The 112,774-nt window shown below is 61.8% G+C and carries 118 protein-coding genes (2 of these 118 running past the window's edge); 53 read left to right on the forward strand and 65 right to left on the reverse strand.

From position 1 onward, the window contains the following. Window positions 1–556, reverse strand: the start of a protein-coding gene (locus tag G4D79_RS08065; protein WP_214514232.1) for a class I adenylate-forming enzyme family protein. Its footprint begins 947 nt before the window's first position; the window shows 556 of its 1,503 coding nt (coding positions 1–556); it begins with the start codon at window positions 554–556; the stop codon falls past the left edge of the window. A 137-nt stretch (window positions 557–693) separates the two neighbouring features. Here G4D79_RS08065 and G4D79_RS08070 point away from each other — a divergent pair, with 137 nt between their 5' ends. Then, window positions 694–1,374: a TetR/AcrR family transcriptional regulator gene (locus tag G4D79_RS08070; protein WP_007730821.1), complete on the forward strand. Its 681-nt coding sequence runs from the start codon at window positions 694–696 to the stop codon at window positions 1,372–1,374. Window positions 1,375–1,447: 73 nt separating this feature from the next. Here the strand turns inward: G4D79_RS08070 and G4D79_RS08075 are convergent, their stop codons facing one another. Further along, window positions 1,448–1,924: a MaoC family dehydratase gene (locus tag G4D79_RS08075; protein WP_003942878.1), complete on the reverse strand. Its 477-nt coding sequence runs from the start codon at window positions 1,922–1,924 to the stop codon at window positions 1,448–1,450. Between the two features lie 157 nt (window positions 1,925–2,081). On the opposite strand from G4D79_RS08075, the gene G4D79_RS08080 reads away from it, so the two are divergent. The 12 genes from G4D79_RS08080 (at window position 2,082) to G4D79_RS08135 (ending at window position 14,296) form a co-directional block, all read left to right on the forward strand. Further along, window positions 2,082–2,903 (forward strand): SDR family oxidoreductase, encoded by an 822-nt coding sequence (locus tag G4D79_RS08080; protein WP_003942864.1) that lies wholly within the window; start codon window positions 2,082–2,084, stop codon window positions 2,901–2,903. After that, a complete protein-coding gene (locus G4D79_RS08085; protein WP_030536038.1) occupies window positions 2,900–3,703 on the forward strand; it encodes an enoyl-CoA hydratase-related protein in 804 nt (267 codons plus the stop codon). Before G4D79_RS08080 ends, G4D79_RS08085 begins: the two co-directional genes overlap by 4 nt. Continuing rightward, window positions 3,690–4,910, forward strand: coding sequence for an acyl-CoA dehydrogenase family protein (locus tag G4D79_RS08090; RefSeq protein WP_019745701.1), 1,221 nt, complete (start codon window positions 3,690–3,692; stop codon window positions 4,908–4,910). Before G4D79_RS08085 ends, G4D79_RS08090 begins: the two co-directional genes overlap by 14 nt. A 1-nt stretch (window position 4,911) precedes the next feature. After that, the gene (locus G4D79_RS08095; RefSeq protein ID WP_099697139.1) at window positions 4,912–5,694 is read left to right on the forward strand and encodes an SDR family oxidoreductase; all 783 of its coding nucleotides are present in this window, start codon (window positions 4,912–4,914) and stop codon (window positions 5,692–5,694) included. After that, a complete protein-coding gene (locus G4D79_RS08100; protein ID WP_039973187.1) occupies window positions 5,687–6,721 on the forward strand; it encodes a phosphotransferase family protein in 1,035 nt (344 codons plus the stop codon). The genes G4D79_RS08095 and G4D79_RS08100 overlap by 8 nt, the downstream gene beginning before the upstream one ends. A 45-nt stretch (window positions 6,722–6,766) precedes the next feature. Beyond that, window positions 6,767–7,525, forward strand: a complete 759-nt coding sequence (fabG, locus tag G4D79_RS08105) for a 3-oxoacyl-ACP reductase FabG (RefSeq protein ID WP_042446291.1) — start codon at window positions 6,767–6,769, stop codon at window positions 7,523–7,525. A 34-nt stretch (window positions 7,526–7,559) separates the two neighbouring features. Next, the gene (locus tag G4D79_RS08110) at window positions 7,560–8,753 is read left to right on the forward strand and encodes an acyl-CoA dehydrogenase family protein (RefSeq protein ID WP_058038321.1); all 1,194 of its coding nucleotides are present in this window, start codon (window positions 7,560–7,562) and stop codon (window positions 8,751–8,753) included. Then, a complete protein-coding gene (locus G4D79_RS08115; protein ID WP_099697138.1) occupies window positions 8,750–9,847 on the forward strand; it encodes an acyl-CoA dehydrogenase family protein in 1,098 nt (365 codons plus the stop codon). Before G4D79_RS08110 ends, G4D79_RS08115 begins: the two co-directional genes overlap by 4 nt. Before the next feature lie 31 nt (window positions 9,848–9,878). Continuing rightward, window positions 9,879–10,862, forward strand: coding sequence for an NADPH:quinone oxidoreductase family protein (locus tag G4D79_RS08120; RefSeq protein WP_042446288.1), 984 nt, complete (start codon window positions 9,879–9,881; stop codon window positions 10,860–10,862). A gap of 79 nt (window positions 10,863–10,941) precedes the next feature. Beyond that, window positions 10,942–12,141 carry an acetyl-CoA C-acyltransferase gene (locus G4D79_RS08125; protein WP_007730836.1) on the forward strand — a complete coding sequence of 400 codons (1,200 nt, stop codon included), beginning with the start codon at window positions 10,942–10,944 and terminating at the stop codon, window positions 12,139–12,141. Beyond that, entirely contained in the window at window positions 12,138–12,923 is a 786-nt protein-coding gene (locus tag G4D79_RS08130) for a RhlG family 3-oxoacyl-ACP reductase (protein WP_020909426.1), read from the forward strand. The genes G4D79_RS08125 and G4D79_RS08130 overlap by 4 nt, the downstream gene beginning before the upstream one ends. A 173-nt stretch (window positions 12,924–13,096) precedes the next feature. Beyond that, window positions 13,097–14,296 carry a DUF4185 domain-containing protein gene (locus tag G4D79_RS08135; protein ID WP_064113694.1) on the forward strand — a complete coding sequence of 400 codons (1,200 nt, stop codon included), beginning with the start codon at window positions 13,097–13,099 and terminating at the stop codon, window positions 14,294–14,296. 6 nt (window positions 14,297–14,302) lie between these two features. Here G4D79_RS08135 and G4D79_RS08140 read toward each other — a convergent pair whose 3' ends face one another. The 5 genes from G4D79_RS08140 to G4D79_RS08160 all read right to left on the reverse strand — a co-directional run bounded on the left by G4D79_RS08140 (window position 14,303) and on the right by G4D79_RS08160 (window position 18,959). Next, entirely contained in the window at window positions 14,303–16,342 is a 2,040-nt protein-coding gene (locus tag G4D79_RS08140) for a YhgE/Pip domain-containing protein (RefSeq protein ID WP_099697137.1), read from the reverse strand. Between the two features lie 133 nt (window positions 16,343–16,475). Beyond that, window positions 16,476–17,072 (reverse strand): SRPBCC domain-containing protein, encoded by a 597-nt coding sequence (locus tag G4D79_RS08145; protein WP_047269425.1) that lies wholly within the window; start codon window positions 17,070–17,072, stop codon window positions 16,476–16,478. Beyond that, window positions 17,069–17,446 (reverse strand): helix-turn-helix transcriptional regulator, encoded by a 378-nt coding sequence (locus tag G4D79_RS08150; RefSeq protein WP_003942971.1) that lies wholly within the window; start codon window positions 17,444–17,446, stop codon window positions 17,069–17,071. Before G4D79_RS08150 ends, G4D79_RS08145 begins: the two co-directional genes overlap by 4 nt. Window positions 17,447–17,507: 61 nt before the next feature. Continuing rightward, window positions 17,508–18,191 (reverse strand): GntR family transcriptional regulator, encoded by a 684-nt coding sequence (locus G4D79_RS08155; RefSeq protein ID WP_003942830.1) that lies wholly within the window; start codon window positions 18,189–18,191, stop codon window positions 17,508–17,510. 36 nt (window positions 18,192–18,227) lie between these two features. Next, complete coding sequence (locus G4D79_RS08160) at window positions 18,228–18,959, reverse strand: aspartate/glutamate racemase family protein (RefSeq protein ID WP_050655975.1); 732 nt, start codon at window positions 18,957–18,959, stop codon at window positions 18,228–18,230. 170 nt (window positions 18,960–19,129) lie between these two features. Here G4D79_RS08160 and G4D79_RS08165 point away from each other — a divergent pair, with 170 nt between their 5' ends. From G4D79_RS08165 to G4D79_RS08185, 5 genes are all read left to right on the forward strand, one after another. Then, window positions 19,130–19,834, forward strand: a complete 705-nt coding sequence (locus G4D79_RS08165; RefSeq protein WP_235867756.1) for a type 1 glutamine amidotransferase — start codon at window positions 19,130–19,132, stop codon at window positions 19,832–19,834. A 119-nt stretch (window positions 19,835–19,953) separates the two neighbouring features. After that, window positions 19,954–21,123: a DUF4185 domain-containing protein gene (locus tag G4D79_RS08170; RefSeq protein ID WP_099697135.1), complete on the forward strand. Its 1,170-nt coding sequence runs from the start codon at window positions 19,954–19,956 to the stop codon at window positions 21,121–21,123. A gap of 22 nt (window positions 21,124–21,145) precedes the next feature. Then, entirely contained in the window at window positions 21,146–22,408 is a 1,263-nt protein-coding gene (locus G4D79_RS08175; RefSeq protein ID WP_099697134.1) for a response regulator transcription factor family protein, read from the forward strand. 149 nt (window positions 22,409–22,557) lie between these two features. After that, complete coding sequence (locus G4D79_RS08180; protein WP_099697133.1) at window positions 22,558–23,646, forward strand: S-(hydroxymethyl)mycothiol dehydrogenase; 1,089 nt, start codon at window positions 22,558–22,560, stop codon at window positions 23,644–23,646. Continuing rightward, window positions 23,643–24,269 carry an MBL fold metallo-hydrolase gene (locus G4D79_RS08185; protein WP_007730862.1) on the forward strand — a complete coding sequence of 209 codons (627 nt, stop codon included), beginning with the start codon at window positions 23,643–23,645 and terminating at the stop codon, window positions 24,267–24,269. Before G4D79_RS08180 ends, G4D79_RS08185 begins: the two co-directional genes overlap by 4 nt. A gap of 49 nt (window positions 24,270–24,318) precedes the next feature. Here G4D79_RS08185 and G4D79_RS08190 read toward each other — a convergent pair whose 3' ends face one another. The 3 genes from G4D79_RS08190 to G4D79_RS08200 all read right to left on the reverse strand — a co-directional run bounded on the left by G4D79_RS08190 (window position 24,319) and on the right by G4D79_RS08200 (window position 26,317). Further along, window positions 24,319–25,293: a phosphotransferase enzyme family protein gene (locus G4D79_RS08190; RefSeq protein ID WP_099697255.1), complete on the reverse strand. Its 975-nt coding sequence runs from the start codon at window positions 25,291–25,293 to the stop codon at window positions 24,319–24,321. A gap of 34 nt (window positions 25,294–25,327) precedes the next feature. Further along, entirely contained in the window at window positions 25,328–25,642 is a 315-nt protein-coding gene (locus G4D79_RS08195) for a hypothetical protein (RefSeq protein WP_143542657.1), read from the reverse strand. 183 nt (window positions 25,643–25,825) lie between these two features. Then, entirely contained in the window at window positions 25,826–26,317 is a 492-nt protein-coding gene (locus tag G4D79_RS08200; RefSeq protein WP_007730865.1) for an Lrp/AsnC family transcriptional regulator, read from the reverse strand. 137 nt (window positions 26,318–26,454) lie between these two features. Here G4D79_RS08200 and kynB point away from each other — a divergent pair, with 137 nt between their 5' ends. The 3 genes from kynB to G4D79_RS08215 are packed head-to-tail and all read left to right on the forward strand — an operon-like array spanning window position 26,455 to window position 29,934. Further along, on the forward strand, window positions 26,455–27,186 hold the full coding sequence (kynB, locus tag G4D79_RS08205) for an arylformamidase (RefSeq protein WP_063315570.1): 732 nt from the start codon (window positions 26,455–26,457) through the stop codon (window positions 27,184–27,186). Further along, the gene (gene kynU / locus G4D79_RS08210) at window positions 27,183–28,448 is read left to right on the forward strand and encodes a kynureninase (RefSeq protein WP_099697131.1); all 1,266 of its coding nucleotides are present in this window, start codon (window positions 27,183–27,185) and stop codon (window positions 28,446–28,448) included. Before kynB ends, kynU begins: the two co-directional genes overlap by 4 nt. Window positions 28,449–28,500: 52 nt before the next feature. Then, the gene (locus G4D79_RS08215; RefSeq protein WP_003943087.1) at window positions 28,501–29,934 is read left to right on the forward strand and encodes an amino acid permease; all 1,434 of its coding nucleotides are present in this window, start codon (window positions 28,501–28,503) and stop codon (window positions 29,932–29,934) included. A gap of 13 nt (window positions 29,935–29,947) precedes the next feature. Here the strand turns inward: G4D79_RS08215 and G4D79_RS08220 are convergent, their stop codons facing one another. Beyond that, window positions 29,948–30,634, reverse strand: coding sequence for a dienelactone hydrolase family protein (locus G4D79_RS08220; RefSeq protein ID WP_099697130.1), 687 nt, complete (start codon window positions 30,632–30,634; stop codon window positions 29,948–29,950). A gap of 56 nt (window positions 30,635–30,690) precedes the next feature. Between G4D79_RS08220 and G4D79_RS08225 the strand changes: the two genes are divergently transcribed. The 4 genes from G4D79_RS08225 (at window position 30,691) to G4D79_RS08240 (ending at window position 35,154) form a co-directional block, all read left to right on the forward strand. Next, window positions 30,691–31,635: a D-cysteine desulfhydrase family protein gene (locus tag G4D79_RS08225; RefSeq protein WP_099697129.1), complete on the forward strand. Its 945-nt coding sequence runs from the start codon at window positions 30,691–30,693 to the stop codon at window positions 31,633–31,635. Beyond that, window positions 31,632–32,489 carry an AraC family transcriptional regulator gene (locus G4D79_RS08230; RefSeq protein ID WP_099697128.1) on the forward strand — a complete coding sequence of 286 codons (858 nt, stop codon included), beginning with the start codon at window positions 31,632–31,634 and terminating at the stop codon, window positions 32,487–32,489. Before G4D79_RS08225 ends, G4D79_RS08230 begins: the two co-directional genes overlap by 4 nt. A 94-nt stretch (window positions 32,490–32,583) precedes the next feature. After that, entirely contained in the window at window positions 32,584–33,567 is a 984-nt protein-coding gene (locus G4D79_RS08235) for an ABC transporter substrate-binding protein (protein WP_030536016.1), read from the forward strand. Between the two features lie 420 nt (window positions 33,568–33,987). Continuing rightward, window positions 33,988–35,154 carry an alkane 1-monooxygenase gene (locus tag G4D79_RS08240; RefSeq protein ID WP_054827228.1) on the forward strand — a complete coding sequence of 389 codons (1,167 nt, stop codon included), beginning with the start codon at window positions 33,988–33,990 and terminating at the stop codon, window positions 35,152–35,154. Window positions 35,155–35,190: 36 nt separating this feature from the next. On the opposite strand, the gene G4D79_RS08245 is transcribed toward G4D79_RS08240, so the two are convergent. Next, on the reverse strand, window positions 35,191–36,108 hold the full coding sequence (locus tag G4D79_RS08245) for a nuclear transport factor 2 family protein (protein ID WP_235867755.1): 918 nt from the start codon (window positions 36,106–36,108) through the stop codon (window positions 35,191–35,193). Between the two features lie 32 nt (window positions 36,109–36,140). Beyond that, window positions 36,141–36,779 (reverse strand): NAD(P)-dependent oxidoreductase, encoded by a 639-nt coding sequence (locus tag G4D79_RS08250; protein WP_054827230.1) that lies wholly within the window; start codon window positions 36,777–36,779, stop codon window positions 36,141–36,143. 167 nt (window positions 36,780–36,946) lie between these two features. Between G4D79_RS08250 and G4D79_RS08255 the strand changes: the two genes are divergently transcribed. The 3 genes from G4D79_RS08255 to G4D79_RS08265 all read left to right on the forward strand — a co-directional run bounded on the left by G4D79_RS08255 (window position 36,947) and on the right by G4D79_RS08265 (window position 39,276). Further along, window positions 36,947–37,918 carry a serine/threonine dehydratase gene (locus tag G4D79_RS08255; protein ID WP_099697126.1) on the forward strand — a complete coding sequence of 324 codons (972 nt, stop codon included), beginning with the start codon at window positions 36,947–36,949 and terminating at the stop codon, window positions 37,916–37,918. A gap of 58 nt (window positions 37,919–37,976) precedes the next feature. After that, on the forward strand, window positions 37,977–38,378 hold the full coding sequence (locus G4D79_RS08260; RefSeq protein WP_020971062.1) for a hypothetical protein: 402 nt from the start codon (window positions 37,977–37,979) through the stop codon (window positions 38,376–38,378). A 61-nt stretch (window positions 38,379–38,439) separates the two neighbouring features. Further along, complete coding sequence (locus tag G4D79_RS08265) at window positions 38,440–39,276, forward strand: DUF1206 domain-containing protein (protein ID WP_003943056.1); 837 nt, start codon at window positions 38,440–38,442, stop codon at window positions 39,274–39,276. Between the two features lie 19 nt (window positions 39,277–39,295). On the opposite strand, the gene G4D79_RS08270 is transcribed toward G4D79_RS08265, so the two are convergent. From G4D79_RS08270 to G4D79_RS08280, 3 genes are all read right to left on the reverse strand, one after another. Next, entirely contained in the window at window positions 39,296–40,603 is a 1,308-nt protein-coding gene (locus G4D79_RS08270) for a serine hydrolase (RefSeq protein WP_083056414.1), read from the reverse strand. Window positions 40,604–40,685: 82 nt separating this feature from the next. Beyond that, window positions 40,686–41,423: an SDR family oxidoreductase gene (locus G4D79_RS08275; RefSeq protein ID WP_081558526.1), complete on the reverse strand. Its 738-nt coding sequence runs from the start codon at window positions 41,421–41,423 to the stop codon at window positions 40,686–40,688. Continuing rightward, window positions 41,420–42,124 carry a TetR/AcrR family transcriptional regulator gene (locus G4D79_RS08280; RefSeq protein ID WP_054782167.1) on the reverse strand — a complete coding sequence of 235 codons (705 nt, stop codon included), beginning with the start codon at window positions 42,122–42,124 and terminating at the stop codon, window positions 41,420–41,422. Before G4D79_RS08280 ends, G4D79_RS08275 begins: the two co-directional genes overlap by 4 nt. A 175-nt stretch (window positions 42,125–42,299) precedes the next feature. Here G4D79_RS08280 and G4D79_RS08285 point away from each other — a divergent pair, with 175 nt between their 5' ends. Continuing rightward, window positions 42,300–43,073: a DUF4190 domain-containing protein gene (locus tag G4D79_RS08285; RefSeq protein WP_099697125.1), complete on the forward strand. Its 774-nt coding sequence runs from the start codon at window positions 42,300–42,302 to the stop codon at window positions 43,071–43,073. 13 nt (window positions 43,074–43,086) lie between these two features. On the opposite strand, the gene G4D79_RS08290 is transcribed toward G4D79_RS08285, so the two are convergent. The 12 genes from G4D79_RS08290 to G4D79_RS08345 all read right to left on the reverse strand — a co-directional run bounded on the left by G4D79_RS08290 (window position 43,087) and on the right by G4D79_RS08345 (window position 54,312). Further along, window positions 43,087–43,635 carry an SMI1/KNR4 family protein gene (locus tag G4D79_RS08290; RefSeq protein WP_235867754.1) on the reverse strand — a complete coding sequence of 183 codons (549 nt, stop codon included), beginning with the start codon at window positions 43,633–43,635 and terminating at the stop codon, window positions 43,087–43,089. Window positions 43,636–43,724: 89 nt separating this feature from the next. Next, complete coding sequence (locus G4D79_RS08295) at window positions 43,725–44,825, reverse strand: alcohol dehydrogenase catalytic domain-containing protein (protein ID WP_099697123.1); 1,101 nt, start codon at window positions 44,823–44,825, stop codon at window positions 43,725–43,727. A 10-nt stretch (window positions 44,826–44,835) separates the two neighbouring features. Beyond that, window positions 44,836–45,798, reverse strand: a complete 963-nt coding sequence (locus G4D79_RS08300; RefSeq protein WP_099697122.1) for an ROK family protein — start codon at window positions 45,796–45,798, stop codon at window positions 44,836–44,838. Beyond that, entirely contained in the window at window positions 45,795–46,463 is a 669-nt protein-coding gene (locus G4D79_RS08305) for an HAD-IA family hydrolase (protein ID WP_099697121.1), read from the reverse strand. Before G4D79_RS08305 ends, G4D79_RS08300 begins: the two co-directional genes overlap by 4 nt. Further along, the gene (locus G4D79_RS08310) at window positions 46,460–47,344 is read right to left on the reverse strand and encodes a TIGR03619 family F420-dependent LLM class oxidoreductase (protein WP_083056428.1); all 885 of its coding nucleotides are present in this window, start codon (window positions 47,342–47,344) and stop codon (window positions 46,460–46,462) included. The genes G4D79_RS08305 and G4D79_RS08310 overlap by 4 nt, the downstream gene beginning before the upstream one ends. Further along, window positions 47,341–48,138, reverse strand: coding sequence for a VOC family protein (locus G4D79_RS08315; RefSeq protein WP_099697120.1), 798 nt, complete (start codon window positions 48,136–48,138; stop codon window positions 47,341–47,343). The genes G4D79_RS08310 and G4D79_RS08315 overlap by 4 nt, the downstream gene beginning before the upstream one ends. Next, window positions 48,135–49,034 carry an NADP-dependent oxidoreductase gene (locus tag G4D79_RS08320; protein WP_075834602.1) on the reverse strand — a complete coding sequence of 300 codons (900 nt, stop codon included), beginning with the start codon at window positions 49,032–49,034 and terminating at the stop codon, window positions 48,135–48,137. The genes G4D79_RS08315 and G4D79_RS08320 overlap by 4 nt, the downstream gene beginning before the upstream one ends. After that, the gene (locus tag G4D79_RS08325) at window positions 49,031–49,852 is read right to left on the reverse strand and encodes an SDR family oxidoreductase (RefSeq protein ID WP_099697119.1); all 822 of its coding nucleotides are present in this window, start codon (window positions 49,850–49,852) and stop codon (window positions 49,031–49,033) included. The genes G4D79_RS08320 and G4D79_RS08325 overlap by 4 nt, the downstream gene beginning before the upstream one ends. Further along, entirely contained in the window at window positions 49,845–50,840 is a 996-nt protein-coding gene (locus tag G4D79_RS08330; RefSeq protein ID WP_020909399.1) for a zinc-binding dehydrogenase, read from the reverse strand. Before G4D79_RS08330 ends, G4D79_RS08325 begins: the two co-directional genes overlap by 8 nt. A gap of 5 nt (window positions 50,841–50,845) precedes the next feature. After that, complete coding sequence (locus G4D79_RS08335) at window positions 50,846–52,048, reverse strand: MFS transporter (protein ID WP_020971053.1); 1,203 nt, start codon at window positions 52,046–52,048, stop codon at window positions 50,846–50,848. 3 nt (window positions 52,049–52,051) lie between these two features. Next, window positions 52,052–53,080, reverse strand: a complete 1,029-nt coding sequence (locus tag G4D79_RS08340) for a 3-oxoacyl-ACP synthase III family protein (RefSeq protein ID WP_075834597.1) — start codon at window positions 53,078–53,080, stop codon at window positions 52,052–52,054. Continuing rightward, window positions 53,077–54,312 (reverse strand): sedoheptulose 7-phosphate cyclase, encoded by a 1,236-nt coding sequence (locus G4D79_RS08345; RefSeq protein ID WP_099697118.1) that lies wholly within the window; start codon window positions 54,310–54,312, stop codon window positions 53,077–53,079. Before G4D79_RS08345 ends, G4D79_RS08340 begins: the two co-directional genes overlap by 4 nt. A 176-nt stretch (window positions 54,313–54,488) precedes the next feature. On the opposite strand from G4D79_RS08345, the gene G4D79_RS08350 reads away from it, so the two are divergent. Continuing rightward, complete coding sequence (locus tag G4D79_RS08350) at window positions 54,489–55,103, forward strand: TetR/AcrR family transcriptional regulator (protein WP_099697117.1); 615 nt, start codon at window positions 54,489–54,491, stop codon at window positions 55,101–55,103. 93 nt (window positions 55,104–55,196) lie between these two features. On the opposite strand, the gene G4D79_RS08355 is transcribed toward G4D79_RS08350, so the two are convergent. The 4 genes from G4D79_RS08355 to G4D79_RS08370 all read right to left on the reverse strand — a co-directional run bounded on the left by G4D79_RS08355 (window position 55,197) and on the right by G4D79_RS08370 (window position 58,735). After that, window positions 55,197–55,640, reverse strand: a complete 444-nt coding sequence (locus G4D79_RS08355; protein ID WP_232329933.1) for a hypothetical protein — start codon at window positions 55,638–55,640, stop codon at window positions 55,197–55,199. A 21-nt stretch (window positions 55,641–55,661) separates the two neighbouring features. Then, window positions 55,662–56,330: a FadR/GntR family transcriptional regulator gene (locus G4D79_RS08360; protein WP_042925196.1), complete on the reverse strand. Its 669-nt coding sequence runs from the start codon at window positions 56,328–56,330 to the stop codon at window positions 55,662–55,664. A gap of 102 nt (window positions 56,331–56,432) precedes the next feature. Next, window positions 56,433–57,638, reverse strand: coding sequence for an MFS transporter (locus tag G4D79_RS08365; RefSeq protein WP_235867753.1), 1,206 nt, complete (start codon window positions 57,636–57,638; stop codon window positions 56,433–56,435). 122 nt (window positions 57,639–57,760) lie between these two features. Further along, a complete protein-coding gene (locus G4D79_RS08370) occupies window positions 57,761–58,735 on the reverse strand; it encodes a YafY family protein (RefSeq protein WP_099697115.1) in 975 nt (324 codons plus the stop codon). Window positions 58,736–58,837: 102 nt separating this feature from the next. On the opposite strand from G4D79_RS08370, the gene G4D79_RS08375 reads away from it, so the two are divergent. Next, window positions 58,838–59,305 carry a VOC family protein gene (locus G4D79_RS08375; RefSeq protein ID WP_065351510.1) on the forward strand — a complete coding sequence of 156 codons (468 nt, stop codon included), beginning with the start codon at window positions 58,838–58,840 and terminating at the stop codon, window positions 59,303–59,305. An 88-nt stretch (window positions 59,306–59,393) separates the two neighbouring features. On the opposite strand, the gene G4D79_RS08380 is transcribed toward G4D79_RS08375, so the two are convergent. The 11 genes from G4D79_RS08380 to G4D79_RS08430 form a co-directional block, all read right to left on the reverse strand. After that, on the reverse strand, window positions 59,394–59,927 hold the full coding sequence (locus G4D79_RS08380; RefSeq protein WP_099697114.1) for a GNAT family N-acetyltransferase: 534 nt from the start codon (window positions 59,925–59,927) through the stop codon (window positions 59,394–59,396). A gap of 764 nt (window positions 59,928–60,691) precedes the next feature. After that, on the reverse strand, window positions 60,692–61,939 hold the full coding sequence (aztD, locus tag G4D79_RS08385) for a zinc metallochaperone AztD (RefSeq protein ID WP_007729787.1): 1,248 nt from the start codon (window positions 61,937–61,939) through the stop codon (window positions 60,692–60,694). 62 nt (window positions 61,940–62,001) lie between these two features. After that, entirely contained in the window at window positions 62,002–63,246 is a 1,245-nt protein-coding gene (locus G4D79_RS08390; protein WP_054188474.1) for a benzoate/H(+) symporter BenE family transporter, read from the reverse strand. Between the two features lie 4 nt (window positions 63,247–63,250). Continuing rightward, on the reverse strand, window positions 63,251–65,953 hold the full coding sequence (locus G4D79_RS08395; protein ID WP_007729783.1) for a helix-turn-helix transcriptional regulator: 2,703 nt from the start codon (window positions 65,951–65,953) through the stop codon (window positions 63,251–63,253). Beyond that, the gene (locus G4D79_RS08400) at window positions 65,950–67,335 is read right to left on the reverse strand and encodes an aromatic acid/H+ symport family MFS transporter (RefSeq protein ID WP_047271892.1); all 1,386 of its coding nucleotides are present in this window, start codon (window positions 67,333–67,335) and stop codon (window positions 65,950–65,952) included. The genes G4D79_RS08395 and G4D79_RS08400 overlap by 4 nt, the downstream gene beginning before the upstream one ends. 44 nt (window positions 67,336–67,379) lie before the next feature. Beyond that, complete coding sequence (locus G4D79_RS08405; RefSeq protein ID WP_007729779.1) at window positions 67,380–68,162, reverse strand: 1,6-dihydroxycyclohexa-2,4-diene-1-carboxylate dehydrogenase; 783 nt, start codon at window positions 68,160–68,162, stop codon at window positions 67,380–67,382. After that, entirely contained in the window at window positions 68,159–69,712 is a 1,554-nt protein-coding gene (gene benC / locus G4D79_RS08410) for a benzoate 1,2-dioxygenase electron transfer component BenC (protein ID WP_099697111.1), read from the reverse strand. The genes G4D79_RS08405 and benC overlap by 4 nt, the downstream gene beginning before the upstream one ends. 31 nt (window positions 69,713–69,743) lie before the next feature. Continuing rightward, window positions 69,744–70,253: a benzoate 1,2-dioxygenase small subunit gene (gene benB / locus G4D79_RS08415; protein WP_003939939.1), complete on the reverse strand. Its 510-nt coding sequence runs from the start codon at window positions 70,251–70,253 to the stop codon at window positions 69,744–69,746. Between the two features lie 11 nt (window positions 70,254–70,264). After that, a complete protein-coding gene (gene benA / locus G4D79_RS08420; RefSeq protein WP_099697110.1) occupies window positions 70,265–71,662 on the reverse strand; it encodes a benzoate 1,2-dioxygenase large subunit in 1,398 nt (465 codons plus the stop codon). A 260-nt stretch (window positions 71,663–71,922) separates the two neighbouring features. Continuing rightward, on the reverse strand, window positions 71,923–73,551 hold the full coding sequence (locus G4D79_RS08425; protein ID WP_003939685.1) for a 4-hydroxyphenylacetate 3-hydroxylase family protein: 1,629 nt from the start codon (window positions 73,549–73,551) through the stop codon (window positions 71,923–71,925). 11 nt (window positions 73,552–73,562) lie between these two features. Then, window positions 73,563–74,132: a flavin reductase family protein gene (locus tag G4D79_RS08430; protein ID WP_099697109.1), complete on the reverse strand. Its 570-nt coding sequence runs from the start codon at window positions 74,130–74,132 to the stop codon at window positions 73,563–73,565. A 273-nt stretch (window positions 74,133–74,405) separates the two neighbouring features. On the opposite strand from G4D79_RS08430, the gene G4D79_RS08435 reads away from it, so the two are divergent. Further along, window positions 74,406–75,344 carry an AraC family transcriptional regulator gene (locus G4D79_RS08435; RefSeq protein WP_099697108.1) on the forward strand — a complete coding sequence of 313 codons (939 nt, stop codon included), beginning with the start codon at window positions 74,406–74,408 and terminating at the stop codon, window positions 75,342–75,344. Here G4D79_RS08435 and G4D79_RS08440 read toward each other — a convergent pair. Next, window positions 75,341–76,111, reverse strand: coding sequence for an IclR family transcriptional regulator (locus tag G4D79_RS08440; protein WP_003939932.1), 771 nt, complete (start codon window positions 76,109–76,111; stop codon window positions 75,341–75,343). The two genes, G4D79_RS08435 and G4D79_RS08440, sit on opposite strands and share 4 nt — an antisense overlap. Before the next feature lie 199 nt (window positions 76,112–76,310). On the opposite strand from G4D79_RS08440, the gene catA reads away from it, so the two are divergent. From catA to G4D79_RS08470, 6 genes are all read left to right on the forward strand, one after another. Continuing rightward, entirely contained in the window at window positions 76,311–77,150 is an 840-nt protein-coding gene (gene catA, locus G4D79_RS08445; RefSeq protein WP_003940427.1) for a catechol 1,2-dioxygenase, read from the forward strand. Window positions 77,151–77,179: 29 nt separating this feature from the next. Then, window positions 77,180–78,301, forward strand: a complete 1,122-nt coding sequence (locus G4D79_RS08450) for a muconate/chloromuconate family cycloisomerase (RefSeq protein ID WP_099697107.1) — start codon at window positions 77,180–77,182, stop codon at window positions 78,299–78,301. A gap of 13 nt (window positions 78,302–78,314) precedes the next feature. Further along, window positions 78,315–78,596, forward strand: coding sequence for a muconolactone Delta-isomerase (gene catC, locus G4D79_RS08455; RefSeq protein WP_003940264.1), 282 nt, complete (start codon window positions 78,315–78,317; stop codon window positions 78,594–78,596). Window positions 78,597–78,602: 6 nt separating this feature from the next. Next, window positions 78,603–79,550, forward strand: coding sequence for a helix-turn-helix domain-containing protein (locus G4D79_RS08460; protein ID WP_235867752.1), 948 nt, complete (start codon window positions 78,603–78,605; stop codon window positions 79,548–79,550). A 154-nt stretch (window positions 79,551–79,704) separates the two neighbouring features. Further along, a complete protein-coding gene (locus G4D79_RS08465) occupies window positions 79,705–81,168 on the forward strand; it encodes a benzaldehyde dehydrogenase (protein ID WP_099697106.1) in 1,464 nt (487 codons plus the stop codon). 17 nt (window positions 81,169–81,185) lie between these two features. Continuing rightward, window positions 81,186–81,551, forward strand: coding sequence for a hypothetical protein (locus G4D79_RS08470; protein ID WP_003939951.1), 366 nt, complete (start codon window positions 81,186–81,188; stop codon window positions 81,549–81,551). Window positions 81,552–81,572: 21 nt separating this feature from the next. Here the strand turns inward: G4D79_RS08470 and G4D79_RS08475 are convergent, their stop codons facing one another. Both G4D79_RS08475 and G4D79_RS08480 read right to left on the reverse strand, forming a co-directional pair. After that, window positions 81,573–82,202 (reverse strand): response regulator transcription factor, encoded by a 630-nt coding sequence (locus G4D79_RS08475; RefSeq protein WP_058038293.1) that lies wholly within the window; start codon window positions 82,200–82,202, stop codon window positions 81,573–81,575. After that, window positions 82,199–83,368, reverse strand: a complete 1,170-nt coding sequence (locus tag G4D79_RS08480) for a sensor histidine kinase (RefSeq protein WP_030536467.1) — start codon at window positions 83,366–83,368, stop codon at window positions 82,199–82,201. The genes G4D79_RS08475 and G4D79_RS08480 overlap by 4 nt, the downstream gene beginning before the upstream one ends. 184 nt (window positions 83,369–83,552) lie before the next feature. On the opposite strand from G4D79_RS08480, the gene G4D79_RS08485 reads away from it, so the two are divergent. After that, entirely contained in the window at window positions 83,553–84,143 is a 591-nt protein-coding gene (locus G4D79_RS08485; RefSeq protein ID WP_058038291.1) for a heme-binding protein, read from the forward strand. A gap of 246 nt (window positions 84,144–84,389) precedes the next feature. Continuing rightward, window positions 84,390–85,340 carry an alpha/beta hydrolase family protein gene (locus G4D79_RS08490; RefSeq protein WP_003940156.1) on the forward strand — a complete coding sequence of 317 codons (951 nt, stop codon included), beginning with the start codon at window positions 84,390–84,392 and terminating at the stop codon, window positions 85,338–85,340. Between the two features lie 58 nt (window positions 85,341–85,398). Here G4D79_RS08490 and G4D79_RS08495 read toward each other — a convergent pair whose 3' ends face one another. The 3 genes from G4D79_RS08495 to G4D79_RS08505 form a co-directional block, all read right to left on the reverse strand. Then, a complete protein-coding gene (locus G4D79_RS08495; RefSeq protein WP_099697104.1) occupies window positions 85,399–86,514 on the reverse strand; it encodes an NDMA-dependent alcohol dehydrogenase in 1,116 nt (371 codons plus the stop codon). A 79-nt stretch (window positions 86,515–86,593) separates the two neighbouring features. Continuing rightward, window positions 86,594–88,321, reverse strand: coding sequence for a CdaR family transcriptional regulator (locus G4D79_RS08500; protein WP_235867751.1), 1,728 nt, complete (start codon window positions 88,319–88,321; stop codon window positions 86,594–86,596). 77 nt (window positions 88,322–88,398) lie between these two features. Further along, window positions 88,399–89,808, reverse strand: a complete 1,410-nt coding sequence (locus tag G4D79_RS08505; protein ID WP_003940433.1) for an AarF/ABC1/UbiB kinase family protein — start codon at window positions 89,806–89,808, stop codon at window positions 88,399–88,401. A 132-nt stretch (window positions 89,809–89,940) separates the two neighbouring features. Between G4D79_RS08505 and G4D79_RS08510 the strand changes: the two genes are divergently transcribed. The 5 genes from G4D79_RS08510 to G4D79_RS08530 are packed head-to-tail and all read left to right on the forward strand — an operon-like array spanning window position 89,941 to window position 93,823. Beyond that, window positions 89,941–90,360: a MerR family transcriptional regulator gene (locus G4D79_RS08510; protein WP_007729752.1), complete on the forward strand. Its 420-nt coding sequence runs from the start codon at window positions 89,941–89,943 to the stop codon at window positions 90,358–90,360. 46 nt (window positions 90,361–90,406) lie between these two features. Then, entirely contained in the window at window positions 90,407–91,783 is a 1,377-nt protein-coding gene (locus G4D79_RS08515) for an MFS transporter (protein WP_099697102.1), read from the forward strand. Then, window positions 91,780–92,799 (forward strand): ABC transporter substrate-binding protein, encoded by a 1,020-nt coding sequence (locus tag G4D79_RS08520; RefSeq protein ID WP_099697101.1) that lies wholly within the window; start codon window positions 91,780–91,782, stop codon window positions 92,797–92,799. Before G4D79_RS08515 ends, G4D79_RS08520 begins: the two co-directional genes overlap by 4 nt. A gap of 21 nt (window positions 92,800–92,820) precedes the next feature. Next, complete coding sequence (locus G4D79_RS08525; RefSeq protein ID WP_099697100.1) at window positions 92,821–93,540, forward strand: 2OG-Fe(II) oxygenase; 720 nt, start codon at window positions 92,821–92,823, stop codon at window positions 93,538–93,540. Then, window positions 93,530–93,823: an Ada metal-binding domain-containing protein gene (locus G4D79_RS08530; protein WP_030536475.1), complete on the forward strand. Its 294-nt coding sequence runs from the start codon at window positions 93,530–93,532 to the stop codon at window positions 93,821–93,823. The genes G4D79_RS08525 and G4D79_RS08530 overlap by 11 nt, the downstream gene beginning before the upstream one ends. Here the strand turns inward: G4D79_RS08530 and G4D79_RS08535 are convergent. From G4D79_RS08535 to G4D79_RS08545, 3 genes are read right to left on the reverse strand one after another with little or no spacing between them, the layout of a single operon-like run. Further along, the gene (locus G4D79_RS08535; protein ID WP_099697099.1) at window positions 93,786–94,214 is read right to left on the reverse strand and encodes a VOC family protein; all 429 of its coding nucleotides are present in this window, start codon (window positions 94,212–94,214) and stop codon (window positions 93,786–93,788) included. The two genes, G4D79_RS08530 and G4D79_RS08535, sit on opposite strands and share 38 nt — an antisense overlap. 40 nt (window positions 94,215–94,254) lie before the next feature. Beyond that, on the reverse strand, window positions 94,255–94,737 hold the full coding sequence (locus G4D79_RS08540; RefSeq protein WP_003940319.1) for an SRPBCC family protein: 483 nt from the start codon (window positions 94,735–94,737) through the stop codon (window positions 94,255–94,257). 2 nt (window positions 94,738–94,739) lie between these two features. Continuing rightward, the gene (locus G4D79_RS08545) at window positions 94,740–95,084 is read right to left on the reverse strand and encodes a helix-turn-helix transcriptional regulator (RefSeq protein WP_003939956.1); all 345 of its coding nucleotides are present in this window, start codon (window positions 95,082–95,084) and stop codon (window positions 94,740–94,742) included. Window positions 95,085–95,178: 94 nt separating this feature from the next. Between G4D79_RS08545 and G4D79_RS08550 the strand changes: the two genes are divergently transcribed. Together G4D79_RS08550 and G4D79_RS08555 are read left to right on the forward strand one after the other, a co-directional pair. Beyond that, on the forward strand, window positions 95,179–95,835 hold the full coding sequence (locus tag G4D79_RS08550) for an alpha-ketoglutarate-dependent dioxygenase AlkB (RefSeq protein ID WP_099697098.1): 657 nt from the start codon (window positions 95,179–95,181) through the stop codon (window positions 95,833–95,835). 216 nt (window positions 95,836–96,051) lie between these two features. After that, a complete protein-coding gene (locus tag G4D79_RS08555; RefSeq protein ID WP_003940400.1) occupies window positions 96,052–96,558 on the forward strand; it encodes a hypothetical protein in 507 nt (168 codons plus the stop codon). Between the two features lie 218 nt (window positions 96,559–96,776). On the opposite strand, the gene G4D79_RS08560 is transcribed toward G4D79_RS08555, so the two are convergent. Further along, on the reverse strand, window positions 96,777–97,619 hold the full coding sequence (locus G4D79_RS08560) for an NAD(P)-dependent oxidoreductase (RefSeq protein WP_030536480.1): 843 nt from the start codon (window positions 97,617–97,619) through the stop codon (window positions 96,777–96,779). Window positions 97,620–97,705: 86 nt separating this feature from the next. Here G4D79_RS08560 and G4D79_RS08565 point away from each other — a divergent pair, with 86 nt between their 5' ends. After that, window positions 97,706–98,350, forward strand: coding sequence for a ScbR family autoregulator-binding transcription factor (locus G4D79_RS08565; RefSeq protein ID WP_003940238.1), 645 nt, complete (start codon window positions 97,706–97,708; stop codon window positions 98,348–98,350). A 38-nt stretch (window positions 98,351–98,388) separates the two neighbouring features. On the opposite strand, the gene G4D79_RS08570 is transcribed toward G4D79_RS08565, so the two are convergent. Continuing rightward, the gene (locus G4D79_RS08570; RefSeq protein WP_099697097.1) at window positions 98,389–99,276 is read right to left on the reverse strand and encodes a ScbA/BarX family gamma-butyrolactone biosynthesis protein; all 888 of its coding nucleotides are present in this window, start codon (window positions 99,274–99,276) and stop codon (window positions 98,389–98,391) included. A gap of 168 nt (window positions 99,277–99,444) precedes the next feature. Further along, window positions 99,445–100,104: a LuxR C-terminal-related transcriptional regulator gene (locus tag G4D79_RS08575; protein ID WP_099697096.1), complete on the reverse strand. Its 660-nt coding sequence runs from the start codon at window positions 100,102–100,104 to the stop codon at window positions 99,445–99,447. Between the two features lie 516 nt (window positions 100,105–100,620). Between G4D79_RS08575 and G4D79_RS08580 the strand changes: the two genes are divergently transcribed. Beyond that, the gene (locus tag G4D79_RS08580) at window positions 100,621–102,120 is read left to right on the forward strand and encodes an NAD(P)/FAD-dependent oxidoreductase (RefSeq protein WP_003940522.1); all 1,500 of its coding nucleotides are present in this window, start codon (window positions 100,621–100,623) and stop codon (window positions 102,118–102,120) included. Window positions 102,121–102,217: 97 nt separating this feature from the next. Here the strand turns inward: G4D79_RS08580 and G4D79_RS08585 are convergent, their stop codons facing one another. Beyond that, window positions 102,218–102,673, reverse strand: coding sequence for a hypothetical protein (locus G4D79_RS08585; protein WP_099697095.1), 456 nt, complete (start codon window positions 102,671–102,673; stop codon window positions 102,218–102,220). A gap of 77 nt (window positions 102,674–102,750) precedes the next feature. Between G4D79_RS08585 and lexA the strand changes: the two genes are divergently transcribed. Continuing rightward, on the forward strand, window positions 102,751–103,440 hold the full coding sequence (gene lexA, locus G4D79_RS08590) for a transcriptional repressor LexA (RefSeq protein WP_174519486.1): 690 nt from the start codon (window positions 102,751–102,753) through the stop codon (window positions 103,438–103,440). A 13-nt stretch (window positions 103,441–103,453) separates the two neighbouring features. Here the strand turns inward: lexA and G4D79_RS08595 are convergent, their stop codons facing one another. From G4D79_RS08595 to G4D79_RS08610, 4 genes are read right to left on the reverse strand one after another with little or no spacing between them, the layout of a single operon-like run. Then, window positions 103,454–103,867 carry a cupin domain-containing protein gene (locus G4D79_RS08595; protein ID WP_099697094.1) on the reverse strand — a complete coding sequence of 138 codons (414 nt, stop codon included), beginning with the start codon at window positions 103,865–103,867 and terminating at the stop codon, window positions 103,454–103,456. A 29-nt stretch (window positions 103,868–103,896) separates the two neighbouring features. Then, on the reverse strand, window positions 103,897–104,283 hold the full coding sequence (locus tag G4D79_RS08600) for a DUF2255 family protein (RefSeq protein ID WP_099697093.1): 387 nt from the start codon (window positions 104,281–104,283) through the stop codon (window positions 103,897–103,899). Next, complete coding sequence (locus tag G4D79_RS08605; protein WP_042447232.1) at window positions 104,258–105,730, reverse strand: MFS transporter; 1,473 nt, start codon at window positions 105,728–105,730, stop codon at window positions 104,258–104,260. The genes G4D79_RS08600 and G4D79_RS08605 overlap by 26 nt, the downstream gene beginning before the upstream one ends. Window positions 105,731–105,772: 42 nt before the next feature. Beyond that, complete coding sequence (locus tag G4D79_RS08610; protein ID WP_099697092.1) at window positions 105,773–106,810, reverse strand: zinc-dependent alcohol dehydrogenase family protein; 1,038 nt, start codon at window positions 106,808–106,810, stop codon at window positions 105,773–105,775. Window positions 106,811–106,977: 167 nt separating this feature from the next. Between G4D79_RS08610 and G4D79_RS08615 the strand changes: the two genes are divergently transcribed. Next, a complete protein-coding gene (locus tag G4D79_RS08615; RefSeq protein WP_064073862.1) occupies window positions 106,978–107,862 on the forward strand; it encodes a helix-turn-helix transcriptional regulator in 885 nt (294 codons plus the stop codon). Window positions 107,863–107,889: 27 nt separating this feature from the next. On the opposite strand, the gene G4D79_RS08620 is transcribed toward G4D79_RS08615, so the two are convergent. The 5 genes from G4D79_RS08620 to G4D79_RS08640 form a co-directional block, all read right to left on the reverse strand. Continuing rightward, window positions 107,890–109,032, reverse strand: a complete 1,143-nt coding sequence (locus G4D79_RS08620) for a diguanylate cyclase (RefSeq protein ID WP_007729732.1) — start codon at window positions 109,030–109,032, stop codon at window positions 107,890–107,892. A 118-nt stretch (window positions 109,033–109,150) separates the two neighbouring features. After that, complete coding sequence (locus tag G4D79_RS08625; RefSeq protein WP_099697091.1) at window positions 109,151–109,615, reverse strand: Rrf2 family transcriptional regulator; 465 nt, start codon at window positions 109,613–109,615, stop codon at window positions 109,151–109,153. Between the two features lie 62 nt (window positions 109,616–109,677). After that, entirely contained in the window at window positions 109,678–110,427 is a 750-nt protein-coding gene (locus tag G4D79_RS08630) for an SDR family oxidoreductase (protein WP_099697090.1), read from the reverse strand. A gap of 75 nt (window positions 110,428–110,502) precedes the next feature. Then, a complete protein-coding gene (locus G4D79_RS08635) occupies window positions 110,503–111,351 on the reverse strand; it encodes an LLM class F420-dependent oxidoreductase (protein ID WP_039973116.1) in 849 nt (282 codons plus the stop codon). Between the two features lie 44 nt (window positions 111,352–111,395). After that, window positions 111,396–111,716, reverse strand: a complete 321-nt coding sequence (locus G4D79_RS08640) for a GYD domain-containing protein (RefSeq protein ID WP_007729728.1) — start codon at window positions 111,714–111,716, stop codon at window positions 111,396–111,398. An 81-nt stretch (window positions 111,717–111,797) separates the two neighbouring features. Between G4D79_RS08640 and G4D79_RS08645 the strand changes: the two genes are divergently transcribed. Beyond that, entirely contained in the window at window positions 111,798–111,980 is a 183-nt protein-coding gene (locus G4D79_RS08645) for a hypothetical protein (RefSeq protein ID WP_007729726.1), read from the forward strand. 44 nt (window positions 111,981–112,024) lie between these two features. Beyond that, window positions 112,025–112,774, forward strand: partial view of a DUF72 domain-containing protein gene (locus tag G4D79_RS08650; protein ID WP_099697089.1) — the 5' portion only. 66 nt of this gene lie beyond the right edge of the window; the window shows 750 of its 816 coding nt (coding positions 1–750); it begins with the start codon at window positions 112,025–112,027; the stop codon falls past the right edge of the window.

Here is a 112,774-nt window from a genome sequence, read left to right on the forward strand (position 1 = left end):
TTCCGCGGCTGCTCTCGGCGCCGATCTCACCGGCAGACAACAGATTCCCGACTGTCAGCTGAGCGCCCTTCGGACGTCCGGTGGTACCGGAGGTGTAGAGAATCGCCGTGGTGTCCGCTGTGTCGCGGTCGACCACCGTTGCCGGTGGATGGTCGGCCTTCGCCGATTCTTCGGTGAGCGTCCACACCGGGACGCCGCGCGCACTCCCTGCATCCTGAACTGCGGGACCGAGCTGGTGCCAGGCGATCGCCAGCGAAATCTCGGCGTCGTCCAGTACGTACTCGACTTCGGGTTGCGCCGACATCGTGTTGATGGGCACCACGACACAACCTGCAGCCTGAATCCCCATGTACGCCACGATGAATTCAGGCACCGACGGCGCCGCGAGCAGAACCCGGTCGCCGATGCTCAACCCTTCGTCGCGAATGCGGCCGGCAAACGCCAGAGACGCGTCGTGGAGCTGTCGGTATGTCCAATGATTATCCGTGCCGCGAATTGCAATATTTTCCGGAGTGGCTTCCGCGTGACGGGTCACCGGGTCGAGAACGCTAACCATGGTTCTGCCTTTCGGGAGGAATCGACCGATTGTGTGTCCTGGGTCTCACCAGAGCGTACACTTGAATCCGGCGTCAACATCGAGTCTGCTGGGATTGTCCCGAAAATGATGTTGATCGGAAGGATGAGGAGCGCACCGTGCTCGACGACGAATCGCGAATTGCCGCCTTACCGGTGGCTCCGCCCGCGCTGCTCCGGGATCGACCGACCACCGAGCGGGGGACACGCACGCGTGCGGCATTGGTTGCTGCTGCCCGTAAGGTTTTCGAGCGCAGTGGCTATCTCGATGCACGTTTGATCGACATCGCAAAAGAAGCCGGTTGCGCGACGGGATCGTTCTACACGTACTTCGCGAACAAGGAAGAGGTGTTCGCCGCCGTCCTCGAGGTCGCGCGAGACGACATGATGCACCCGGGCATGGGACGCGTTGCGAGCGCGGACGATCCGTACGCCGTGCTCGAGGCAAGTAATCGAGCGTATCTGGCCGCGTATCAACGCAATGCGAAGTTGATGGGGCTCATGGAGCAGGTAGCTCACATCGACCCGGAGTTCCGGAAGTTCCGCAGCGAGCGTGCCAATGCGTTCATACGCCGTAATGCCCGCGGGATTGCAGATCTGCAGTCCCGCGGCATCGCGGACACGACGCTGGATCCGATGACGGCGTCGATTGCTCTGTCCGGCATGGTGAGTCGACTCGCCTACAGTCTGTTCACCCTTCGTGAGGGTGAGGTGGACGGGCGTTCACCGGAGTTCGATCAGATTGTCGCCACTGTGACCGATCTGTGGGCGAACGCTCTGAAGTTCCCCGACCGTCTCTGACGAGGTGGGCCGCCCCGGCTGCATCGATGTTCGAGCGGCCGGGCGTCCCAGTCTCGGTTCAGCTCTTTTCGGTTCAGCTCTTTTCGACGACGCGAGCGACGGATTCGGCGACCACGACGGGCTTGTCGGAACCCTCGCGCTCGACCACCTGGCTCATCTTCACTTGGATTCCGCCGGGCAACTGCTCCGCGGACACGACGGTTGCGCGCATGCGGACCCGGGATCCCACGGGAACGGGAGCGGGGAAGCGAACCTTGTCGTAGCCGTAATTGAGGCTGTGGGCGAAGCCGTCGAAGTGGATGAGTTGGTAGGAGAACTGGGGGCCCAGCGAGAGGCTGAAGAGTCCGTGCGCGATCGTGCTGCCGAGCGGGCTCGATGCGGCTCGTTCCGGGTCGACATGAATCCACTGATGATCGTTTGTGGCTTCGGCGAACGCGTTGATGCGCTCCTGGGTGATGTCGTACCACTCCGTCGGGCCAAGTTCCTGGCCGATGAGCTTCTCGAGCTCGGCGAAGGTGGACGGGCGGACGGGCAATTGGTTTTCAGTCATCGTTATCCCTTTACTCGCAGTTCAGGAGGACGGAACGGGCCGTTCGGGTGACCGTCGCGATTCGACGGTTGAAACTGACGCCGGATTCAACTATACATGAGGGGAGACGTGGATCACTGTCAGCGCGTAGGTATGACGCAAGCGAGAGGAATCGCTCATGAAGGTTGCCCAGAAGGTAGCAATTGTCACCGGTGGCGGCGGGGGAATCGGCGGTGCACTGGCCGAGCGGCTGGCTGCCGAGGGTGCTCGCGTCGTAGTGGCTGACCTGGACGGGGCAGCAGCTTCGGCAGTAGCAGAGGCGATCAACGCGGAGCGTCCCGGAGCGGCCGTGTCTGCCGGTGGCGACGTCTCCGACGAGACGGTCATTGCGGGTCTGATCGCGCAGGCGGAAAAGGAATTCGGCCCGGTCGACCTCTACTTCGCCAATGCCGGCGTTACCGGTGGCATGGGCCTCGACATCAGTGAAGACGTCTGGGACACGACGATCGACGTCAACGTTCGCGCCCACATTCGCGCTGCCAGGCTCCTCGTCCCCGGCTGGACGGAGCGCGGGGAGGGCTACTTCATCAGCACGGCCTCTGCGGCCGGCTTGCTCAGTCAGGTCGGGTCCGCCGCGTACTCGGTGACCAAACATGCCGCGGTCGCGTTTGCCGAGTGGCTCTCGATCACCTACGGAGATCAGGGCGTACGCGTCAGTTGCCTGTGCCCGATGGGCGTCAACACCAAGCTTCTCTACGAAGGTGAGAACTCCGGCGATCCGGTCGGCAAGGCCGCAACCGGAGCCGTGCTTGCGGCAGGCAATGTTCTCGAGCCTGCCGAATGCGCCGAAATCGTTCTTGCGGCAGTGGATGCCGAAGAATTTCTCATCCTTCCGCACAAGAACGTGCTGGACATGTACCGGCAGAAGGGCGCCGACTACGACCGTTGGCTGCGCGGGATGCGCCGGTACCAGGCGTCGCTCCTCGCGGGAACACGATGACCGAGGAACTCGTCCTCTCCGAGCAGAGAGGAGCGGTGCTGGTTCTGACATTCAATCGGCCCCGCGTTCTCAACGCGTGGACCAACGAGCTCGAAGATCAGTACTACGACTTTCTGGCCGTGGCAGACGAAGATCCTAGTGTCCGAGCAATTGTTGTCACCGGCTCCGGCCGAGGATTCTGCTCGGGGGCTGACCTCGGCAATTTGAAGAACGTCGGCGAAGTCTCCGAAAGTGATCTTGTCCGGCCGCGAGACCGTCATTTCCCGACCACCATCCGCAAGCCGCTGATCGCCGCCGTCAACGGCGTCGCTGCCGGGCTCGGAATGGTCGAGGCTCTGTACTGCGACGTTCGTTTCGGTTCGAGCGCAACACGATTCACTACCGCGTTCGCGCGTCGAGGCCTGATTGCGGAGTACGGCATCTCCTGGATGTTGCCCCGCTTGGTCGGGCACAGTCGAGCAGTCGATCTTCTGCTTTCCAGCCGGATGGTGGACGCCGACGAGGCGTACCGCATCGGTCTGGTCGACCACCTGGTCACCGGCGGTGACGTTCTGGATGCGGCGATTGCTTACGCCGAGGACATCGCGGCGAACTGCTCGCCGACGTCCCTCTCCGTCATCAAATCTCAGATGAGTGCCGACGCGCACTCGACCTTCACCGATTCCGCCAGGCGTGCGGAATCGCTGATGCTGAACGCATTTCACGGCCCGGATGTCGTCGAGGGTGTCAACAGCCATCTCGAACATCGAGCCCCCAATTTTCCTTCCCTCTCTGTCAGGAGTTCACATGTCAGTGTTTGAGTTCTCGGATCGCACCAAGAAGTACCAGGCCGAACTGCTCGATTTCATGGACAAGCACGTTTACCCGGCCGAAGCGGTCTACGAAGAGCAGATGCGTGAGTCCGGTAACCCGCACTTTCAGCCGCCGATCATCGACGACTTGAAGAAGGAAGCCAAGGCCCGCGGGCTGTGGAACCTCTTCCATCCCCATCCCGAATGGGGCCCCGGCCTGACCAATCTGGAATACGCACCGCTCGCGGAGATCATGGGCCGCAGCCACCTGGCCTCCGAGGCCACCAACTGCGCCGCTCCGGACACGGGAAACATGGAGGTGCTCACGCTCTTCGGCACCGACGAGCACAAGGAGAAGTACCTCAAGCCGCTTCTCGAAGGCGAAATTCGTTCCGCTTTCGCGATGACCGAGCCCGAGGTTGCCAGCTCCGACGCCACCAACATCCAGCTCCGTATGGACCGTGACGGCGACGAGTACGTGCTGAACGGCCGTAAGTGGTTCGCTTCCAACGCCTTGCACCAGAACTGCAAGGTTCTGATCGTCATGGGTAAGACCGACTTCAATGCCGCCACCCACCGTCAGCAGTCGATGATGGTCGTGCCGATCGATGCTCCCGGCGTCACGATCCTGCGCAACCTGCCGGTTTTCGGCTACCAGGACCGCGAAGGACACGGCGAGATCACTTTCGAGGACGTGCGCGTCCCGGCCAAGGACATTCTCGCCGGTGAGGGTGAAGGATTCGCGATCAGCCAGGCCCGCCTCGGCCCCGGCCGCATCCACCACTGCATGCGTGCAATCGGAATGGCCGAGCGCGCACTGGAACTGATGTGCAAGCGGGCATCCACCCGCATCACCTTCGGGAAGCCCGTCAGTGACAACGCGAATATCCAGGACTGGATCGCCGAGGCTCGTATCGACATCGAGATGGTTCGACTCCTCACACTCAAGGCCGCACACATGATGGACACGGTGGGCAACAAGGAAGCGCGCACCGAGATCGCAGCCATCAAGGTTGCGGCACCGAACATCGCGCTCAAGATCATCGACCGCGCCATCCAGGTTCACGGCGGTGGCGGCGTCACCGACGACTTCCCGCTCGCGATGGCTTACGCCCACATGCGCACCCTTCGCCTGGCCGACGGCCCGGACGAGGTGCACAAGCGCGCCATCGCCAAGCAGGAACTGCGCAAGTACCGCGAAGTCAAGGCGAACTGACATGGCAGGACTGGATCTCACTGGTAAGACGGCAATCGTCACAGGAGCATCGCGGGGCATCGGCCTCGCGACCGCGCAGGCGATTGCGGCGGCGGGCGGAAACGTCGTACTGACTTCGCGCTCACAGGAATCCGCAGATGCGGCTGCCGCGCAGGTGAACGGCAACGCGATCGGCGTCGGCGCTCACGCGACGGACGAGGATGCTGCACGCAAGTGCGTCGAGCAGACGATCGAGCGTTTCGGCAGTCTCGACATCTTGGTGAACAACGCGGGCACCAACCCGTCGTTCGGGCCGATCATCAACCAGGATCACTCGCGCTTCGCCAAGACTTTCGACGTCAACGTGTGGGCTCCAGTCCTGTGGACCGGCCTCGCAGCGCGGGCCTGGATGGGCGAGCACGGTGGTTCCGTGGTCAACACCGCTTCGATCGGCGGCATGGCGTTCGAGGCGGGAATCGGTACGTACAACGCGTCGAAGGCTGCTCTGATCCACATCACCAAGCAGTTGGCGCTCGAGTTGTCACCGAAGATTCGTGTCAACGCCGTTGCGCCGGGAGTGGTGAGAACCAAACTCGCCGAAGCTCTGTGGAAAGAACACGAAGAAGCGGTGTCCGCGTCGACTGCTCTCGGCCGCATCGGTGAACCCGAGGACGTGGCCACTGCCATTGCCTTCCTGGTTTCGGATGCAGCCCAGTGGATCACCGGCGAGGTCATGACCATCGACGGTGGCCAGTTGTTGGGTGACGCACTCCCGTTCCGGCAGGGAGCGTCCGTCGGTGGCTAGCGTCGGAGTAGTGGGACTCGATACCGAAGCGGTCACCGGGTGGATCGCAGGCCTGGGGATCGACTTTTCCGGGCCGTTGTCCTTCGATCGAATCGGCTTGGGGCAATCGAATCTCACGTACCTGGTTCGCGATCAGGACGGCAATCGCTGGGTGCTACGACGCCCACCGCTGGGGCATCTGCTGGCCTCGGCTCACGACGTGGCGCGTGAGGCTCGAATCCTGAGCGCTCTCGAATCCACCGACGTGCCATCGCCGCGAGTATTCGGGTTGACCGAGGATCCTGCCGTCACCGAAGTTCCGCTGCTCCTCATGGAATTCGTGGACGGCGAAGTGGTGGACCGAATGCCTCTTGCGGAGGCGTTGTCGGAAGATCGTCGCCGGGCAATCGGAATCTCGCTCGCTCAGACGCTGGCGAAGATACACGCCGTCGACCTCGAGCAGGCAGGTCTCGACGACTTGGCAAGTCACAAGCCCTACGCCGCGCGGCAGCTGAAGCGGTGGGGTGGTCAGTGGGAACAGTCGAAGACGCGGGAATGCCCTGATCTCGACGATCTCACCCGACGCCTGATTGCAGCCCAGCCGGATCACACTGAAACCACGTTGGTGCACGGCGACTTTCACCTACGCAATGTGATCACCTCGGCGAGCAACGGCGAAGTTGTCGCGGCCCTCGACTGGGAACTGTGCACACTCGGTGATCCGTTGGCGGACGTCGGAAGCTTGTTGGCGTACTGGCCGGCGGCTGGTGAGAATACCGGCGGCGATTTCCCGGCGTCGGCACTCCCGGGATTCCCCTCGCGAGAGGAGATCTCCCGGATCTATCTCGAGGCCACCGGACGGGATCCTGCTGCGCTGAAGTTCTGGCACACGTTGGGACTGTGGAAGATTGCCGTGATCGCCGAGGGCGTGATGCGTCGCGCCCGCGACGAACCGCAGAATGCCGCCGAGAGCGGAACTCCCACCGTGGAACGTATTGACGCCTTGGTCGCCAAAGCCAGGGAAATTGCAGATCAGGCCGGGATCTGACGAGATCGTCCGGTGTCCGTCGAATCACGAAAGTATGGAGGGCCAGTGAGCCAGGAACGTAGAACCGCAATTGTCACGGGTGCAGCACGCGGAATCGGTGCGGCAGTAGCGAAGCGACTGTCGGAAGACGGTTTTGCCGTCGCCGTGCTCGACCTCGACGAAGCGGCGTGTGCCGGAACCGTCGACGCGATCAAGGCCGCAGGCGGACAGGCGCTGGCCGTCGGCGCTGACGTCTCCGACGAGGCTTCGGTCGCCGCAGCGGTGGATCGTGTGGCCGCAGACCTGGGTGCACCTACCGTGCTGATCAACAATGCCGGTATCACTCGCGACAACCTTCTGTTCAAGATGAGTGTTGCCGAGTGGGATTCGGTGATGAACGTCCACCTGCGCGGAGCGTTCCTCATGTCGCGTGCGGTGCAGAAGTACATGGTGGAAGCGAAGTTCGGCCGCATCGTGAACCTCTCGAGCACGTCGGCTCTCGGCAACCGCGGACAGGTCAACTACTCCGCTGCGAAGGCCGGAATGCAGGGCTTCACCAAGACATTGGCCTTCGAGCTGGGCAAGTTCGGCGTGACCGCGAACGCTATTGCCCCCGGATTCATCGAAACCGAGATGACCGCCGCAACGGCCGAGCGCATGGGCGTCGGCTTCGAGGACTTCAAGACCGCTGCCGCTTCGCAGATTCCGGTCAATCGCGTCGGACAGCCCGAGGACATCGCGCACACCGCGTCGTTCTTTGTCAGCGAAGGCGCAGGCTTTGTTTCCGGTCAGGTCGTCTACGTCGCCGGTGGACCGAAGGACTGACCGTCCGCTCACCGCTCGAACCGAAGGAATGGGCATGGCTTTCGACGAAGAGGCAGTATCGCGTGATCTCACCGAGAAGGTGAACACGCTTCTCGCGGAGAACGATCCGAACAGCGTGTCGGTATCGGACTTCCTCGGCGCACGATTCGACGCCGGACTGGCGTGGGTTCATTTCCCCGAAGGTCATGGGGGACTCGGTGTACCGCAGAGCTTTCAGCGTCAGGTGAACGCTCAGCTGGAGGCCGCCGGCGCACCGGGCCCGGCCACCGGCAAGAACGGGATCGGACTGGGCATGGCGGCACCGACCATCGCTGCCTTCGGCACCGAGGAGCAGAAGCAGAAGTTCCTGCGCCCGTTGTGGACTGCGGAGACGGTCTACTGCCAGCTGTTCAGTGAACCGGGCGCAGGTTCGGACCTCGCGGCCGTCGCTACCCGCGCCGTCCGCGACGGCGACGACTGGATAGTCAACGGGCAGAAGGTATGGACGTCGGGCGCGCAGAATGCGCAGCTGGCGATTCTCGTGGCCAGGACCGATCCGTCGCGCTCCAAGCATGCGGGTCTGAGCTACTTCATCTGCGACATGACCGACCCGGGCGTCGATGTCCGGCCGCTGCGTCAGATCACCGGCGAGGCCGAATTCAACGAGGTATTCCTCACGGACGTCAGAATTCCGGACGGCAATCGCCTCGGAGCCGAAGGCCAGGGGTGGAAGGTTGCGACCACCACCCTGAACAACGAGCGTGTTGCCATCGGTTCGGGCGCACCGCGTGAGGGAGGCATGATCGGAAAGGTCGCTCAGGCCTGGCGTGACGAGCCCGAGCTGCGTAACCCGGCGATGCACGACGAGTTGATGCGGCTCTGGACCGAATCCGAAGTTGCGCGTCTGACCGGTGAGCGACTGCGCCAGCAGCTCGCCGCCGGCCAGCCCGGCCCCGAAGGCTCGGGAATGAAGCTCGCGTTTGCCGGTTTGGCCCAGCAGATTTCTGGATTCGACCTCGAACTGCACGGCGAAGCCGGTCTGCGCTACGACGACTGGACACTGCGTCGACCGGATTCCGTCGACTTCACCGGGCGTGAACCCGGATACCGGTACCTGCGAGCCAAGGGCAATTCGATCGAGGGCGGAACGTCGGAGATCCTGCGCAACGTCATCGCAGAACGTGTACTCGGGTTGCCGCCCGAGCATCGCGTCGACAAGGACATCGCCTGGAAGGACCTACCCCGATGAGCGCCGATCTGCTGTACTCCGAGACCGAACAAGATCTGCGAGCCAGCGTCAGACGACTGCTGAGCGAGCGGGCCGGCGCCGACACCGTGGTCACGGCGTACGACGACGTGTCCGCCGACTTCACCGGGCTGTGGAAGTCGCTGGCGTCGGAACTCGGTTTGGCGGGACTGCTGGTACCCGAGGAACTGGGCGGGGCAGGTGCGTCGACGCGTGAAGCGGCGGTCGTGATGGAGGAGATCGGACGTGCGGTCGCTCCCGTTCCGTTCTTCACCAGCGCGGTGCTGGCGACGACGGCGTTGCTGAAGGCCGGCGAGACCGAGGTGCTCGGTCAATTGGCAGCGGGGGATTCGACGGCTGCTCTAGTCGTCCCGTTATCCACTGCACCAGGCACTTTCACACCTACTGTCAAGGTAACGGCGAGTGGACTCGTCGGCAGCGTCACGACGGTTGCCGGCGTCGCCGAGTCCGATGTTCTTGTTGTTCCGGTTGCCGGTGAGAGCGGCCTTGAGCTGCACACCGTTCGGATCGCCGACGTTACTGTCACGCCGGTTCTGTCCCTGGACATGACGCGCCGATTGGCGGACGTCGAGTTCTCGGGGTCGTCGTCGGTGCAGGTCGACAGCGGCAATGCGGCGCAAGCGGTTGAGGAAGCGTTGCTCTGCGGAAGCGCACTTCTGGCGTCCGAGCAGTTCGCTGTAGCTCAGTGGTGCCTCGAAACGACTCTCGCGTATGTGAAGGAGCGCAAGCAGTTCGGCCGGGCGATCGGTTCGTACCAGGCGATCAAGCACCGCCTCGCCGATCTCTGGCTCGAAGTCAGCTCTTCGGGAGCGGCAGCACGATATGCGGCGGACACCTATGCACGCGGCGACGCCGATGCGGCGATCGCAGCGACGGTGGCCCAGGCATTCTGCAGCGGCGTCGCGGTTCATGCTGCGGAGGAGTGCGTCCAACTTCATGGTGGTATCGGAATGACGTGGGAGTATCCGGCGCACCTGTACCTCAAACGGGCGAAGAGCGATCAGCTGTCGCTGGGAACCGCGTATCAGCATCGGGCACGCCTCGCCGAGTTGGTCGACCTCCCGATCTCGTCCTGAAACTCACCCACTATCTGTCTGGAGAATTGCTGTGAAGGCTTGGCGCGTCAACGAACTCGGTCAACCCCGCGATGTGCTCGCGTTGGAGGAGACCGCGGATCCCACCCCGAATGCGACGGAGATGTTGGTCAAGGTGCTGGCGGCTCCGGCCAACTTCCCCGACGTCCTCATGTGCCGGGGTGAGTACCAGATCAAGCCGCCACTGCCCTTCACACCCGGTGTCGAACTGTGTGGTGAAGTGGTCTCGGTCGGTGAATCGGTGACCAAGTTCGCAGTGGGGGACCGGGTGATCGGTAATCCGAGTCTGCCGTCTGGCGGATTCGCCGAGTACTCGGTACTGGATCAGAACAACACGTTCCCGGCGCCGTCGGCTCTCGACGACGCGGAAGCATCCGCTCTGAGCATCGGCTATCAGACAGCGTGGTTCGCTCTGCATCGCCGCACCCAACTGCTCGAGGGTGAGACGTTGTTGGTCCACGCTGCTGCGGGTGGTGTCGGTAGTGCGGCAGTGCAACTCGGCAAGGCGGCGGGCGCCAAGGTGATCGGTGTCGTCGGCGGCCCGGACAAGGCCGAGTACGCGCGCAAGCTCGGCGCAGACCTCGTCGTAGACCGTCACAGTGAGGACTTCGTGGCAGCGGTCAAGGAGTTCACCGGCGGCAAGGGCGCCGACGTGGTCTTCGATCCGGTCGGCGGCGACGCATACGCGAAGTCCACCAAGTGCATCGCCTTCGAGGGACGGATCGTCATCATCGGCTTCGCCGGTGGCACGATCCCGCAGCCGGCACTCAATCACGCTCTCATCAAGAACTATTCGATCATCGGACTGCACTGGGGGCTGTACAAGGCCTACAACCAGCAGGCCATCGACGACTGCCACGTCGAGCTCACCAGGCTCGCCGATGCCGGCTTCGTCAAACCACTGATCAGTGAGCGGTTGTCGTTGACGGACGTTGCCGACGGTATCGGTCGCCTCGGCGACGGCACCACGGTCGGTCGCGTCGTGTTCCAGCCCTGATTCTTGCTGTGCGCCTTTATTAACCCCCGGCGGTTAATAAAGGCGCACAGCACTTCGTGTTCGACGAAAGGATTCCCCGATGAGGCAAGCTGTCATCGTTTCCACCGCCCGTACCCCGATCGGTAAGGCGTACCGCGGCGCGTTCAACAACACTCAGGCTCAAGAGCTTGCTGCACATGCCATTTCGAATGCAGTTCAGCGCGCGGGCCTCGAGGGCGGCGAGGTCGAGGACGTCATCCTCGGCGCCGCGCTGCAGCAGGGCTCTTCCGGCGGCAACGTCGCGCGGCAAGCGGTACTGCGGGCCGGGCTTCCGGACTCGGTGTCCGGAATGACGATCGATCGTCAGTGCTCGTCCGGGCTCATGGCCATCGCGACCGCAGCAAAGCAGATCGTGGACGACGGAATGCAGATCGCGGTCGGCGGCGGAGTCGAATCGATCTCGTTGGTCCAGAACGATCACATGAACAACTTCCGCGCGGCTGATCCGTGGCTGAAGGAAAACAAGCCGTCGATCTACATGCCGATGCTGCACACGGCCGAGATCGTCGCCGAGCGCTACGGAGTCACCCGCGAGCAGCAGGACGAGTTCGCGCTCGTCTCCCAGCAGCGGACCGCAGCGGCCCAGGACGCAGGTCGGTTCGATCTCGAGATCGTCCCGCTGCCCTCGATCAAGCAGGTGCAGGACAAGGAGACGGGTGAGATCCGCAGCGAGTCCGTGACGCTGACCCGCGACGAAGGCAACCGCGCTTCCACCACGTTGGAAGGGCTGTCGAGTCTGCGACCGGTTCTGGCCGACGGGACTGTCAGTGCTCATTCGTCCATTACTGCGGGCAACTCGTCTCAGCTCTCCGACGGCGCTTCGGCGTCGGTTCTGATGGAGGCAGGCGAGGCGGAACGCCGCGGGTTGGCTCCTCTCGGTATCTACCGTGGCATGGCTGTCGCGGGTTGCGCTCCCGACGAGATGGGCATCGGACCGGTGTTCGCGATTCCGCGTCTGCTGGATCTTCACGGGCTGAAGGTCGACGACATCGATCTCTGGGAACTCAACGAGGCCTTCGCCTCTCAGGCCCTGTACTGCCGCGACAAGCTCGGGATCGATCCCGAGAAGTACAACGTCGACGGCGGCGGTATCTCCGTCGGCCATCCGTACGGAATGACGGGGGCTCGTCTGGTCGGCCATGCTCTTCTTGAAGGAAAACGGCGCGGAGCCAAGCTCGTGGTGGTGACCATGTGCATCGGCGGCGGTATGGGTGCTGCCGGGCTTTTCGAGGTCGCATGAGCTTGATCGAGGGACTGTTCGACGTCAGTGGCAAGACCGTTGTGGTCACCGGTGGATCACGCGGCATCGGATACATGATCGCTCGCGGGTTTGTCGAAGGCGGAGCGACGGTCGTCATTTCGGCCCGAAAAGCCGAAGCCTGTGACGAAGCCGCGCGAGAGCTTTCGGAGTTCGGCACCTGCATCTCGCATCCGGCCGATCTGTCCACGGACGAGGGGATCGAGAGCCTCGCTGCGAAGGTCGCCGAGATTTCGCCGACGCTCGACGTACTGGTCAACAACGCCGGTGCCACGTGGGGAGCTCCCGTCGACGATTTTCCGGCCGCCGGCTTCGACAAGATTTTCGACATCAATGTCAAGGCAATCTTCCTCCTGACGCAGAAGCTGTTGCCGCAGTTGCGGTCTGCAGCCACGGCGGAAGATCCCGCGCGCGTGATCAATATCGGATCGATCGACGGACTCGTGGTGTCGGGTTCGGAGAACTTCTCGTACGGAGCCAGTAAGGCTGCGGTGCACATGTTGACGCGCAAGCTCGCGGCAACGCTTGCGGGGGAACAGATCACGGTCAATGCCATTGCGCCGGGCCCGTTCCCGTCGAAGATGATGGCATTCCTCCTCGAGGACGAACAGAGTGCAAAGGCTGTGGCGGACTCGGTCCCGTTGGGCCGGGTCGGAACTCCCCAGGATGCCGCAGGTCTTGCCATCTTCCTGGCTTCACGTGCCGGGGCTTATCTGACCGGCGCGGTGATTCCACTCGACGGCGGTGCGAGCGGAGCGCGCTGACCTACTGACCGATCTCCTCTGTCCCAAAAGGCCTGAAAGTCTGAACTACTATGACTTTCAGGCCTTTTCGTCCCTTTGTCTGATTGGGTTGTCTGTGACTGCAGTTGCTAGATTATCCGAGGTTCGGGGGGAACGACGACGACAACACCAACAATCCCGGCCATGGGGGAGTCATGTTTCGCGCGGGGAGATCGTTGGGGGTGTTCGGGGTAGTTGCTGCTCTGGCAGCTGCTGCCGTCACGGCGGTGGCTTCGCCGGCGATGGCTGCGCCGGGCTGCGTCGGAGTCAGTGGCGTCGGTAGTAGCGGTGGTCCGGCCAATGCGGCGCCGTGGCTCAACGGCAACACCGGAGGGTTGCCAGGTCTATCCGGTCGTACTACCGCGATCGAAAAGGTCACCGGCACATACAGTCCCAACAAGACAGTTGATCGCTTCAATGTCCTGGGTACCGACCTGGGCATCATGTGGGACAACGGTGCGGGGCAGATTCTGACCGCTTTCGGCGATACCACCGGGCTCAGTCGTAACCCCGGCTGCGACGGTTTGGTGGGCGAGTGGCGAAGCAATGTACTCTTCCGCAGCTCGGATCGGGTACTGGCCGACGGTATGCGCATCGACAGCGCGCCGATGGACGGCACAGCTCAGGCGCGTGAGATCATTTCCGGTCTGAAGATTCCGGGCGTCGAGGCCTCCAGCATCCCCACGAGCGGCATCGCAGTGAACGGTGTGCAGTATCTGAGCTACATGTCGGTGCGCAACTGGGGCGAGGCCGGGCAGTGGAGTACAAACTACTCACAGATTGCTACCTCCTCGGACAACGGCGAGACGTGGACCACTCGTCCGGAAACTCTGCGCCCCAACATCGGTGGGGTTCTTCCCGCGGGTGTCGCCCCCGTCGCCGGTAGCGAGAACTTCCAGATGAGCTCGATGGTGAAGGACGGCGGGTTCGTCTACAACTACGGAACCCCCGCGGGACGATCCGGCGAGGTTCGACTTTCTCGCGTGCCCGAGGGGGCGATCCTCGATCTTTCCGCCTACGAGTACTGGAACGGAAACGGCTGGATCCTTGCCGATCCCGCTGCGGCCGTACCCGTCATGGACGGCCGCATCGGTGAGGTCTCCGTTCAGTACAACGAGTTCCTCGGCAAGTTCGTGGCGATGTACGCCGACGCGTTCAGTTCGATCGTGATGCGAACCGCTCCCAGTCCGGTCGGTCCGTGGACGGCACCGGAGACACTGGTCAATCTGGTCGAGGTTCCCGGTATCTACGCCGCATACATCCACCCGTGGTCCAGTGGTTCGGATCTGTACTTCCTTGCCACCACGTGGGCCGACTACAACGTCATGTTGATGCGTACGACGCTCGTTCGCTGATCCGGCTCACGCTTGCGTTTGCTGGAGGTACACGATCTCCTCGGTGATCGGCGCGTCGTCATCGGCGTCGGTCGGCGGTTCTTGTCGGCGGCGCCACCAGATGGTGAACAGGACGGCTCCGATCACCAAGGCAGCCAGAGCGATTACCGCCACCCAGAATTTCGGGCCGTAGTATCCGACAAGGACCATGCGCATGGCGTTGCGCGCCCACGTGAGTGGCATCAGAGCGTGCAGCCACTGCAGAACCGTCGGCATCTGTTCGATGGGGTATACCGCGCCGAAGGCGAAGATCTGAATCATCAAGGCGCCCAGAGCGATGAAGGTTCCGTTGACGGCACCGAACACAACGGTGAAGAGCCTGCCCGAGCTGACCGCGGCGGCACCCACCAGGATCATCACTGCGATCATCGCCAGAACACTAGGTGGTTCGACGTTTGCCACGGTCAGTGACACCACCGACAACACGAGCGCCGCGACCAAGGTGACCAGGGCGGGAATGCGGTAGCGGCGCAGCCCCTCACGTACCACGCTGGTGTGCGAGTTCAGTGAACGTCCGCGTCGTGGGCGGACGACGAACCACGTGAGAATTCCGCACAGGAACAGTGCCACCGAGATCACGGCAGGTACGGCTCCCGGCCCGAAACCGGCTGCGGGATAGTTGTTCCGCGCGTCGACGGCAACCGGGGAGGAGAGGAGATTGGCCGTGGTGGCGCGCTCGTCGTCCGTGAACTGCGGTACCTGGGCGGCACCGTCGGACAAACCGGTGGCGAGTTCCGCGCTGCCCGCGTCGAGCTCGCCGACGCCGGCCGATAGCTGCCCGAGACCGTCACGGAGCGCAATACTTCCAGTGTCCAACTGCCCCAGCCCGGTGGAGAGTTCCTGTGCACCGGTAGCGAGTTGGCCTGCGCCGTCGGACAGTTGGCCCAGGCCGGTGTTGAGTTCACCTGCACCGGCCGCGGCGGCAAGGAGCCCACCACGGTAGTCGCTGCTCGGATCAGTGAGCTGCCGCGAGATTTCCCGCGCGCCGTCGCGAAGCTGGCCGAGCTGACCGATCACGTCGTCGTCCGACGGTTGTGCAGTCAGGGAAGCCCGCAGTCCAGCCAGGGCTTCGACGAGTCCGGCGGAGACCGGATCGGCCGAGTTTCGAAGCATCGACGTGAGGGCGTCGATCTGACCGACGACGGCGTCCGAGGACCCCGCGAGGTCGAGTACCGGGGTGGTGACCATGTCGACCACTTCGCTGATCTGTCGGGCGCCTGCGCCGAGTTCGTCGGTGCCCCCGACCAACTGGTTGAGTCCGCTGCTCAGCTCGCCCGAGCCTGCAGCAGCTTCGCCAGCTCCGGCAGCCAGCTCGCCGGCTCCGGCGGCCAGCTCCTTGCCGCCCTGATTTGCTTCGCCCATGCCGGTGGCGAGTTCCTTGCTTCCAGCGTAGAGCTCGTTGGTTCCGGCAAGCGCTTCGGAGGATCCGTCGGACAGCTGTTGCGCTCCTGCTGCTGCTTCACCGAATCCTGTTCCGAGTTCACCCAACCCGACCAGCACCTGGTCGATGGACTGCTCGCCGATCGACTCGGAGACCGCCGAGCGCACCTGAGCGATGATGCTTTCACCGACCGGGCCGGCGACCAGACTGTTGTAGTCGTTGTACAAGACGTCGAGTTCGGCCTTGCGGCCCGAACCCGATGCGGCACTGGCCACATCCGCGCTGAAAGTTTTCGGAATGACGACCGAGAAGTAATAGGTGCCGTCGTTGACGCCGTCGGCGGCTTCCTGTTCCGAGACGATCTTCCATGCAACGTCTCCGCTCTCGACGAGCGCGGCAACAACTTCATCGCCGGCTTGCAGACGTGTTCCGTCGAGTTCTGTGCCCGCATCGGCGTTGACGATGGCGACGGGCAAGCGGTTGACCGTGTCGCCCGGATCCCACAGTGCCCACATGTAGAACGCCGCAATCGACAGCGGTGCGATGACGAGGACAGCGAGAACTGTCCGGATGATGTGCGTGCGTCGCGTCGTGGCCGCGTTGTCGACTACGGGTTGTGGCGCCATGTGGAGCTCTCTTCTCGTGGACCGAAGCAGGTGTGGCACGAAAGGAAGCCACCAAAACTGCTGGACATACGTCCAGCTCGGTCACGATACAAAGCTAACGGCCATCCTGTGACCGTTTTCGAAGAATTGGGCGTTATCGGCCGCCGTGCTCTGCCTCGATCTTTGCCCACTCCCACCCTCGGAAGTTGGCCAGACGAAGCTCCTCTGCTTCGTCGAAGGTGTACCACTCGGTGCTCGGCGCATCAGGGAGAGTGCCGCGCAAGTATTCGCCCAGGTAGTGAAGTGGGCCTTCCCAGCCGGTTCCGACGCCGTAGCAGCCGGTGTCCGGGTCGTTACGGAAGACATCGGCGACGGAGGCGTGCTCCAACTCGAGCCAGGTGGCGTCGGGGCCGTCGGCAGTCAGCCGGATCTCGACCTGATCGCTGTATCCGCGATCGCCGGGCGGTGTCCACTGCAGTCGCAGCAGGTGTGGGGCGTCGCAGGCCAGGATCTCGCCACTTGCCTGGCCTTCGAAGGCGTACGAGCCGCCCACCTGGAAGTCTCCGCTCACCGGAAGGAAGAAACGGTTGATGCGGTCAGGGGTCGTGATGGCATCCCAGACGTCGTCGACCGACGCGTTGTAGCGGCGCTTGAGTACGGCTGTTCGAGCCGAACCTTCTGCGATGTCGCGGTTACCCATGCTCCGCTCCACCGCGGTGAGGCTGGTGTCCTGGTTCGCGATCTCGGTCATTGTGAGTCTCCTTCGTCGGAAGAATTCGATTGTGAAGATCTGCTCCGCTTCGAGCCGCGTCGTTTCCCGCGTGCGAGTTCTGTGGCCAATGCGTCGAGAGGGCCGCTCCAGAACTGCCGGAATCCGTCGAGCCATTGGTCCACTTCTTGCAATGGCGCGGGCTCGACGGCATAGAGACGCCTGGTGCCTTCGCTGCGGACGGTGGCGAATCCGTTTTCTCGGAGTACTCGCAGGTGTCCGGACGCGGTCGGTTGCGAGATTCCGAACTCCGCTGCCACGACTTCGGCGATCTGACCCGCCGAGCGCTCGCCGCCGGACAGGAGTTCCATGATTCGTCGCCGCACTGGGTCTCCGAGAACGTCGAATGCATGCACCAGTCATTTATATCGGCAATGACCAATATAGGCAAGCGCCGAAACTTGTACCCGGACTCGGTCAGTCCGAGAGCGCGAACTCGTCGGCGTCGAAAAGTTCGCCGATCAGCCCGCCGAGATGGCGTCGATGTTCGGCTGACAGCGTCGCTGCCGCCTCGGCATCGTGGTCTGCGCACAGCTTGATCAGTCTGTTGTGATGATCGACGGAGTCCTGGCTCCCGAGGAGGCTCGAGAACTTGCGGTAGTAGATGCGGTGAATTTGTGGGTGAACCTGGTGAATCAGCTTCTTCAACAGCGGATTCGCCGCAGCATCGATGATGACGCTGTGTAGGCGATCGTCAGCGGTCAGGGCTCGGCCTATGTCGTTTCGCTTGACGGCGGCAGCGAAGTCCTTGTTGGCCGAACGCATCGCCCCGATCATCTCGTCGGTGAGATTCGGTACAGCGGTGACGACGGCCAGTTGGTCGAGAGCTTCGATGACTGCGAGTGTTGCCTCGACGTCGCCGCGGTCGAGGGTGGTGATGCGTGTGTACGCACCGGGTTTCGCTTCCACGAGTCCGGTGTCGACCAGCCTTGCGAGCGCTTCGCGGACCGGAGTTCTGCTCAAGCCCAGATACTCGGCGAGTTCGCTGTCCTTGATCTTCGAGCCCGGCGCCAGTTCACCCGTGACGATCGCTTCGCGAATGCGTTCGAGAGCGATGTCGCTCATTCGTGCTCGCTCAACCGGTTTACCGCCACGCAACATACTGGATATCGTACTCTGCAGCCTCCCTGCTGCAGGTCAGCCCGAAACGACCATCGAAGGGTGTCTCCGGGCATCTGCAACCCGCCGGAGCAGAGCGCGGGCGAGAATTGTTGCCGGATCGATGATCTGACAGGTTGTGGCGTCGGCGGGCAGTCCGAGCGGAATCTCGGTGCATCCGGCCACGACGACCTGCGCGCCCGATTCGACGAGAAGATCAGCGGCCCTGACGAGCTTGTCGGTGGTCTCGTCTCCGACGTTGCCGCTCTTGATTGCTCGGATCGCCGGCATCACCAGTTCGTCCTGGATCGCAGGTCCGGGCACCAGGACGTCAATCGAGTATTCCGACAGCCATTGTTGATACAACCCGGTGCGGACCGTCCCCGTGGTGGCCAATAGTCCGACGGATGTGACGGCGGGTGAGAGCGTCCGGATGTGCCGAGCGACTTCGTCGATCATGTGGACGACGGGAAGTCCCAGTTGGGACGAGATGGCGGGCAGGAAGGCGTGGGCGGTATTGCATGGGATGGCGAGCGTCGTCGCGCCCGACTCTCGGAGAACGCGCGCACCGCGGATCAGCCAGGGGGTGGGGTCAGGGCCGTTCTCGGTGAGTGCCAATGTCCGGTCGGGAACGGTGGGATCGGCCCAGATGACAACTTTGGGGTGCTCCTGATCCGTCGAACCTGGTGTCAGCGCAACGAGTTTGGAGTAGAAGTCGGCAGTAGCGGCGGGCCCCATGCCTCCGAGTATTCCGATGACGGGGTCGCTCATGGCCATTCTCATGTGACAAGTACACCCTTCTGGAATCCAATATATTGGATTCTACGTCTTGGTGATCAGAGTGCGGGAAACGGCAAGTAGTTGTCAAGCGTGGCGCCGCCGCGACCGGCAGCAGAAAGGGCCATAGGCTTACAGGCATCGGGAGCGAAAGGACCGCGAGCATGCATTTTCTGGAGCTACGACACGCGCAGTGTGAACCCCCAGCGGCGTATTCGCCTGTCCTGGAGAGCTACGGAGACGTGCAGACTGTTCTTCTGGGCACCGACCCGCTTCCTGCCGATCGACGGTTCGACGCCGTGATCGTGATGGGCGGGCCGATGGGCGTCGGCGATCAGGGCGAGGTCGAGTGGTTGGCATCCGAGATCGAATACATTCGCGATCTGGTCGAGAGCGACGTCCCGGTGTGGGGAGTGTGTCTGGGTTCGCAGTTGCTCGCCGCGGCGCTGGGTGCTCGCGTCTACACGGGCGCTGTGCCTGAAGTCGGAGTTGAGGAGATCACCTTGACTGTCGAGGGCCGGCAAGATCCCGTGTGGGGAGATCTGCCCTCCACTTTTCCTGCAATGCAATGGCATTCGGATACCTTCGACATTCCGAACGGCGCGGTTCGGCTCGCTGGTTCAGCCAAGTATCCGAATCAACTCTTCCGATACAAGCAGAGTTACGCCGTTCAGTTTCACCTCGAAGCGTCCTCCGCGGTGGCGCGCGAGTGGATGGAACTGGCCGAGTACCGCGATTCGCTGCATGCTTCGCTGGGAGCGGACGGTCCGCGCATCTTCATGCAGCAGTTGAGTGCAGCCGAGTCGCAGGGGCTCGAGATTGCCGCAGCCGTGATGGAGAAATGGTTGAAATCCATCTCCACCGAATAAGCCCGTTTTGTCCTGATTGACCGATTTACCTGTTACCTTGTGTTCTCGTGGGTGGATGAACCGATCCGGTCGAGCAACACACCTCGTAGAGTCCGGATCTCCCCCGCGAAAGGGGAGCGATGCGCCGGATGCGGAAGATATCGACAGCAGCAGTGACGTGTGTACTCGCGTCGACCGCGGTCTTGGGGGCGACCCAGGCCAATGCATCCCCGTGGGATTGCAATGTCACCAGGAGCTTGGATCAATCAGGTGGGCCGACCAATCCGATTCCCTGGCTCAACGGCACGGATGGCAAACTGCCGGAATTGCAAGGCCGCACCTCGGCGGTCGAGTACATCACGGGCGCGCTGAGCCCCAACCAAACCGTCGAGCGGTTCAACGTTCTCGGCACGGATCTGGGCATCATGTGGGACAACGGCGCAGGTCAGGTCCTGACAGCTTTCGGTGACACCGTCGGTATCGGATCTGATCCTCTGTGCTCCGGGGTGGTCGGCGACTGGCGCAGCAACGTCCTGTTCCGTAGCTCGGACGGAAATCTGTCCGACGGCATGAACATCGACTCCTCACCGACCGACCGACCGAATCACTCGCGCGAGATCATCGGAAGTCTGAAAGTCACCGGCGTCGAAACCAGCAGCATTCCGACGACGGGTATCTCGGTGGGTGGCGTTCAATACGTCAATTACATGTCGATCCGCTCGTGGGGAGGGTCGGGCGAGTGGGTCACCAACTTCTCGCAGATCGCGTCCTCACACGATAACGGTGAGACCTGGCAGGTCGAACCGGCCTCGTCCCGGCCCAATCTGCCGTTGACGGGGAACGACAACTTCCAGATGGGTTCCTTCGTCAAAGACGGTGGTTACGTCTACAACTTCGGTACCCCCGCGGGACGTTTCGGCGAGGGGCGCCTTTCGCGGGTCAAGGAAGCCTCCATCGCGGACGTCGCGGCGTACGAATACTGGGACGGAAAGGCATGGGTCCCCAACAATCCCGCTGCCGCGGCGGTAGTTCTCGACGGGGATGTCAGCGAACTGTCGGTGCAGTACAACAACTATCTCGGCAAGTTCGTCGCGATGTACTCCAACGAGTGGGGAGCGTTGGTGCTGCGGACGGCGTCGGACCTGACCGGCCCGTGGAGCGCACCGGACGTCGTGATCGGCACCGACGAGGTTCCGGGACTCTACGGCGCGTACATGCACCCCTGGTCGCAGGGGCAGGACCTCTACTTTCTCGCCACCACGTGGTCCGACTACAACGTGATGCTCATGAAGACCACGCTGCACCAGTGAACCGGATGGTTATCGTTGAACAGTGAGCACCACCGACAATGCGCTACTGATCACCGCCCTTCGAGACGTGTTGGTGGGACCACTTCCCGAAATCGGCCGACGATTTTCGACGCTGATCGCGGACATGGCGCCGCACACCTCTCTGGTGATCTTCACCCGTGAGTGCACCGGTAGGCCGCGCAAGGTTGCCGGGGATCCAGCCGTCGTCGATCGTGTGACCATCGCCGAACTCGACCGTATCCGTACGGATCTCACTGTCGGACAGATATTTCGGGGAAAGTGCGCTATCGCCGGCCGAGACCGTGAAGTGCTCGCGATGCTCGATCGAACAGACACCCTCCTCGTGCTGACGCCACACCCCGGACCGGTGAAGGCGGCATCCCTCGAATTGATCCAGGCACTGTTCGCGGTGACTGCAACCGGAATTCAGCTCCAGGTGCGGAACGCGAGTCCGGCATATCTCGCCGAGTCGCGGGCAGCGTCGTCCGAGCGTGCACGCACCGTGGCAGAGATGACGGAGGTGCATGCGGCCACCCTCGAGACGATGCTGGCGACGCTGCGCTCGGCGGATCTCGACGACACGCGTGCTCGAACCTCGGCCAGGGAGACTGCGGCTTCGGCCCTGATCGGCCTGCGTTCGGCCGTCGACGTGCACCGCGAGTTGGCCGAGGAGTCGACCACCACCGCTTTTGCGCGGATGCGTGGGGAATTGCGTTCGCTGCTCAAGCATCGGGAAATCGCGTTGGAGTTGGTGGAGCCACCCGTCGACGGGCGTGGGTTACCCGGTGAAGTGGCGCACGGCGCCCGCGCGGTCGTCCGCGGCGCGGTCTTGGCCTTGTCGGATCAGCAGACGCTCTCGCGAATCCGGGTGGCCTGGACCCTCGACGCGGCTTCGCTCTCGATCGACATCCGCGACGACGGTGGTGGTGAAGCCGACGTGATCGACGTGGAACGCCAATTACGTTCGAGGGTAGAGACTTTGGGTGGAACCGTCGAATCCGAGTCGACGCCCGGGTGGGGGAACCGGATCAGCGCAACCATCCCGCTCGACGCGCCCGTCGCCCTACCGAACCGCGACGTCCTCACCGAACTGGCACCGCGGGAGTTCGAGGTACTCGAGCATCTGGTGGCAGGACGGCGCAACAAGGCGATCTCGGAGCGACTCGGTGTCAGTGAGAGCACAGTCAAGTTTCATGTTACCGGGGTCCTGCGGAAATTGGGCGTCGAGAGTCGGGGTGCGGCGGCCGCCGCGGGCGCCGAGGCCGGCGTGAAGCCCGCGCCCTAGTCCTTTCGGCCAGGTCGGTCAGTCAGTTCGACCAGGGTTGCGGGCACCTGCTTCGGGCTAACCTTTAAACGAGTGCACATATCGCAATGTGAAAACACGGCGCCATGTGACGACACGTCCTCAAATCGCACGAAGCCAGGAGCAAAGCCATGCCACAGCAGGTACGCGGCGTCATCGCCCGATCCAAGGGTGCCCCCGTCGAAATCGTCCCCATCACGATTCCCGATCCCGGCGCCAACGAGGTAGTGGTCGCCATTGCAGCGTGCGGTGTGTGCCACACCGACCTGACCTACCGCGACGGCGGAATCAACGACGAGTACCCGTTCCTGCTCGGGCACGAGGCGTCGGGCATCGTCGAGAGCGTCGGCCCCGGTGTCACTCACGTCGAGGTGGGCGACTTCGTCGTGCTCAACTGGCGTGCCGTATGCGGGCAGTGTCGTGCGTGTAAGCGTGGCCGCCCGCAGTACTGCTTCGACACGTTCAACGCCGAGCAGAAGATGACGCTCGAAGACGGCACCGAACTGACGCCGGCACTCGGCATCGGCGCATTCGCAGACAAGACGCTCGTTCACGAAGGCCAGTGCACCAAGGTCGCCGCCTCGGCCGATCCGGCTGTCGTCGGACTGCTCGGTTGCGGCGTCATGGCCGGCATGGGTGCCGCGATGAACACCGGCAACGTCGGACGCGGTGATTCGGTGGCTGTGATCGGGTGTGGCGGCGTCGGCGACGCAGCGATCATGGGTTCACGCCTGGCCGGTGCCAATACCATCATCGCCATCGACCGGGATCCACGAAAGCTGGAGTGGGCCACGGAACTTGGTGCCACGCACACGATCAATGCCACCGAGGTCGACGACGTCGTCGAAGCGGTCCAGGAGCTGACCGGAGGTTTCGGCGCCGACGTGGTTGTCGACGCAGTCGGCCGTCCCGAGACCTGGAAGCAGGCGTTCTACGCCCGCGACCTCGCGGGAACCGTAGTGCTGGTGGGAGTTCCGACGCCGGACATGAAGCTGGAAATGCCGCTGGTGGACTTCTTCTCGCGCGGCGGAGCCCTCAAGTCGTCGTGGTACGGCGACTGCCTGCCCGAGCGTGACTTCCCCGTTCTGGTCGACCTGTACCAGCAGGGGCGTCTGCCGCTCGAGAAGTTCGTCAGCGAGCGCATCAAGCTCGACGAGGTCGAGAAGGCATTCGAGACGATGCACCGCGGCGAGGTCCTTCGTTCGGTGGTGGTCCTGTGACATTGCGAGTCGATCGCGTCGTCACCTCGGGCACGTTCAGCCTCGACGGCGGAACATGGGACGTCGACAACAACATCTGGCTGATCGGTGACGACAACGAAGTGGTGATCGTCGACGCAGCTCACACCGCGCAGCCGATCATCGACGCTGTCGGTGGACGCAAGGTGATCGGAATCGTCTGCACCCACGGCCACAACGACCACGTCACCGTTGCGCCGGAGCTGGCCGAGAAACTCGACGCTCCGATCTACCTGAACCCGGCCGACGATGTCCTCTGGGAGATGACTCACCCCGGGGTGAAGCATCTGAGCTTGGAAGATGATCAGCGTATTGCTGTGGCGGGTACGGACATTCTGGCCATCCACACACCGGGCCATTCCCCGGGGTCGACCTGCCTCTACCTGCCCGAGGCGGGGGAACTGTTCAGCGGCGACACCTTGTTCTCCGGTGGACCCGGCGCAACGGGGCGGTCGTACTCAGACTTCCCGACCATCATCGGGTCCATTCGCGACAAGCTGTTCGCGCTCCCCGCCGAGACCAAGGTTCACACCGGTCACGGCGACGGCACGACGATCGGTACCGAGGCGCCGCATCTCGAAGAATGGATCCGCGCCGGATCCTGATGTGATCAGAAGCGAAGTGGGGACGCCGGTACCGGCGTCCCCACTTTTGTCACAACGCTGATGCCCAACCGGCGGTGTCGTTCTCACCCGGGATTGCCATCAGGCCGTGCCACAGTTCGAGGATCTCGAACCATTCTGTCTCGGATCGGCTGAGGGGACGGACGGATTCGTAGCCGGCGCGCAGGCTCTGCCGTACCGCGATCGGTGTCGGTCGCCAATCGGTGAACAGGGTGCCCAGATAGACGCTTGCCTTGGCCAGGTCGCTCACCCGGTGGTCGATCACCACGTCGTCGAAGTCGAGTACTCCGGTGGTCCGAGAGTTTCGAGTCAAGATGTTGGCTGCACGGAAGTCGTTGTGTACCAGTTGAGTTTGGTCATCGAGCTCGGACGCACGCGCCAGGAGGCCCACGAGCCTACGCGTTGCCTCAGGCGCGAACCCGCGGTCGAAATTCTCGAGCCAACCACCGATGCGCTCCTTCAACCCGGTGCTGCGCGACGAGAAAACCGATCCGTCGACATGGGTGGCGCCGAGCGTTCGGTGTATTTCTGCCAGACATGCTCCTGCCGAACGGACCGCCACGCGGTCCTGCACGTCCAACCAATCTCCCGCCAACTCCGGCAGTACGGTGAATGACACTGCGCACGAAGGCCCTTCCAGTGTTTCCCGGTCCAGCAGTGTTTCCCGGTCCAATCCGTTCAGGGACGTGATTGGTGACGGAACGGGCACACCCTGCCCGGCGAGTGCGCTCAGCAGTCGCGTCGACGCCTCCAGGTTCGCGAAGCGCTCTGTGTCGCGCGACCACTTCACCACCAGCCCACCTCGGTCGCTCGCAACCCACACAATCGCGTTCTGGTCACTGATCGCCATTCGCGAGCACTCGAGGGCCGTCAATCCCCAAGTCTGCTCGAGTACCGCCGAGACCCAATGGGTGGCTGCGCCGAAGCTGTTGAATCCGAATCGCTGCTTCAGAGCGGCTTCCGACTCCACCGACTCCCAGAGCATGGACAACCCGAGTGGCAACATGCCGTTCGACTTTAGTGGGATGAACACAGTCATCTCATGCGTCATGAGCAGGTTTGCCCGATTGTGTAGCTGCGTTTTCGAGCATCTCGATTCGGTTGTTGAGCCGCTCGATCGTCATGCGCACACTCCAGATGAGTTCGACGAGGCTTTCCTGCATGACGGGGATGCCCATGATGTCCGACAACTGGCGCCACAGCGCCATAGTCGACTTTCGATGGGAATCGTATGTGACTTGTAGCGCCGCCAACTGCACCTCTGCGGGTACTTGATCCTTGACATGCGAACCGAAGGGTGGGGGTTCCTGGTCAACCCACGGCGACCATCGCGATTGGACTTCTGCCTCCGTCATCTTGGACAGTCTTTCCAGTATCTCGCGGCATGCGGCGGGTGAGGAGAACACCGTTTCGAGGCATCGGTGGTAGTCCGGGGGTTGCATTTGCTTGTGTTCCGACATTGATCAGCGCTCCGCGTACTCCGTCCGGAGACGAAGGTTACGAGAGTACACCGAATCGGCCTTGACGACAGCTGCAGTTCAGCCGCCTTGACTCAGTTCGCTGAAGATCAGGTTGGTCTGGGTATTGGCGATGGCCGGATCGTTGAGGTGCGCGCTGACGAAATCGCGAAGCCGAGTGGGGGATTCACACGACACGTGCACCAGGAGATCACGGTCCCCACTCATCAGGAACACTCGCTGAACGGAATCCAGTCCGCTCAGGTGCTCGGCAATTTCCGTCATCCGACTTCTGGCGTGGGAGTGAATCAGAATCGACACCATCGCCGAGATCTCGAGGCCGAGTAGCTCGAGGTCTATGTCTGCGTGAAACCCCTTGATGACGCCCGATTCGCGTAGAGCGCGCATCCGCGCCAGAGCGGTCGACGGCGCTATCCCGACCTTCTCGGCGAGTGCGTTGTTGGGGATGCGTGCATCCCGGACGAGTTCGCGGAGAATCGCCGTATCGACGTCGTCGAGCCGAACATGGTTCGGCCGAGCTGCGGCAGCTGCCCGTTCGATCGCATTTATCATCCGATTTCTCCCTGCCGTCGCGAAAATATTCAGCATCTATTGACCGCGCCCGTCGATGATCCTAGCTTTTGCCAAACACATCGAATTATCAAACGGTCGAGATCTACACAGTCGACTGTTGCGACGAAGGGGTCTGGATGCTTCCGAGGATCGGCCGACACGCGGGCGACGGACACACGGGCGACTGGAGGGCGCGGTTGATCGACATCAGCCCGCCGATCTCCGAATCGACGCCCGTGTGGCCAGGTGATACCGCCTTCAACCGGGCTGTCACGTCCGACCTCGGCGGCAGTGACGCCGTCACCATCAACCGAATCACCACCACTCCTCATATCGGTGCTCATGCCGATGCGCCGGCGCACACTCGCATCGACGGCGCGACCATTGGTTCCGTTCCCCTCGAGCCCTATCTCGGCGAAGCACTGGTGGTCGACATGACGGGGGTCGACGGTGCCGCCTGCATCAGGCCCGTCGAAGAGACGGTGGAGCGACTCGGCGGCCATCTGCCGCAACGGCTGATTCTGAGGACGTACCCGAAGTACCCACGCGAGTGGGACAACGACTTCGCCGGTGTATCTCCGGAGCTGACCCACTGGTTCGCCGACCGCGGTGGAGTTCTGATCGGAATCGACGGCGCCTCGTTCGATCCGATGGACAGCAAGACCATGGACGGGCACCACGCGGCAAGCGATCGTAGCGTCGCGATCCTCGAAGGACTTTGCCTCGACGACGTCGACGAAGGCTACTACGAGTTGATCGCACTGCCGCTGAAGTTCCTCGACCTCGATGCCAGCCCGGTACGGGCCGTGCTCCGGACTCTGCCTTCATCACCCTCAACGCCGACACATGCAGGAGAAGAATCGTCATGACATCGACAACCACACTTTCGTTGGAAGACTGCGTCAAGGCCGACGCAGTGGATCCCCTGAGGGAGTTCCGCCGCGAGTTCGCGATTCCGGAGGGCGTTCTCTACTTCGACGGAAACTCGCTCGGCGCGCGTCCCATTGCCGCGCAGGAATGCGCCGCGAGAGTGATCGGCGACGAGTGGGGCAACGGCTTGGTTCGCAGTTGGAACGAGGCTGGATGGTTCGACCTCCCGGTCCGCCTCGGTGACAAACTTGCCCCGTTGCTGGGAGCAGGTGAAGGCGAAGTGGTAGTAACGGATTCGACGTCGATCAACCTGTTCAAGGCATTGGCCTCCGCGCTGTCCATCGCGGCTGCTCAGGATCCCAGCCGGAAGGTGATCGTCTCCGAGCGCGACAATTTCCCCACTGACCTCTACATTGCGGAGGGCATCATCTCGCTGCTCGATCAGGGATACGAACTACGCCTGATCGACCAACCGGGCGACCTCACCGAAGCAGTAGGACCGGACACCGCCGTAGTGATGTTGTCGCACGTCAACTACCGCACCGGAAACCTGTATGCGATGACGGAAGTCACTGCAGCAGTGCAGGAACGTGGCGCCCTCATGATCTGGGATCTCGCACACTCGGCCGGCGCCGTCACTGTCGATCTGAGCGGTGCCGACGCCGACTTCGCGGTGGGGTGTACGTACAAGTACCTCAACGGTGGTCCGGGTTCACCTGCATTCATCTGGGTCAACCGTCGCCATCAGAACACCGGAATCCAGCCGCTGTCCGGGTGGTGGGGGCACGCGCGACCATTTGCGATGGAGTCGGCCTACGAACCCGGCGCAGGAATACGACGGTTTCTGAGTGGTACTCAACCCATCACGTCGTTGTCACTCGTCGAGTGTGGTCTCGACGTCATGCTCAAAGCTGACATGGCCGACATCCGCAGCAAGTCGCTCGCGCTGGCCGATCTCTTCATCAGCCTCGTCGAGGAGCGTTGCGCTGCTTACGGTTTGGAGTTGATCACGCCGCGCGAACACGAGCGTCGTGGATCGCACGTGAGTTTTGTTCATCCCGAGGGCTATTCCATCATGAAGGCTCTCATCGCGCGGGGCGTCATCGGCGACTACCGCGAACCCGGAGTGCTGAGGTTCGGTATCACTCCGCTCTATCTCGGATACGCCGACGTGTGGAACGCCGTCGACGTGTTGCGAGACATCCTCGAGAACAAGTCCTGGGATCGCCCCGAATTCCGCGAGCGCGACGCAGTCACCTGATTCTTCCAAGTTTCCGCGGACCGGGAGGTACCGCCTTTCGCAAGGAGCTTTCATGAGTGATTTCAAAAACATTCAGCAGCGAGAATCAGGTCTCAAACGCGAACTCGGCCCCAAGCAGATGAGCATGATCGCGCTCGGTGGTGCAATCGGCACCGGACTCTTCCTCGGCAGTAAGTTCGCCATCGGATTTGCCGGCCCGAGCGTCATCATCAGTTACGCGATCGGCGGGTTGATCGCCCTGCTGCTGATGGGCGCCCTCGCCGAAATGACTGTCGCGCATGCGACATCGGGTTCGTTCGGTGCGTACGCAGAGTTCTACGTCGGACCGTTGATCGGCTTCCTCGTTCGCTATCTCTACTGGTCGTGCATCGTCCTCGCGGTCGGTACCGAGGTCACCGCAATCGGTGAATATATGCAGTTCTGGTTCGCCGACGTACCGTCATGGCTGTGGATCGTGTTGTTCTCCGGGGTGCTGATCGGCGTGAACATGTTCAACGTCAAGGCCTTCGGAACGATGGAGTACTGGTTCTCGACGATCAAGGTCTTCGCGATCGTGGCATTCATCGTGATGGCAGCGTACGTAGTGTTCGGTAGCGGGAACCCGGACTACGGATTTCACAACTACACGGCCGGTGGCGGATTCTTCCCGAATGGTTTGTCCGGCATGTGGTTTGCCGTGATCGTATCGATCTTCAGCTACTTGAGCATCGAGATGATCGCCATTGCAGCCGGTGAGGCGGAAAACCCCGCGGTGGCGGTGAAGAAGGCGTTCCGTGTGACGATCGTCCGACTGTTCGTCTTCTACATCGCAACGCTTGCCCTGATTCTGGCAATCGCTCCGATGGACAAGATCTTGAGCGGCGGAAGTCCCTTCGTCACGGTGATGCAGGTCGTGAAGATCCCGGGCGCAGACAGTGTGCTGAACTTCGTGGTGATCATTGCCGCACTGTCCGCGATGAACAGTCAGTTGTACGTGTCTTCGCGAATGATGTTCTCGCTCTCACGTGCTGGTGACGCGCCGGCCATTCTCGGCAAGGTCAGGGCCAACGGCTCACCGGTCAATGCCTTGCTGCTGTCGACGTCGGGTATCGCCGTCGCAACCATCGTCTACGTGCTCTTTCCCGAGCAGGCATTCACCTTGATGATCTCGCTGTCGATGTTCGGGGCGATGGCGACGTGGCTGCTGATCTTCGTGACGCACTGGTTCTTTCGCAAGCGGATGGCAAGCGAAGGACGGACACTCTCCTTCACGATTCCGTTCTTCCCGGTGGGGACGATACTGGGAGGTGTCCTCATGGTCGCGATCCTCGTCACGACGTTGTGGGTCGAGGATTTCAAGATGACCTTGGTGTTCGGAGTACCGTTTGTCCTCGCCGTGATCGGCATCTACTACTTCACCCGCTCACGTCGGGCACAGAGTCGAGCGGTGACGGCTGAGCAGGTTCAGGACGAGATCACCGGCACGGTGGTCAAGCGGGTGCCCTGACTCGCGCTGGCAATCAAAGGGTTTCGTTGAAGAACTCCATAGTGCGGGTCCAGGCGAGGGCAGCAGAATCCGGGGCGTAGTGGCTGGTCGAAGTGTCGTTGTTGAACGCGTGGCCGGCGTCGGAATAACGGTACACCCGGGCGAGATCGGACGCGGTTGCGCGCAATTGCTCGACGCTCTCCGGCGGGATACTCGGATCCAAGTCGCCGTAATGGCCGAGCCATGGGACCTGCAGTTGCGCAGCGAGTTCGGTGCCTGCGGCAATCCCATCCCATCGGGCTTCTGCAACGCCGCCACCGTAGTACGTGACAGCGGAATCGACGAGGGGTACGGCGGCACACCACAGGGATGCGGTGCCGCCCATGCAGAATCCGAGGGAGCCGACTTTGTCTGCTCCCTCGGATCGGCTGTAGTCGACGGCGGCACGTACGTCGTGGCCGATGCTTGTGCTGTCGAGTGCCATGAGCGCATCCTTCGCGGACGGGAAGTCGGTGAAGGAGGTCTGTGCGCCGCGGTGGTAGAGATGCGGGGCGACGGCAAGGTAGCCGGCATCGACGAGGCGTTCGAGGATGCTCTCGATGTGTTGGTTCACGCCCCACGCTTCTTGGAGAACTACTACCGCATGTCTCGGTTCACTCGGCGAATCCGGTCGGCTGACGGTCAGCGGTACATCACGTGTGGTCGTCGTGAAAGTTCCCATGTCCCGACTGTATGCGAGCCCAGCCTGTAGGTGCACGGTCGAACTAGACTCGTCAAATGTTGAGTTCCGCCGTTCCGCCGATCAGCTTGGGCAGTTGGCCGACGCCCGTCGAACCTCTGGCGCGTTGCGCGCAGGCACTCGGATTGGGGCCGGAAGATCTGTGGATCAAACGTGACGACGTCACTGGCCTGGGCGGCGGCGGCAACAAGATCCGAAAGCTGCAGTACACCTGCGCTCAGGCTTTGGCCGTCGGCGCGACGACTCTGATCACTACCGGTGCACCGCAAAGCAATCACGCTCGCTTGACTGCGTCGGCAGCAGCCCGTTTGGGATTGCGTTGTGTGCTGGTGCTCGGTGGTGCCGAGCCGGAATCCGCGCAGGGAAATCTCGTTCTGGATGCACTCGCGGGCGCTGAGATCGTCTGGGCCGGTGCGGACACGGCATCCGCGCTCGACGCCGCGGTGCAGGCCGTCGCGGACTCGGGCGGTGTACCTTTTGTCATTCCCTTCGGTGGTACCAGCGCGGTGGCTGCGCAGGGATACGTGGACTGCGCACGCGAGATCGAACAGCAACTCGCCGGCGTCGATCGCGTCGTGGTTGCACTCGGATCGGGTGGAACGATGGCAGGCCTTGTCGCGCATCTGGGCGTCGACAGAGTTGTGGGCGTCGACGTCGGGGCTGTTGCCGACCCGGTGTCGACTGTCGCTGGGTTGTTGGACGAGATGCCTGGTCCGACCGCGCGAGCCGCAGATCTTCAGATCCTGCGAAACCAAGTTGGACAAGGATATTCGACGCTCACGGAAGCATCAGCCGGCGCGATCCGATGTTTGGCTCGTACTGAGGGCATCTTCCTCGACCCGACGTACACCGGCCGAGCCTTTGCGGGATTGATCCAACTCGTGAAGGACGAAGCCATCATTGCGGGATCAAAAACGGTCTTCCTGCACACCGGTGGGTTGCCTGGCCTGTTCGGACATCCCGAACTGTCGACGCTGCGGTGAGCGAGCAGATCGACTACCCGCTCAGCAGTCCGCTCGACGAACTGTCCGAGTGGCAACGCGTCGTTCGACCGCTGCGCGTCAGTGCCGACGGGTACTTGCGGTTGGCGACCAATCGGCTGGCCGTCGATTCCGACTTCACGTGGGAGATGCACCGCCACAGCGATCACGAATTGCTGTGGGCGATCGACGGTGTTCTCGAGGTCCGTACTCCGGAGACTGTGTACACGGTGCCGAGCGGAGTCAGTCTGTGGATCCCGTCCTTTGTTCCCCACGAGGTGACGGCGCGCAGCGGCACAGAATTGTCGTGCACGTGGTTGGTGGCATCCGATGTGACCGGGTTGGATCGTGTGGTGGCCTTGTCCACCCCTCCACTGCTCGAACAAGTACTCGATCACCTCACCCGAGACGACTTGACGGACGCGGCGCGTCGGCGAGCCGAGGCGTTTGCCATCGATCTCGTCGAACCCGTTCCACGACTGATTTTCGATGTACCGCTGCCGACGACGCCGTGGCTTCGGCAGATCGCAGACCAGTTGGTTGCCAGCCCGGCCGACACCCGATCGGTCGAGGAGTGGGCCACCGACGCAAAAGTCAGTACGAGGACTCTCACACGAAGGTTTCCGGCCGAGACCGGATTGACCTTCTCGGAATGGCGTATGCGATTGCGGGCTCATCACGCGATGCAACTTCTGGCACTCGGTCGAAGCATCTCGTTTGTGGCGCGGAAGACGGGTTTTCGTTCCGAAAGCGCGTTCGGTGCGGCTTTTCGTCGAACGATGGGCGTGACGCCGGGGGAGTTTGCAAGCCTGATCGATCATCCGCGCGCGCCAATGACCGATTGGCTACAGGACTAGTCCGAACAGCGACTCTAAGCGCCTCGATCGGACTTGTGCCGTGCCGCAGAATGAACTTAGGGTTGGCTAAACAATCACCCTGTAGGAGTTCTGCGTGCGCGCAATTCGATCATTTTCTTTCGGTTCCAGAGTCATCGCAGCGGCGGCGGTTGCCGTCGTAGGTGCGATGGTGGTGACCGGCTGTTCCTCGTCGTCGGCCGACTCCGAGCAGACGGACGTCCGGACCGTCGCGTCGGCGTACGGGGACATCGAGGTGCCGGTTTCACCTGAGCGCGTCGTCGCCGCGTCGTACGACACTCCTTGGCAGCTCATGTCTCTCGGAGTGAAACCGGCTGCTGTGCAGGACTACGGCAAGTGGATCAGTGAATTCACGCCGGAGCAGCAGGCCTTCGTCGACGGGCTCCCGACCATCGGGCCTTTCGGGGAAATGAACTTCGAAGCGATCGCTGCGGCGGATCCCGACATCATTGTCGGCGACGCCGACGAGGTGGACCAAGCGGCGTTCGACCGTCTGTCCGGCATTGCACCCACCGTCATCGTCAAGGGAGAGAGCCGAGGCGACTGGAAGAAGATCACCACCGAGCTTGCTGAGGCAATTGGCAAGACCGACGTGCTCGAGTCGACGCGGACTGCTTACGAAGAGAATCTCGAACGTGTCCGTGGCGAGTACGCCGACGTGATCGCGACCAACAAGTGGATTCACATTTCACTCGGAGACGCGCCCGGCGCTTTCTCGGTTCAGCAGCCCACCGGTGCGATCGGCAATTTGGTGGTCAACGAACTCGGATTGGCGTACGGGCCCGGTGTTCCGACCAATTACACCGATGCCGGATACGCGTCCTATCCGATGGAGCAGTTGGCCGACATCCTGAACGGCGTGACGGTCGTGCTGTATCCGCTGAACGCGGACGGGTCGACCAGTGCGGCGGTTCAGGCGGTCCTCGACGACAACCTCTTCACGAGGCTGCCGGCGGCGCAGGCCGGGCACGTCTTCGGATTGCAGTCGAGCGTCACAGACTTCGTGACCGCGAACGGTTGGCTGAACGAAGTGAAAACGAAGGTGTTTGCAACGCTCTGACGCTTGCTCACCTTTTCACTGCGTGCCCGCAACTGACCAGTTGAGGGCGCGCAGTCTTTTTGGTCGCCACTACGAGCGGAAATCCTGTCCTCTGCTTATGATTTCTGTCACTGCCGGTTACCGTTACTTCGACGAGGGCGACGCGGTTCGACCTTGCCTTGGCAGGGATCATCGATCCTCGGCGACGTGCGGAGGTGGTCGCCATCCCCGCAGATCCGTGGGGTATTTTGTCCGTATCTACTGTCGGGGTGAGCAGTGATGTGCGGGGGAGTTTTTGGTGAGTACAAGCGCTCGTGCCGTCTTTCGAGCAGGGCGCTCTGGATTTCGGGACCATACCCGTCCGGACGTTAGTTCTGGTTTGCTGAGCGTGAACGGTGCGTGGGGCGAATCGTTCGAGGGGACGAAAGGCGAGATCGGCGAATGACAGCGACTTCCGACGCACGGCGTACCGAATCGAACGCTGTCCAGAACACCGACTCGCCGTCCGGCGAAAATCCGCGCTGGCGCGACCGCAAGAGGTACCTGTGGCCGCTCGGATTGCTGATTCCACTCAGCCCGTTCCTCTCCTGGTTTCTCGTCGACAACCTTCGTCTCGGATTGTTCTGGGCGACCGGCGCGTGGCTACTGGTCATCGTCATCCCGATCATCGACATGTTGGCCGGTGAAGACGGCGAAAGTCCGCCGGACGATGCGATCCCACGACTGCAGAAAGACCGCTACTACCGCTGGTGCACTTACGCGTTCCTCCCCTTGCAATACGCCGGTCTGGTCTTCGCCTGCTGGTGCTGGATCAACGCTCCGATGGGAATCGCGGAGAAGATCGCGATGTCGTTCACGGTGGGCGTCGTCGCCGGCGTCGGTATCAACGCGGCCCACGAGCTCGGCCACAAGAGCGAGAAGATCGAACAGTGGCTCGCGAAAGTGGCGCTTGCGCAATCTCTCTACGGGCACTTCTACGTGGAACACAATTTCGGCCACCATGTGCGTGTAGCTACTCCGCAGGACCCGGCCAGCTCACGGTTCGGTGAGAGCTTCTGGAGGTTCTTGCCACGAAGTGTGTTCGGCGGGCTGCGTTCGGCATGGCGCATCGAGAGCGCTCGACTCCAGAGGAAAGGCAAACGAACCTGGAGCTTCGAGAACAATATTCTCAACGCTTGGGCGATGAGTGTTGTCCTCTTCGCGACGCTGATCGGTATCTTCGGTTGGGAGGTCGCGCCCTGGCTCCTGCTGCAGGCAGTTGCCGGATTCACCTTCCTCGAAGCCGCGAACTACCTCGAGCATTACGGCCTGCTGCGTGGCAAGCGTGCCGACGGCTCGTACGTTCGCTGCAGCCCCGCTGACAGTTGGAACAGCGATCACGTCGTGAGCAATCTGTTTCTCTACCAACTGCAGCGGCACAGCGATCACCACGCCAACCCGAAGCTGCGGTACCAAAGTCTGCGTAGCGCGGCCGAAGCGCCGCAACTTCCGGCCGGCTACGCAGTGATGATCGTGATCGCGTGGATTCCACCGCTGTGGCGCCGGGTGATGGATCAGAGATTGTTGGACTACTACGACGGCGACACAGAACGAATCAACGTCGGCTGATCCGCATCCCTCTCTGAACTGTTCGGAGTTGTCGTCTCAGCGACCGTCGTCCCACACGGTGTTGCCGCTTGCAGTCGTCGACGGGTAGTCCTGGACGGCGTCCCAATGCTCGACGATTTTGCCGTTCTCGTCGAATCGGAAGATGTCCATCGAGCCGCTGCCGGCCGTTCCCCCACCGGACGAAGCGAAGGTCTGAACAAAGACGAAGTCGCCCTCGGCTACCGTCCGTGGAAACTTGGTGGCCTTGTCTCCGGTAACGGGTTCGATTCCGGCCAGCGCGGTGACAAATGCGTCCTTGCCGTCAGCGAACGAGGGGTTGTGCTGGGTGTAGGTCGGACCGACCAGCTGGTCGGCAGCCTCGGCGGCTTTGCCCTCGTTGAAGGCGAGCTGCAGGAACGTCAACGCGTTGGCCGTGTTGCGCTCCAAGACTTCTGACGACTTGGACGGCGACGAGGTGGGTCCGTCGAACATCGTGTTCGGATTCGCGGACGTTTCCGGCACGTCTTGAATGGCATCCCAGTGTTCGACGATCTTGCCGTTGTCGACGCGGAAGATGTCGAATACGGCCTGGCCGCGGTCGCCGGGTGCAGACGTGGTGTGAGACTGGAGGGCAACCAGATCGCCCTCGGCGAAAACGCGAGTGATCTCGACGTGCAATCCGGGTGTGGCCTCGACGTAACCGCCTATGCCGCTGACAAATCCAGCTGCCCCATCGGCGGCGGTGGGGTTGTGTTGGATGTAGACGTCGCCAATGTACCGGTCGGCGGCTTGCTGAACCTGACGGCTGTTGAACGCCAGTTCGTAGAAATCCGTGACGATGGTCTTGTTGGATTCGAGTTGATCGCCCTGTTCGGCAACAACGCTCGTGGACGTCGTAGAACTGCTGGGCGTTGCGGATTCCGCGTCGTTGGAGCACGCAGTGAGCAGGAGTGCGGCGGCAGCGGGAACAGTCATCCAGGCTGCGCGCCTACGAAGGTTGCTCATATTCAGTGTGCGACGGTGAAACGCTGGCGACGGTGGGCCGGAGTCTCGATCTCGTCGACAAAAGCGTGTGCGTAGTCTTCGCCCGCGATGGCGGAGTTGCCCTCGGCGTCCGTCAGGAGGATGTCGCCACCCACCTGGAAGGATCCCTTCGGAGCGACGCCGGCATGTGCGCCGAATGCTGCGGCCGGGCTCACGTAGAACCAGTCGACATTGCTGTCGGTCGCGCGGAGCGCATCGAGGACGTCGGCGTGAGCGAGTGCCTCACCCTTGTATGCGTCCGGGAAGTCGGGGGTGTCGACGACGCGTGGCCCACCCTCGGAGACCAACAGGCTGCCGGCGCCACCGACTACGGCAATGCGAGCACCGTTGCGTGCGGCGGCATCTGCGAGGGGAGTGACGGCGTCGAGCAGGCGCTTGCCGTCGATCTCGCGAGCGGGGATGGCAACGACAACGACGTCGTTGTCTGCCGTGATCTGCTCCACGATCGTGTTGTCGTGAACAGAACCCTGCACGACATTCGTGTCGGTTCCGGACTGCGCGCTGCGAGCGACGACGGTTACCTCGTGGCCGCGTGAAGCGGCTTCCTTCGCGATTGCGCTTCCTGCAAAACCGTTTCCACCGAATACTGCGATCTTCGACATGGGGTGTGCCTTTCCTTGACGTCGTCGTTGTGCTTGTAGTAGTAAATTTATTCACCCCGAGGTGCATTGTCTCGGTCAGATGCGGGCATTCCTTGGTGAAAAACAGACATCATGATGACGATGGGCCGACTGCTTCGGGTCGACGTTGCGAACCGTAGGGTTGGTACATGACTCTCACCGCCGACAACAATGCAGGTCCAGTGGCAATCGAGCGCTCGGACGTCGAAGCTGCACGGACTCGTATCGCAGGACTGGCGCGGCGTACTCCGATCTTTCGCACTGCGCTACCGACACCACACGGTGAGGTGCCGGTTCTGTTCAAGCTCGAGTACCTCCAGCACGGCGGTTCCTTCAAAGTGCGCGGCAGTCTCAATGCAGTGGAACGAGCGGTCGCCGACGGCACCATGCCCGATGCCGGCGTGGTGATCGCGTCTGGCGGCAACGCTGCAATCGGGGCCGCATGGGCAGCGCGGCGACGAGGACTCACCTGCACAGTGGTGGTGCCGGAGACAGCGCCTGATGCCAAGGTGAAGGCTCTCGGAGAGTTGGGTGCAACCGTTCACAAGGTAGGCGACCGGTATGCACTCGCTGCTGCCGCTGCGGCGGACATCGCACGCACCAGCGGTGCGCTCGAACTGCACGCCTACGACCTGCCCGACATCGTCAGTGGGGCCGGCACCATCGCTCTCGAGCTCGAAGACGACGCATCCGGACCGATCACGTATTGCGTTGCAGTCGGCGGCGGCGGGTTGGTCTCTGGAATCGTCGCGGCGGCTCGTCCCGAAGATCACGTGGTAGCCGTCGAGCCGACCGGGGCTGCCACCTTGCGCACCTCGCTCGATGCGGGGCGTCCGGTGGATATCGAAGTAAACAGTATCGCCGGAGACTCGTTGGGGGCTAAACGAATTGGTGCCATCGCCTGGGAGACACTGCATGAGAGTTCGGTAGATAGTGTTGTGGTCGAAGATGATTCGATCCGGCAAGCGCGGGCATTCCTGTGGCGGGAGTTCCGGATTCTGGTGGAGTTGGGAACCGCAGCAGCATTGGCTCCGGTTCTGAACGGAACGGTGTCGCCGCCGTCCGACGGTGAACTGTGCGTGGTTCTATGCGGAGCCAACACACATCCGACCGACCTGTAATTTCAGCGTATTTGTTTGCCTGCGTGTGAGAAAGTCGCAGGTGGGTACCTCTCGCAGTATGAGTACCAGCAGCATTATCTGGATAATTGTTGCCGTGGTCGTGGTGATAGCGATCGTGGCCGCACTCCTGTGGGTGGCGCGAAACAGGCGTGACGAGCGTCGTCACATCGAGGCAGAACAGATCCGCGAAGACGTCGCAGACAAGTCACTGCAAGTAGGCGAGCGCGAGGCGCGGGCAGAAGAGACAGCAGCCAAAGCGCGCATGGTGCAGGCAGAGGCCGACGCCAAAGCGGCGGAAGCGTCTGCGCTGCAACATCATGCAGCGCAGCATCGGAAAGAGGCGACGAGTTCTCGCGAGGAACTGAACCAGCAACGAGATCATGCAGACACGATCGACCCCAAGGTTCCCAACCCCGAAGAACCGCGGTCGACGCCGGATCAGAACCCTCGAAACCCTTGATCTCGAAACACTTGATGCAGGCGTTCGAGGGAAGCGTCTGCCCGTATATGGTTCGACGATCATGATGAATAAAGAATCGTCACCGCACGACCAGAAGAGCGTCGCGTCCACGGCGGCTGACGTCGCACAGAACAATGTCTTCGAGCGCTTTGCCCGTGCCGGATTCGTCGTCAGCGGTGTGGTTCATCTGCTGATCGGATATATCGCGATCCGCCTTGCTCTCGGTGGATCCGGGTCTGCGGACCAATCGGGTGCGATGGCCGAGTTGGCAGGAAAGCCAGGGGGTGTCTTCGCTCTGTGGGTCGGCGTCGTGGCCTTCCTTGCTATGGCGTTGTGGAGATTGGCCGAAGCTGCGTTGGGAAGCTCGTCGTCGCCGTCCTCTGACGACAAGAAGAAAGAGTTCTTCAACCGCGCAAAGGCTCTGGGCATTTCGCTCGTCTATTTCGGTTTTGCGTTCACTGCATTCGGATTCGCCCGCGGTAGCGGGAAGTCCAGCAGCGGTCAGAGTGCGGGGATCACGGCGCGTTTGATGGAGAACACGCTTGGAACTATCGCATTGGTGATCGGCGGGATCGCGATCATTGCCGTTGGTGTGTACCACGTGTACAAGGGCGCGAGCCAGAACTTCCTCGATGATCTGAAAGGCACACCCAGCAACTTCGTGCGCCGACTCGGAACCGTCGGGTACGTCGCCAAGGGCTTGGCCATCGCTGCAGTCGGCATTCTGGTTCTTCTTGCGGTCAACAGTTCCGAACCCGGCAAGTCCTCCGGACTCGACGGAGCGTTCAAGACGCTGGGCGCGCAGCCGTACGGAGTGGCGCTGCTGATCCTTGCCGGATTGGGCATCATCACCTACGGGCTCTACTGCTTCGTGATGGCACGCTCGACGAAGATGTAGCGCCCGTAGGTAAGTGGGCCTATCCGAATGACCCGGTCTGGAAGCCGACGTCGCTGCCCGACGAACTTCCCGTCGAGCTACCGAATATGGGTCGTCTCGGAACCAGATCATGCATCAGGTTCACGGCTGCAGGGTCGATCATCGCCGCATTTCCACCGTTCGCCAGAATCGTGATCGACCAGCCGCTGTCGGGAACCAGCAGGGTGATGCAGTTGGATCCCGAGCTGTCTCCGTTTTTCTTGGCGAACCGTTGTGGGAAGTTCGGCGTCGGGGGTTGGAGCTGCCACGCCATTCCCATTCCGAATGCAGGATTCTCCGGAGCTTGCGTGTCGATCTGCTCGAGCATCGAGGTCAGGACTGGTTTGAGCGGGTTGTTTCCGTAGCCGAGAGTTGTTGCAGCCCAAATCGACATGTCCTCGGCGGTGCTGACCAGCCCACCCCCTCCTGCGATCGCACCCGTGTTGTTCCACAGAGGCGCTCGTGTGCCGTCGAGGTGGTACGGAACGGCAAGGTCGGTTGCTTTGGTCTCGATCACGGTACCCATCATCCCGAGCGGGTCGGTGATTTCGCGGGCGACTGCCGCCGCGAATGGTGGCTTCTCTTGTCCCGGAATGATTTTGTCGGCCATGAGTGTGCCGAGCAGTCCGAACCCGAAGTCCGAGTACAGCCAGTGGCTACCGGGGGCGAACTCCAAGGCGCCGGCGTCTTGGAGTCCTTTCCAGAGCATATTTCTGGTGTACTTCGCCTTCTCGTCCGTGCACGATCGTGTGGGATCGGCACACCCCGCCGAAAGATTGGGCGGGTCGTCGCTCAGGCCGGAACGGTGGGTGACCAGTTGGCGAAGCGTGATCTCCTCGCCGCCGATGCCTTTCGGCAGCGGGTTGCCATCCGAATACTTGCTCGCCAGGTCGTCCAATCCGACTTCTCCCCGAGAGATCAGTTTCGCCAGTAGTGCAGCGGTGAAGGTCTTGGTCTCCGAGGCGATCTCGAATTGCGTTCGTGGAGTGACTCTCACGCCGTTTTCGACGTCGGCGTGGCCGTAGTGGTACGTAGTGGTGACACTCGCCTTGCGGTTCTTCTCATCCGGTTTGACGATAGCGAAGGCAAGGCCGGGAACGCCGCTGTTCAGCAGTGTCTCTGCGACGCGTTGCACCGCTTGGGCTTCAGCAGGATCGCCGACCCGCGAACCTGGATTGGGTGCCGTGGGGCCGGCGGCGCCGGCGGTCGAGGAGGTCGCGAGGGTTATGACCGCGGTTGCCGCCAGCCCTGCAACGCTGATGAACTGTCGTCGTGACGTCCGGGCGGACCCTCGATCCTGGTTATCCATTGTTTGCACATTACAACCAAAGTCGACTGGTTTGACTGTTTTGTCGGAATTGCCAAGGTGTGCTCCTTAGACGATGGTTTTGCTAAATCACGCCGCCGTTGACGTAGATGACCTGGCCATTGACCCAACGAGCTGGGCCGGCGAGAAACGCGACAGCCTCCGCGATGTCCGCCGGTGTGCCGAGGCGTTCCAGGGGAGCCAGCTTGGACAGGTTCTCCACTGTAGCTTCATCTTTCCCGTCAAGGAACAGATCGGTGGCCGTGGGGCCTGGGGCTACGGCGTTGACCGTGATATCGCGTCCCCGTAGCTCTTTCGCGAGAACCAGAGTGATCGCGTCGACAGCACCTTTGGTGGCGGCGTACGCGGCATAAGTCGGAAACGCCAGCTTCTTCACGGAGGTGGAGAAATTGATGATCGCACCACCGCGCCGGACACGTCTGGCTGCCTGCTGGTCGACCACGAAGGTCCCTCGGACGTTGGTCCGATGCATCCGATCGAAATCGTCGAAGTTCAGTTCTGCGACGGTGGAGAGAATCATGATTCCGGCTGCATGGACGACGACGTCGATGCCCCCGAATTCCTCCTCGACCGTATCGAACAGGGCCGCGACTTCACCTTCGTCGGCGACGTCCGCATGCACCGCTATGGCGCGACCGCCCGCAGCGACGATGGCGTCAGCTGTTTCCTGGGCGCGTTGAATGTTTCCTGAATAGTGCACGGCGACAGCCATTCCGTCGGCGGCGAGCTTCTCGGCAGTCGCTCGCCCGATGCCGCCGGAAGCGCCAGTGACGATGGCGACGCGGGTGGTGGTGTCAGTCATGATGTAACTCCTGAACTGGTTTCGGTTGCATCGGACAGCTTGCGAAGCCACTCTCGTAGTAGGCCGACTTCGTTGGCGGAGAGAGAAGTTGAATCTGCGGCGGCCAGTTGGGCGTCGAGAGTAGATGCAACTCTGTTGAGTGAGGTTTCCGGGTGGACGCCGGATTCGTCGATGATGGACGCGAAGATTCCGTCGCGAACTCGCTGTGACAGCGTCGGATCGGGGTACTGTTCCGGCCTGACGACGAGCATCAGAGCGACGCCCGCATTGGCGGACATCACCATCTGCGTAGCCACGTCGACCGATACGGTCAGAACACCTGCCGCAGCGCATCGTTCGAGAACGGATCGAAGTAGCGCCTGGGCCTGCAGGGCGGTGTCGGCGCTCTGGGCGGAAGGTGAGTGCATCAAGCGGTAGTGAGCGGGATGCGCGAGCGCGAAGGCGGTGTGCGCATCCCAGCCGGCCCGTAGATCGGCAACGGGGTCATCGGAAGGTGTCGCAGCCCGTTTGCCTTCGAGGTATTCGAAGAAACCTGCCTCTACGACGGCTGCGAGCAGTCCGTCCTTGTCGCCGAACTGACGGTAGAGCGCGGGGGCGCCGACGCCGGCCATCTCGCACACGGCGCGGGTGGATATGTCGCCGTTGGGGGAGGTATTGAGCAGCTCGGTTGCCGCGGCCAGAATCTTTGCTCTCGAACCCATGGAAACAACGCTAACACAAATATGTAATCGTTGCTATCGCCGGTTTGGTCGTGCGAACGAACTACAGACACAGGCGCCAGAACTTGATCAGATGAGTGAGCCGGTCCGGCCACGGTTCTGTGTGGAGTGACAGCTAGAGCCGTTCTGTTCTCACACTCTGAACGAAGGAATCCTGGTGATCGACTCGGAAACTACTGTTGCGCAAAATAATTCGCATTCCGGTTATCTGGGGTGGATTCTGCGGGTCATCAGTGTCGTGGCGTGCGCTGCGGTTGCAACGGTCGTTGTCTCGCTGACGCTCGGGCCGCCATTCGCGCGGGCCTGGGCACAGTGGGTTGCTCGTCATCTAGGTGGGGACTTCGAGACGGGAGTCGTTGTCGGATTTGTGACTGGGCTTCTGGGCACCGCTGTGACTTTGTTTGCAGCGCTGATGAGTTCGTTGGCGTGGCGGCGCCGAGGTGGCCCGGCATTGTCGCTTGGTTTCGGTGCCATTGCCATGCTTGCCGTTATTCCTGGCGCAGTGAATTTGAGTATCGCGGTCGGTGCAGCAGGATCCGGTGTGAGGGCGTCGGGGAGGATCCTCGACGTCGACGGGCCGGCGTTTCGTGGAGCCTGGATAGCCGGATCTGTGGCGGGGCTGTTGCTGTATATGGCCGCGGCGCTGCTGTTAGGGAGGAGCCTTCGTTCGACGTTCGGGCCTGTCAGGCAGGTGGCGGCACCGCTCCCTGGGGTGGTCGGCGGCACGAATGCCTTGGCCATCGTTGCACTCGTACTTGGAATCTTCGGTGGGGTTCTTGCCATTCCAGTGGGTCATGTGGCGCTGAATCAAATTCGCCAATCCGGCGAAAGTGGGCGTGGGTTGGCAGTGGCCGGCCTCGTTCTCGGTTATCTGTCGCTGATCGTCATCGTAGGTTTCGTATTAGTGGCTGTGTCCGCGGCGTATCGGTAGTTCGGATCGCGCATCAGAGCGGGATCGGTGAGAGGGGTTCGATGTCGTGGTCGCGAGGTCCGAACAGGCCCAGAGCCCGGGTGCGAATGGACGGTAGTACTTCGTAGAGGCTCCCGCCGAGGCGGTGGAGGGAGTTGAACGAGCGCGATTCCCAAACCGGAAACTCTCCGTCAGCGCCGCGGGATGCTGTGTCCCACAGCAGAGCGTCACCGTTTTCGCTCCATCCGAAAACCTGCAGCGAGTCAGGGAGTGACCAATCGCCGTCGGGTTCGATCATCCAATCGAACTCGTCATCTCGTCCTTCTCGGTAGACGGACCGAAGATGAGCGGTGAGGTTGCGGGCGCGCCCTTGCCAACCGTCGGCGAATCCGGGAAGGACGGGCGGATAGATGAGCCAGAGTCCGAAGGTCCGCGCCCAACCTGCGTGCCGGATGAATGCGCGATAAGAATCGGGGAAGCCCTGCCGGTCGGGAAATCGAAAAGAATCCAAAACAGTGAAATCTATGTGTTGAAGCGTCGACTGGCCTTCTACCGTCAGCGCGTTGGGTCCCTGTGCAAACACGTCCTCAACACTAGCAATGCGAGTTCGTGAAGGATCTCGGGCGGGAGGTCTTGGCTGGTTGTTCCCCGAGTTCGTCGGATCAAATACCTTCAATGGCCCGCAAGATTCACCACCAATCGAATCACCAACTCGCCGTCCACCTCTCGGGTCCGTTTCTCGCAGATCACGTTCATCAATGCGGTGCCCTCATCGATGCCGAGTTGGTGTGTGAGTAGCGTGTCGATCGTGTCGCCGGCGCTCGTCAATGCAGCTGCAGCGGAGGCGAGTTGGTGGTTCGTGACTCCTCTGTTGCCAGTCAAGGCAACGCGCAGAGCGCCCCTGGTGAACGTGGTGATCGCGGGTGGTGTCGGTCCACCCGTGTTGGCTTGTCGCACCCCGGCGATGTCCACCCCGGGTAACAAATCGGACGTGGCCTTGGCCGGCACTCCACCAATCGGATGCATGGCGACAACTCGATCGCCGAGGCGTTCCAGAGCGGTGTCGATCGACGCTACTGTGCCGGCGCGGTGAGTCGCGACCAGCACAGCGACCGAGCCTGCGGTTTTGCGTACCCAGTTCTCGGTAGCGAGCGAGTTGACCACGGATGGAAAGTGATTCGTCGTCCACTCCATGCCGAGTTCGGTGCGGTGGACCATTACTACTCGGACGGTTGGGAAGAGAACGGAGGGTGCGAGGGCCGCAGCCAGATTTCCGATGAGACCGTCGCCGAAAATGAGCAGCGTCTCCGGTGACTCGCGTGAGAGGCAGGAGAGCGCATACCTGACGACGGCGTACGGTTCGACGAGAGTAGCGCGTGCGCTGGAAAGTTCCAGTGGCAACGGCGTGACCAACCCTCCACTGACCGCGGGCACGCCGATGATGACGCGTTGTTGAAACAACCCCTCGACGTTGTGGCCGAGAAGAAACGATGAATCATGCGGATGCGTCGGGTTGACCACGACTCGATCACCTACCTCGAAGTCGGTGACGCCGTCGCCCACTTCGACGACGCGGGTAGCGCCTTCGTGGCCGACAATGGGCGAGGGGTCGTCCCTGTCTCCGCGCACAATCTGAATATCAGTCCCGCACAGGCTGACTTTCTCGGGGGCGACGAGAAGTTCGCCGGGCCCGGGAGTTGGAGTCGGCCGCTTTTCGACGCTCGACCGACTGCCCCTTCTCACGATTGCGCGATGGGTGAGTTGCGTTGTCATGAATCCTCTTTCACAGCTTGCTTACGCGGAGGCGACCGGCGGCAATATCGTCGGCACCGGACAGGGTGTCGATATCGTGAGGACGGCACAGGTGTATCGTCTTACGGATTCTCTCGGGAGTCAGTGACGTGTCCGCGTACGATCGCACCGAGGCGAGTTGGGAACACAGTTCCCTCTCGTACATCTCGGACAGACCTTCGGCGAGCCCGCCACCGATCCCGATGCGATCCAGTCGTGGATCGAGGGCGATCATCGTTCTGACCAGCTCGGCGATCGGCTCGACGACCACGCGCAACAGAAGTGATGCACCAGGGGCGCCTGACTCGAGTGCTGGACCGAACGAATCTCTGTCATAGGGCAATTCGAGAGCCGAGGCGACAGCAGTCAACGCCGAGCCGGACGAGATCGCCGCGACATGTCCGACGCCTCCACATGCGCAGGGCAACTGTCGCACCGTATCCGGCCCCGACGTCACTGCACGAAGGTGGCCGACCTCACCTTGCAACCCCAATGCGTCCACTGGAATCACTCCCTCTTTTGCATCAGCTATCCGCAGTGCGATCCCGCTGCTGATGGTGAGGTAGGCGATGCGCCGATCGGTGGGACGTGTAAACCCACGAGCGAACGACGCCAACCCTGCCGTCACGTCGTTCACGAGCGTCCATCGAACGTCCGGGCGGTGGGATTCGAGGAGACGCAGCAACGGAATCTCACCGGCAGGAGCGCCGCCCCACAATGGGCCGGATCCATAGGCGACGCCCTTCTGTTCGTCGAGCGCGGCCCCGCACGCCATGTTCACTGCGGCACCCGGCGGTAGATATCGATCCAGTGTCTCGATCAGCTCGCGCAGGAGTTGATCGGGAGTGGCAGACGGTTGTCGGAGCACGCTGGGCGATGGCAGCCGTTCGGTTCGCTCACCGCTGCGGATGCGTAGCCACGTACCTCCCAGATCGACCGATACGGTATCCGTCATAGTTCCGGTACCACGTCGATTACGAGCTCCGATCTCTCTCGGGAGAGTCGTAGTGAAGTAAAGTTATTCACTCTCAAAAGGTTTCGTCCGGGCTCGGCTCCGATTGCAACGCATGATGCGCCGGAATCGGCCGCAGCAGCCATGCCGGCCGAGGAGTCTTCGAATGCGGTGCAGGAGTCGGCGGAAACCTTCAAGCGCGCCGCCGCTGCAAGAAAGCCCTCGGGATCTGGCTTGCCGACGCGCACGTCCTCAGCGCATACCGACGCGTGTGGAAGCGGGAGGCCGGCTTCAGTGAGCCTTCGCACCATCATCGATCGAGGGGCTGACGTGACAATCGCCCACCGCTCCGGGGGCACAGACGCCAGAAAGTCCTTGGCGCCGGCGATGGCGCGAACTGGATGCGAGTTCTGCTCTTCGCTTTGCCTGATCCAGTTCAGTTCGGATTCGACGTTTGCTCGATTGCCGAGAACCCGAACGATGATGTCGGAAGCGATGCGGCCTGGAAGTGCCTGCGCTACCACCGCCCGATCAACGCCGTGCCGGTCCGCGAATTCGAACCAGACAGCCTCGATCGACGCCTGCGAATCGACGAGGGTTCCGTCCATGTCGAACAGCAGTGCCGAGGTCGAAATGGATTGTCGAATCGAGCTGGGCCGCAGAGTCATAAGACGGCCACCCGACTCATTCCCAAACTTTCGCCGGCAATGCGAATCAGATCGAGATCGTGGTCGGTTGAGCGGCGCAGTCGCTGGTCGCCAGGATCGGTATCGAGCACAATCGTCTGTGCACCGATCTCAGACAGAAAATCGATGTCGGCACGTATCTGGTTGATGGTTCCGTACCCGAGTGGACGGTCTGGTGATTCGACAGATTTTTCGGTGGGGAGAAAGTAGATGCGGGGGACGAACTCACGCCCGGGGGCGAGTGAAGCGACTCCAGCGATGCATAGGCCCCGGGTAGGGTGCAATGGGTGCCATGCAGTGCCTAATCTGTTGGTTCGGTCGATCGCAGCGGGTCCGTTGCCGCCGATCCACAACGGAGGGTGTGGTTGCTGCAGCGGTAGAGGTCCGTTGTGCACGCGATGTGTTCCGGCCGAGCCCGGTGCGTCGTATGTCTCCGACGTCCACGCTGCGATCAGGGTTTCGAGAGTGGTATCCGTCAGTCGGCCTCGACGTGTGAACGGAACGCCGAGGACGTCGAAAGCCTGTGCAGTCCAGCCGACCCCGATGCCCACGATCAACCGTCCGCCGCTGAGTCGATCAATCGTCGCGGTCGCGTGGGCGAGGTGGGCCGGGTGTCGGTGACTGCCGATCAGCACGCCGCTGCCCAGGCGAATCGACTCGGTACCCGCTGCGAGCCAGGACAGCGTGGCCAGGCACTCGTAAAACGGAGCGGGAGAGCGGCGATTCGCATCGTCGGTCAACACCACGTGATCCGAGAGCAGGACATTGTCGAATCCGGCAGCTTCCGCTGTCCGGGCCCACGCGAGAATCCCCTCGGGGTCGATCTGCGGCCCGAAGTTGGGGAGATTGATTCCGTACTTCACAGCGAACTCGGAATCAGTCGTGCGGCGCCCCCGTAGCGGAACGTCAGGAAGTTTCCCCCGTTGGCGGTCAAAGGGCGAGGGGCCTCCTGCTGGCCGATGTGGTGCTCGAACAACTCGATGTTCAAGTCGCCGACGGATACCATCGCCATCCGGGACGTTCCTTCGACGTCGAGATCGAACTGTGCCGTCATGAACCCGCGATCCGCTGCGATGTCGGTGCGGAGCACCTCGGTTCCCGAATGGGCGGTCACCAGACGCGCTATCGCGGCGTCAAGGTCCGGGACGCTGTAGCCCGTGTGATCCAAACCGCGGCAGGTCGGGAGAAGGGCCGACGCGATGTCCTCTCGTCTGTGGTGGAGTCGGGCCTGGGTCTCGTGGAAGTATCCCGGCTCCTCGGGCCACTGCTGAAGTTCGAAGAGATCGCCCCACGGCGACCGGAAGTACACCCACTTGTTGCCCGCAATCGGACCCTCGGGTACCTCGATCACGTCGCCGAGGACTGTCACGTCGCTTCGCGAATCAAGGTAGCTCACAGCGAGTTCGATATCGCCGACAGTGAAGCACAGATGGTTGGTGCCGATGTCGACCAACCGCGGCGGGGGTTGATGGGGCCAATCCGCTGATACGAAATCCACGACCCCCGACAATCCGATCGGTACGGAGGCACGTCCGGGGGATCTTACGACGCGGTTCGCACCCAGGAGTGAAGCGAAGAAGTTGGCGGCGGCGTCCGCATCGGGAACGGTGACACCGACTGTGGACAAGGCATTTTCGACATTCGCGGTCACGGTCATGGGATCAGCAGTACCTTTCCTCGGGTTCCGCCCGCGGCCAGCAGAGCGTGGGCTCGGGGTGCTTCGTCGAACCGGAATGTTCGGGCGACAGGGACGGTGACCGAACCGGTCGATACCAGTTCGGCGAATGATTCGAGGCCCGAGCCGTCCTCGTCGACATAGCTTTTCGCCGGTGTGATTCCACGTTGCGGTGCGGGTTGCTCGTTGTCGTCGATGGAGATGAAGGCGCCGTCGTCTCGCACACTGTCGACGGATTCGGCAACACCCGCCGTGTCGACGATGGCGTCGTACTCCTTCTGCGGCAGGTCGACGGGACTCGCTATGACCCTGCTGAGGCTGAGGGCCAAGAGTTCGTCAGTGTCGCTCTCGCGAGCGAGGGCTTCGACGCGGTGTCCCCGCGAGATCAGCAGCGCCGACGCTATTCGGCCCACCGCGCCGGCAGCACCGGTCACCAACACCGTGGATTCTGATGCAAGGTCGAGTTTCTCGAGGCATTGCACAGCGGTGAGCGCTGCGAGTGGGATCGCAGCAGCGTGCTCGAGGGTGACGTTCGACGGAGCGGGTGCGAACAAGGACTGGTCGGCGGTGACGCGTTCGGCATAGGTTCCGTAGCGGTGTGCCGGTTGCGCGATCATTCCGATGACGCGGTCTCCTGGCGTGAAGCGTGTTACCGCGGATCCGACTGCGATAACAGTTCCGGAGACGTCCCATCCCAATACCGCTGGGAAGTGCAACTCGATGGGCAAGAACCCCGAACGGGTCTTCAGATCGACAGGGTTGACGGCAGCGGCTGCAACGGAAACAGTGACGTCTCCGGGGCCGGATGTCGGCTCGTCAACCTCGGTGAGAGTGAGAACGCTTGGGTCGCCGGTGGCTTCGATTGCGATGGCTTTCATGCGATTCCTTTCATGAGACCTTGCGTTGGAGAATGATCGACGGCGTAGCGGGCATTCGCTTCGGCTGCAGTCAGAACCAGTCCGCCGTCGACGGTAACGGTGGTCCCCGTGAGATAGCTCGAACCGGACCCGGCGAGGAACGCCGCGGCTGCTGCGACCTCGTGCACACCGGCCGGACGCCCCAACGGGATAGCGGGGCGATCGATGTCCGCATACGAGGATTCGTCATCGATGCCGTTCATCGCGGTGGCGGTTTCTCCCGGTCCGACGGAATTGACGCGCACTCCGTGGGGCGCGAATTCGAGGGCGAGGACACGACTCGACGCCGCCAATGCGGCCTTGCTGGCGCAGTAGATTGCACCGCCGGTGATGGGGACCGTGTCATGGATCGATGTGATGTTGACGATCGATCCTGCGATACCTCGCGCGATCATCCGGCGCCCCACCGACGAGGCCAACGCAAGTGGGGTGATCGAATTGACGGCCATGACCTCGCGCATTCGATCGATGGCGAGTGCATCTGCGGGTGATCGATCGTTGATCCCGGCATTGTTTACCAGGCAGTGGATCTCACCCAGTTCATCTGTGCATCGCAGAACGGCGTCGACTGTCGATTCGGCATTGCGCAGGTCCAGTTGCAGGGGAACGACGTCGATGCGGAACTGCGCATTTATTTCGCTCACCAACCGTGCGATGCGATCGAGACCATTGCCGTATCCGAGGACGAGGTTGTGACCCTCTTTCGCAAGCGCGAGCGCGATTGCCCGGCCGATACCACTACTCGCTCCGGTTATCACTGTGTATTCGAGCTCACTCAACAGAGATCACCACCTTCGGCCGTGTCCTGTGGCCTTCGAGACGATCGAACGCGGACTGTGCTTCGGTCAGAGGAACCACACTGTCGATCAATGCGGTCAATGCCGGGCGAATCAGCGGGAACAGTTCCGCGGCTCGGCGGTAGTGATCTACCCCGTGACGTACTCCGATGATCGAAATGCCGGCCAGCGCAACCGCTCCGGGATCGATCGATTCCGTGTGCGCCGCGACGCCTACGAGGATGCACTTGCCTCCCGGACGGAGAACGCCTACGGCGGTACCCAGCGCACCGGCGCCGCCAGACGCCTCCACGACCACGTCGTACTGCCCGGTCAGGTGTGTGGCATCGGTGAAACTGTGTGTGACGGTGCCGGAGTCGAGGTGTTCGATCGACCGGGGTTCGAGAACGTCGACGGTGATCGGGTATCGACTCAGCATGGCGATGGACAAGCTGCCGATCGTGCCCGCGCCGACGACGAGAACCCGATCACCCGGCGACACCGAAGCAGCGTCGAGCGCCTCGAGCACCGTTACGAGCGGCTCGATGAGAACGTGCTCCGGTTCGACTGTGACGCGACCGAGTGAAACGACCGTGCGCCGCGGCATGCGGAGGAATTCGGCTGCGGCACCAGGATGTTCGTATAGCCCGACCTCACGCAGATCGGAGCATTGGTTGCGTCGTCCGGCCCCGCAGGCCGAACACGCCTGGCAGAAAATCATCGTGCTCCCGGTGACTACGTCACCCGCCGACAGATCGTGAATATTCGGGCCGGTCTGCTCTACGGTGCCCACCCATTCGTGCCCGAAGTGATGCGGAAACGACGTAAGGCCATCAGTGAGGTATGACGACGTGCCGTGCAACAACTCCAGATCCGTACCGCACAGACCGACATAGGCAACCTTGACGACGACATCGTCAGGCCCGCAGTTGGGACGGTCGATCGTCACGATCGACACGGAACGGGGAGCGTCGATCATCGCAGCTCTCATGGCTTTCACGTCACGCTCCGAGCAGTGCGCCGACTGACGAACAGCAGCAGTACTGCGCCCGCCGCGAGGACTGCCCCGATAGCAGGCAGGACTGCAACACTGTTGCCGCCGGATAGAGCGATCGAGCCGATCCACGCGCCGGCAGCATTCGCCAGTTGGAATCCTGCAATGTTGACCGTGGCAGCAAGGTGCGGGGCTTCGCTTGCGGCACCGATGAGTTTCGAGGCGAGCGGCGGAATAATGGAAAAACCGGTAGCACCGAGCACGAACATCCAGGCGAAGGCAAACCAAGACGTTCCGCCGAAGACGAAGAGAGCGAGAAGTGCCAACGCGAGCGCGGTCAACGCGATGTACAGCGTTTTGTCCAGGTCCTTGTCCGCGTAGTAACCACCGAGTTGATTGCCGACAACAGACCCGACGCCGAATACGAACAACACCACCGTCACCGTCGACACCGAGATGCCGGCATGCTCGGTGAGATACGGCGAGATGTAGGTGAACACCACGAAAAGCGCTGCCTGACTGAGAGCGGTCAGCCCGATCGCCCACAGAACTGGGCCACGGGTGAACACCCGTAGCTCTGAGCTGACGTTCCCGGTCTGGTGCGAGGGAGCGGCGTTGCGCGTCGAGGCGATCAGCGCAGCGGTGACCAGCAGTTGGAAAACGGCGATGATCGCAAAAGACCAGCGCCAACCCAGTTGTGTACCGATGAGAGTTCCCAAGGGGACGCCGAGGACCGTCGCCAGGTTCAGTCCGAGGGTGACGCGGGCGATCACACGCCCTTGGAATTCAGGCGCCACCAACGACGTCGCCAGCACCAGGCACAAAGCGAAGAACGTCGCGTGTGGCAGAGCAGTGATGATCCGAAATATCACCATGGTTGCGAAGTTCGGTGCCAGCGCAGTTCCAATGTTGCCGATGACGAAGAGAGCCATCAGAGCCGCGATGAGAGGTGTCCGCGGCACCCTGGTGGTAGCGATCGTCAGTAGAGGGCCACCGATGACCACTGTGACGGCATAGATGGTGACGAGCAGTCCTGCTGTGGAGGTGCTGACCCCGAGGTCGGTGGAGATGTCCGGAAGTACGCCGGCCACAAGGTATTCGACAGTGCCGACGCCGAACACTGCCAGGAGCATCCAGATTATTGCGGCATTCGCGTTGGTAGAGCGAGCCGTTGTCGTCAATTCGTGCGGAGTTTCGACCACCATGGCCTATCCCTTCTCGTATCCGGTGTATTCGACGACTGCGCATCCCCATGTGAACCCGACGCCGATGCCGGTGAGCATGATCCGGTCTCCGGGGTGCAGGGCCTTGCTGCGGCGGAGCAGGTCGAGGCCCAGTAGTGGGTCGGCAGCACCGGTGTGGCCGATGGTTCTGCCGAGTTCGACCAAGGTCTGCTCGGCGCGGATCTTCAGCGGTTCGAAACATTGTTTGCGAAGTAGGACGTTGCCGAAATTCGGTACGATCCAGGTGGCGATGTCACCGTGATGAGTGGCGGCATCACCCAAAGCTGTTTCAGCGCACCGAGACAGGGCGGCCGCGTTGCGTGACCAGAACTCGTCGATGGAGTGAGTCTCGGTGAAGCCCCCCACCCGTGCCCGGAGATCGATCGGGTCGGCGGTGCCGTAGACAGGCATGCTTGTGCGCTCGTGCCCGCGGTGCATCTGCTCGAGGTGTGCATCAGTGACTACGGAAGTCGAAAGAATACGAAAGGGACCCGGATCCGGGCCGATGACAGCAGCGGCCGCGCCGTCTCCGTAGGCGAGACCGCTGTCGGAATTCCACCGGTCGAACAAGGGGAGACGCCAAGCGTCGGATGCAGTTACCAGGCCTTTGCCGTGTCCGTCGAACCAGCGGCCGATCAGTTCGATTCCGACGATTGCTCCGGCGCAGGCTGTTCGGATCTCGATCGGCAGGCAGTCGTCGATGCCAAGTTCGTTCTGAATGTAGGCGCCGCAGTTCCACGCCTCCAGGCCGTTGTGCAGAACCACTGCATGCACGAGTAGGTCGATTTCGTTGCTGCTGATTCCGCTGTCGGCCAACGCAGCTCTGCCTGCGAAGACTGCCATCTCCGGCGCGGATTCGCCGATATCAGGGTCCGACACTGCAACCGAAGTCTGTCCGGTCTTCTGATGTTCGACGGGATCGAACCGTCCTTCGGTCACCATGTCGGAGGCTTGTTCCCGCCTGTCCGGTAGGTATGAGCCGAAGCCTTCGATGTAGAGGCCGCCCCACCTCATGACGCGACCTTCGTCACCGACGTCTCACGGACGCGTAGCTCGTCGCTCTTCCTGTTCAAAAGGGCGGAGGCAGAGTTGATTCCGTCGATCGTGACATCATTGACGAAGTGGTGCCCACCGATCCCGACCGGCAAAGGCAGCCGTTGCCGCCCGTCCCGATGACGCACTGTGTCGGCCAATGCGGCGCCGAGGACGCCCGGTGTGGACAAGACGTCGTTCCAGGTGGGAAGGCCGAGGCGCCTCATTACAGTCAGGACGCGATCAAGTTCAGCTTCACTGACACTTCCCCGCAAATAACCCAGTGCAGACGTCAATGCCATGTCGACAGCTACGGCTTCACCGTGCAGAAGTTCCGGTAGTGCTTCCATCTCGAGCGTGGGCGAGAATGTGTGGCCGTAGTCGACGCAGCGTTCGAGGCAGGATTCCCACAGATTGGGCTGCAGTTCCTCGAGCATCAGGTGGATCGACTCGGCGATGACTTGTGTTGCTGCTGTGTCGAGTTCGTCGGAAGAGCCCTGAAACCTGTCATCGATCAATCGTTCCCCGAAGATTTCCAGCAGTTCGAAGAGGTCGAGGGATTTGATCAAGGCCATCTTGAGTATCTCGGCAAGGCCGTTGGACAAGTGTCGGTTGTCGAGGGTACGCAGGAATGCTCGGTCGACAAAAGTTGCCAGGGCCGGTGCATACGTCCCTAGTCGATTCTTGCCCATGCCGTAGTTGACTCCGGTCTTGACGCCGACCCCGGCGTCGACGAGGCCGATCAGTGTGGTGGGGACCCGGATGTACGGCGTTCCGCGGCGGTAGACGCTCGCGGCGAAACCGACGATGTCGAGTAGAACACCCCCGCCGATCGCGATTACCGGCTCCCTGCGTCGGTCGATGCCGAACCCGTTCATCGCGTCGACCACCCGCACCGCAGAACCCCACTCTTTGACCGTCTCGTCGGCTCGCATCGGTACGAAGGATGCTCGTATTCCGTGGTGTTCGAAGTAGCCTCGAATTCGATCCCCGTGAATTCGGTCGACGTTCGCGTCGATGATGATCAAGCGTCGGTCTCCGCGGTGTAGCGACGCTGCGCTGCACCCGTCGAGTAGTCGAGTGCTGTCCTTGGCGAACAGATTTCGTGCGGCGATCACGTGATACTCGACCTGTTTGACCGCTTCGACCTTCCATGTCGAATCGGTGGCCGCGCTGTGGCTGAGACCCAGTTTGAATGAAGCGGCACTACGCATGTCGATCCCCCTAGACGGTGTGAAAGAGCGTTCGCGAGCTGTGTCAGCAGTACGGCGGTACTTCAGTGAACGAAATGAACTTTCGAGGAGAACAGTAGGACATTCGCATAGTGATCGCTACAAGAGTAGAATAGATCACATTTGGATCGGTAGATGCTGCGGAATTGGGAGGTTGCATGGCCGGGGTGCCGGGACAAGGGCGGAAGTTCGACGTAGACGCGGCCTTGGACAAGGCGATGTATGCCTTCTGGGAGCACGGCTACGAGGGGACATCCGTTGCCATGTTGACTGCTGCGATGCAGATCAATCCACCGAGTCTCTACAGCGCTTTCGGCGGCAAGGAAGGAGTGTTCTTTGCCGCCGTCGATCACTACAACGCCACTCGCGGCGACTTCATGGACCGGGCGTTCGCCGAAGAGCGCGAGGCATCCGAATTGATTCGCCGCCTCTTGAACGACGCGGCGTCCCATTACACCGACGAGTCTTGTCCGGGTGGTTGTCTGATCATCAGCGCGGCGGTCAGCGTGACCGACGCCAACCGTCACATAGCAAACCGATTGCGCGACATGCGAAATGCCAACGTGGTATTGCTGTCGCAGAGGATCGCAGCCGATATCGCCAACGGACTCTTGCCCGCTGACTCCGATCCCGAGGACCTTGCCGAGTTCATCGGCGTAGTCATCCAAGGCATGTCTCAGCGCGCCCGAGACGGTGCAACACAGAGGCAATTGGAACTTGTAGCGAACAGGTCTTTCGACTCGCTGAACTTCTCGAAAGACCTCATCGGCTGAACAGATTTCAGTTGTTGGTCGTGGGTCGAGCTGGATTGGGTGATGGAGAGCATCGAGGTCGGTCCTAGTGACCTTCTATCCCAATATAATTCGTCACTGACCGTGATGGCTGTCGGTTCGTTGAAGGAAGGGGCGGGGCCAGGCGCCGAGTGCAAGGACGGCGAGGGTTGTCTGGACGAGTCCGGTGGTGAAGAAGATGCCCTGCAGCGGCGACCAGGCCAGGATCATGGCTATCTCGACGAAGATCCAGGTCATCATCGTCAGGCCGGCGGCGGCGTGCAGGCCCCACGTCAGACGGAACCTGTTGTGCTGAGCGAAGAGCGCGGCGGCCTGGATGCCTCCGACGACAACGCCGAGGAGGATTCCGGGCCAGAAATATGAAGGGAAGACGGTTCCCTCGATCCACTCAGGAGGCAGGCCCATCCCGCCGCCGATCGTCAGGCCCGCCATTCCTACGAGCGCAGAGAGCAGGTTTAGCCACGCGATGGCGGACAGACCGATCCGGAGACCCCGTGGAGGGAGCGATGTGGACGTCATGCCTGACAACGATAGAGAGGGTCAGTCGAGCCCGTCCATGTTCCTGCGCGTTGCCGCGCTGGCAGCGTCGGCATCACCCGCGACGATGGCTTCCACTAGATCTCGGTGGGCAGCGGCTTCGTCGTCGATCGATTCGGGGTCTCGCGCCGCGACGTCGGTGATCACGTCCAGGGCCGAGTTGCGGAGGGTTTCGATGAATGAATCGAACACCATCGACAGCACGCTGTTGTGCGCAGCATTCACCACGGCGCGATGTAGTTCCATGTCAGCGTCGACAAATTCTGTTGGTGTCGAGGCATTTTCACGCGCTTCGAGTGCTGCCTGTAACAGATCGACGTCGGCCGAAGTTCGGCGAATGGCAGCCAGGCGGCCCGCTTCCACTTCCAGGAGTCTGCGTACTTCGTAGACTTCGCGGCGGTCCGAGCGTTTGAGTTCTCGCTCGAGTTCTGTGACCGGTGTCGAGGACATGACGTAGGTGCCGGACCCTTGATGCGAGTAGAGCTGGCCCGACGCAATCAGTGCGCGAACTGCCTCTCTGCCGGTCGAACGCCCGACTCCGAGGAGTGTGCTCAGATCCTGCTCGTTCGGGATTTTGGTCCCGACCGGCCACTCGCCGTCGCCGATGAGGCGCGCAAGTTCGTCCGCGGCTTTCTGTACCAGCGACTGCTGCTTGATCTGGCGCACTGCCATGTGACTGCTCCTGACTGACTCGGTGAACCGCAATGGAGCGGCTCACCGAGTAATACTTCATGTCCTCCGATGAATCTTCAGACTACGGGGCCGTCTTATGGTTTATCGAAGGGCGATGACGTCCAGTTCGCGCTCCGTCTCGTCTTCCGGGTCGAGGCGTCGATCGTGCAAGGTGAATGCGATGACGGCGGCGACGAACAGCACTGCAGTTGTCGCCCCGATCGCCATGCGCGGTCCGAAGTGATCTGCCAGGTAGCCGAACAGCGGAGATGCGATGCCCCCCACGGACATCGCGAGTCCGAGCGTCACCCCACTTGCTGTGCCGGGGCGATTCGGTAGGTAGTCCTGCGCCAATGTCACCTGTGGCGCGAAGGGCAGGAACATAGCAAATCCGAGACAGACGATTCCCAATTCGGCAACTGCTACGTGCGGGGCGGCAGCGAGCAGTGCCAGTGAAGGTACCGCAAGCAGGTAGCCGAGTCGGATGGATGCGCGTCGACCACGACGGTCCGCGAGGACTCCTCCCAGTAGCGTTCCGGCCGCTCCTGCCAATGTGAAGGAGGACAACACGATTGCAGCGCTCGAGGACGATCCGTTCAGTGCGTTGAGCACGAACGGTGAGACCAACGACAGTGTGGTCACGTACGGAATTGACCAACAGACCGTTACCAGCACGAGTCGTGTGAACGAGCGCCAATCGTCTGACACGGGACCGTTCGCTGCCAGTTGCGCACTCAACGACTGGGCTGATTCGGCCGCACCCGTGTTGGCCGATCGCGACTGGGCGACCATCCACCAAATAGCCGCCACCACTGCAGGAACTGCGAGTAGATAGCCGCCGGACAAACCGAGTGAGCCAACCACGAGCGTGACAAACGGTGGCGCCAGCGAGGCGCCCAACGTACCGCCCACGGAGAACACGCTCATGGCTTTCTGTGAATGACCTCCAGCCGCGCGTGCCAAATTTGTGGCGGGAGGATGGTATGCGGCGATGCCGATGCCGGCCACGGCAATTGCCAGCCAAGTGACGATGTAGGTGGTGCTCATCGCTGCCACGACAATGCCTGCTGCGGCCGTCACAAAACCTGTGGGTACCAGCCAGTTTCGGCTCTTTCGATCGACCAGCATGCCGAATGCAGGTTGCACGACACTGGATAGTCCGGTCGCGGCGAGCGTGATTCCGGCGACCGCGGAATAGGAATATCCGCGTTCGAGCATCATGAACGGCAACAGTGCAGGCACAGCCCCCTGGTACAGATCGTTCACGACGTGTGTGCCGGTGAGAAATGCAACTTGCCCCTTCTTCATCTCCTTGGGCATCCCTTCGTTCAGGTCTTCAAGTCCTCAGGTCCTCTGAGGACTTGAAAGCTATCACGAACCCGCGGGCGCACGGTTGCGTTGGAGACCTGGATCTCATTCGAGACGACTGACTAACTCTCAGCAGTCGCGGCGTTGCGGGCGGCGAGTTGTGCGAAAGCGTGGGTAAGTTCTGCCGGGCCGACGACATCGATGTCGGTGTCGAATCGGTTGAAGGAGGCTGCCAGCGCCGTCCAAGACCATGATCCGGCTTCGAGACTGCACTGCTCGGGGCCAAGATCTTCGACGATGCCGTCCCCGACAAAGGGAAGAACATAACTGGCTGGTCGATGGAGAACGACCTTGCCGTGACACGGCCATTTGTTGATATGTTCCGATCCTTTGAAGCGCGCGGACACGTATTCGCTGACGTCGCCGCCGGGGATTTCCTTCGGCGTGAACCGGGGACCGTTCGGGGTGCGTGGGGTGATGCGATCGGCGCGGAAGATTCGCCAGTCGTCTCGCGCGAGATCCCACGCGACGAGATACCAGCGACGCTTGGAGGTCACCAGATGATGCGGCTCCACTCGGCGCGGGGGTGTTATTTCGCTGTTGTCGGTTGAGTGGTCGTTCGAGTAATCGAAGCGGAACACCTCGCGAGCGCGGACTGCAGCGGAAATCGCTACGAGCACCTCTGGGGACACGGAGTCTGCGTCGCCGGAACCGGCCGAAATCGTGGTGAAACTGAGCGCGTCGAGGCGATGGCGCAGACGCGACGGCATCACTTGCCGCACAGTGGTCAACGCTCGAACCGCATCCTCTTCGATACCGACGCCGGTCAGCGTCGCCGCCTGCAGCGCAACTGCCAGTGCGATGACCTGATCGTCGTCGAACAGCAGGGGTGGCAGCTCGCTGCCGGCGTCGAGTCGGTATCCGCCGTCCGGGCCCATGGTCGCCGCAATGCTGTACCCCATCTCCCGGAGCCGGTCGATGTCGCGGCGGACCGTGCGATGGCTGATGTCGAGCCGCTCGGCGAGTAGAGCGCCCGGCCAGTCGCGTCTCGTCTGCAAGAGGGACAGCAGATTCAAGAGTCGAGTGGTGGTCGCCATGCGGTGAGACTACGACGAGTCTAGGACGAAAACAGTCCTATACGGCTGTGAGAGTCGACGTTGTCAGGGAAAACCCGAGCGACGTTCGTACCAGGAGCAGACATGAGCATCAAGACAACGACCCACCTCAACTTCCGCGGAGACGCCCGCGCGGCTCTGGAGTTCTACCAGTCCGTCTTCGGTGGCCAGGTCACGATCGCAACCTACGGCGACTTCGGGATGCCCAAGGAGGTGCCCGGCGCTGAGAACGTCGTGTTCGGCCAGGTGGAGACAGAGGACGGCTTCTGTGTGATGGCATACGACATCCCTGGACAGTCGGGCGGCTCGGCCGGCAACGCAGGCTCGACACACCGCGAGAACGGCACCACGATCACCGACCAACCGTTCTTCGTCTCGGTTCGCGGTGAAACCCTCGAAGAGGTGCAGAACTACTGGGCCAAACTCTCTGCTGGTGCATCGATCATCGAGGGTCTTGCCGCCGCGGCGTGGAGCCACGGTTTCGGCATGCTCACCGACGCGTTCGGGGTGACGTGGATCCTCGACGTCGCTGCCGGCGAAAACCCGGCCTAGCTACTCCCCGTGCTGCGGCGCGCGTTCCGAGTCACCGCGTCGCAGCACCTTCGTCATTGCGGCATCGAGTCCTGTGTCGCCGAGGCAGTCACAGTGCCTTTGTCGTGAACAGCAGGTCCCCGTGGATTTCGTGAGGCTCCGCATGGTCGGTCGCCACGAATACGAGTTTTTCCAGCACACGGCGAGAAGCGCCGTTCCAGTCACGGACCGTGGCCCACAGACGTCGATAGCCTGATGCCTGCGCCCATTGGATTACCGCCCATGAGGCCTCAGTTGCATATCCCTGACGCCATGCCCTACGGAGAAATTCGAATGCCAGTTCAGGCTCTCCGTCAGGTCCGTGCTCAGTCTCGATCAGGCCGCAGTAGCCGATGACGTCATGGGATCCTTTACGCTCCACCGCCAGTAGACCGGGTTGGTGTGAGCGACTGCGAATCTGGTCCTCGATGTCTCCGATGGAGGGTCGACCATCGGAATCGATCCGACGATGCGGTGGGACACGAGGATCGCGCTCACCCCAGAGCTCCCGCAAGACAACGGCATCGGGCACACGGAACGGCCGGAGAAGCAGTCGGTCGGTCTCTAGCGAATTCTCCCGTTCGGACTGTGAAAGGGCGTCCATGTCATGGACTCTATCGGTGCGGATCACCTGCGGGCCGCGACGTACCAAATCGCTATGATCAACAAGGTTGCGGCCGAGGAGTATGCGAGGAAACCTCCCATATCGAGCCAGTTGGCCTCCCCGAACGGGCCCGGCTGTATCGGTGACGTCTCGACTGCGCGACTGCCTCGCCGTGAAAGGTGGATCCACCACACCACAGAGTTGCCGAGGCCCCATGTCAGCAGTAGCCATCGGAGTGCCCTGTCGGCAGATGGACGGTCATAGCTGCTTTGGCGCATGATCGAGTGTCCACCCTCCGGTAGGAAAACCACGCGTTTTCGGTTATTGCAGATTCGGCGGTCGACTCCGTGGACCTCGACCGTCACGGACCGAGGTCCGACCCCGGACACGACGAAGCCGCCGGACACCTGCAGGTGTCCAGCGGCTCCAGCGCGTCGGTGCCCGTCTTGCGCCTCTCGGCAAGTGGCCACTCGAAGTGGCAATTCTGGGGTGGTACCCGGGGCAAAGAATCGAACACCGACACCATCTCCAACGAACCTCCACACGGAGTTATTCCATGCTGACTTGTGCCGCGGTCAATCGTGGTCCTGCTCATCGCTCAGCTCCAGCAGAGCTGGCGACAACGGCTTTCGATTCTCTTATGCGCGCGTCGTAGCACCTCGAGGATTGCCTGGGTATGAGATTCCCTGGTCAGTAGGCGAAGCACGAGAACGGCTCAGGCCCTCATCTCGGTGTGAGATGGGGGCCTGAGGTGAGGATCTGAATCAGCCGGTGACACCGGTCAATTCGTTGGGGGCGTGATCGAGAGTGGTCTCGGTCAGGATGCTGCCGTCCTCGAGGTCGACTGCGATCAACTTCTTCGACGCTGGGTCGGTGACGTAAGCGGTGTGATCTTCTACGAAGAGCGCGGGCCTGGGCTCTTGCCATTTGGTGGGCTCGGTCCATGCGTCTATGACGGCGATCTTCTTGGTGACGACGCCGGTGTTCGGGTCGATGACGTGGATGGCGCCGTCGGTGCCGAGCACCAGTGCCTCTCCGTGTGGTCCGCGGCCGAGTGAGCGGAAGGTGTAGCTGGTGCCGAGGTCGACGAGCTTGAGTTCGGACGTCGTCGTGTTGGTCAGTGAGACCCGTTGCGGACGTTCGAGTTCGGCGTCCTTGTCGGTCTTGTAATCACCCAGCACGATGTCCGACTCCTCCGAGCCTGCCTGATTTCCGATGCGGCCGTATGCATCCGGACTCTGGACCTTGGTGATCGCTCCGTTCTTGTACACGAGCAACCCGTCCTGGCAGCCCAGCACGATGGCTTCGCCGGCAGCGACTGCTTCGCCGTGGACACCGGGGCACTGTTCGTTGCGCAGGATTTCCTTGCGGTCGGCATCGAGGATGGCAATGCCGTTGCGGGACTCCGAATTTCCGATGGTCGTCAACAGGCTGCCGTCGGCAAGTGCGACCGCAACGCCGTGATGGGGTTCTGGCGTGGTGTACGTCTCGACGCGGGGTTGGCGTTTTGCCAACTGCGCCGGATCGAAGATCTCGACGAGTCCCGAGCCGTCGTTGAAGAGGACCGTCTTTCCGGCATGGCGTACGACGTGTCCGGGCTCGTTGGCTGCGAACTCGACCTCGGACATCGCGGGATCGGCTGTGTAGTAATGAGAATGATCACCGTGAGCCGAAGACCACGTGCCGGTGTCGAGCACCTTGAATGCTTCGCCGGCAGAGATCATGACGTGGCGACCGTCGCCGGCCGGGTTGAGTCGGGTGAAGCCGTCGATCTCGGTCTCGCCGACCACGTCGAGGGAAGTTGCATCCAGCACCAGGACGCCGCCGTCGTACGACACGGCGAGACGTGGTGTTGCCGAGGCCTGTTCGGTTGGTGCGGCCGACGTCGTGGTCGTGGTTTCGGACTGGGCGGAGTCCTTGTTGTCGGACGAGCAACCCGTAACGAGGGCGAGTGAGAGGCCTACTGATGTGGCAAGGGTGAGGCGCCGCGACATGCGGGTGTTGAGGTGCATGGGTATAGATCTACTGCTTAATGTAAATGATTGTCAAAGTCGAGTATGCGAATATTCGCATGTCAGGTGTAGTCGGCTCGCTCGAGCATGCGCGAGGCGATGACCCCGAAGACGAGTCCCCAGAAAGCGGCTCCGATATTGAGTAGTTCGATGTCGGAGATCGTCACGAGGAACGCGATCAAAGCGCCGAAGGTGAATTTCCCGCCGAATGCGGTCACGAAGGCTCCCTGTAAGGCCTTGAGCATGGCCAGACCACCCAGAGTGACGATGAATGCCGTCGGAGTTCCCAACATCATCGCGACGAAAGTCGGGGCGAACAGTCCGAAGACGACGGCGAGTAAGCCGCAGAAGATTCCGGCGGTGTATTGGCGTGTCCGCTCTCCCGACGCCGTGAGCAATGCGTTCGTCGGCCCGGTAAGGCACGTCGAGACACAACCCACCGCCGCGTTCACGAGAGAGAACACACCGCAGGCAACCGTTGCTGCCCCGATCGGCGGTTGATGACCCGCTGCGCGGAGGACTGCGATTCCTTGGCCGTTCTGCACGACGACGACTGTGATCGCCAGCGGTACAACCAGTTCGATCATCGCCTGCCAAGACCAGGTTGGCGTGGTCAGCATCGGATGCGCCAGCCACTCGTGCGCGTCGCCGGCGGAGTTGAATCTTCCGGCCGCGAGTATCACGACCACGCCGACGATCAACGCGCCGAGAACGGGCGGAACGAATCTTCCCAGCTTGGCGAACACGCTCAGAGCGACAAAGGTGGCGATCATCGGCAGGGCGATCACCGCGTCGTGGGCGGGCGCTTCGACCAAATCCGTTCCGAAATGAAGGAAAACGCCTGCCACCATTGCCATTACGATGGGCAAGGGTAATGCGGCCATGATCGGTGTGACCCACCCTGTCAATCCCAACAGCAAGATCAGGGCGCCGGTCGCGAAGAACGCTCCGAGCACTTGCTCCCACGGCAGATGCTCCAACGACGCTCCGACGACAACGGTTCCGGGAATCGTCCAGAAGAAGGCCAGCGGCTGCCGGTACAGCCAGGAAGCCGTGATGGTGAGAATGCCGTTGACGAAGAAGGCACCGAAAAGCCAAGAGGCCAATTGGGCTTGACTCAGTCCACCCGCCAACCCCGCAGCGAGAATGACCGCCACCGGCCCGGTGGCCGAGAAGACGATGCCGATGATTCCGTTGGCAATGGACGTTCCGCCGAAGTCGCGCAAGACCCGCTTCGGGCCGTAGAGCGGTTGGGGGAGTGGCTCGGTGACGACGCGAACGGGCGCGGTCGTCGTAGTGTCCGGCATGTTCTCAGTTCTCCTGATGCGGATCCGAAAGCCCTCGGTCGCGGAACAAAGCCGCGAGTTCGCTCCGTGATCGCAGTCCGAGTTTCGCGTACGCGCGCGTGAGGTGATATTGAATGGTCTTGACGGAGAGGAACAATTCGCCGGCAGCTTCCTTGTTGGACTTGCCCGCTGCGACAAGGTCGGCGACGGCTCGTTCTTGCGGGGTCAGGTCGGTGATTCCCTTCTCCGTCCGCGAGAGGTTCAACCCGCCCGCGCGGAGTTCGCGCTCGCAGCGCTCGACGTAAGTAGCGGCGCCCAACGAGTGATACAGCTCGCGGGCGGCGCGGAGGACGACGTCGGCCTCCGCGCGTTTCCCGGCCCGGCGGAGAGTTTGGCCGTAGGCAAAATTGATTCGGGCTCGGTCGTAGGGGAGCGGCAGCGTCTCGATGCCGAGTAGTGCAGCATCGAAACTTTCTCTTGCCAAGTCGAGTTCGCCCCGTGCGCCGTGGATCCGGCCGCGAACGTAGCCGAGACGTGCCGCAGCTGAGCGGTGCTCCCGACGTCGTGCGGTCTGCTCGTGTGGTTGCAGAAAGGCGTCGGCATCATCAGCTCGCCCGACCATGACCAATGCATTGGCGTAGAGATCGACCCACGGCCAGAAGCCCGGCTCGTCGAGCCATTGTTGCGCCTTGCTCGAGGTGAGCGGAGCCAGCGCCACCAGAACTTCGGCGTAGTCGGCGGCGGCCTCGGCAACCTGGGCCCTGGCGAGAAGTGCAGGAACATACATGATTTCGTAGGCGTGAATGCCGGCGTACGCACGTCGCACATGGTCACGGGCCAGTTCCCAGTTGCCGCGCAGAGCGTGAATCTGTGCTCCCGACCAGTGGACCAACGGCCGGATGATCTCGATCTCGAACCGATCCACCTCGGCACCGGCGCCCTCGACGGTCGAGAGCGCTTCGTCCCAGGCGCCGAGAGCGAATTGAGTGCGGGCGAGCCAGGCCTGTGCCCACAGTGAGATTCTTGCCGAACCACTGGAAAACTCTGTGGACACAGCGCTTTCGAGGTCGCGTCTGGCGGACTCCGGGTGGTCCAACGCAAGCTCGAGCCATCCGCGTCCCATCTGGAAGCGCTGTGCTTGGGCTCCGGGGCGGACACGATCGGAGAGTTCGGCGTATGCCGCGAGCGCATTCTCGGTTCTTCCGGTAGCACCGAGCCCGAGACCCTTGATCGCTTCGGACTCCACTGCTGCGGGATCAGAAGGGCCCACCAATTCGACTGCGCGGTCAACCCACTCGACGAGCGCCGTGCCATCGAGCCGAGCCAGAGAATGCAGGACCATTCGTTGGGCGATCATCGCAGCGATGCCTGGCTCACGATCCACGCTGCAGCTGTCCCACGCTCTGGTCAGAAGATCGGCGGCCTCGGTCGGTCGCCCTCTATGGATGGCGAGGTAGCCGAGGACGGCGTCGCGGAGAGGCCCGCGCGAAATACTCTCGATCTCCGGCACGAAGACCATGGCGCGGGGGATGTCACCCGATCCGGTCAGCGCGTCGACTCCGCGGAGCAGTCGGTCCTCGTGTTCGGTTCGGGCCGTGGTGAGACGGCTTGCCGTGACCATGGCGTCGGCGACTTCCGACCACGCGCCGTCGGATGCTCGTAGTGATGCGTACGCAACGAGTTCGGCGGCGAGGTCCTCGTCATGGGTGGTGCTGGCAGCGGCAAGGTGGAAAAGCCGTTCACCTTCTCCCCAAGCGATCTCGGCTGCGCGTGTGTGCAGCAGATGCAAGTGCGCGGGTCCCAACGCCCCGCGCACTGCGGCCGTGACCATCGTGCTGCTCAGTGACACCTCGGTGCTGCCGTGCTGCTCGTGGACAGAAAGGAGGCCGCTGGCGAAGGCGCTGTCCAAGGCGCCGACCACGTCGTCGATTTCGGCCAGCTGAGCAAGATGCGACAACGTCGTGCTGCGCCCGACAACTGCTGCGGCTTCGATCAACGTTCGTGCTCCCGCCGAACACGTAGCGAGGGCGGCGGCGATCGATACTGCACGATGGCGAGGGACGGGCAAAGTTCGGTGCCACTGGGTCCAATAGGTAGGTGGCAGCTCGTCGAGAAGCGAGACGATGTCGAGTGTGTTGCCCGCGGTGAAGTCCTGAAGGGCAAGCGCGACGCCGGAGCTGAGGTCGATTCCGCTTCGCATGCGCGCGATGTCGATGATGACGGGTGCGTCGATCGGGCTGATGTGCAATCGCGTCGACCAGTGCAGGTCGAGAATCTGCCTGACATCCTCGCGCAGGAACGGCGTTTCCTCGGCGACGAGGACGAACAGCAGTGGTGCCGTTCGGCCTCGATGGAGGGCGGAGGTGATTGCCTGAAGCGAGCTGACATCGCTGTGATGGGCATCGTCGACGACGATCAGGGTCAGTTGCTCCGCTGCGTCGACGATCTCGTGTGCAACGGCGACCGGGTCCGAGTTGGAAACCGGACGTTCGAGTAGTTGATCGATCACTCCGAAGGCAGTGTTCGATTCCCACTCCAGCCCACGAGCGCGGCGGAGCGTATGAGCGGAAGAGATTTCGGCGAACCGGTCGACGAGAGTGGACTTACCGCTACCGGCATCGCCCTCGACCAGCACGAGAGTCGGCACTCCTGTCTCTGCCGCGGCCAAGGCTCGGCCGAGAACGGCGAGCTCGCGTTCTCGGCCGAGCAACAGGTCACGAAGTGTCACCCGACTACCGTAACGCCGGGCTCACCACGGGTTTCCTTTTCGGCACGGTCTCCATCGGATCGAAGTGCAGTGGCACCCAGGTCGGGTGCTTGCTTCGGCACGAAGAAGGTGACGATGGCGCCAATCACCGCGATGCCGGCGAAGACGTAGAACGCCGATTCGGAACTGATTCCGGCGCTGATCAAACTTCCGCCGATCAGTGGCCCGAATATCCCGCCCAGACGTCCGAATCCGGCGCACCACGCGACACCTGCGGCCCGAGCGGCCGTCGAATAGTAGTTGGACACGAATCCGTAGATCAGAACCTGAGTACCGATGGTTCCGACACCCGCGATGGCAACGGAGGCGAGGAGTACGGGAAGCGGGAACCCGAATGTGAACAGGAGCAGGGCGAGTGCGGCCAGGCCGAAGGTGGTTGCGACAACCCGCTGTGGACCGGTGACGTCCGCGATCTTGGAGGCGAGAAGTCCACCGATGATGGCACCGCCGTTGAGTACCAACAGGAACGAGAGCGAACCCTTCGCGTTGTATCCCGCGTTTTCCATGATCTTGGGCAGCCAGGTGTTCAGTCCGTAGGTCAGGAGGAGGCCGGCGAAGCTCATGAGGCCGAGAAGCGCGGTGCCCCAGACATATTGTCTGCTCGCCAACGCTCGGAAGCCGACCTTCTCAGCTACGGCGTCGTTGGGTCGATCTGTACCGGCAGGCAATGGAATTCCGGTTTTCGAGGAAATGGCGCGAGCTTCGTCGACACGTCCGCGAGCAATCAGCCACGCGGGAGACTCGGGCAGTTTGAACCAGGCGAGTGGGAACAGGAACACCAATGGCAGGGCGCCGACGAGGAACAGTCCGCGCCATCCGATGGAATCACGGAGAACGATCGCCAGGACGGAAGCCATGACGCCACCGGCCGGGACACCGCTGTAGACGATGGCGTTGAACAGATTGCGGCGTCCCGGCGGCGCGAACTCGGCAATCATGGCTCCGGCGGTGGCGACAAGCCCACCGACTCCGATGCCGGTGAAGAACCGCAGCAGACCGAAGGTGGTGATGCTGGTGGCGAACGCTGCCAGTGCCATTCCGACCGAGAACCAGATGATGTTGACCAGCATCATCTTTCGGCGACCGAAGTGATCGCCGATAGCTCCACACGTCAGTGCGCCGACCATCACTCCGACGAGTGCATACGAACCCAACGCGCCGGCCTGAGATGCGGTCAAGGTGCCGATATGGCTGGGGTCGTCCATGAGTACGGGCAGGATCGTGCCGTACACGACCAGGTCGTATCCGTCGAACAGAATGGCAATGGCGGCGATGGTGACCACCCACAACACTGACGAGCGATGGCGGGCACTGGCCCAGGAACCACGTTCGATCGAGGACATGGCGAATCTCCGTTCGAGAGATCAGGAATCGGGGGAGGCTGGATTCAGCCGAGGTCGCCACCGGCGACGGGCAGAACCGTTCCGGTGACATACGAAGCCTCTTCGGAGGCAAGGAAAGTGATAGCAGCAGCCTGTTCGTCCAGGGTGCCGTAACGCTTGAGTAGCGACGAGTCGACGGTCTGGTCGACGATCTGCTGGTACCAGGCCTTCTCCTCGTCGGTCTCGGCACCCGGCCCGCGTGCCACGACGCGTGGTGGCGCCTCGGTTCCGCCGGGAGCGGTTGCCACGACGCGTATTCCGTACTGTGCGACTTCCATCGCCAGTGCAGCGGTGATCGCGCTGACCCCGCCCTTGGCCGCCGCGTAAGGAACACGGTTGACACCGCGGGTGGCGACCGAGGAGACGTTGACGATGGTGCCGCTCGCCTGCTCGATCAGATGGGGCAGTACGGCGCGACACGTCCAGAGCGTGGGGAACAGTGATCGTGTGACCTCGGCTTGTATCTGCTGCGGCGTGTAGTGCTCGTAGGGTTTGGCCCAGATGGTCCCACCGACGTTGTTGATCAGGACGTCGATGCGTCCGAAGCGCTCCAATGCGGAATCTATTGCATTCTGGGCACCTTCGAACGTCTCGAGGTCCGCGGTCACCGAATGGGAACGCTCCAGCGGTGTCGCGATGTCGTGAACCAGTTCAGCTCGATCCACAAGCGCGACGGAACCACCTTCTGCGGAAACTCTTTCGGCAACGCTGCGCCCGATCCCCTGAGCCGCTCCGGTGACGACCACGACCCGGTCGTCGAACCGGCCGGCGAAGAATCTCGTGCTCACGACGCCACACTTTCCCGAGCGTCAGTGATGGCGCGGTGCATCGTCGACTTGGCGTGTTCGCTGTGCTGGACGATCAGATCACGGGCCGCGGCGCGATCATTCTGCTCGAATGCACTCACGATACGTGAGTGATCCTCCGCGACATGTTCGTCCACCCAATCGGCGGTGCGGAGCACTCGGTTCATCAGTTGTGTGACCTCGAGACGGTGGTATGCCTGCAGCAGCACTTCGTTTCCGGTGCAGCGGAAGAGGAAGTCGTGGAACAGGGCATTGGTTTCGGTGAATGCCGCTGCGTCCGTGAAGTGATCGCGGTCGATGGAAGCAGCCGAGTTCTCCGCCAGAATGCGGTACTCCGTCAACTGTGCTGGAGTGAGGCGGCCGATCGTGAGTTCCATTGCTCCGAGTTCGAGTGCCATCCGAGCGTCGAACTGTGCGTCCGACTCCGCGACCGGCAGATGTTCTTCACCGATCTCGTACGGGCCGGCAGCTGATTCTTCGGCCGAGGCTGCCGGTGAATCAGCCGGTGCTGCCGCATTGTTGAACTTTTCGAAGTAGAAGTTCGTGGGTGTGATCGATACGTCCTTGAAGTGCAGACGTACGGCTTCGACCATCGGCGGCGGGCCGCACAGGTAGACGTCTACGTTGCCGTCGTCGAGGTGATCGGGCTCGATCAAGCCCGTGACATAGCCCTCGTTCGGTGCTGTGCTGTCGGGATCGGATACGCAGTAGTCGAAGGTGAACTGGGGTAGAGACTCCGCGTAGTCGTGCAGTTTGTCGAGTTCGACGAGATCGGTGTCGGAGCTGACGCCGTAGACCAGATGGACGGGCCGAGTGGAGCTTTCGGTACGCATCTTCTCCAGTATGGAGAGCAGCGGGGCCAAGCCAGTTCCGCCGGCAAGCAGTAGGGCTCTCCGTTGACCTGACCGGAGGAAGAAGCTACCCATCGGTCCGGTCAATTCGAGAGTGTCGCCTACCTGCGCGCGCTGACTGAGATACTCGGACATCAGACCACCCGGGGTGATCTTGACCAGGAACGACGCCGACTCGACCTCAGGGCCGGAGCTGAACGAGTACGACCGCGTCGCTTCGGTTCCGGGAACGAGGATGTTCACGTACTGACCGGGGAGGAAGACCAGATCTGCGCGGTTGTCGACTGCGACGGTGAAACCCACCGTGGAATCCGAATGGCGAATGATCTCGGTGATGGTGGACGTGTACGAACCGGCAGTGGTCTTGGCGACCGCCGACGTGGTGGGAATCTGCAGCACGAGATCAGATTCCGGCACCATCTGGCACGGAAGGCAGTATCCCTGCTCGGCCTCGTCGTCCGTCAGGGCCTCCTCGATGTAGTCGCCGGCATCGAAAGTACCTGATTCACAGAGTGATTTGCAGGTGCCACATGCTCCGTCGCGGCAGTCGAGCGGAATGTTGATTCGTGCGCGGTACGACGCGTCCGCGACGGTCTCGTCGGTGTTGCATTCGACGAAGCGGGTGATGCCGTCTTCGAAACTCAGGGCTACTTGAAAGGTCGGCGCAGCTTGAATGCTCATGGGAAACAGCTCGATTCGAAGGGAAGTCGTGTCAGAAGTGGTAGATGTCGACCACGTGATGGATGTAGTCGTTCTTGAGGACTACCTTCTTCTTCATGATCAACGGCTGCTCGCCCGAGAAGTCGATCGTGTAGTGCGAGGTGCCGAAGTAGGTGTCGACTGTGTTGTAGCGGAAGTACAGCGTGAACCAATTGAAGCGGACGTCGACGACGAAGCCGCGTTCTTCGATCACTTCCACGTTGGTGATGTTGTGACCGGTGCGGGGCTCGGGAAGGCTTGTCGCGCTGGAACGGTCAGTCCTGATTCGGAACACGCGGTCCTCGATACCGCCGCGATTCGGGTAGTAGATCAGGGAGATCTCTGCGGCCGGGTCCGTGGTCAGCTCGCCGTCGTCCGCCCATGCGGGCATCCAGTACTCGGAATCGGGGTGGTAGCACTCGATCCACTTCTCGAACTCGCGATCGTCCAGATAGCGAGCCTCACGGTAGAGAAACTGCTGCACTGTTTCGAGGGCGACGGCATTGGTGGTGGTGACAGTCATGGTGATCGTCCTCAGATGGTCCGGTTGGAAGCGGCTTGCTCGGCATCTACGGCCGCAAGCATGGCGTCGCGCCAGTATCCGTGCTGAATGGGATACAAGCCTTCGTCCTCGGTCTTGGCTCCGCTCGAGAGCACACGATTCATGCCGAGATCCTTCGCGACGTCGTTCGGACCGGGAATCTGGTGTGTGACGCCACGGCTGAGGTCGTTCCACGGGGCGCCGGTTGCCTGGTAGGTCTTCTGGCAGGAACGGAACTCTTCGAGATCGTCCGGGGTGGCCATACCGCTGGCATTGAAGAAGTCCTCGTACTGACGGATGCGGTTGCTGCGCGCTTCGGCGCTCTCTCCCTTGGGCGCGATGCAGTAGATGGTGACTTCGGTCTGGTCCACGGAGATCGGACGGAAGTGCCGGATCTGGCTGCTGAACTGATCCATGAGGTAGACGTTCGGATACAGGCAGAGGTTTCTCGACGCACCGACCATGAATTCGGCCTTCTTGGAACCGAACTGAGCTTCCAGCTCCGCCTTGCGTTCGAACAGGGGACGGTCCTCGGGATTGCCCCACCACATCCAGAGCAGGAGGTGGCCGTAGTCGTACGAGAAGTACCCACCGCCCTGCTTCCCCCAGGTGCCGGCGTCCATGGCTTTGGTCTCGTTGGACGATTCACCGGCGGTGCGGCGAGCGGTGGTAGCGGCGTAGTTCCAGTGCGTCGAAGACACGTGGTAGCCGTCGGCACCGTTCTCGGTCTGCAACTTCCAGTTGCCGTCGTAGGTGTAGGTGGAAGCACCGCGCAGAACTTCGAGTCCGTCAGGTGACTGATCGACGATCATGTCGATGACCTTCGTGGTGTCACCGAGGTGCTCTTCGAGTGGCAGCACGTCGGGGTTGAGGCTGCCGAAGAGGAAGCCGCGATAGTTCTCGAACCGCGCCACCCTGGTCAGGTCGTGTGAGCCGTCTTGGTTGAACTGCTCCGGATAGCCACCGGTGCGAGCGTCCTTTGCCTTGAGGAGTTTTCCGCTGTTGTTGAAGGTCCAGCCGTGGAACGGGCAGGTGAAGGTGGTTCGGTTGTCGGTCTTACGGCGACAGAGCATCGCACCGCGGTGGCTGCATGCGTTGATCAGCGCACCCAATTCGCCGTCCTTGTTGCGGGTGATCACGATGGGCTGACGGCCCATGTAGGTGGTGAAGTAGTCGCCGACGTTCGGGATCTGGCTCTCGTGCGCGAGGTAGATCCAATTGCCTTCGAAGATGTGCGTCATCTCGAGTTCGAACAGTTGCTCGTCCGTGAAGACGCTGCGCCGCACCTGGTAGCGGCCGGTCTCCGGGTCCTCGACGAGCGCGTCGTCGAGGACGGCGCGGATGTTCGCGAACTGGTCGGTGCCGCGGGCAGCATCCAACATATCCGTCATGGGTGTCCTCCAGATAAGAGTGGGCGCCTACCGAGAAAGCCGAGGGCTGTCGGACCAAATCGGTGGGACCCGCTTTCCGGACGGGGCTGCGTCCGGTACTGAATTCACCTTGACATCGTGTGTCTCGGGTCACACTAGGCAATTGCCTAGTCCTGACCAAGGGTGCAGTGTTCGTCGAATTCTGCTGATGGGCCATGCCTGCTGAAGACGACGAGCAGGGCGGACTCGACATCGCGAGTCCGCCCTACCTGCCGAGGGGATTACCGGTTCTTGAAGAACGAGACGTCGTCGTTGCCGATGAGGTCAGGGACCGTCCAGCCGTCGAGGTCGTATTCACTCAAGCACTGCTCGGCCAGTCCCTTCATGGAACTTGCGTGTCCACGATTCTGGGCTGCGAACAGCAGTTCGGCTTTGACGTTCTCGTGATTGCCGGAGTAGTTGCGCTCGTAGAGTTCGTGTCGGCCGCCGAACTCGGTCCCGATCGAATCCCACAGCGCCTTCATGACTTTCACGCGGTCGACGGCGGTGATGCCGTCGGAACCGCGAACGTACTTGTCGAGGTACGGACGCACGTCCGGGCTCTTGAAGTCGAGTGAACTCGAAGGCAGGTAGATCAAGCCCGACGCGACGTCCTGTTCGATGATCTCCTTGATCCGCGGGTACCCCTGGATCATGAACATTCGATAGGTGAGGCCGTACTCGAGCTTCGGGATCACCGAATCGCCGACCCACTGTTCGGGATCGCGTGCCATCGATTCGGTCAAAGACCAGAAGAGGTTTCGCCACCCGATCACCTCACCGACACGGGTCTGGACTCCGCGGAAGCCGCCGGCGCCGGTGGCTTCGAGTGCCTTCATCAACAGTCCGGCGATGAAGTCGAGCTTGACGGCCAGGCGAGTGCAGCCCTGAAAGGTGAAGCGCGGCAGGAAGCCTGATTGAGGGAAGAATGCGTTGATCCGGTCGACGTCGCCGTACATGAAGACGTTTTCCCACGGAACCAACACCTTGTCGAAGACGAAGATGGTGTCGTTCTCGTCCATGCGACTCGACAGCGGATAATCGAACGGACTGCCCATCACCGCAGCATGTTCGGTGTACGAGGTGCGGCAGATCAGCTTCACACCCGGCGCGTCCATCGGTACCGTGCAGATCAGGGCGAACTGCTTCTTCTTGATCGGCAGACCGTAGTGAGCGATGAAGTTGTAGTTCGTGATCGCCGATCCGGTGGCGACCACTTTGGCGCCGCTGACGATCAAACCTGCGTCGGTTTCCTTCTCCACCTTCATGAAGACGTCACCGACCTCGTCCGGTGGAAGTTGGCGATCCACCGGGGGATTGATGATCGCGTGGTTCCAGTACAGAACTTTCTCCTGCGATTCGCGGTACCAGCGTTCGGCGTTGTCCTGGAACGGTGCGTACAACTCCTTGTTGGCGTGGAGGGTGCCCAGGAAACTCGCCTTGTAGTCGGGGGAACGGCCCATCCAGCCGTAGGTCATACGAGCCCACGTCGCTATGGCATCGCGTTCCTTGAGCAGATCGGCCGACGACGTCGGAGTGCGGAAGAACGGCATGGTGACACCGCCGTTGCCCGTGTCCGTCGGAACGGTCAAGGCGTCCACGTGCTCGCCCGTATGCAGAGCGTCGTACAGCCTCGCGGTCATGCGGATCGGATTCCGGAACGCGGGGTGTGTCGTGACGTCCTTGACGCGATCACCGTGAAGCCAGATCTCGCGACCGTCCTGCAGGCTCGAGATGTACTCGTCACCGGTCATCGGTCGGGTGGCGAAGTTCTTCGTGCGGTTGGCTTCGCAATCGGCGGCCGGATTGACCTGTGGCGCTCCGGAATCTGCGGGATCGACGCCGGTGGGAGGAATTTCGGTGGTCGTCATGGCAAAGCCTTTCAGATCGTTTGGGGTGCGGGCTGAAGATGAATCGGGGTGAACGAAGTGGTGGCGTCGAACCAGCCGCTGTGGGGGTCGTCCTGACTTCCGTTCCAGACTGTGGTCGACGAGGTAGCGCCTAGATCGTGAAAAGTGCTTCGGTAGAACAGAAGCGGATCCTTGCCACTCGACTGAGCGTCGACGATCTCGCCGATGAAGATGATGTGGTCACCGCCGTCGTACTCCCTCCACGGGACGCACGAGATGGTTGCTGCGGCGCCGTCGAGCAGGGGAGCGGTCGGTCCGTCGATCCACCTCGGTTCGGTGCGCTGCGGTCGGCCGGCAAAATGCATGGCCGCGTCCACTTGGTCGGAGGCAAGGATGTTGACCGCAAACGGCGCGTTGCCGAGGTAGCCGCACGCCTTGGACTTGCGAGTCATCGTGATCTGGCACAGCCGTGGTTCCAGGGAAATGGCCGTGAATGCGGTGACCGTGGCTCCGTGTGGTTGACCGTCGGCATTGGTACAGGTGATGACGGTGACGCCGCTCGCGAATTGACCGAAGATTCCTCGAAGCTGATTTTGTTCCATGACCGGACCTCCTTGTCGGATGGCGGTTGAGTGAGAGTGCCGCGAAGTGCGGGAGGGAAGTAGTGGGCGACTCGCGCCGGGAGTGAAGACGAACGTACGGCGGGCGCAGGCTTCGGTCGATCCGTACAGCGCGGTGGCTATCCGGATTGCGCACCCGATCGCGGCCCGTACCCGTTTTCTCTTGGAAGTGACCGGGGACACAGTGTTCAATGATGTTCAGCGCCCTTGCTCGGCAATGTGGCTGGTCACGGGTTTGGAAGGTGAAGAAGGACGATGGTCGACTCCATGATCGGTACAGCTCCCCGCGACTGGGACGAGGCGTGTCATGCGGTTTCGGACGCCTACTTTCCGCACACGCTGACGCCGTTGTCTCCGCATGCGGCCAGTGGAGTCGGGGTGTGCACCACCGAGTTGGGACCGCTGAGGATCGCTCATATTCGGTGGGGAGCAGACGTCGCCGTCGAATCCGATCATCCCGGTGCCTATGGGGTGAACATCCCGCTCTCGGGCGAGCTCGAGTCGGTGTTCGCGGGCTCGCACGTGCTCTCGACGCAGGGTGTTGCGACGGTATGTCCACCCGACATCACGACAAGAATTACGCGGTGGAGTGCGGACTGCGAGATCGTCGGAGTCCGGATGGACCGTCAGTACCTCGACCGTGAGATGGAAAAGGTTCTCGGTCGACCCGGAATGCACTTGCCTGATCAGGTGGATCTTCGGGGCGACGACGGAGCCAGATGGCTGAAATTTGTTCGCTCACTGTCGGATCAGATACTCGGCCCGGTCGGCGTGCTGCACAACGAACTGGTGGCAGGTCAGCTCTCCGGCGCCGTGGTCACGGCATTCGTCCTTGCCGCAATGCCCGAAAGCGAGGACGCGGTGCGACACGCCAGGCCACGCATCGTCAAGCGGGTGCTCGACGAGATGCACGACGACCCGGCCCGCGTGTGGACCGCAGCCGAGATGGCGGAGGTGGCGGGCGTCAGCGTACGGAGATTGCAGGAGGGATTTCGGCAGTACGTGGGCCGGAGTCCGTCGGAATGCCTGCTCGACATCCGTCTCGCGCGGGTCCATGCAGATCTGGTGGATGCCGACGACTCGACGACGGTCACCGATGTCGCTGTGAGATGGGGTTTCACGCACACCGGACGGTTCGCGTCGTCCTTTCGGCGTAAGTACGGATTGCTGCCTTCCGAGGTGTTGAGGCGCTAGCTTCGGTACCCCATGTCCGCGCTGAGTTGGTTCGCCTTTTCGACGAGGAAAGGCGCGACGTCGGCGCGGAAAGCTTCCGGGGATGTTCGTCCGGCCGAGGTCGAACACGCTGTCACTCCGACGACGCTTCCACCGGCGTCGCGGACGGGAGCAGCGAGGGAAATCAGGCCGTCTTCCAGTTCCTCCGATGTGAGCGCGTATCCCTGCTCGCGCACCACCCGGAGGGCGGTATGGAATGCGCCTTCGTCGGTGATCGTGGTGGGTGTGAGGGCGTCGAACGTGGAGTTCGCGATGACGTTGTCGACGATTTCGGTTGGCGCCCAAGCTAGCAGGGCTCGACCCATGGAGGTGGCATATGCAGGCACTCGGGTGCCGACGCTGACGTTGATGCTCATGATCCGCCGGACGGGTACACGCGCGGCGTAGACCACGTCGACACCGTCGAGCACCCCGAGCGACGCCGACTCGTGGGTGTGTTCTGCGATCTCCAACAGACGAGGGAGCGCCGCCTCCGTCAAGGCATGTGATGCCGAGAAGTGCTGCCCGATGCTCAGAACGCGTGGGGTGAGCGACCACCGACTGTTGTTGCCGGTGACGTATCCGAGCTTCTGCAGCGTGAGGAGGATGCGCCGGACCGCTGGGCGGGAGAGACCCGTTTCGGCGGCAAGATCGGCGAGCGACGGGTTGGGGTTCTTCTCGTCGAAGGCCGTCAGCACAGCAAATCCACGCTCGATGCTCTGGATGTAATCGCGATCGTTCTCGCTCACGGAATGGCCTTTCATCTGCGGGTATGCCCGATCGGCGCCTTCGAATGTTGACAAACCTTGTGACTGGGCGCACAGTACAAGCGTACGCACAGCGTAACAGATGTACGCAGAGCGTACAACCCAAACTTGGGGAGCCGACGCAGCCCAGCAGTACGGCACCCACCCGGTAACAGCCACATACGGCCCCGAGGAGGACCACATGACCACTTCCGAGAGCCCCACCGCAGTAGGTTCGGGTACTGCCGCCACCGACAAGTTCCTCCAGGAACGAGTCAGCGCGGACACCCCGCCCGAACGCGTCTCGGCCATCGCCAAGGACGTGCTCGAGGCACTCGCAGGCGTCATCGACAAGCACGGCATCACCTACCCCGAGTACCGCGTCCTCAAGCAGTGGCTCATCGACATCGGCCAGTTCGGCGAGTGGCCCCTGTGGCTGGACGTCTTCCTCGAGCACAACGTCGAGGAGGTTGCGTACCGCGGCCAGCACGGCACCAAGGGAAGCATCGAGGGCCCGTACTACGTTGCCGATGCCAAGACGTTGCCTGCCAAGTGTGAACTTCCGATGCGTGACAACGAGGTTGGATCGAAGCTGGTCTTCGAGGGCCAGGTTCGCGATCTCGACGGCAAGGGGTTGGGCGGTGCAACCGTCGAACTCTGGCACGCGGACGACGAAGGCTACTACTCCCATTTCGCGCCGCACATCCCCGACGGCAATCTCCGCGGAACGATCGTCGCCGACGACGAGGGACGCTTCGAGATCACCACGATTCAGCCTGCGCCGTACCAGATCCCGACCGACGGCCCCACCGGCTGGTTCATCGAGAAGGCCGGCTGGCACCCGTGGCGTCCGGCTCACCTGCACCTCATGGTGAAGGCTCCCGGTAAGCGCACCATCACCACCCAGCTCTATTTCAAGGATGGAGAGTGGATCGAGAACGACGTGGCAACGGCGACGAAGCCCGAACTGATTCTCGATCCGAAGCCAGGTGCCGACGGAACCAACCGGGTTACATACGACTTCGTGCTCGATCCGGCCTGATCCACAACTGCTCTGAAGAAAGTGATTTGATGACAGACCTGTCGATCGTCTCCATCGAGACGACCATCCTCGACGTTCCGCTGGTTCGCCCCCACAAGTTCGCCACCACGTCGATGACGGCGCAGCCGTTGTTGCTGGTCGCGATTCGCACCTCCGACGGGGTGATCGGATACGGCGAAGGAGTCGTTCCGGGCGGGCCGTGGTGGGGTGGCGAATCGGTGGAGACGATGCAGGTCATCATCGAGAAGTACATCGCGCCGGTGGTGGTCGGCAGACGCGTGGATCACATCACCGTGATCATGGCCGACATCGAAAAAGTTGTTGCCAATGCACGATTCGCGAAGGCCGCAGTCGACGTGGCGTTGCACGACGCCTGGGCGCGTAGCCTGGGAGTCCCCGTGCACACGCTCCTCGGCGGGGCTTTCCGCGAGAGTGTCGACGTCACGTGGGCACTGGGTGCTGCGCCGGCGGACGAGATCATCGAAGAAGCTCACGAAAAGCTCGAATCCCGGCTCAATTTCAGCTTCAAACTGAAAATGGGAGCACTCGATCCGGCGGTCGACGTCGCGCGCATCGTCAGCATCGCGCAGGCGCTGGACGGCCACGCCGGAGTCCGTGTCGACGTCAACGCACGGTGGGATCGCTTCACTGCCCTGCGGTACTTGCCGCAACTCGCCGAGGGTGGAGTCGAACTGATCGAACAACCCACTCCGGCAGACCAAATCGAGGTCCTCGCCGAACTCAGTAGGCTTCTACCGATTCCGATCATGGCCGACGAGAGTGTGCAGACCCCACACGACGCTCTGGAAATCGCCCGCCGGAGCGCCGCCGATGTCATCGCCCTCAAGACCACCAAATGTGGTGGCCTCCAGCGCAGCCGCGACATCGTCGCGATTGCCAAGGCCGCCGGTATCGCGTGCCACGGTGCGACGTCCATCGAAGGCCCGATCGGCACGGCCGGTTCGTTGCACTTCGCGTGCGCCGAGCCCGGAATCAACTTCGGAACAGAGCTTTTCGGCCCACTGCTCTTCAGTGAAGAGTTGCTTCAGGAACCCCTGAAGTATTCCGAGGGTCAGTTGCACCTCCCCGCCGGACCTGGCCTGGGAGTCGAACTGAACATGGACGCCGTCAAGACCTGGACCAGGAACTAGAGGATAGAAGAACATGGCACTCTTTCACGTTCGGATGGACGTCGATATTCCGCGCGACCTGGATCCGGAGGTACGCGCCGATACCGTCGCAACGGAGAAGGCGTACTCGCAAGACCTTCAGCGACAGGGAAAGTGGGTGCATCTGTGGCGAATTGTGGGACAGTTCAGCAACATCAGCATCTTCGATGTCGAGTCGGCTGACGAACTCCATGAGATTCTCTGGAACCTGCCCCTGTTCCCGTACATGACCATCGAGGTCATGCCGTTGACGCAGCACGGATCTTCGATCAAGTAGCTCGCCGTGTCTGCCGTGTCTGCCACGCCTCCGAGCCTGCCGGAATCTGTGCAGCAGTGGCACTGCGAGATGTCGGAGACCTTCGGTGGCCTGTGCCCCGAGAGTTCCGTCGATGCCGCGCCTGTCGGTACGGTCAGCGGTGTAAGTCTCGGGGACGTAGGCGCTTTCGACATCTCCGGTTCACCGCAGATACTGCGGCGGAGCGCACGCGCAGCAAAGCGACACGGTAGTGATCTGCTCAAGATCTGCACGGTCCGAACCGGGAGCGCGATACTGCGCCAATCGGACCGCGAGTTGACGGCCCCGCCCGGCGCGATGATTCTCTACGACGTCGAGCATTCGTACGCGCTGCGTTTCGACGGTCACTGGTCGTGCACCGTCATGACCCTACCGCGCAGTGCGGTGAGTCTGACCGAGCGAGAACTGAGTTGCGCGCTCGAGCGCACCCACGACGGTCGGCGTGGGTCCGGTGCATTGCTGGAAAATTTCATCTCGGGCGCTGTTGCATCCCAGGTCGACGGCAGCGCAGCCGGGCTTCTCGGAGATGCTGGAGTCAATCTCGCTTCGGCAGTTCTGATGCAAGGATCTGCGCCCGCGACACCCGGACGTTCGACGCGAGAGGAGATCTTGCGATATGCGCTTCGGAATCTCGACTCACCAGACCTCTCGGTCGCGTCGATCGCCGGTGCGTTGCACCTGTCGCCGCGAACCGTTCAGCGTCACTTCGGTGACGGGGATCTGACCCTCAGTGCGCTGATTCGCCGCGAACGGTTGATCCGCGTACGCCGCGATCTCACCGACGTCTCACTGCGGGGTCATTCGATCTCCATCCTGGCCGCACGATGGTGTTTCCATGACGCACCAGCGTTTTCGCGTGCGTTCAAAGCGGAATTCGGTGCGGCGCCGTCGGAAGTACGTAACTCGCCTGATCCGAACGCCCGCGAACGTCACTGATCTGTCGCATCCGAACAACAAACGTGTCCGATCACGACAACTGGGAGCCCGAATACCGGGGCAGAGTGTGTTTCAGATCGCTTTTTCAGGCTCGCGAAGAGCTCAGGTCCACGAACAGCGAGGACCGCAGCGAAAGCTACGAATCGAGGAACGCATGACGAATCTGCTCGCTCATCAGCAATGGCACGGAAAGATTTTCGACGGCCAATGGATCGACGGAGGCGGTGACACCGTCGAGTCGCTCGAACCGGCTACCGGCGAGGTGCTCGGTGTGATCGGCACGGCGACTGCTGCGGATATCGATCGAGCGGCACACATCGCGTCGGCCGCGCAGTCGGCGTGGGCGGCGACGATCGGGCAGGCTCGCGCTTCGGTGATCCGTAAGGCAGCGCAGATTTTGGAAGCCGAGCGAGCCGAGGTGGAGCGCTGGTTGATCCGTGAAGGTGGTTCCGTACCAGGGAAAGCCGCATTCGAAGTTGATCTTGTCATCTCCGAACTGTGGGAAGCCTCGGCACTGCCGACACAGCCGTTCGGGCACCTTCTGCCCGCCAGCCAAGAGGGGCGCACGAGCATCGGTCGCCGGGTGCCCCTGGGTGTGGTCGGCGTGATCAGCCCGTGGAATTTCCCGCTTCTCCTCGCCATGCGCGCTGTCGCCCCCGCCTTGGCGCTCGGAAATGGCGTCGTTCTCAAGCCGGATGTTCAAACCGCGATCAGCGGGGGTGCGGTCATCGCGGAATTGTTCACGTCCGCAGGTCTTCCCGAAGGCCTCCTGCATGTGCTCGCCGGTGACGCGGAACCTGGTCAGGCATTGTGCGAGAGCCCGAGCATCGCGATGGTGTCCTTCACGGGTTCGACCGCCGTCGGCCGTCAGGTCGGGGCAACTGCCGGTCGCACGCTCAAGCGTGTCTCGCTGGAACTGGGTGGGAACAATGCGCTGATCGTCCTCGACGACGCAGACCTGGATGCCGCGAGCTCGGCGGGCGCGTGGGGTTCGTTCCTGCATCAGGGGCAGGTCTGCATGACCGCAGGCCGCCACATCGTGTTGGAATCGGTCGCCGATCAGTACCTGGACCTGCTGGCCAAGCGCGCAGCGGTCCTGCCGGTCGGGGATCCCAATACAGGCGACGTCGCTCTCGGACCGCTCATCAACGCGCGGCAGATTGCGAACGTCGATCGAATCGTCCAGGGCACCAAGGCGGCCGGCGCCGAAATCCGCGCCGGTGGAACATACGAAGGGCTCTTCTATCAGCCGACCGTCCTGGCCGGAGTCACCTCGGACATGCCCGCGTTCCGTGAAGAAATCTTCGGGCCCGTGGCGCCCGTCGTGATCGTCAAGGACGAAGACGAGGCAGTCAGGTCGGCCAATGACAGCGAATACGGTCTGGTTGCTGCCATTCAAACAGGATCGGTCGAACGCGGCGAGCGGATCGCGGACCGACTGCGTACCGGCATCGTGCACATCAACGATCAGACTTTGAACAACGATGCCTATGCACCATTCGGTGGCACGGGTGCCTCCGGAAACGGCGCGAGATTCGGAACTCAAAGCAGTTGGGACGAATTCACCACCTGGCAGTGGCGAACCAGCCGGCCAGCGGCGCAGACCTTCCCCTTCTGAAGTCGAAAGGTACTCCTATGCACACCATCTCGGCTCACGATCTTCCCATCGTGTTGCAGGACGGCGAATTCGAATTGCGGATGCGAGAAGAAGGCGACATGATCGTCAACTTCGTCAAAATTCCTGCTGGTGCAGACTTCGCCGAACCGTTCGCACAATTGGAAGGCGGGCGCTGTCAATGTCCGCACTACGGATACGTCTTGAAAGGAAGGATCTACACAGATTCCGAAGCAGGTCGGCAAACCTACGATGCCGGCGACGTGTTCTACTGGGCACCCGGTCACGTTCCCGGAGCGATCGACGACTCGGAGTATGTCGACTTTGCTCCCAAGGCCGAATTCCTCGAACTGATCGACGGAGTGCGTAAGGCGATGGGCGGCTGAGCTGTTCGGCCGCCACCGAGGTCAGCGTATTCCGTCGCGACGGAGTGCGACGGACACTGCGGCAGAGCGGGTATCGACACCGAGTTTGGCGTAGATGTGCCCGAGGTGTGTTTTCACCGTCGCTTCGCTGATGAAGAGTGCTTTACCCAGCTCGCGGTTGGTCATCCCCTCGGCGAGCAGGCTGAGCAGTTCGGACTCACGGGCGGTGAGCGCTTCCTGCGGGCGCTGCATCTGCTGGACGAGACGAGAGGCCACGGCGGGGGAGAGGACGCTGCGCCCGGCGACCGCGCCGCGCACCGCGCCGAAGATCTCGTCAGGAGTCGAGTCCTTGAGTAGGTAACCGATGGCACCGGCGTCCACGGCCCGCACGACGTCGGCGTCGGTGTCATACGTCGTGAAAACCAGTACGGGAACATCGACACCGTCGCTTCGCAGGCGTTTGATCGCTTCTGCACCGTGCATGCCGGTGCCCATGTCCAGATCCATCATCACCAGATCCGGTGAGGCCGACGGTATCGCCGTGGCCGCCTCCTCGCCGGACGATGCTTCGCCTACTACTTCGACGTCCGGCTGAGTGTTCAGCAGCGCTCTCAGCCCGGCTCGCACGACCAGATGATCGTCGACGAGGAACACGCGAATGGTGGTGGTCACCGGATCCGCCGTTCGAGAGGGAACTGGGCCGCGACGACGGTGCCGTCTCCCGGTGCACTTTCCACGGTGAACGATCCGCCGAGCTGTGCGACGCGGCTTCGCATCGCACGCAGGCCGTATCCACCGTACCGAGAATGGTCGGCGAGCTTTCCCGGATCGAAGCCGACGCCGTCGTCGAAGATGTCTACGGAGACGGAGTGGTCGAGATACGTGATCGTCACGCCCGCCGTTTCGGCGCGAGCGTGGCGGGCGATGTTGGAGGACGCGCTCGAGACCACTCGCACGACGGCATGAGCTACGTCCGAGGGCAAGATGACGGCTTCACCGACGGTGCGGATCCGAACGGCCGGGACGAACTGGCGGGCGGCGGCCACGACCAAGGCGTCGAAGTCGCCCGTACCGCCCTTGGTCGGCGCCAGATCGTGGACGAGGTCGCGACTCTGCATCAAGCTCGTTCGGATGTTCTCTGCTGCGGCATCGACATCGGCTCGAGACGGCGAACCCGTTGTATTCCACGTTTGTTCGGCTGCCTCGAGCCGTAGAAGGGCGCTCGCCAGTCCCTGGGTAACGGTGTCGTGGATTTCGCGCGCGAGGCGCTCTCGCTCAGCGGCAACGCCGGCAGCGCGTTCGGTATCTGCCAATGCAGATTGCGCTTCTGCTACCTGACGCAGAAGCCGAAGGCGTTCTCGGGCATCTCGTTCCATCTGCCCGTACGCGGCCGCGACCAGTGCCGCGGTGCACAGCGGCCCGAGAAGTGTCACCAATTCGGCACGACCGGTGACCCGGTAGAACGCGATACCGGCGAGGACGCCCAGGATCCCGACGAGGGGGTAGGCGATCTTGCTCGGATACAGACGAATGCAGAGGAAGAGAACGGGAAACGCACACCACGCGAAACTCGGGGCAAGCCAGACCAGCGCTGCCCATGCGCTCAGTACCGGCCACATCCACAGCCGTTGGCGAACCACATCTCGCGAGGACACCGTGGCCATGACGGCGTAGAGCAGGGCGAGGACCACGGCCAGGACGAGTACCACCCCGAACCGACCGCTGGTCCCGTGGACTGTGACGTACCGAACTCCCGATGTAGACAGCAGTACGAAGAACGACGCGTGGATCGCATACGCCAACGGGCCGCGTAGGCCGCGTTCGGCGTCGGCGTTCATGGCTCCGTTACTCATCCCTCGAATGTTACGGAGGGCACCAGGCCGTCGTATCAACCATTCGGATGATATCCGGGTAGCCGTAGGGGGCACGGTTCGTCACCCGAGCGCCCGATGTGCGCACCCGCACCCGGACGCGACGCTGTAGTGGACGGTTTCGAATCATTCGACTGAAAGTGTGCCCGATATGAACCACCGCATTTACACACGACTTCCCCGTACGCTCGCTGTCGCCGTTCCGGTTGTCGCAATCCTTGCCAGCGCCGCATGCTCGACCACCGAAACACCGGTGGCGAACGCATCGAGCACGACGTCGATTACTGCCACGCAGCAGCCTGCTGCGACCGGTGATTCGGCGATTGTCACTCAGAATCGACTCAGTGCCGACGCAGCAGTGAAGGCTGCTGGTGCGGCCCTGGCGAAATGCCGCGCCGACGGTCTCGGCTTCGTCACCGTCTCCGTCGTAGACCGCGCGGGAAATGTCATCGCCATGGTGCGCGGCGACAACGCAGCCCAGCACACGGTGGAAGCCTCGCGCGAGAAGGCATACACCTCTGCAGCTTTCGGAGCCGACACCAGTGACCTCTCGCAGCGTACCAAAGGCGAAGGATCAACCATCGCCGACCTTCCCGGCACTCTCTTCCTTGCAGGTGGAGTCACATTGAAGGCTGGAGCCGGGTCGATCGCCGGTATCGGTGTCGGTGGCGCTCCAGACGGAATGCAGGACCAAGCGTGTGCTGCCGCAGGTCGTGATGCGATCGCTTCGTCACTCGGCTGAGTGAGCGCATTCAGCGTGCTTCGTGAATTGTGCTTTTCGCCACCTGGATTCGCTCGGCACGACAGTTGTCCGATTGTTGCGATGACCTCGACTTTGTAACACCGGAGCCCCCGGAAAGGGACAAACACGTCGACAGTGGAACCGACGATGCACTTACCGAAGCGAGTTTCTTGATGCGCAGTTTCGGGGAAAGACACAACCTTGCAGAGAATCAGATTCACGTTGCCCGAACGCAATACACGGCGGGTGCGGGTGCTCGTAGCGGCGTTGTTGTCGATATTCCTGCTCGGCGGTATGTTCGGTCCGACCGCCGCGAGTGCTACTCCGGCGCGCTCGGCGCCATGGGGTGGGTACGACGAGTTGTGGGTCCCGTCTTCGATGGGAAACATCAAGGTTCAGGTGCAGTGGGCCGCGCGCGGTGGCAACGCCGCGTTGTACCTGCTCGACGGTCTTCGCGCGCAAAACGACAGAAATGCTTGGAGTTTCGAAACGAACGCACTCGATCAGTACCGCAATGACAACATCACGTTGGTGATGCCGGTCGGCGGTGAGTCGAGTTTCTACACGGATTGGTACGCGCCGTCCAATTTCAACGCTCAGCCGATAACGTACAGGTGGGAAACGTTCCTCACCCGCGAGCTTCCGGACTTCCTTGCAGGGTATGGCGTTTCACCAACCAACAATGCGATCATCGGGTTGTCGATGGGCGGCAGTGCCGCGTTGAACCTGGCGGGGCATCATCGGGATCAGTTCAAGTTCGCCGGCTCGCTGTCCGGCTACATCAATATCTCGGGTCCGGGTATGCGTGAAGCGATCCGCGTAGCCATGTTCGACGCCGGCCGGTACAATGTCGATTCGATGTGGGGCCCGCCGTGGTCATCCGGATGGCTTCGCAACGACCCGTTCGTCAACGCGGAATCGCTTCGCGGACTGTCGATGTACATTTCGTCGTCCAACGGCATCCCGGGACCGTACGATCATCCCTCTGCGCCGATCGATTACTTCCACACGGCGACGGGTATGGGGCTCGAGGCGCTCTCGTGGGTGCACGCGCGTGCATTCGAAATTCGCCTGAAATCCTTGGGAATCCCAGCGACGTACAGCTTTCCGCCCGCCGGAATTCACTCGTGGCCGTATTGGTCTGCTGAATTGTGGATGGCCAGAGGACAAATCCTCGACACCATGAACGCCTGGTGAAGCTGTAGTGAGGATCTCTCCGGACTTGCTCTCGATCGAAAGTCCGGAGAGAACTCGCTCAGAAGGTGATGATTCCACGGAGGTTGCGACCGGCATGCATGTCGGCGAAACCGTCGTTGATCTGGTCGAGGGTGTACCTGTTGGTGATCAGTCCGTCGAGTTCGAGCTTGCCGCTGGTGTATAGATCGATCATCCAGGGAATGTCGGCGGTGGGATTGGATGCACCGAACAGGGATCCCTGAATTCTCTTCTGGTACAGCGTGAGTTCCATCAGGCTCACGGGAATTCCGACGTCCGTCATCTTCCCGAGGCCGGTGACGACGCAGGTTCCTGCCTTGCGGATCGACGAGAATGCCTGCGCGACATGTCCTCCGGTGGTGACACCGACGGTGACGATGGCCGAATCCGCGCCCTGGCCGTTGGTGAACGAGCGCGCTATGTCGGTGGCTTCCTCCATGGTGGCCACGGCATGGGTGGCGCCCAACTTCAATGCACTGTCGCGCTTGAACGCAACCGGGTCCACCGCGATCACGTGGGCGGCGCCGGCATGCGAGGCGCCCTGCACCGCGTTGATTCCGATTCCGCCGACGCCCATGACGATGACAGTCTGCCCGGGATACACCTGAGCGGAGTTGACCGCGGCGCCCCAACCGGTTCCGACGCCGCAGCCGAGCAGACACAAAGCGTCGAGTGGCAGGTGCTTGTCGACTTTCACAGCCGAGAGAGTGCTGACCGTGGTGTATTCACTGAAGGTGGACAGGCCGCAGGTTTGTGCGACGGGCTGACCGTCGAGAGACATTCTGTAACTCGAGGTTTCGCCGGGTCTGCTGCCAGTCATGATTGCGGCGCCGTTGTCGCAGAGGTTCTGGATTCCGCTTGCACACCAACGGCAACGGCCGCAGGCGGCGAGGAACGAGAACACGACATGATCGCCCTCGGACCATCCTTCCGTGTTCGGCCCGACCTCGACGACGATTCCGGCGCCTTCGTGTCCGCCGCAGATGGGGTAGCGGCCGACTCCGTGGTCGCCGCTGGCGATGTGATCGTCCGAGTGGCACAGGCCTGAGGCGACCATTTTGACAGTGAGTTCGCCGCTGCGGGGTGAATCGAGTTCGAGATCGACCACCTCGTATGTGCCTGGTGCTTGGCGAATGACGGCTCCACGAGTGCGCAAGGTATCTCCTGAGGTAAGAGTTGTTCTTCGGCTTCCTCAGTTGTCTACTCGAGAGTTCAGGACGGGCTCGAGGCCTATCTCACTGATCGGACGTTTCGTATCTTTCAGACTCGTCCGGGGTGCGTCCCAAGATGGCGAGTTGCAGTTCGGTGAGCAGTCGCGTATCCGGCTCGTCCAACGAAATGCCCATGATCTGTTCAGCGCGCCGAATGCGGTAGCGCAGCGTGTTCGGATGTACTTTCAGAGACGAGGCGGCCTTCTTCACATCCCCGAAAGCTGTCAGGTAGGCCGTGAGCGTGAACTGCATGTCTGAGGTGTTCTTGTCGTCGTAGGAGACGAGTCTGTCGATACGAGGGTCCCGCAATCGCTCGTGATCAGCAACGAGGTCGAGTATCTCGCCCAGCAACACCGCGGTGCGTGACGCCGCGAGTGTGGTGACCTTCGAGGTTTCGTGATCATCGGTGGTATCGAGCACGCGGTCCACTTCTCGACGCGCCTCGGGTACGCCGTGCAATCGCGCGATCGGGACCGCGACGGCGGCGCGCACGCTGATGCCCGCACGGGCCTCGACTACTCGCACGGTGTCGTAAGCCCAGTCGCTGATCGCGACCTCGTGTTCGGCCTGAGGAAACAGCACGTAGATCCGGTTGTCGATGATCGTTGTGACCGCGTCGCTGCGGAATGCGCTGGCGCGCAGGCGCAAGGCGTTCGTGATTCGTTCGTGATTCGATCCAGGCGCGAGTGATGTCGCAAATCCGATGACCGCAGACGGTCCGTCGGTGTTGATGCCGAAGGAGCCGGCCAGCGAGTGCATGTCGACTCCGCCGGAGCGAACGCCGAACAGCCTTTGCAATTGGGCATTCTCGCGGCTGGAGGCGTCCAAGGTTCGCATGAGAATGCGTGCGGCGACTGCCGCTGCACCCCGCAATACCGCTTGGGCGTCGTCGGAAAGAGGTTCAGAGGCGCGCTGCACCCAGATGCTGCCGAGATTGTGTTGGTGTGCAACAGAACCCGTCGGCGCTGACAGGTCCGGGCGGGTGATGCTCACAGCGAACCTGTGCGCGGCTCCGATGCTCGGCTCGGAGGGCAGACTGATGACCTCGTCCGATCGCCTGAGATGCTCGAACACGCCTCTGCGCTCTATCCATTCGGTGTATTCGATCGGCCACTCCCGGCCCAGTATGGAGAGCTGACGGAGTTCGTCTTCACCTTCGTGAGCAGCTGAATATGCGATGACATGGAGTGCCGTGTCGTCGATCGTCACGAGTCCGCCGGTCAATTCGGCGATCGTCTCCGAGAGCGCGAACAGATCCGAATCGCCACCGGCCACAGCTCCTGAGACGGCCCGCGAACGGTACATGCTCTGTGTCAGAAGTCGTTGTACGAGTGAATAGACGTGTCCGGAACTAGCCTGCGGATGTACCGCGGCCACTGCGATTCCGATGTTGCGTGCGGCGGTGAGAAGCGTCGTCGCCTCGCGCGCATTCTTGACGAGCAAGAGCTTCGGACGACGCCTCGCCGGCCTGCCTTCGAACTTTCGCAACCACTGCGTCAACGTCGATTCGGGAACTCCCACGGGAAGGTAAATGTCGGAGATCGCACCACGGCTGTCGGTGCCGTCGATATCGGAGGACTCGACGAGGGCGATCGAACGGATTTCGACATCGAGTCCGTCCGGGCTTTCCAGAAGCTCGATCACGGACTTGTCCGTGGAATGCATGAGGGCGCCGAGGGTGGTGCCGACACTCGGCCCGTTACTCCTCGGACCTGTCGACGCTTGCGGGAGGGCTACAGAAAGTGGCTGCACATTTGCTCCTCGGCCAGTGGGTCATTACAGGCTAACCCCGACAGACGAAATGCAGAATAAGGAAATAGGGGACAAATTTATTCGTCAGGCATGGTGATGCCGAGTTCCTGTACCTTTTCGGCGACTGCCTCTGGAAAAACGTTCTTGAACAGATAAAGGTCTTGTCCGATCACCCAACCAGGGGCCAAAGCCGTCGCATATCGTTCGAAGTATCCGAGTTGTTTACCGAAAAGAACCAATTCCTCGGGACTCGCAACGCCCCACTGCTTGCCCAACTGAATCAGTGCCATGATCAATTCACTGAGCTTGAGTTCACCCAGGTCACGGCCGAGAATCGGGGCGAGGGCCGTTGCGACCTGCATACCGAGCTGATCGTCGTCGACCTCGTAGTCGGTTGCATATCCCAAGGATCGAATTCCGCGGGCGACACGGGCGAAATCACCGTCGATGAGGGTCGCTCGGAACATGTCGGAAAGGATGGATCTCCAGGTCTCGGGAAGGACACCGACGATGCCGAAGTCGAGCATCGCTATCCGGCCGTCGTCGAGGACCCACAGATTCCCGGCATGTACGTCTCCGTGAAACGGACCGTGAACGATGACTGATTCGAGCCAGACCTTCACTCCGCGTCGGATCAGCATGCGGGCTTCGTCGATACCGTCCGGACCGGCGACGAACCGATCGAGCGGAACGCCTCGCATGCGTTCCATACAGATGACTCGGGGGCCGCAGTAGTCCCAGTACACCTCTGGTGTCGTGACTCCTTTGTTGTCGCCGAACGCACTGATGTTGTTCCGGAAAGTGGTTTGCCGGTCGGCCTCGACCGCGCTGTTCAATTCCGTCATCGTGGCGTTGTGCAGATCGCGAATGATGGCGGTGGCATTGGCAATTCGAAGGAACTCGACAAATTTCTCGAGGATGTTCGCGCCCCAGTACGCCGCCCGCAGGTCGATCAGCATCCGCGCATAGATGTCCGGACGCTGGATCTTGATGACCGCCTCTCGGCCGTCGTGCAGAACGCACGCGTGTACCTGCGCTACCGATGCGGCCGCGAGAGGTACGTCGTCGAATTTCGCGAACAGGTCGTCCACGGAGTAACCGAGGTCCTTCTGCACGACGCTTCTGGCCTGCTCGGCCGGGAAAGACGGAACATCGTCGAGGCAGCGTAGGCATGCATTGGCGACGGGGGCCGGGAACAGGCCGGACGACGACGCGACCAGTTGGCCGAGCTTGACGAAGGTGGGCCCCAGCGCGATGAAGCCGTCGACCATCCCGTCGGAAGCAGCGTCCGCCCAGGTGCGTCCACGCTTGCGGAAAGGCCACACGATCAGTGCCAGCATGATCGACGTGGACAACACGACGGCGATGATCGCGGAACGCCACAACTGGGCGAGGCCGAAGCGTTCGAGGTCCGGCATGCGGACTTCGAGGGCAGTGGCGGGCACTCCTGACGAGTACGGCCCGACAGGTCGCGTTGGATCCAGCACAGCTCTCCCTCGTTCAACGAGCGCATCCAGCATTTTGCCGTGAGATCACTTACGCGACCCCTTCCGTTAGTCAGTATGCCAAGTCACACATAACTGCCGGAACCGCCTACGCGTTCAGCCTACGATCGGTGAATGCGTGAGCACTTGATCCCGATCGGCGAGGTTGCAAAATCGTTCGGAATTGCGGCGTCGACCTTGCGTTATTACGAGGACGAAGGACTGCTGTCCGCGCGGTCGCGAACTGGCGGCAAACGCTGGTACGGGCAGCGTGAGCTGCGCCGGCTGGCATTGATCCGGATGTACACCGAGACGGGAATGTCCTTGGAACAGGTGCGGTCCTTCATCGAAACCGACACCACGTCCGACCAGTTCTCGACGGTTCTCGCAGATCAAGTGTCGACACTCGAGGCACAGATCGCCGCTGCTACGCGAGCGAAGCTGATCCTCGAGCATCACCTGACGTGTCGGCAAGAGCGTCCGATGCAGTGCCCGTGGTTGCTCGAGCAGCTCGACATTCGTGTCGAAGCGGCGCTTGACTTCAAGTTGACTTGAACCTTCATAGTTAGGGCGCACTTACCGCCCTACCCGGAGGTTGACCATGTCGGCACGACGATGGCTGCCGCTCATCGCCGCATGCATCGGAACTTTCCTGTTACTGACGTACGCCACGATCACAACGATCGCGGTGCCGGCCATCGCAGTCGGTTTGGACGGCAGTACGGGCGCGATGTCATGGGTCGTCGACGCCTACACGCTGGCTCTTGCCGCGCTTCTGGTGGGCATGGGCGCACTCGGCGATGCGTGGGGACGCAAACGCCTCTACATCTGTGGACTGGTCGTGTTCCTGGTTGCAACGGCCGTGTGCGCGATTGCTCCGGACATCACGGTTCTGGTCGTTGCTCGCGGCGCGCAAGGAATTGCCGGTGCGGCGATGTTCGCGACACTCCTGCCTCTGCTTGGCGACGCATATTCGGGCCGCGATCGGCACGTGGCTTTTGCCGCGTGGGGTGCCGTCGCTGGATTGGCGGCGGGAATCGGCAACGTTGCAGGAGGGCTGCTGACGCAGTTCTTCGACTGGCGTGCGGTCTTCTATTTCGGAATCCCCGTGGCCGCAGTGGCGCTCGCAATGGCTGTGTTCTGTTTCGCCGACAGTGAGCGCGGCGACCACAACATCGACTGGGCCGGAATCGTTTTGTTCACCCTCGCTGCCGTTGCCGCGGTTCTCGGCGTGACGTGGGGCGGCGACATCGGGTGGGCTTCGCCGTCGACAGCTCTTGCCTTCCTGATCGCAATCGGTGCGCTGACGGCGTTTGTGTTCTGGCAGCGTCGAGGCAGCAGTCCGATGCTCGATCCGGCGTTGTTCCGATCCCTGAAATTCGACGGCGTCCTCGTCGCTGCGTTCGGGTACTACCTCGCGGCCTACGGCCCGCTCGTAGTCCTTTCACTGTGGCTGCAGAACGGGCTGGAACTGTCGGCATCGGCGGCCGCACTTGTGCTCTCGATTCAACCGCTCGCTTTTGTCTTCGTATCGGCCCTGTGTGGATCACGGCTTCAGCGCGTCGACCTTCGACTGTCGCTCGGATTCGGGACGATCCTTTGCGGAATCGGTTGCGTGGCCATGCTGTACGTTCTCGCCGAGCCGCTCTGGCCCGCACTGATCGCCGGGCTGATTCTGACCGGTGTCGGTTCGGCGATGGTGTCGCCGGTGCTGCCGGGTGCCGCGATGTCGGACGCCCCGGCAGAGCGCGCCGGGACGGCTTCGGCAACAGCCAACTCGTCGCGTCAATTCGGGCTTGCCGTCGGAATTGCGTTGTGCGGCTCGCTCTTCGTCGGTCCGGACGAGTTCGCCTTGCTGTGGCCGTTGGTCTTCTGTGCCGGCGTCGGAATGCTCACGGGTTTGGTGTCGATCCTTCTCTTTTCTCGTTCGTCAACTCCTGAAACAGTTCAACCAATCGCCGAAAGGGCACACACATGACCACGCTGTTCACTCCACGACCGCACCCGCGTATCGAGATGGACTGGAATCGCCGCAGGTTCCTCGGCGCTGCAGCAGGATTGGCTGCTGTGCTGGCAGCGGCCGGTTGCTCGCGTTCGGACGCAGACGCCGGGGGCGAAGGCGACGCAGGCTGGTCCTTCACCGATGATCGCGACAATCTGATCGAATTGGATTCACCACCAAGGACATTTGTCACCTACACCGGTATCGCGGGTGCTCTGTGGGATTACGGACTGGTGCCTGTCGGAGTTTTCGGGGCACTGACACGATCGCCGGGATCAACGGACACCAGCATCTCCGGCAATTTGGATTTCTCGAAGACCGAGATGGTCGGGCAGCTCTGGGGACAAGTGGAACTCGAGAAGATCGCTGCGCTGGAGCCGGACGTCGTCATAGTCCCTCAGCTGCGTGGTTCGGCACTACTCGACGAGGCGAACTTGGATGCGGTGAAAGGCTTGTCGACAGTACTGTTCGTGGAAACGGCAGCAGGAACCATCGACCGAACCGTGCAAGAGATCGTGGAACTCGCCGTGGAACTCGGGGCGGACCAGGATATGGAGGCTCAGCGAAAAGACTACGACGCTGCGCGTGCACGGATCTCCGAAGTTGCTTCTTCGCTGAATAATTCACAGGTTTTGTTCGCGTCCGCAGATCCGGACACGATTCGTGTCAGTCGTTCGGGATTCCCGATCCTTGCAGATCTGGCGGGATTGGGCCTTGCCGTCGTCGATCCGGCCGCGGGATCGTCGGTCTACGTCGAGAAACTGGCTTGGGAGATGGCGGACCACTATCCGGCCGACATGATCTTCCTCGACGATCGCCCGTCCAGTTTGCAACTGGATACGCTCGGAACCAATCCTGCGTGGTCCAACTTGCCCGCGGTGAAGGCGGGGAAGATCGGGACCTGGAATCCGGAACCCGTGCTCAGTTATGCCGGGATCGCCCGTACGTACAACGATCTGGCTGACCAGCTGCTGGCATTCTCACATTCCTGACCGCCGCGTCGTCTACGACGTATGGACCTCTTCACCGCTCTGTCTGCTCGTGTTGAATCCCTCGATTGGCCTGCGCTGATCGAGGGAATCGACTCCAGTGGGTGTGCCCAGACGGCGCCGATACTCGACGAGTCGGAGTGCCGCGAAATTGCTTCCTGGTACTCGGACGTCGACCGGTTCCGGAGCACCGTCGACATGGCTCGATACCGTTTCGGACAAGGGGAGTACCGGTACTTCGGTGATCCCGTACCGGAGCCGATCACGGCTATGCGATCCGCCTTCTACCGACACCTCCTGCCCGTGGCGCGGGAGTGGGCGTTCAAGCTGGGCGAGGGTGCACCGTGGCCGGATTCTTTCGAAGAATGGATCGATCAGTGTCACGACGCCGGTCAGAATCGCCCTACCCCGATCCTTCTGTCCTACGGACCTGGTGACTGGAATGCATTGCATCGGGACTTGTACGGAGAGTTGGTGTTTCCCTTGCAAGTCGTGATCGGGCTCGACAGACCTCGCATCGACCACGTCGGCGGCGAGTTCTTGCTCGTGGAACAGCGGCCGCGCGCCCAGTCGAAAGGGACGGTGACAGTTCTCGAGCAAGGTCACGCGTTGATCTTCACCACGCGGGATCGACCGGTGCAGAGTTCTCGTGGGTGGTCGAGAGCCCCTGTGCGACATGGTGTCAGCGTGGTGCACTCGGGTACGCGTCGAACATTGGGATTGGTGCTTCACGATGCCGAGTAAGACGTACATTCTCCGCGACGCTCGCAACAAACCCTACGAGAGTTCGACGCCCGGTGTGCTTGGCGGGCACCGGAAAACGAAGATCTACGGGCGACTCGACTGTCGAGGGGCTGCGCAGGCAATCGCGCGTGGCGGGTATGTCGCCAGTCGGGTGTTCTTCGCGGACGAGCCGACCGCGATTGCGGCCGGCTATCGCCCCTGTGCCGTCTGCATGCCCGAAGGTTACGCAGCCTGGAAGGTAGTTGCTACGCGCCGAAGCGGTCGCGGTACTCCTTCGGAATGAGCGGCTTGTCGCCGCGGACCTTCAGCTGCTGGACAGCCCAGGTATTGCCGTCCGGGTCGGCGAATCCGAAGAAGGTGCCCCCGTCACGCTCGTCGAAGACGGTGACTTCACTGGCATCGACGCCGCGGCCGATGAGCTCTTGGCGAGCCGCTGCAGCGTCGGCCACGACCAACTGCAATCCCTTCAACGAACCAGGGGTCATCTCGGTCTGCGACGGCAGGTTCCCGATGACGATCGAGCAGCCCGAACCACGCGGAGTGAGCTGGGCGACCGTCATGTGTTCGTTGACGGTGTGGTGGTCGAGATTGAAACCGACCTTGTCGCGGTAGAACTCGATGGAGCGGTCGAGGTCACTGACGGGAACGATGACTACTTCGAGGGTCCAGTCCATGAAACTGCCTTTCGCTGAGGAGGTTCAGGCAAACAGGTGGTCAGAGTTGCGCGACGATCTTGTCCAGGCGTTCGTAACCTTCGGTGACGCCGAGCTCCATATTGCTCTCGATCATTCCGTCTCGCGCTTCGAGGCTCGGATATACGGAATGGCCGGAGAGGCGGGTGCGTCCGTTGCCCAGATCCTCGAACGTGATCGATTCGATGCTGACGACGTCGGGAAATCCCTCGTATTCGAAGGTCTGGATGGCAAAGTCGTTCTCGCGAACGACGTGAAATACACCGTTGAACCGGAACTCTTCGCCCTCGGGGTTGCGATGGACGTACTTGTATCGACCGCCGCTCACGAACTCGTATTCGTCGATCTCCATCTCGTATCCGTTGGGGCCGAGCCACTGCTTGACCAGATCGGGATTCGAATGAGCTGCGAAGACGGCACTGACGGGTGCGTCGAATTCGCGGGTGATGTCGATGTACGGCACGCCCTCAGGAGCTGTGATGGTGACGGGATTGGTGGTAGCCATGGCTAAGTCTCCTTCTGTGTGGTGCTGAGTAGGTGATCGAGCTTGCGGAACTGTTGTTCGTGGATCAGTCGATAGCGGTCGATCCAGGCGGTCAAAGCCTCGAGAGTTGCGGCGTTGAGATGTACCGGCCGCCTCTGGGCTTCGCGGCTGCGAGTGACCAAACCCGCGGCTTCGAGTACCTGAATATGTTTGGAGATGGCCTGTTTCGTGATCTCGAACGGCTCGGCCAACTCGTTGACCGTTTGGGGGCCGGTGCTCAGGCGGGCGATGATCCGCCGTCGTACCGGGTCGGCAAGCGCCATGAACGCTTTGTCGAGACGCTCGTCTGCCCCTGGATCCACGATCACTTGTCAATCATCTCCTTTATCAACCAACCTGTTGATTACGATACGAGCCCATGCCGAGGGTGTCAATGCTTCGAAACCGATTAGCGTGGAAACCATGAACGCTCTGATTCCTCGGCCACGATTGGAAGTGGTGCCGGGGGCGATCCTCGTTCCGGATTGGCTCAGCGTCGAACAGCAACGCTTCTTGGTGGCCGAGTGCCGACGGTGGGCGACCGCACCCGTACCGATGCGCTCCGCTGTTGTCCCTGGTGGGCACAAGATGTCGGTGCAAACAGTCTGTCTCGGTTGGCATTGGCAGCCGTACAAGTACACGCGCATCGCCGACGACGTGAACGGTGCGCCTGTCGCAGCGGTGCCTGACTGGCTCGTCGATCTCGGCCGGGCCGCAGTTGCCGCTGCCTATGATGATCCGACTGCGGGGGAGCGGTACACGCCGGACACCGCGCTGATCAATTTCTACGACGAGGGCGCTCGGATGGGAATGCACCAGGACAAGGACGAGCGCTGCGACGCTCCCGTCGTCTCACTGAGTGTCGGGCAGAGTTGTGTCTTTCGATTCGGGAATTCCGAGAACCGGAACAAGCCGTACACCGACGTCGAACTCTATTCGGGTGATCTCTTCGTCTTCGGTGGAGAGTCTCGGTTCGCATATCACGGAGTGCCGAAAGTTATTGCGGGAAGTGCAAGTCCCGACATAGGTCTGCCGTCCGGACGGTTGAACATCACGCTGCGCGATACCGGGATGTCCTGAGTTTCAGGTTGATTTCGGCCTCGCGAATGGGAGGATCGGTGGGCAGCGCTCGGAGAAGAAACGGGCATTCAATTTATCGACATCCCAGGTCATTCTGAAATAGTCACCAACTGTGGTCATTAGTTAAGGCATCAACTTCGTTGAATCCGTCCAATTGGTCTCGTTTCATGTCAAGATCAACCGACGACGTTTCAGGCTGAACGAGATGGAGATTCGATGCATTCGATCACACGAGCGGCCCTTATCGGTGCTGCAGCTCTTCCGTTGGCAATGGCTGCTCCCTCGCTGGCCTCAGCTTCCACAGCTGCCGACGTCACCTTCGCTTACAGTGCTTCCGGCTCGACCGTGAGCAACACCATCACCAACAATTCGGGTGGAGCTCTGCAATGCAGCACCTCGCTCGCGAACGCGCCCGGCGGAGTGCTGCCACCGATCGAAGTGACGATCGGTCCGGGACAGACGATCTACGAGAGCGGCGTGATCCCCACCGGCACAACAGTTCAGACGATAAACGATATTCCGGACGGCTCCTACGTCGTCCTGGCATCCTGCGGCAGCGTCGATGAACCGACGAGTATGTGGGTATCGGACTATCCAGGACTCGAGCCCTACCTGGCGATGTTCCCGTACACCACATACGCGGTGCAACAGGCATCCTGGGTGGTCTCACTGCCCAGCGCTGGTGCGCCCACATCAACCCCTGGCATGAACTTCGGGAGCTGACACCGGTAGTGGAACTGTGGATCGCCATCTGCCCGAGAGAATCGGTGTCGGGCGCGATCACTGCCGTCTTTGTACAGCCGTGGTTTTCGTCGATCAGAGCTCTCTCTGTTCGCCTGTAGTGACTGCGAAATAGGCCCTATTGATTGCTGAGGCTGAACAATAGGGAGGGCTGAAAAGTTTGGGAGACAGGTATTTTGGCGAGAGTGATCCGTGTGCCATCAGTACAGTCTCGACCGGAACCAGTGATCGAGGCTGATCATGTCGATCTGGTGCATGTCGAGACTCAGCTGGGCAGCAGCTTTCACCGCGTCGGCGCGGGGGATAGAGTTCTGGGGCAGAGTCCAGTTGGTCTCCCGTGCATGTTGCTCGAGAAGGTCGATGACTGTCCGCGGGACAGGCTCGTTGACGTGAAGTGTTGAGCCGTAGCGAAATTGCTGTTCTATCGACAACTCGTAGATGGATCGGGCGAGTAGGTCTACGTCGACTACCGACAGGACAGCGCTACCGCCGTCGATGATCGAGTCGAGGCGAGAGACAATTCGCGTCAGTGTCGGAAGAAACCATCTGTCGCCGGGTCCGTACACGAGATGCGGCCGGACGACCAGGCCTCCGGCGTCGCGCACGAACTTCTCGGCGAGAGCGCGCGTGCGACTGGCAGGTGAGAAGGGGCTGAGAGGTGCGCCGTTGACCGGCAAGTCTCGAAACGGTCCCGGCCCGTACACGGCCGCGGTACTGACGTAGAGCAAGCGTTCGACGCCGACGTCGGCGGCCATCGACGCAACGTTCTGTACGCCGTGTTGGTTGACGTGAACGCACTGTTGTTCGTCGTCGCCCACGTACGACACGCAACAGATGACGGTCGACGCCTGACTCATTGCAAGTCGTAGAGAAGCACTTTCGTTGATGTCGCCGATCACGGTGGCGATTCCTTCACGGCCGAACTGTTTGGCTGCGGTGGCCGTGCGAACGAAACCGATTGCAGCGTTTCCGTCGCGGGAAACCAGCTGTTTCATCACTGCGGAGCCGATGAAACCAGTGGCCCCGAGTACCAGAGTCGTCACGGTGTGTCCGTGTCGAGAGCGTTGCTGCGAGCTCTTTCGACGTATCGTTGAGATTCATTCCGTCGGCAACGAGAGCTGGGTAGATCATGCAGGAGCGTGCTGTCCTGACGCGCCAGGCCGTCATTTTGGGTGCTGCGAAGAGCTTCGAGAAGTTCGGGTACTCCGCCAGTTTGGGCACGATCTTGCAGCACGGGGGTGTGTCGAAGGGGGCGATGTATTTTCATTTCGCGTCCAAGGAGGAGCTTGCGCACGCGGTCATCGCAGCGCAGCACGGTATGGCGATGGAGGGTACCCGGCGGGTTGCTGCGCACTCCGACATCGCGGTCGAAACCCTGGTGCTCGTTTCGCAGGAGATGGCTCGGCAGCTTGTGACCGAGCCCATCGCGCGAGGTGGCATGCGGTTGACGATGGAGATCGGCAGTATTCAAGGCCCCATCGAACAGCCGTACCTCGATTGGATCGAGGCTATCAAGCAGGTGGCAACCCAAGCGGCCGAAGCCGGCGATATCGTCCCGGGCACCGATATCGACGCGTTGGCTCGATTTGTGGTGGGGTCGTTCACCGGAGTGCAGATTCTCTCGGAAATGCTGACGGGCAGAACCGATCTGTACGAGCGGTTGAGTCAGATGTGGAACCTGGTGCTGCCAACGATCGTCCGCGAGGACAAGTTGGCGCACGTCATGCAACTGGCGGCGCTTGCACCGAGAGAGTGGGAAGCACCGAGCGCTTGACGTGGAAGACGCGACGAGAAGAACGTGTTCGTTCCCTCTCATGATTGGTCCGCAACTGTAATTTCGAGTTCCGCGGTGGTTTCCAGTTCTTGAGTGAACCGAACTCGGTGCACATGGCCCGACGCGTCAAGGGGGATCATTGACACCTCGCACGGCGTTTCCCATTCAGTGAACCTCGGAAAGACCGCCGAGAGTGAGGCGATCTTTGTTGCTGGGTTGCCGATGTGAAATCGGAGCGCTTGTCGGGCGGCCTCGAAAAGAATCATTCCTGGGATGTGGTCGACGGGGTGATCGAAAAGGGAGTGGTTGCGCGGATCGGGAGCGCAGAACATCGCGTGCCGAGCAGGATCAGTGCTGATGAGCACATCTCCATCGGTTAGGCGTCCGACTCGCTCCGATCCGACCACCGCGGCTCCGGAAGGAAGGATGCGCCGGCTCGGGCGGTGGTCTTCTCGTCCTTGCCGAATTCGACGGTATCCCTCGGGGCTGACTCCTCGCGCAACAGCGTTGCATCTGGCGACGTGCCGGTTGCCCTCGCTGAGGATCCCCGATACTTCGACCCCCGAAACCGCTCCGTCGCGATGAGTGAGGTTGTCCACTGTCATCGAGAAACTCAACGGCTCCGCGACTGATTGCACGTCGAGCGCGTCCAGCATCTCGAAGCTGAACGTTTCCATGAGGAACTTGTAGTGCAGTGGAATCTCGTATCGGGTGTGGCACAGAAGCACCACTGCCTGTCGAAATGCTTCTGCCACCCCGAGCGGATCGTGTTGCTCGCTCGATACGTCGAATATCCGGTGCGAGACCGGGAGTTGCACAGCAACCTGGTACGCCGAGTCCGATTCGATCCGGTAGTCCGTCAAGAAAACCTCGGCAACAGCATGTCTGTGGACAAGATGCCGCGGCACTGTGCGTGTGTATTCCATTGATTGAATGCACCTTTCGATGTTCACTCGTGTCTTCGGTGTCGTGTAGGACCTAATATTCGACGTCCGGGCGCGTCATCGAATCGTCAAAATTGACGATCTTTTCGAAGGTCGAGTTCGATCAGGGGCGGCACCCCATCTCAGCGAGTGTGTCTGGGGCACTTCCTGCTAGAAGCGTCCGATCCGAAGTTCCAGTGGGTGTCTGCGTGCGTCGTGACCAGAGCGGCGGAGCATCGCGCATGCCTCCAGCTGGGAATGCACCCCCAGTTTTTGCAGGATGCTTCGGATGTGGGCGCGAACCGTGGTCGGTGCGATGTGGGCGGTTCGAGCAATCGAGTCGACATTCGAGCCTCCGTAGAGAAGGCCCACGATCTCGAACTCGCGATCGGTGAGACTGCTGATTCGTGCGAATTCTTCGGTGCGCAACCGGATGCGTTGTACGAGCGAGGACTTGTCGTGTGCAGACCGAGCGGAGTTGGGGTTGATCGCGGCCTGCAGCTCATCGAGCAGGGATGTGAATGGCAGTTGAGAGTTGAGCACGGCGTGGGCGCCCGCTGCGAGCCCCCGAATCATGGAGTTGCCGCTACTGAGATCGCCGACCAGGACCGATCCCTCGAGCGCGGAGAGCTCCTTCACCTGCCAATCGACGCCCCCGCGTGGTAGGAGAACGAGCGCTCTACCGTGATCGCTGGTGTGATGCCTTAACAGGCTCATGTCTGCGGTTTGTGGCTCTGAATAAGCCCTGGCGCTGATTCCGGCAGCGATTGCATTGGCGAACCCTTGATCGCTATGAGTGGTGTACAGGGTGACTGTGCTGGAGAGTGTCATAGCGACTACATCTCCGGTGGAGGTCCACTCCGCCCGCTCCCTTCGCTGCGAAACCAAAACCGTTGCTTTCAGCGTGGTTTCGTCAGCAGGTTAGCTATCGCAGTGACCTTTCCGCTGATGCGCACGAAGGTTACGGCAATATCGCAGTTGCCCGTCTTCCCATGGAAACTCGCGCGTTCGACACCTGATCGTGGACCTTCGAATTATGCTGGGGCGCTGAATATTTGGGAGATGAGTATCCCGTGTAGACGAGTCATTGGGCGTTCCGTCGACGACGTGAACAACTCTCCGGTGCCTCGAGGCATTCAGGCGTCTCGATCGAGTTCCGCGAGGCCGGTGCGTCGCACCTCAATGTTCCGTACGCGGCCGGGTCGAGATATTGACTGTTACCGTCAGTTGCACATACCCTGTTCATTGGCGCTGACCTTAGGGAACCCGGCCTGAACCGGCCGATCGTTCTCGGTCACTGCCGACGCCAGAAGTAGCTTCGCGACGACCGACGAAACGAGTTTCCTCATGACACAGCATGTCGACGTACTGATCATCGGCGCTGGCTTGTCCGGAATCGGCGCGGCTTGCCACCTCATTCGTGAGCAGACCGGAAGCACTTACGCGATCCTCGAACGCCGCGAGAACATCGGTGGCACCTGGGACCTGTTCAAGTATCCCGGCATCCGATCGGATTCCGACATGCTCACCTTCGGATTCGGTTTCCGTCCGTGGATCGGAACCAAAGTGCTCGCAGACGGCGCCAGTATCCGTGACTACGTCGAGGAAACCGCCAAGGAATACGGCGTCACCGACCACATCAACTTCGGCCGCAAGGTCGTGGCAATGGACTTCGATCGCGCGACTGCTCAGTGGTCCGTGACCGTCCTGGTCGAGGCGACGGGGGAGACCGAGACGTGGACCGCGAACGTCCTCGTCGGCGCCTGTGGTTACTACAACTACGACAAGGGATACCGCCCCGCCTTCCCCGGTGAGGACGACTTCCGCGGTCAGATCGTGCACCCGCAGCACTGGCCGGAGGATCTCGATTACACCGGAAAGAAGGTAGTGGTCATCGGTTCCGGTGCCACCGCGATCACCCTGATCCCGTCGATGGCCCCCACCGCCGGTCACGTCACCATGCTGCAGCGCTCGCCCACGTGGATCCAGGCGCTACCGTCCGAGGACCCTGTTGCCAAGGGTCTCAAGCTTGCACGCGTTCCCGACCAGATCGCTTACAAGATCGGTCGAGCCCGCAATATCGCACTGCAACGCGCCAGCTTTCAGCTCTCACGCACCAATCCGAAGCTGGCGAAGAAGCTGTTCCTCACCCAGATCCGCTTGCAACTCGGCAAGAACGTGGACCTGCGTCACTTCACCCCCAACTACAACCCGTGGGATCAGCGCCTGTGCGTGGTTCCCAACGGGGACCTGTTCAAGGTGCTCAAGAGTGGCAAGGCCGACATCGTCACCGACCGTATCGCCACGTTCACCGAGAAGGGCATCGTGACCGAGTCGGGCCGCGAAATCGAGGCCGACGTCATCGTCACGGCGACCGGCTTGAACGTACAGATCCTGGGCGGGGCGACCATGAGCATCGACGGCGAGCCCGTCAAGCTCAACGAGACGGTCGCCTACAAGAGCGTGCTCTACTCCGACATTCCGAACTTCCTGATGATCCTCGGCTACACCAACGCATCCTGGACGCTCAAGGCCGACCTGGCCGCGTCCTATCTGTGTCGCGTACTCAAGATCATGCGTAAGCGCGACTACACGACTTTCGAGGTTCACGCCGAACCTGAGGACTTCGCCGAAGAATCTCTCATGGGCGGAGCCCTGACCTCGGGCTACATCCAGCGCGGCGACGGAGAGATGCCGCGTCAGGGTGCCCGCGGTGCGTGGAAAGTGGTCAACAATTACTACCGCGACCGCAAGCTGATGCACGACGCCGAGATCGAAGACGGTGTGCTGCAGTTCAGCAAGGTCGATATTGCTGTCGTGCCTGATAGCAAGGTCGCCAGCGCATAGTCGGCTCCACCGGGGGATGGACCGGTCGTACCAGTGGGGACGTCGGAGAATGTGCTGGAGATGTTGCGTCGACGTACCCGCGTCACGGGGTTTGCGATCAGTGAGTTCGCTTCCGTAATCGTCGGTTGTGCACCACCACGGGAAGAACATAGGTAGCGACCATGATCACGGCGAGCAGTCCGAGATAGAGATATGGCCAGGTCCATCCCGCTGCTCGTATGGCCAGCAACGATCCGCCCATGATCAAGGGCATCCCGGCCCCGGCGAGCAGGTCGACGTCACGGGGCGAGACGGGTGGGGTTCCGAGCAGAGGTACGCGGCTGCACGAGTTTTCTCTGATCGTGCGCATCACTGACATGCAGTAGAGGGCGGCGCCGGCGATCGCGATCGCCGCGCCAAGTGCAACTTCGACGACGCCGGTTCTCGCGGACATCAATGCGTAGGCAAACACACCCACCGTTCCCAAAGTGACCGGTGCCGACTTCCAGATCGGCGTCGACTTATGGGTGTCGGCGGGAACACTGACCGGGCGCATCGGTTCGAGAGGCTCCATCAGCTCAGCGTGCCATGCGCCGCTCGGGAAACAAACTGCCTGTGCCGTTTCTGGCAGACTCCGGCTGCCTGGCCTGGATGTCGGGACCCCTCACTACGATTCTCATCGTGACCGATTACGACGATCTCGACATGTTCGGTGGCCTCGACGCCTCCTCCCTGCCGCTCCGCCAGCAGCAGATTCTGATGACCATCCGGGATCTCGTGGCTGCCAACGGGTGCACGCCGAGCACACGGCAGATCGGAGACGCGGTTGGTCTGCGCTCGACGTCGACGGTGTCCAAGCACCTCAAGAGTCTCGAGGAGAAGGGCTTCCTCCGCCGAGGAGCGGCCATGGCTCGGCAGTTGGACGTGCGGCCGTTCCTCGTAGGCGCGAAGGAACAGTCGTCGTCGAATACGGTGACGGTTCCGGTCGTCGGTGACATCGCGGCCGGCGCGCCGATCCTCGCGGAGGAGCACGCCGACGAGGTGCTTGCGCTTCCTCGTGAGCTCGTCGGCTCCGGCACGGTGTTCGGACTTCGGGTGCGTGGTGAGTCGATGGTCGACGCAGCGATCTGTGACGGTGACGTCGTCGTGGTGCGCCGCCAGGACGAAGCTCATTCCGGTGAGATCGTCGCCGCGATGATCGACGGCGAGGCCACGGTGAAGGTGCTCCGGCGTCGCGACGGTCACGTGTACCTCGAGCCTCGCAATCCCGCGTACAGCGTCATCGACGGCGATCGCGCGGTCATCCTGGGCAAAGTTGTTTCCGTGATGCGCCGTATCTGAGAGGTGTCCGGTCTCAACGACGTCTGGCGCGGGGACCGCCGTATTCCTCATCGGTGACTTTGTCGCCCCATGTAGTTTCGGTGCTTCCGCCGCCGGGTCCTTCCCACAGCGCAAGGTGGCTCATGAAACGGTCGGGTGCCGCGCCGTGCCAGTGTTCCTCTCCCGCTGGGGTGTAGACGGTCTCACCCGGGTGGACTTCGACGATCTCGCCGCCGCGAGCTTGAACCAGCGCGGTACCGGAGACGATGTGGAGGGTCTGTCCGACTGCATGGGAGTGCCAGTCGGTTCGCGCGCACGGTGCAAAGCGAACCATGTTGGCGCGCATCCTCGACGGCTCCTGTCCGGCGTAGATGACGTCCCACCAGACGTCGCCGGTGAACCAGTCGCTGGGTGCTTTGCTGGTGGGCTGGGGCTTCAAGATTTCCATGAGGTCTCCTCGGAATCGAAAGGGGCGGTTCAGTTCTGCGTCAGCGGAACAAGTCGAATGGTGTTGGGTGCGGCGGCGCGGCCGGTGACGGAGCCGACGATCTGCGGGCCGTAGCGGTCGTACTTGGTGTGATAGGCGGAGTCGATCGACGAGTGGGCATCCGGTGCGGCGGACTCGAACGCCACGTCCCGCTCGATTCCTCCTGCTCGGATTCGGCCCGTTCCACTTGCCGTTGCTCGGACGAACCACGGGTTGTCGGTTCCGTAGGCCGAGCGAACGTACAGTTGGTTGTCGGTACGGACAACCCAAATCGTGACGTACGGCCTTGCGGTTCCGTCTCGGCGGTACGAGGAGACCTGCAACTCCTCGGCGTCGCCGATCTTGGTCAGTTCATCCTCGGTCCACGAGTGCGACATCTCGGCTTCCTTTCTCCTGGTCGAATTGCTTTGCGGTACTTCGCGTTCTCGTAGCCGGGACGATCAGTGCGAGGACGATGACGAGACAAGCGGCGAGCAGGGCGGTGCCTGCGGTGAGAGCCGTTGATACGTGATCGGTGAGTGCCGTTGTAGCGTCGTCGGCAGAGGATCCGGCGCCCGCGGAGACTGCGACGAGGATGCCGAGTCCGAGAGCACTGCCCAGTTGATGTGCAGTGTTGACCAATCCTGATGCGGCACCGGCATCTTCGGCCTGTACCCCGGAGATGCCAGCAGAAGTCAGTGGGGCGAAAGCCAACCCCTGTCCGGCGCCGATCAAGATCATCGGAAGTGCTATCGCAGTGAGGTACGTGCTGCCGGGATGGACCAGACTGAGCCACGCCATCCCGGCTAGGGTGACGGCAATGCCAACCGACAGAATTGCGGAATTTCCGAATCGCGGTGTCAGTCGCGGAATAAGCATCGCCACAGCAAAATTGACGATCGTCATCGGGAAGAAGGCGATGCCTGCTTGGAACGCGCTGAAGCCCATGACGCCTTGGAGTAGCTGAGTCGTGAAGTAGAAGAATCCGATCATGGCACCCAGATAGAGCATTCGGGCGGCGTACGCCCCGGATCGCTCCCGGCTACGGAACAACCTCAGTGGCATGATCGGCTGCTCCGCTCTCGCTTCGTTGAGGAAGAGCAAGGTCAGTAGTATCGCCCCGGCCGCCAGTGTCGCAACGGTGATCGGTGAGGTCCACCCCGCTTCGGCCGAGTTGACGGTGCCGAAGACGAGCGCGGTCATCCCGAGTGTGGCGAGAACAGCGCCGGCCACATCGAAACGTCCGGAGTTGGGCTCGGTTTCCGGAATGAACCGGGGAGCGAGAGCGATCATCGCGATACCGATCGGAACGTTGATGAAAAAGCCTGCGCGCCAAGACACCCAGTCGGCAAGGGCGCCGCCGATCACGAGTCCGAGGCTGGCGCCTATTCCCGCAGCAGCGCCGTACCAGGCAACAGCGCGCGTTCGCTCCGGGCCGGGCGGGAAACTGGCGGTCAGCAGTGACAGCGACGCCGGGGCGACCACTGCTGCTCCGACGCCTTGGAGAGCGCGCGCTGCGATGAGCCACCAACCGTTCGGCGCGACCCCGACGAGAAACGACGCAATCGCGAAAATCGCGAGACCGGCCACGAATACGCGACGACGGCCGAAGATGTCCCCGAGACGAGCACCCAGCAGGAGAAGCCCGCCGAACACCAGGGTGTAGGCGTCCTGGACCCAGGACAGCCCGGTTGCCGAGTAACCCATGCTGCTTTGGATGCTGGGTAGCCCGGTGAAGATGATCGAATTGTCGAGCAGGATCATGAAATAGCTGATCAGAATGATCGCCAGGATCGCGGTGGGATTGATGCGACCGGCAACAGGACGGGTGGCAATGTGGGTCACGCGCATCTTCTTCGCAAGTGGTGGACTTTCGCAAGTGGTGGACTACGGGCGGACGAGGACCTTCAACGATTCACGGGAGTCCATGGCTCGGTAGCCTTCCGCTACGTCGTCGAGTCCGACGGTGTGGTCGAAGACCTTGCCCGGCTCGATCTTTCCATCGAGCACATCCGGCATCAGCTCTTCGATGTACGCGCGCACCGGGGCCGGTCCACCGGTGAGTGTGATGTTGGGTCCGAAGAGTGTCCCGAATCCGATTGGAGCTTCTTCGTATTGGGGTACTCCGACTCGGCTGATGACGCCGCCCGGTCGGACAACTCCGAGCGACTGCTCGTAGGCAGGCATGTGACCTACCGCTTCGAGGACGACATGAGTGCCGTCGCCGCCGGTCAGTTCGCGGACTTTCTCAATGCCCTCGTCTCCACGTTCGGCAACCACGTCGGTGGCTCCGAACTCGAGACCGAGATCCGTGCGGGTCTTGTGGCGCCCCATGAGGATGATGCGCTCGGCGCCGAGGCGTTTGGCGGAGAGCACTGCCATCAGCCCCACGGCTCCATCGCCGATGACCGTGACCGTCGTGCGTTGGTTGACGCCACCCTTGACCGCCGCGTGATAGCCGGTGCCGAAGACGTCGGAGAGTGTGAGCAGTGACGGTAGGAGTTCGGAATCCTCACCGACCGGCGCCTTGACCAGGGTGCCGTCTGCCAACGGCACTCGGATGGCCTCTGCCTGACCGCCTCCGATCCCGTTTCCGGCCCAGAATCCACCGTGTCGGCAAGACGTCTGCAAGCCTTCGCGGCAGAAGTCGCACGTCCCGTCGGACCAGGCGAAGGGGGCGATGACGAAGTCGCCCTTCTTCAACGTGGACACCTCGCGACCGGTCTCTTCCACCACTCCGACGAATTCGTGGCCCATCGGGGAACCACCGGGCGTGGCCGGCATGTTGTGGTAAGGGTGCAGGTCAGAGCCGCAAACGCACGCCCCGACGACCCGCACGATCGCGTCCGTCGGCTGCTGCAGTGCCGGATCGGGCACGGTCTCGACTCGAACGTCTCCGGCGCCGTACATGATGGTTGCTCGCATGGTGTCCCCTCTTGCTTCTGGTGTCGCGTGCGTCGAAGTCGACGTTTCGGCGTGGACCGGTCGACTGCAATCAGTCAACGCCGCGCCTCGCGGGCGCGGGAGTGTCTGTTGTTCCAGGTAACGGCAGTACCTCCCTCGGTCTTCTCCGCTCGAGTAACGTGAACTGCATGGACAACCGAGCCGAGATCCGCGAATTCCTCAGCTCCCGTCGTGCTCGCATCACACCCGAGCAGGCAGGGCTGCCGGCCTACGGCGGAAACCGTCGCGTCAAGGGGTTGCGCCGTGAGGAAGTCGCTCTGCTCGCCGGTGTGAGCATCGACTACTACGTGCGCATGGAACGCGGAAATCTGGCGGGAGCGTCGGACTCGGTGCTCGAAAGCCTTTCCCGAGCACTGCAACTCGACGAAGCCGAAACTGCCCACTTGTACGACCTCGCGAAGGCCGCCAGTGCAGGCGCACCGAGTAGAAAGCGGCCCGCCCCCAAGGGCGTGAGCCCGGCGATTCAGCAGATACTCGACGCCATCACCGACGCACCGGCGTGGGTACGTAATGCCAGGCACGACATGCTGGCGGCCAATCGTATGGCGCGCGCGTTGTATTCGCCGGTGTTGGCCGATCCACGTAGGCCGGCGAACAACGCCCGCTTCGTGTACCTGGACCCGGCATCGCAGGACTTCTTCGTGGATTGGGAGCGCGCGGCAGACGACATCGCCGCGATGCTCCGCTCGGAAGCGGGGCGCAATCCCCATGACAGGGCGCTGACCGAGCTCATCGGTGAACTTGCCACTCGCAGTGAGGTATTCCGCACCCGGTGGGCGAAACACAATGTGCGCTTTCATCGGACGGGATTCAAGAAGGTTCGTCACCCCGTCGTCGGCGACCTGGAGCTGAACTTCGAGGCGATGGAACTGCCGTCCAATCCCGGGCTGACACTGCTGGTCTACACCGCGGCGCCGGGGACGCCCACGGCTGACGCACTCAAACTCTTGGCGAGTTGGGCGGCAACCCAGGATCAGCTGGATCCGGCGAACGACAGCGAAGCGGCGCTCTGAATTCGATCGACAGGTAATCGTGTCGATTCAGCTCAGATGCGTTACTGCCCAAGCTACCTGGTCTCCACCTCGTCGTTTCGCCCGATACATCGCGTTGTCGGCATCGGCAAGAATCCGATCGATGGTTCCCGAAGCGTCCGGGATTGTCGAGGACAGCCACACGCTCGCTCCGACGCTCACGGAAATCGACTGCCGGCCGGCGGGCCGCGATATCGAATTGTGAATGTCCACCACGGTTTGTTCGATGCGACGTGGCTCCACGGGCATGAGAATCACGAACTCGTCGCCGCCAGTCCGCGCAACCAGCCCGACCTCTCCGACCACCGAGTTCAGGCGCCGGCCGACTGTCACCAGCATCCGATCGCCTTCCGCGTGACCCAGTTTGTCGTTGACGCTCTTGAACGAATCGACATCGATCACCACCGCAAGGACTACGTGTCCTTGGAGTTCGCCGACACCGAACAACTGTTGCCAGACATTGTGCAGCCCACGTCGATTCAGTGCAGCGGTGAGTGGATCGCGCCAAGAGTGTCGTGCGTCGTCGGTCAAATACAGGACGAGGAAATGCACGGTCATCGAAGCTGAAGCGATAACACACCCGATGACGAATCCAGTGGACACCGACAGCGAAGAGTCGGTATCCGGATCGGTTACAGCACGAATTGTCAGTAGCGCAACGACGAACAGCGCGCCGGTGATCTGTGCTGTGACTATTCGAGGGCTGTGGAATACCGACGAATAGTTCGCGACGACCACGAACAGGACGGTGCCGGTCAATGCCAGGAAGCTCGAATGGATTCCGGCGAGAAGTATCAAGGACAAGCAGATATTGGTGAGCGAAACGAAACGAACGGATTGATGGTGACTCGGCCAAGACCGTCCGAGTGACCAGCGAATCATGCAGTAGAGCGCGATCATGCATGCTGCGCCCGCCGCGAGCCGTTCAGGGAGCTCGGTTGCGCCACCCTTCACGAATTGAGCCAGTACGGCGAGTGCCACGAACACAGCACACCAAAAGGTGACGACCACCCTGGCTGTCCCCAACATCGATCGAGCAGCCAGGAACCTCGGGAACCATTCGCCGTCGTACGCAAGAGACCACCAGCGACTCAACAGTCCAGTTGTTTGACGAATGTTCTGCCCCAACCCCGCAGCGCCACTGACTCCCATGAAACCCCCTCCGAGATCTTGCGAAAATTCCCGGAAGATTCTTCGTCAAGATTTGATCCCCGAACAAGGTACCCGATAGTTGAACGATGGATTGCCGTCTCGTGGGGTGTGGGCTGCTCTAGGGTGTGATCGGTGTGGTCACGATCTTTCTGAGTGCCGGAAGGTCCAGGGTTGCAGCAAGATCTGCAATAGTGACCCCCGACAGCGATGCGCGCCAGGCTTTTTCGGCGTCGGCCATGACCTTGGCGATTCCGCAGGCGGAACGGCACTGCTCCGGTGGAGCGGCGAGGATTCCTTGCTGTCGAATCTCCGTGCACCGGAACGCAGGTTCGGTGCCGTCAACGGCCTGTACGACGTCGAGAACGGTGATCTTCTCGGGAGCCCGGGTGAGAACGTACCCGCCGTCTCGGCCCTCGGTCGGATTGACCAGGTCGGCGTGCGCGAGCGCTCGCAGATGCTTCGCCAGGTATGTCTTCGACACCCCGTGAAGTTCGGCGAGTCTGGCTGTGGGTACCGGCCCCTCGGACTGGCTCAGAACCACGCAGCAGTGGAGTGACCACTCCACGCCTCCGGAAAGCTTCATGATTGGACTCTATCGACGCCGCGGAAAGCGGTGCGGGCCGGACGTCGCTCGAGTTGTCGACGTCAGGCCTTCTCGGCAAGCCACGCGTCGTATGTTGTCGGCGCGATCCATGCATCTGCACCGGGCGTCGGGGTCAGTGCCGAGTTGTCGAGTTTCGCGCCGAAGTAGCCGGCTTCGGGATCGGAGATAACCGAACGCTTGTCGCCGGTGACGAGGAACAAGCGCCGGACCAGTTCGTCGATGCCCAGCGGTTCGGGTCCGGCAATCTCGACCGTGCCGTTTTGCGGCGCGCCGGTCACTACCTCGGCGACGTGGGACACGACGTCTCGAGACGCGATGGGTTGCAGATGTCCCGGCGTTGCGTGGACGGCGCCGTCGGTGGTTCCCGCGTCGGCGATTCCGGCGACGAACTCGAAGAATTGGGTCGATCGGACGATCGTGTAGGGGGTCGGGCCCGCTTTGACCAGGTCTTCCTGGGCGACCTTGGCTCGCATGTACCCGGAATCGGGCAGTCGATCGGCACCCACGATGGACAGTATGACGTGGTGCCCGACGCCTGCCTTCTCTTCCGCGGCGAGGATGTGGCCGGTTCCGTCGCGGAAGAAGGCCAAGACGTCGTCGTCCGACCACGAAGGGGAATTGGTCAGATCCACGACGACGTCGGCACTCTCGACTGCCTCGGCGATACCTGCGCCGGTGGTGATGTCGATCCCGTCGCCGCGACCGAGCGCCTTCACGTCGTGCCCGGCGTCAGCGAGCTTGGCGGCGACCTGGCTTCCGATGAGTCCGCTTCCGAAAATGACGATCTTCATGTTTTTCTCCTTTACTCGGATAAGTAGTGTCCAAGTATACTCGGACACTACTTATCCAAGTCAAGGGTTGCCCGGTCAGTCGAAGAGTTCGGCGGCCAGTGCTTCGTAGGTCGCGATCGGATCACCTTCGGCGGGAAGTGCTTGGATCGCAACGTGATCGGCACCCGCCGCGACATGCTCCCGAAGTCGATCCGCGATGGACTTCGCGGTACCCCGCGCAACCAGGGCGTCGATGACGCGATCGTTCCCCTCGTTGGCCAACTCTTCGGGCGCAAAACCGAGGCGCTCGAGATTGCTCGTGTAGTTGCGCAGATACAGATACGGGTTGGCGACGGCGGGGCGACCGATTGCTCTGGCCTTCTCCGGATCGGTTTCCAGGACAACCTTGTGCTCGGGGGCCAGGATCTTCGAAGGGCCGAGGATTTCGCGAGCTTCGGCCGTGTGTTCGGGGGTGGTCAGGTACGGATGCGCGCCGGCGGCGCGAGCGGCGGACAGTTTCAACACCTTCGGCCCCAGTGCGGCGAGGACGCGCCGCGCTTCCGGGACCTGGGCCGCGTCGAGTTCGTCGAGGTACGACACGAGCGAGGCGTACGGCTTGGTGTAGTCGCCGGTAGCCTCCGGATGTCCGACGCCTACGCCGAGCAGGAATCGACCCGGGTGCGCGGCTTCGAGTCGGTGATAGGACTCCGCCACCTCAGCCGCAGGTGAGGACCAGATGTTGACGATTCCGGTTGCCACGGTGATGTGCTCGGTCGCGTCGAGAAGTTTCTCGGCGATCCGTAGATCGGCGCGTGGGGAGCCGCCGATCCAGATGGTGCCGAAACCGAGTTTCTCGATCGCAGTTCCCAGCTCGGGCGGCAAACCAGCCGCTCCTCGCCAGATTCCGTAGGTTCCCAGGTCAGGTGTTTTCGTAGTCTCCGTCACAGCGGGTGCAACTCGGCTGCTGCCGGGATCTATTCCTTCCGTCGTCATTTGCCCGGCGCGCGGTAGTCGGTCGGTCGCTTGACTGCCTCGTCGATCTGCTCCGGCGTGAGCAGTGTGATCGACTCCGAGCGTGCTGCACCTGCCGCAGCCGTGCGAATGCTCAATGCGGCTGCCGCGACGTCGTCCGGCAGGTTGCCGATCACGAACATGTCGTGACCGCCCAGTGCGAAGTGGCAGGATTCGACAGTGCCACCGATGCTTTCGACCATTCGCGTTATCGCGTCGCGCCGCGCAGTGCCTCCCTCCTGCTGTAGACCGGCGGCGCCGGAGGGTGAGTACGTCACTTGCCAGAGGTATTTCGGCATTTCCACTCCTAGCTCGGGATGGGTACTTCGATCGTGTACCCGTAGGGCGCTCGGTGGCAATGGGTAGGGGACAATCACGGCATGGTTGGAACTCCGGTGATCGTGACTATCGTGTCCGTGTGTGTAGGTTTTGTGATCTTCATGCTCGCTGCCAGTGGTGCACGCGGAAAGTGGGACCGTCGCCTCGTGATCGCGTTGTTCGTCGGTGCGGTGGTGTGCCTGACCGTCGTACCGGTATCCGTCGCGCTCAGCGCCGGAGTTTGAAACACGGAGTGCCAAAACGCTCGAGTGCCGCTTAGTCTGAATCGATGGCAGATATTCGGGTAGGTATCTCCGGGTGGACGTATCCCGCGTGGCGCGGAGATTTCTATCCGAAAGGTCTTGCTCACCGCAAAGAATTGTGTTATGCCGCAGAGAGATTGACGTCGATCGAGATCAACGGCTCGTTCTACGCGCTGCAGAAGCCGGAAAGCTACACCAAATGGCGCAGCGAAACTCCCGAAGATTTTGTGTTCGCGATCAAGGGCGGCCGGTACATCACACACATGAAACGGCTGCTCGACGCCCGTGACGGACTCGCCAACTTCTTTGCCGCCGGAACACTCGCCCTCGGCCCCAAGCTCGGGCCGATTCTGTGGCAACTACCTCCGACGCTGCAGTTCGAATCGCAGCGATTGGCCGACTTCTTCGACGGTCTTCCCCGTACCACTCAGGCTGCAGCCGATCTGGCAGCACAGCACGACGACAAACTCACCGAAGACCGAGTGTTCGCCCAGACCGAGAGGGACGTGCCGATTCGCTACGCGGTGGAAGCGCGGCACGCCAGCTTCGAGACCGACGAAGCCGTGGACCTGATGCGCGAGCACTCCATCGGTTTTGTCGTCGCAGACACAGCCGGCAGGTATCCCCGCATCACCACTCCTACTACCGATTTTGTCTATGTGCGGATGCACGGGGACAAGGAACTGTATGCGAGTGGGTACACCGACGAAGCTCTGGACAAGTGGTCCAAGCGCTTTCGGGATTGGATGGACGAGGGCCTCGACGTGTACGTCTAC

Source organism: Rhodococcus sp. WY5 (genome assembly GCF_018588185.1).
Classification (GTDB): Bacteria; Actinomycetota; Actinomycetes; order Mycobacteriales; family Mycobacteriaceae; genus Rhodococcus_F; species Rhodococcus_F qingshengii.

Coding starts and splice junctions, on each gene's coding strand:
- G4D79_RS08075 (WP_003942878.1), bottom strand. CDS start 1,924: ATGACTGAAAACCAATTGCCCGTCCGCCCGTCCACCTTCGCCGAGCTC.
- G4D79_RS08080 (WP_003942864.1), top strand. CDS start 2,082: ATGAAGGTTGCCCAGAAGGTAGCAATTGTCACCGGTGGCGGCGGGGGA.
- G4D79_RS08085 (WP_030536038.1), top strand. CDS start 2,900: ATGACCGAGGAACTCGTCCTCTCCGAGCAGAGAGGAGCGGTGCTGGTT.
- G4D79_RS08090 (WP_019745701.1), top strand. CDS start 3,690: ATGTCAGTGTTTGAGTTCTCGGATCGCACCAAGAAGTACCAGGCCGAA.
- G4D79_RS08095 (WP_099697139.1), top strand. CDS start 4,912: ATGGCAGGACTGGATCTCACTGGTAAGACGGCAATCGTCACAGGAGCA.
- G4D79_RS08110 (WP_058038321.1), top strand. CDS start 7,560: ATGGCTTTCGACGAAGAGGCAGTATCGCGTGATCTCACCGAGAAGGTG.
- G4D79_RS08115 (WP_099697138.1), top strand. CDS start 8,750: ATGAGCGCCGATCTGCTGTACTCCGAGACCGAACAAGATCTGCGAGCC.
- G4D79_RS08125 (WP_007730836.1), top strand. CDS start 10,942: ATGAGGCAAGCTGTCATCGTTTCCACCGCCCGTACCCCGATCGGTAAG.
- G4D79_RS08130 (WP_020909426.1), top strand. CDS start 12,138: ATGAGCTTGATCGAGGGACTGTTCGACGTCAGTGGCAAGACCGTTGTG.
- G4D79_RS08135 (WP_064113694.1), top strand. CDS start 13,097: ATGTTTCGCGCGGGGAGATCGTTGGGGGTGTTCGGGGTAGTTGCTGCT.
- G4D79_RS08140 (WP_099697137.1), bottom strand. CDS start 16,342: ATGGCGCCACAACCCGTAGTCGACAACGCGGCCACGACGCGACGCACG.
- G4D79_RS08145 (WP_047269425.1), bottom strand. CDS start 17,072: ATGACCGAGATCGCGAACCAGGACACCAGCCTCACCGCGGTGGAGCGG.
- G4D79_RS08155 (WP_003942830.1), bottom strand. CDS start 18,191: ATGTTGCGTGGCGGTAAACCGGTTGAGCGAGCACGAATGAGCGACATC.
- G4D79_RS08160 (WP_050655975.1), bottom strand. CDS start 18,959: ATGAGCGACCCCGTCATCGGAATACTCGGAGGCATGGGGCCCGCCGCT.
- G4D79_RS08165 (WP_235867756.1), top strand. CDS start 19,130: ATGCATTTTCTGGAGCTACGACACGCGCAGTGTGAACCCCCAGCGGCG.
- G4D79_RS08170 (WP_099697135.1), top strand. CDS start 19,954: ATGCGCCGGATGCGGAAGATATCGACAGCAGCAGTGACGTGTGTACTC.
- G4D79_RS08180 (WP_099697133.1), top strand. CDS start 22,558: ATGCCACAGCAGGTACGCGGCGTCATCGCCCGATCCAAGGGTGCCCCC.
- G4D79_RS08190 (WP_099697255.1), bottom strand. CDS start 25,293: ATGTTGCCACTCGGGTTGTCCATGCTCTGGGAGTCGGTGGAGTCGGAA.
- G4D79_RS08195 (WP_143542657.1), bottom strand. CDS start 25,642: ATGACGGAGGCAGAAGTCCAATCGCGATGGTCGCCGTGGGTTGACCAG.
- G4D79_RS08200 (WP_007730865.1), bottom strand. CDS start 26,317: ATGATAAATGCGATCGAACGGGCAGCTGCCGCAGCTCGGCCGAACCAT.
- kynB (WP_063315570.1), top strand. CDS start 26,455: ATGCTTCCGAGGATCGGCCGACACGCGGGCGACGGACACACGGGCGAC.
- kynU (WP_099697131.1), top strand. CDS start 27,183: ATGACATCGACAACCACACTTTCGTTGGAAGACTGCGTCAAGGCCGAC.
- G4D79_RS08215 (WP_003943087.1), top strand. CDS start 28,501: ATGAGTGATTTCAAAAACATTCAGCAGCGAGAATCAGGTCTCAAACGC.
- G4D79_RS08220 (WP_099697130.1), bottom strand. CDS start 30,634: ATGGGAACTTTCACGACGACCACACGTGATGTACCGCTGACCGTCAGC.
- G4D79_RS08225 (WP_099697129.1), top strand. CDS start 30,691: ATGTTGAGTTCCGCCGTTCCGCCGATCAGCTTGGGCAGTTGGCCGACG.
- G4D79_RS08240 (WP_054827228.1), top strand. CDS start 33,988: ATGACAGCGACTTCCGACGCACGGCGTACCGAATCGAACGCTGTCCAG.
- G4D79_RS08245 (WP_235867755.1), bottom strand. CDS start 36,108: ATGACTGTTCCCGCTGCCGCCGCACTCCTGCTCACTGCGTGCTCCAAC.
- G4D79_RS08250 (WP_054827230.1), bottom strand. CDS start 36,779: ATGTCGAAGATCGCAGTATTCGGTGGAAACGGTTTTGCAGGAAGCGCA.
- G4D79_RS08255 (WP_099697126.1), top strand. CDS start 36,947: ATGACTCTCACCGCCGACAACAATGCAGGTCCAGTGGCAATCGAGCGC.
- G4D79_RS08260 (WP_020971062.1), top strand. CDS start 37,977: ATGAGTACCAGCAGCATTATCTGGATAATTGTTGCCGTGGTCGTGGTG.
- G4D79_RS08265 (WP_003943056.1), top strand. CDS start 38,440: ATGATGAATAAAGAATCGTCACCGCACGACCAGAAGAGCGTCGCGTCC.
- G4D79_RS08270 (WP_083056414.1), bottom strand. CDS start 40,603: ATGGATAACCAGGATCGAGGGTCCGCCCGGACGTCACGACGACAGTTC.
- G4D79_RS08275 (WP_081558526.1), bottom strand. CDS start 41,423: ATGACTGACACCACCACCCGCGTCGCCATCGTCACTGGCGCTTCCGGC.
- G4D79_RS08280 (WP_054782167.1), bottom strand. CDS start 42,124: ATGGGTTCGAGAGCAAAGATTCTGGCCGCGGCAACCGAGCTGCTCAAT.
- G4D79_RS08295 (WP_099697123.1), bottom strand. CDS start 44,825: ATGACAACGCAACTCACCCATCGCGCAATCGTGAGAAGGGGCAGTCGG.
- G4D79_RS08300 (WP_099697122.1), bottom strand. CDS start 45,798: ATGACGGATACCGTATCGGTCGATCTGGGAGGTACGTGGCTACGCATC.
- G4D79_RS08305 (WP_099697121.1), bottom strand. CDS start 46,463: ATGACTCTGCGGCCCAGCTCGATTCGACAATCCATTTCGACCTCGGCA.
- G4D79_RS08315 (WP_099697120.1), bottom strand. CDS start 48,138: ATGACCGTGACCGCGAATGTCGAAAATGCCTTGTCCACAGTCGGTGTC.
- G4D79_RS08320 (WP_075834602.1), bottom strand. CDS start 49,034: ATGAAAGCCATCGCAATCGAAGCCACCGGCGACCCAAGCGTTCTCACT.
- G4D79_RS08330 (WP_020909399.1), bottom strand. CDS start 50,840: ATGAGAGCTGCGATGATCGACGCTCCCCGTTCCGTGTCGATCGTGACG.
- G4D79_RS08335 (WP_020971053.1), bottom strand. CDS start 52,048: ATGGTGGTCGAAACTCCGCACGAATTGACGACAACGGCTCGCTCTACC.
- G4D79_RS08340 (WP_075834597.1), bottom strand. CDS start 53,080: ATGAGGTGGGGCGGCCTCTACATCGAAGGCTTCGGCTCATACCTACCG.
- G4D79_RS08345 (WP_099697118.1), bottom strand. CDS start 54,312: ATGCGTAGTGCCGCTTCATTCAAACTGGGTCTCAGCCACAGCGCGGCC.
- G4D79_RS08350 (WP_099697117.1), top strand. CDS start 54,489: ATGGCCGGGGTGCCGGGACAAGGGCGGAAGTTCGACGTAGACGCGGCC.
- G4D79_RS08355 (WP_232329933.1), bottom strand. CDS start 55,640: ATGACGTCCACATCGCTCCCTCCACGGGGTCTCCGGATCGGTCTGTCC.
- G4D79_RS08360 (WP_042925196.1), bottom strand. CDS start 56,330: ATGGCAGTGCGCCAGATCAAGCAGCAGTCGCTGGTACAGAAAGCCGCG.
- G4D79_RS08365 (WP_235867753.1), bottom strand. CDS start 57,638: ATGAAGAAGGGGCAAGTTGCATTTCTCACCGGCACACACGTCGTGAAC.
- G4D79_RS08370 (WP_099697115.1), bottom strand. CDS start 58,735: ATGGCGACCACCACTCGACTCTTGAATCTGCTGTCCCTCTTGCAGACG.
- G4D79_RS08375 (WP_065351510.1), top strand. CDS start 58,838: ATGAGCATCAAGACAACGACCCACCTCAACTTCCGCGGAGACGCCCGC.
- G4D79_RS08380 (WP_099697114.1), bottom strand. CDS start 59,927: ATGGACGCCCTTTCACAGTCCGAACGGGAGAATTCGCTAGAGACCGAC.
- aztD (WP_007729787.1), bottom strand. CDS start 61,939: ATGCACCTCAACACCCGCATGTCGCGGCGCCTCACCCTTGCCACATCA.
- G4D79_RS08390 (WP_054188474.1), bottom strand. CDS start 63,246: ATGCCGGACACTACGACGACCGCGCCCGTTCGCGTCGTCACCGAGCCA.
- G4D79_RS08400 (WP_047271892.1), bottom strand. CDS start 67,335: ATGTCCTCGATCGAACGTGGTTCCTGGGCCAGTGCCCGCCATCGCTCG.
- benC (WP_099697111.1), bottom strand. CDS start 69,712: ATGAGCATTCAAGCTGCGCCGACCTTTCAAGTAGCCCTGAGTTTCGAA.
- benB (WP_003939939.1), bottom strand. CDS start 70,253: ATGACTGTCACCACCACCAATGCCGTCGCCCTCGAAACAGTGCAGCAG.
- benA (WP_099697110.1), bottom strand. CDS start 71,662: ATGACGGATATGTTGGATGCTGCCCGCGGCACCGACCAGTTCGCGAAC.
- G4D79_RS08425 (WP_003939685.1), bottom strand. CDS start 73,551: ATGACGACCACCGAAATTCCTCCCACCGGCGTCGATCCCGCAGATTCC.
- G4D79_RS08430 (WP_099697109.1), bottom strand. CDS start 74,132: ATGGAACAAAATCAGCTTCGAGGAATCTTCGGTCAATTCGCGAGCGGC.
- G4D79_RS08435 (WP_099697108.1), top strand. CDS start 74,406: ATGGTCGACTCCATGATCGGTACAGCTCCCCGCGACTGGGACGAGGCG.
- catA (WP_003940427.1), top strand. CDS start 76,311: ATGACCACTTCCGAGAGCCCCACCGCAGTAGGTTCGGGTACTGCCGCC.
- G4D79_RS08450 (WP_099697107.1), top strand. CDS start 77,180: ATGACAGACCTGTCGATCGTCTCCATCGAGACGACCATCCTCGACGTT.
- catC (WP_003940264.1), top strand. CDS start 78,315: ATGGCACTCTTTCACGTTCGGATGGACGTCGATATTCCGCGCGACCTG.
- G4D79_RS08465 (WP_099697106.1), top strand. CDS start 79,705: ATGACGAATCTGCTCGCTCATCAGCAATGGCACGGAAAGATTTTCGAC.
- G4D79_RS08470 (WP_003939951.1), top strand. CDS start 81,186: ATGCACACCATCTCGGCTCACGATCTTCCCATCGTGTTGCAGGACGGC.
- G4D79_RS08480 (WP_030536467.1), bottom strand. CDS start 83,368: ATGAACGCCGACGCCGAACGCGGCCTACGCGGCCCGTTGGCGTATGCG.
- G4D79_RS08485 (WP_058038291.1), top strand. CDS start 83,553: ATGAACCACCGCATTTACACACGACTTCCCCGTACGCTCGCTGTCGCC.
- G4D79_RS08510 (WP_007729752.1), top strand. CDS start 89,941: ATGCGTGAGCACTTGATCCCGATCGGCGAGGTTGCAAAATCGTTCGGA.
- G4D79_RS08515 (WP_099697102.1), top strand. CDS start 90,407: ATGTCGGCACGACGATGGCTGCCGCTCATCGCCGCATGCATCGGAACT.
- G4D79_RS08520 (WP_099697101.1), top strand. CDS start 91,780: ATGACCACGCTGTTCACTCCACGACCGCACCCGCGTATCGAGATGGAC.
- G4D79_RS08525 (WP_099697100.1), top strand. CDS start 92,821: ATGGACCTCTTCACCGCTCTGTCTGCTCGTGTTGAATCCCTCGATTGG.
- G4D79_RS08530 (WP_030536475.1), top strand. CDS start 93,530: ATGCCGAGTAAGACGTACATTCTCCGCGACGCTCGCAACAAACCCTAC.
- G4D79_RS08535 (WP_099697099.1), bottom strand. CDS start 94,214: ATGGACTGGACCCTCGAAGTAGTCATCGTTCCCGTCAGTGACCTCGAC.
- G4D79_RS08540 (WP_003940319.1), bottom strand. CDS start 94,737: ATGGCTACCACCAATCCCGTCACCATCACAGCTCCTGAGGGCGTGCCG.
- G4D79_RS08550 (WP_099697098.1), top strand. CDS start 95,179: ATGAACGCTCTGATTCCTCGGCCACGATTGGAAGTGGTGCCGGGGGCG.
- G4D79_RS08555 (WP_003940400.1), top strand. CDS start 96,052: ATGCATTCGATCACACGAGCGGCCCTTATCGGTGCTGCAGCTCTTCCG.
- G4D79_RS08565 (WP_003940238.1), top strand. CDS start 97,706: ATGCAGGAGCGTGCTGTCCTGACGCGCCAGGCCGTCATTTTGGGTGCT.
- G4D79_RS08570 (WP_099697097.1), bottom strand. CDS start 99,276: ATGGAATACACACGCACAGTGCCGCGGCATCTTGTCCACAGACATGCT.
- G4D79_RS08575 (WP_099697096.1), bottom strand. CDS start 100,104: ATGACACTCTCCAGCACAGTCACCCTGTACACCACTCATAGCGATCAA.
- G4D79_RS08580 (WP_003940522.1), top strand. CDS start 100,621: ATGACACAGCATGTCGACGTACTGATCATCGGCGCTGGCTTGTCCGGA.
- G4D79_RS08585 (WP_099697095.1), bottom strand. CDS start 102,673: ATGGAGCCTCTCGAACCGATGCGCCCGGTCAGTGTTCCCGCCGACACC.
- lexA (WP_174519486.1), top strand. CDS start 102,751: ATGTCGGGACCCCTCACTACGATTCTCATCGTGACCGATTACGACGAT.
- G4D79_RS08595 (WP_099697094.1), bottom strand. CDS start 103,867: ATGGAAATCTTGAAGCCCCAGCCCACCAGCAAAGCACCCAGCGACTGG.
- G4D79_RS08600 (WP_099697093.1), bottom strand. CDS start 104,283: ATGTCGCACTCGTGGACCGAGGATGAACTGACCAAGATCGGCGACGCC.
- G4D79_RS08610 (WP_099697092.1), bottom strand. CDS start 106,810: ATGCGAGCAACCATCATGTACGGCGCCGGAGACGTTCGAGTCGAGACC.
- G4D79_RS08615 (WP_064073862.1), top strand. CDS start 106,978: ATGGACAACCGAGCCGAGATCCGCGAATTCCTCAGCTCCCGTCGTGCT.
- G4D79_RS08620 (WP_007729732.1), bottom strand. CDS start 109,032: ATGGGAGTCAGTGGCGCTGCGGGGTTGGGGCAGAACATTCGTCAAACA.
- G4D79_RS08625 (WP_099697091.1), bottom strand. CDS start 109,615: ATGAAGCTTTCCGGAGGCGTGGAGTGGTCACTCCACTGCTGCGTGGTT.
- G4D79_RS08630 (WP_099697090.1), bottom strand. CDS start 110,427: ATGAAGATCGTCATTTTCGGAAGCGGACTCATCGGAAGCCAGGTCGCC.
- G4D79_RS08640 (WP_007729728.1), bottom strand. CDS start 111,716: ATGCCGAAATACCTCTGGCAAGTGACGTACTCACCCTCCGGCGCCGCC.
- G4D79_RS08645 (WP_007729726.1), top strand. CDS start 111,798: ATGGTTGGAACTCCGGTGATCGTGACTATCGTGTCCGTGTGTGTAGGT.